Consider the following 115,343-nt stretch of genomic DNA (forward strand, 5'->3'; position numbering starts at 1 on the left):
AACACACGCTTCGGTTTCACCATCGACGCCACCGCGCTGGAGCCGGCCGAGCCGGGAAGCATCGAGGCCGCCTTCGCCGATGCCGAAATCGGGCTCAGCGTTGCCGATCTCCATCAGGCACGCCCGCAGGCCGATGGGAACGCCGACCTCGCCCCGGGCCCCGACCGCATCCGGATCCAAAGCGCCTACCTGCATACCCCCGTCATCGAGGCGTTCGACGCCATCCTCCACACCCCGACCTCCACCGTGGCCGACGACCTCGAAAACATGTGAGACAGGCCAATGGGGGAAGTCCCACGGATGCCGCCGCACTCCCTTCTGTCCCGCGCCTGTGCAGGCCAGAGAGGGTGTGCGGCGGCCCCGCCCCTCAGATGTCCCGGAAGATCTCGATCTGTGCCCCGATCGAGTTGAGGCGTTCCGCCAGGTCCTCGTAACCCCGGTTGATGACATAGACGTTGCGGAGTACGGACGTGCCCTCGGCGGCCATCATGGCGAGGAGGACCACGACGGCCGGGCGCAGGGCCGGGGGGCACATCATTTCCGAGGAGCGCCAGCGGGTCGGGCCGTCCACCAGGACCCGGTGCGGGTCGAGCAGTTTGACCTGGGCGCCGAGCCGGTTGAGGTCGGTGAGGTAGATCGCGCGGTTGTCGTAGACCCAGTCGTGGATCAGGGTCTGGCCCTGGGCGCTGGCGGCGATGGCGGCGAAGAAGGGGACGTTGTCGATGTTCAGGCCCGGGAAGGGCATCGGGTGGATCTTGTCCAGCGGGGCCTGGAGCTTGGAGGGGCGGACGGTCAGGTCGATCAGACGGGTGCGGCCGTTGTCCGCGGGGTACTCCGTGCTGCGCTCGTGGTCGAGGCCCATCTCCTCCAGGACCGCCAGCTCGATTTCCAGGAACTCCACCGGGACCCGGCGGATCGTCAGCTCCGACTCGGTGACAACGGCCGCCGCCAGCAGGCTCATCGCCTCGACCGGGTCCTCGGAGGGCGCGAAGTCCACATCGCGTTCGATGTGCGCGGTGCCGTGGACGGTCAGGGTGGTCGTGCCGATGCCGTCGACCCTGACGCCCAGCTCCTCCAGGAAGAAGCAGAGGTCCTGGACCATGTAGTTGGAGGAGGCGTTGCGGATCACCGTGACGCCGTCGTGCCGGGCGGCGGCCAGCAGCGCGTTCTCGGTGACGGTGTCGCCGCGCTCGGTCAGGACGATCGCCCGCTTGGGGGCGACGCTGCGGTCGACCTCGGCGAGGTAGGTGCCGTCGGTCGCGGTGATCTCCAGGCCGAAGTGGCGCAGCGCCGTCATATGCGGGGTCACGGTGCGGGTGCCGAGGTCGCAGCCGCCCGCGTACGGCAGCTTGAAGTGGTCCATCCGGTGCAGCAGCGGGCCGAGGAACATGATGACGCTGCGGGTGCGGCGGGCCGCCTCGGTGTCCATCGCGTCGAGGTCGAGCTCCGCGGGCGGCACGATCTCCAGGTCGTTGCCGTCGTTGATCCACCGGGTGCGGACGCCGATGCTGCCCAGCACTTCGAGGATGCGGTAGACCTCCTCGATGCGGGCCACCCTGCGCAGGGTGGTGCGTCCCGCGTTCAGCAGGGTGGCGCACAGCAGCGCGACACAGGCGTTCTTGCTCGTCTTCACGTCGATGCTGCCGGACAGCCGGCGGCCGCCGACCACGCGCAGATGCATCGGTCCGGCGTAGCCGAGGGACACGATTTCGCTGTCGAGGGCTTCACCGATACGGGCGATCATCTCAAGGCTGATGTTTTGGTTCCCACGCTCGATGCGGTTGACCGCGCTCTGGCTGGTGCCGAGCGCCTCCGCGAGTTGCGTCTGCGTCCAGCCGCGATGCTGTCGGGCGTCGCGGATGAGCTTGCCGATGCGTACGAGGTAGTCGTCTGCCATGGGCCGACCGTATCTCAGATATGAGATGGGTGTGCAATTGCTGGAGACTGGATTGTTCTACTAATATGCGAACAACTGAGAGGTGGTCACACGCATATGAAGCGCGCTCCTCACCCGGCTTTACCCTCAAAGCACATACTTCGGCCGCTTATTGCCGCATTTCCCTTCGTCGTCGCCGCCGCGACGGCCACCGCGGTCCACGCCTCCGTTTCCACCCGGCTGCCGGACCCGCTCGCCACCCATTTCGACGAAGCCGGCCGGGCCGACGGCTTCTCCTCCCTCCACGGCTTCCTGACGGGCACTCTCCTCGCCCTGTTCGCCCTGGGCGTTGTCTTCGCCCTTCTCGGCCGGGTGCCGAAGCTCGCCACAGCGGCCCCGTGGGTCATCGCGACCGGATACGCCGTCGCCGCCGGGCTCGGCTACGCCCTCTGCCTCACCCTGCTCGGCAACGCGGGCGCCGCCGACGCCTCGGCCGTACGGCTGCCGCTGTGGCAGGTGTTCCTGACGCTCCCCGTCGCCCTTCTCGCCGGCCTGCTGGGCCGTCTGCTCGCCGGCGCCGCACCCCGCCCGCCCCGTCGGCCGGCGGGCGACGCGCCCCGGCTCGACGTCCCGGCGGGCACGACGGCGGGCTGGTCACGCACCATCAGCTCGCCCCCGCTGATGGCGCTGGGCGTGCTGGTGCTCTGCGGCGGCCTCGCCACCGGCGCTCTCGGCAGTGCGTTCTCCTGCGTGATCCTCGTCCTCTGCGGGGTGGTGTCCCTCGCGGTCACGTCGGTACGGGTGACCGTCGACCGCCGCGGTCTGACCCTCGCGCCGACGCTGCCGCAGACCTTCGGCATCCGGTTCCGGCGCATCGGCCCCGACCGGGTGGCGCAGGCCACCAGCCGCCGGGTCGACTGCTTCGGCGAGTTCGGCGGCTGGGGCTACCGTGTCCGGGGCCACGGCAGCGGCCTGGTGCTGCGTTCGGGGGAGGGGATCGTGGTACGGCTGACCAGCGGCCGGGATTTCGTCGTCACGGTGGACGACGCGGCGACCGCCGCCGCACTGCTCAACACCTACGCGGACCGCGCGCGCTCGCGGCAAGGAGGCTGAGGTGCTCTTCCGGGTGGACCCCGGCTCGTCCGTCCCGCTCGGCGACCAGATCGCCGCCTCGGTCCGCGGCGCCATCGCCGACGGCACGGTGGGCACCGGGGAGCGGTTGCCGGCCGCCCGTGAACTCGCCGCGTCCCTCGGGGTGAACGTCCACACCGTGCTGCGCGGCTATCAGCGCCTCAAGGAGGAGGGCCTGATCGAACTCCGCCGCGGCCGCGGAGCGGTGGTCACCGCCGTCGCCACCCCCGCCCGCGCCCGCCTCGGCGAGGCCGCCCAGCGCCTGATCGCACAGGCCCGCCATCTGGGACTCTCCGACGAGGAGATCGTGACGGTGGTACGGGTGGGTCTGGCGGGCAAGTGAGGTGGGCGGGGCGGCGGCGCCGTCCGAATACGGGCCCCGCCGCTCTCGCGTCGTGCCCGGCACCCCCAACGGCCCGGCCCGCCCCCGCCCTTCACTGTCGCTGCCGTGCCCCGGCTCTTCGCTGTCGCCGACCGGGGCGCGCGAACCCGGTCACTCGCCTTGACCTAGATTGACGGCGTGATCACTCGCCCTTCCCGTGACGGAGCCCCGGTCCGCCCCGGCGCTTCCCCGCGCGTCCGTGCCCGTGTCCTCGCGATCGGCGCCGTGCCGCTCGTCGCGCTGCTGGCCGTCGTCGGCCTCGCACCGCTTCCGTACTCCGTCGCGCGGCCCGGACAGACCACGGACGTGCTGGGCTCGGACCGGGGCGGCGAGGTCATCTCCATCAGCGGTGCGCCGGTGCGCGAGACCAGCGGTCGGCTGCGGATGGCGGCGATCCAGGCGACCGGGCCGCATGTCGCCGTCCGTTTGGGAGAGGTGATCGACGGCTGGTTCCGTACGGATCGTGCGGTGATGCCCAAGGACGCCGTCTTTCCGGCCGGTCTGTCCGATGCCGAGGTCGCCCGGCACAACCTCGCGGACATGAAGTCCTCGCAGCATGCCGCCACCGCGGCCGCGCTCGGGCTGCTGGGGAAGGACCCGGGCCGGGTGAGGGTGAAGCTCTCCCTCGACGGTGTGGGCGGGCCCAGCGCCGGACTGATGTTCTCGCTGGGCATCGTCGACAAGCTGGACGGCGACGGCAGCGGCGGTGACCTGACCGGCGGCCGCAGCATCGCCGGTACCGGCACGATCGACGCCGACGGGACGGTGGGCGCGGTCGGCGGAGCGGCGCTGAAGACGCAGGCGGCCCGGCGCGACGGGGCGAGCGTCTTCCTCGTGCCGAAGGCGGAGTGCGCGCAGGTGCGGCCGGCTCCGGACGGGCTGCGGCTGGTCCCCGTCACCACCCTCAAGGGCGCGGTGCAGGCGCTGCGCGCGCTGGCCAAGGGCGGCTCGGTCCCCAGCTGCTGAGGCGGGCCGGCCCGTCACGGGCCGCGCATGACTCAGTCATCGAGGAATGTCAGATCCAGCCGTCGCAGCCGCGCGCGGTCGGCGAGGATGTTGATCTCGACGACCTTCCCGTGCGCGATGGTGAAGCCCATGACGGCGAACGGCTGCCCCTCCACCACCGTGACGAGTCCCGGAGCGCCGTTGACCAGCGCCGGCCGTGCGAGGGGGGCGAACCGGGAGAACATCAGCGCCTGTCCGACCACCGTCCGTGCCCCGCGGACCAGCTTCGACAGGCCGCCGGGCTCCGCACCGGCGTCGGCGCGCAGCACCACGTCCGGGTCGAGGACGGCGAGCAGCGCCTCGAAGTCGCCACCGCGCGAGGCGGCGAGGAACGCCTCGACCACCTCCCGCTGGCGGGCGAGGTCGGTGTCCGCGACCGGGGCGGTGCCCTGGACGCGGCGGCGCGCCCGGCTGGCGAGCTGCCGGGCCGCGGCGGGCGTGCGGCCGACGATCGGCGCGATCTCGTCGAAGGGCATCGCGAACATGTCGTGCAGGACGAAGGCGAGCCGCTCGACGGGGGTGAGGGTCTCCAGGACGACCAGCAGTGCGAGCCCGACCGAGTCGGCCAGCATCGCCTCGTTCTCCGGATCGACGGACTCCAGGCGGCTCACGACCGGCTCGGGGACGTGTACGTCGAGGGGGTCCTCGCGCCGTGCCTTGCGCATCCGCAGCTGGTCCAGGCACACCCGGCCGACGACCGTCGTCAGCCAGCCGCCCAGATTCTCCACCCCGCTCGCGCCGGTCCGGCTCAGTCGCAGCCATGCCTCCTGGACGGCGTCGTCCGCCTCACTGAGTGAGCCGAGCATCCGGTAGGCCACCGCCCGCAGATGGCTCCGGTTCTCCTCGAACCGCGCCGCCAGCCACTCGTGATCGTTCACCGGTCTCCAGCCTCCCCGTCGTGGTCCGTCCTCACCATGACGCAGGCGGCGGGTCGGATGTGACGTGACGGCGATCGCGGCAAGGGTGATGTGCGCGACACCGCCGCCGACGGGGGGCCGGCACCGGGCGTGTCCCTTTGGGCGGCGTTCGGGGAGACAGCGACCGGATTGCGGGGGAGCGGTCGGCGCCCGTCAGGGCATGACCCCGCCGCGACGATGTACTAGAGTTATCTCGACATCGAGATATCTGCCGAGAGGCGTACCGCTGCCGCGCCAGTAAGGCATGCCTAACTTAGGCTCACCTTAGCGGATGGGGCAAGGACCTGTGACGGCAGGATTGCGGTGGTACGCGCGAATTCATGCATGAAGGAGACTGTCGTGTCGGCGAACAGCTTCGACGCCCGCAGCACGCTGCAGGTGGGCGACGAGTCGTACGAGATCTTCCGGCTGGACAAGGTGGAGGGCGCCGCCCGTCTGCCGTACAGCCTGAAGGTGCTGCTGGAGAACCTGCTCCGCACCGAGGACGGCGCGAACATCACCGCCGACCACATCCGGGCGCTCGGTGGCTGGGACTCGCAGGCCCAGCCCAGCCAGGAGATCCAGTTCACGCCGGCCCGCGTGATCATGCAGGACTTCACCGGCGTCCCGTGTGTCGTGGACCTCGCGACCATGCGTGAGGCCGTGAAGGAGCTGGGCGGCGACCCGGCGAAGATCAACCCGCTCGCGCCCGCCGAGCTGGTCATCGACCACTCCGTCATCGCCGACAAGTTCGGCACCAACGACGCCTTCAAGCAGAACGTCGAGCTGGAGTACGGCCGCAACAAGGAGCGCTACCAGTTCCTGCGCTGGGGCCAGACCGCCTTCGACGAGTTCAAGGTCGTCCCGCCGGGCACCGGCATCGTCCACCAGGTGAACATCGAGCACCTGGCGCGCACGGTCATGGTCCGCAACGGCCAGGCGTACCCCGACACCCTCGTCGGCACCGACTCGCACACCACGATGGTCAACGGCCTCGGCGTGCTGGGCTGGGGCGTCGGCGGCATCGAGGCCGAGGCCGCCATGCTCGGCCAGCCGGTCTCCATGCTCATCCCGCGCGTCGTCGGCTTCAAGCTGACCGGTGAGCTCAAGCCCGGCACCACCGCCACCGACCTGGTGCTCACCATCACCGAGATGCTGCGCAAGCACGGTGTCGTCGGCAAGTTCGTCGAGTTCTACGGTGAGGGCGTCGCCGCCACCTCGCTCGCCAACCGCGCCACCATCGGCAACATGTCGCCCGAGTTCGGCTCCACCGCCGCGATCTTCCCGATCGACGGCGAGACCCTGAACTACCTGCGCCTGACCGGCCGCAGCGACCAGCAGGTCGCGCTCGTCGAGGCGTACGCCAAGGAGCAGGGCCTCTGGCTCGACCCGGCCGCCGAGCCCGACTTCTCCGAGAAGCTGGAGCTGGACCTGTCGACGGTCGTCCCGTCGATCGCCGGCCCGAAGCGCCCGCAGGACCGCATCGTCCTGGCCGAGGCCGCCACCCAGTTCGAGCGCGACGTCCTCAACTACGTCTCCGACGCGGACGAGGCGGGCCAGGAGTCCTTCCCGGCCTCGGACTCCCCGGCCGCCACCAACGGCGTGCCGAGCCGCCCGACCACGGTCACCGCCCCCGACGGCTCGACCTACGAGATCGACCACGGTGCGGTGACGGTCGCGGCCATCACCTCCTGCACCAACACCTCGAACCCGTACGTCATGGTCGCCGCCGCGCTGGTGGCCAAGAAGGCGGTCGAGAAGGGCCTGACCCGCAAGCCGTGGGTCAAGACCACCCTCGCCCCGGGCTCGAAGGTCGTCACCGACTACTTCGACAAGGCCGGGCTGACCCCGTACCTCGACAAGGTCGGCTTCAACCTCGTCGGCTACGGCTGCACCACCTGCATCGGCAACTCCGGCCCGCTGCCGGAGGAGGTCTCCAAGGCCGTCAACGAGCACGACCTGGCCGTGACCTCGGTGCTCTCCGGCAACCGCAACTTCGAGGGCCGGATCAACCCCGACGTCAAGATGAACTACCTGGCGTCCCCGCCGCTGGTCGTCGCCTACGCCCTCGCGGGTTCGATGAAGGTGGACATCACCAAGGACGCGCTCGGCACCGACCAGGACGGCAAGCCGGTCTACCTGGCCGACATCTGGCCGACCGAGGCCGAGGTCAACGACGTCGTCGCCAACGCCATCGGCGAGGACATGTTCAACAAGTCCTACCAGGACGTCTTCGCGGGCGACGCCCAGTGGCAGGCGCTGCCGATCCCGACCGGCAACACCTTCGAGTGGGACGCCGAGTCCACCTACGTCCGCAAGCCCCCGTACTTCGAGGGCATGGCCATGGAGCCGTCGCCGGTCAAGGACATCGCCGGTGCGCGGGTGCTCGCCAAGCTCGGCGACTCGGTCACCACCGACCACATCTCCCCGGCCGGTGCGATCAAGGCCGACACCCCGGCCGGTCAGTACCTGACCGAGCACGGTGTGGAGCGTCGTGACTTCAACTCCTACGGCTCCCGCCGTGGCAACCACGAGGTCATGATCCGCGGCACCTTCGCCAACATCCGCCTGCGCAACCAGATCGCGCCGGGCACCGAGGGCGGCTACACCCGCGACTTCACCCAGGCCGACGCGCCGGTGTCGTTCATCTACGACGCCTCGCGCAACTACATCGAGCAGGGCATCCCGCTGGCCATCCTGGCCGGCAAGGAGTACGGCTCCGGCTCGTCCCGCGACTGGGCCGCCAAGGGCACCGCGCTCCTGGGCGTCAAGGCCGTCATCGCCGAGTCCTACGAGCGCATCCACCGCTCGAACCTCATCGGCATGGGCGTCCTGCCGCTGCAGTTCCCGGAGGGCCAGTCCGCCGAGACCCTCGGTCTGACCGGCGAGGAGACCTTCTCCTTCACCGGCGTCGAGGAGCTCAACAACGGCACCACGCCGCGCACGGTCAAGGTCACCACCGACACCGGCGTGGAGTTCGACGCGGTCGTCCGCATCGACACCCCCGGCGAGGCGGACTACTACCGCAACGGCGGCATCATGCAGTACGTGCTGCGGTCGCTCATCCGCAAGTAAGCACCGCCGCAGGCGGGTCCCGCACGACGCACGAACGGGCCGCACTCCCCGAAGCAGGGGGTGCGGCCCGTTCCGCGTTCCGGGCGCCGGCGACGCCGGGCCCCGTCCGTCTAGGGGGACCCGAGCAGCTCGATCTCGGCGAGCACCGGCCTGCCGTCGGCCACCAGCCGGTAGTGCCGGTAGGAGCCGGGCCGGGAGACATCGAAGACCCTGGTCTGGCGGTCCCAGGCGAAGGACTCGGAGCGGCGGCGGTCCACCTGTGTCCACCGCCGGCCGTCGTCGGAGGCTTCGAGGACCCAGGACGTGGGCGCGTCCTCCTTGGCCGCCGAGGTGAGGGTGTACGACGTCACCGGTTTCGCGGCGGTGAGCGCGACCGCGGCGGTGGTGAACTCCGCCGCGGTGTCCGAGGTGTTGTCGAACAGGGCGCTGCCGTCCGGGCGGGCCAGATCGGCCGCGGGGGCCGGGACCTGGTCGCCTCGGGTGAGGGAGGTGGGGGCGGCGTTCTCGCCGCTGCCCCAGGCGGACGGGTGCGGGCCCATATCGAATTCCAGGGTGCCGCCGCGGGCGAGCAGCTTGTGGGGGAGCGCGGTGGAGTTCCAGGGCTTGCCGTTGACGCGCAGGGACTGGACGTAGACGTTGCGCGCGCTGTTCCGGGGGGCGCTGACGACGAGATCGCGGCCGTTCTCCAGGTGGATCGTGGCCTTGGTGAACAGCGGTGAGCCGACCGCGTATTCGCCCTGGCCCATCACCAGCGGATAGAAGCCCAGCGAGCTGAAGACATACCACGCGGACATCTCGCCGTTGTCCTCGTCGCCCGGATATCCCTGGCCGATCTCACTGCCGAGGTAGAGCCGGGAGAGCGCCTCGCGGACCCTTTGCTGGGCCTTCCACGGCTGACCGGCCGCGTCATAGGTGTAGGCGATGTGGTGCGAGGGCTGGTTGCTGTGCCCGTACATGCCCATACGGGTGTCGCGGGCCTCGGTCATTTCATGGATGACCTCGCCGTAGGAGCCGGCGAACTCCTTGGCGGCCGTCTCCGGAGTGGAGAAGTAGGCGTCCAGCTTCTTGGCCAGGGCGGAGCGGCCGCCGTAGAGGTTGGCCAGGCCCCGGGTGTCCTGCGGGGCGGTGAAGGCGAAGGTCCAGGCGTTGGTCTCGGTGTAGTCGTGGCCCCAGACGCGGGGGTCGAACCGGTCGGGCGGCAGACGCCAGTCGCCCCGGGCGTCCTTGCCCTGGAAGAAGCCGACCCGGTCGTCGAAGAGCTTGACGTAATTGCGGGCGCGCTGGAAGAAGTAGGCCGACTCCTCCTTGTACCGCTGCTTGTGCGTCTTGGCGTACAGCGCCTTTCCCATCCGGGCGATGCCGAAGTCGTTGAGATAGCCCTCCAGCGCCCAGGACATTCCCTCGCGGGTGTCGGTGCTCGTATAGCCGAGGAAGGGGGCGGTGTTCATGCCCTTCCGGCCGACTCCCGGATTCGGCGGGGCGACGGTGGCGTTCTTGACGGCCGCGGCATAGGCCGCCTCGGCGTCGAACTCCACGCCCTTGACATAGGCGTCGGCGAAGGCCACATCGGAACTCGTACCGGTCATCAGATCCGCGTAACCGGGCGAGGACCAGCGGGAGATCCAGCCGCCGTCCTTGTACTGCTGGACGAAGCCGTCGGCCATCTTCCCGGCCCGCTCGGGGGTGAGCAGGGAGTAGGCGGGCCAGGTGGTGCGGTAGGTGTCCCAGAAGCCGTTGTTGACGTAGACCGCACCGTCGACGATCTTCGAGCCGGTGCGGGTGGGGGTGTCGGGGCCGGTCTGCGGCGAGAAGGGAGAGGCGTAGCGGGTGCGCGAGCCGACCTTCTCGAAGCCGGAGTTGGGGTAGAGGTAGAGGCGGTAGAGGCTGGAGTAGAGGGTGGTGAGCTGGTCGCGGCTCGCGCCCTGCACCTCGATGCGGCCCAGCAGGTCGTCCCACTGCGACTGCGCCCGGCGCTCGACGTCGCCGAAGGCCGTTCCGGCCGGGATCTCGCGGGAGAGGTTCGCCTTCGCCTGGTCCACGCCGATCAGTGAGGTGGCGATCCGCATGGTCACGGTGCGGTCGGCGCCGGGCCGGAAGCGGAGGAAGCCGGTGACGTCCTTGCCTCCCCCGCCTTCGAGCTTGCCGCCGCCGGTGACCGGTGCGTCGAAGACGCCGTAGACGAAGAGCCGGGTGGCGCCTACGGACAGCCCACTGCGGACGTCCGAGAAACCGGTGACCACACCGCGCTCGGTGTCCAGGCTCAGGCCGCCCTTGTTGTTGACGTTGTCGAAGATCAGGCTCGCGTCGTCGCCGGGGAAGGTGAAGCGCATCAGCGCGGCGTGGTCGGTCGGGGTGATCTCCGCCTTGAGGCCGTTGTCGAAGGTCACGCCGTAGTAGTGGGGTTTCGCGGTCTCGTTGGCGTGGTGGAACGGCAGCGCCCGGCCGGTGCGGGAGGCGTCCGGGGTGCCGGCCGCGACGGACGGCATGACCTGGAAGGTCTGCCGGTCGCCCATCCAGGGGCTGGGTTCATGGCTGGCGCTGAAAGCCTGGAGGGTGGGGAGGTTGTCGGCGTTGTTGCGGCGCGCGTATTCGTAGAGCCAGTCGGAGGAGCCCGCGTTGGTGACCGGCGTCCAGAAGTTGAAGCCATTGGGGACGGCGGTGGCGGGGAAGGTGTTGCCGCGCGAGAAGCCACCGCTGGAGAGGGTGCCGCGGGTGGTGACGGCGTAGTCGGAGAGGTGCGCGAGCGGTTTGTCCGGGGCCTTGGGGCCGAGGGTGAGGTCATCGACCCAGCCGCGGAAGGCCGGTGCGCTCCGCGGCGCCTCGGGTGCGTCGTAGGCGACCAGGATCCGGTCGACGGTCTTGCCGGCGGCGACCGCGCCGATCCGCGCCTCGCGGTGGTTCCACTGGTTGACGTAGAGCGTCTTGGAGGCGGCCTGGCCCTGCGGGGTCAGCGGGGCGCCGTGCTGGTCGGCGGCGCCCAGCTCGCTGAGGTAGGTGCCGTCGGTGAACGCCAGGTCCACGGCGACATGGGTCGCGGGGTAGGCCAGGTCGGTGGTCGCCATCTCCGGGAAGATCTCGTACGAGAGCGCCGTCGACGCGGTGACCGGCGTGTCGACATCGAAGATCTTGTTGTACGAGTAGCCGCGGCCGGCGCCGGTGTGGGTGCCGGCGTAGCGCAGCGCATGGCCGCCGGAGAAGCCGGCGTGCGCCTTGGCGGTGGGGGAGTCGGCGGGGCCGGTGCCGGGCGCGGTGCTCATGCCGGGGGCCGCGGGGGCGGTCGGCGGGGTGACGCCGGAGGTCCGGGGCCGGCCGTCGGGCCCGGTCTCGACGCCGTCGGTCCAGTCCGGCCGGGGGTCGCCGGACTCGAAGGAGGAGCTGAACTCCGATGCCGACCGGGGCTTTTGGGGTGGCGCGGCCAGGGCCGGGCCGTGGGCGGTGATGACGAGCAGAGCGGCCGCCACGAGGGCGGCGGGGCGGGGGACGCCCCGCAGTGGACTGTGCCGGTGTCTGAGCCGCACGCGGTCCCTCTCAACCAGATTGACATCGTTGTCAGTTGAATGACGCCACGATAAACAGAGATAAGTAAGGTGCGTGGGCACTTTGGTGTCAAGGGTGCCGCTGCGATCGCTGGGCCGGCCGGGTCCCAAGGTGGTCCGGCGGGGTGACGGCGGTCGGATCGTCCGCATACCGGGGAGGTCTCAACTAGGGAAAGACTGCCGGCCAACCCTGCATTCGATCTTGCCCCTTCGGCCGGAAGTGGACTATACCTGTCGGCGTCCGAGCGGCCGTACGGCCAAGGCCGTGGGGAGCCGGGTGACGGCAGGGAACGGATGATTTCCCCGCATATCCCTAGCGCGCCCGGTGCACATCCCGTACAACTCAGCTTCATCTGACCCGCGGTGCCGGGGTGGCTCCGGTACACCGCCTGAGTCCTGAAGAAGGCGAGGACTTGAGCATGGGATCCACCTCAGAATTCAACCGTCGCGATCTGGTCAAGCGGGCCGCGGCCCTGGGCATCATCGCGGTCCCGGCCATGGGGACGCTTTCTGCGTGTGCCACCGGAGGCGGTGGCGGGGACACCGACAACGGCACCAAGAACAAGGGCGAGACCTCGGCGAAGAACCCGCTCGGCGTGAAGAAGGGCGTGCCGATGGAGGCGTTCATCTTCAAGGGCGGGCTGGGCGACCAGTACGCGAAGGACGCCGAGGCCGACTACCGCAAGACCTATGGCGTCACGGTCAAGCACACCGGAACCCAGCAGGTCGGGCCGAAGCTGCAGCCGCGCTTCGCCGGCGGAAATCCCCCGGACGTCATCGACAATTCCGGATCCGACCACCTGGACATGAACAAGCTGTCCTCGCAGGGCCAGTTGCAGGATCTGACGACGCTGCTCGATGCGCCGTCGCTGGACGACCCGAAGAAGAAGGTCCGGGACACGCTTTACCCCAGCACGCTGGAAAAGGGCAAGCACAAGGACGCCTTCGATGTCCTCTACTACGCGTTCACCGTCTACGGCACGTGGTATTCCAGCCGGTTGCTGAAGGACAAGGGCTGGGAGTACCCGACCTCGTTCGACGACATGATCAAGCTCTGTGCGGAGATCAAGAAGGCGAATGTGGCGCCCTGGACGTACCCGGGCAAGTATCCGTACTACGTCCACTTCAATATGTTCGCGCAGATCGCCAAGATCGGCGGGCTCGACAAGTGGATCGCCATCGACAACCTTGAGCCGAAGGCATGGACCTCGAACGACGCGGTCAAGCAGGTCGTCGAGCACTATGAGGAACTCGCCGCCAAGAAGTACTTCCTGGAAGGCAGCCAGGGGCTGACGCACATTCAGTCCCAGACCGCCTGGACCCGCGGGAAGGCCGTCTTCATCCCCAACGGCTCCTGGGTGGAGAACGAGGCCGCGCCGACCACCCCGAAGGACTTCGGCATGTCCGTCGGCCCGCTGTTCGACGCCGGCAGCGGCGACAAGATGCCGCACGGCACCGTACGCGCCGAGCCCAGTGAGCCGTTCATCGTGGCCAAGGGCGGCGAGAACCCGGTCGGCGGCATGGAGCTGCTGCGCATCATGCTGTCGAAGAAGCACGCGCAGAACTTCGCGGCGAAGGTCAAGTCGCTCACCGCGGTCCAGGGCGCGACCGACGGAATGCAGCTCTCACCGGGCCTCTCCTCGGCCGCCGAGGTCGTCAAGAAGGGTGGCGAGAACCTGCTGATGATCCAGCTTCAGGAGTGGTACCCGAAGCTGACGGACGAGAAGCTGGGCGGGCTCACCAGTCAGCTGCTGACCGGTGACATGAAGGCCGCGGAGTGGATCAAAAAGGCCCAGCAGTACGCGGACGAGTTCGCCAAGGACGATTCGGTCACCAAGTTCCGCCGCGAGGCTTGAGCACACTGCCACTGCCACCGCCACCGCTGACGAGGGAGGGCCGGGGAGCGCATGCAACACGGCAAGTACCGATTTATCGTGGGGTTCCTGGCCCTGCCTCTGCTGATCTACGCGATCTTCGTGATCTCGCCGTTCATCCAGGCGTTCCAGATCTCGACCACGGAATGGAGCGGCCTGCGCGGCGCCGCCAAGAGCATCGGTCTGGACAACTACGACAAGCTGCTGCACAGCGACGAGTTCTGGAACGCGCTGCGGCACAACGTCGTCATGCTGGTGCTGGTGCCGATCGCGACGCTGGCGCTGGGGCTGTTCTTCGCCTTCATGCTCAACGTCGGTGGACGCGCCCGCCGCGGCGCGGTCATCACCGGTGTGCGCGGAGCGTCGTTCTACAAGTTCGTCTACTTCTTCCCGCAGGTCATCTCGATCACCATCATCTCGGTGATCTGGTTCAACATCTACAACCCGGATCCGCACGACGGCATGCTCAACTCGCTGCTCGGCGCGGTGGGTCTGGATTCCCTGCAGAGCTCCTGGCTCGGTGAGGGCAGCCTCGCCCTGGCCTGCATCATGGTGGTGATGGTCTGGGCGAACGTCGGCTTCTATGTCGTGCTGTTCTCCGCCGCCATGGCCTCCATTCCGCGGGAGATCTACGAGGCATCGCTGCTGGACGGCGCCGGCCGCTTCCACACCTTCTTCCGGATCACCCTTCCGCTGCTGTGGGACACCGTGCAGACGGGCTGGGTCTATATGGGCATCATCGCGATGGACGCTTTCGCGCTGGTGCAGATCATGTCGGTCAACATGGGCGGTCCGGACGGCGCGACCGATGTCGTACCGCTCCGGCTGTACCAAACCGCTTTCCGTGACAGCCAGTTCGGCTACGCGGCGGCGATGGGTGTCGCCATGCTCATCGTCACGCTGTTGTTCGCCGTCCTCACGATGCGCTTCGCGCGGCGTGAGCGGATCGAGTTCTAGGGGCAGGGCGCATGACGACGGAAACGGACGCGGTGGACAAGCTGCCGGCGACGGCCGGGCGGCGGGCCGAGGGCGGGAAGAGCGCGGGGAGGTCGCGCAAGGGCGCCGAGGGCGGCGTACTCCATGTCTTCTCGCACGGCATGCTGATCGTATGGGCGCTCATGGTGGGCATGCCGCTGCTGTGGGTGCTGTGGAGCTCCTTCAAGAGCAGCGGCGACATTCTCACCACGCCCTGGTCGCTGCCGGACGTGCTGCACTTCGAGAACTGGGCCAACGCCTGGAACAAGGCCAATATCGGCAAGTTCTTCCTCAACACCCTTGTGGTGGTGGGGGGTTCGGTCATCGGCACGATGGTGCTCGGCTCCATGGCCGGCTACGTCCTGGCGCGGTTCACCTTCCCGGGCAACCGCTTCATCTACTACCTGTTCGTGGCCGGGATGTCCTTCCCGGTGTTCATGCTGGTCATTCCGCTGTTCTTCGTGATGCGGGACTTCCCCGGGATTCCGCTGCTGGCGACGTACCAGGGCCTGATCGCGGTCTATATCGCCTATTCGCTGCCGTTCACCGTCTTCTTCATGACGTCCTTCTTCCGCACCCTGCCGACCTCGGTGGCGGAGGCGGCGATGATCGACGGCGCCTCGCATGTGCGGACGTTCTTCCAGGTGATGCTGCCGATGGCCAAGCCCGGCCTGATCAGCATCGGCATCTTCAACTTCCTGGGGCAGTGGAACCAGTACCTGCTGCCGATGGTGCTCAACCAGGACGAGGACAAGTACGTGTTGACCCAGGGCCTCGCCAACATCGCGCTGCAGCAGGGCTATGAGGGCGACTGGGGCGGGCTGATGGCCGGCATGATGATCGCGATGCTGCCGGTCCTGCTGGTGTACTTCATCTTCCAGCGGCAGGTGCAGGCCGGGCTGACGGCCGGAGCGATCAAGTAGATCCCGGTATGCGCTCCGCCCTCGGGGGCGGCCCCGCCGCGGCGGAGCCGCCCCCGAGGGCCGCACATCTGAGCCGCCCCCCGATCATCCCGGACTCAACGTCTTGACGAGACTTCCCGACGGGCGTTCTGCTTAGAGTTCACATGTTGAATCGACAGCCGCCCCCCGAAGGTGTGGGTGCGGTCGGCGGGCGGTCGTGCCCTCCCCAGCCCCGCTGGGAGGCACCCCCGGCCCGAGACAGGAGTGGATGAGTCGATGGAGACTCCGGGGTCGCAGTCCTCATTGCACCGGGCCAATCTGGAGCGGGTCGTGCGCGCGGTGCGTATGGCGGGCTCACTCACGCAGGCGGAGATCGCCCGGAGCACGGGGCTGTCCGCGGCCACCGTCTCCAATATCGTCCGTGAGCTGAAGGACGGCGGGACCGTCGAGGTGACCCCCACCTCGGCGGGCGGGCGGCGGGCGCGCAGCGTCTCGCTCTCCGGCGACGCGGGCATCGTCGTGGGCGTCGATTTCGGGCACTCCCATCTGCGGGTGGCGGTCGGCAACCTGGCCCACCAGGTGCTCGCCGAGGAGGCCGAGCCGATCGATGTGGACGCCTCCGCCGCCGAGGGCTTCGACCGGGCGGAGCGGCTGGTCAGCCGGCTGATCGCGGCGACCGGCATCAGCCCGGGCAAGGTCATCGGCGTCGGCCTGGGCGTGCCCGGCCCGATCGACGTCGAATCGGGGACGCTGGGCTCGACCGCGATCCTTCCGGGCTGGTCCGGGACGAACCCCAGCCAGGAGCTCTCCGGGCGCCTCGGGGTGCCGGTCTACGTCGACAACGACGCCAACCTCGGCGCGCTGGGCGAGCTGGTCTGGGGCGGTGGCCGCGGGGCCGCCGACCTGGCGTACATCAAGGTCGCCAGCGGTGTCGGCGCCGGCCTGGTGATCAGCGGGCAGATCTACCGCGGGCCGGGCGGCACCGCGGGCGAGATCGGGCACATCACGCTGGACGAGTCCGGTCCGGTGTGCCGCTGCGGCAACCGCGGCTGCCTGGAGACCTTCACCGCGGCCCGGTACGTGCTGCCGCTGCTCCAGCCGAGCCACGGCGCCGATCTGACCATGCCGCGCGTGGTCCAGCTGGCCCGCGAGGGGGACCCGGGCTGCCGTCGGGTGATCGCGGACGTAGGCCGCCATATCGGTAGTGGTGTGGCCAATCTGTGCAATCTCCTCAATCCCAGCAGGGTGGTGCTCGGCGGCGATCTCGCCGAGGCCGGTGAGCTGGTGCTCGCGCCGATCCGGGAGTCGGTGTCGCGGTACGCGATCCCCAGCGCGGCACGGCAGTTGGGCATCGTCCCCGGCACGCTCGGAGGCCGTGCGGAGGTGCTGGGCGCACTGGCGCTGGTGCTGAGCGAAATGGGCGATTCGACCCTGCTCGACGGAGTACAGGGTGTGGACGCGCCTGCCCTAGCGTGAGCGCGCTGAGTTCACACACCTAACGCATGGCACCGTTGCCATCTCGTTAAGGATTTACTTCTTGACGGTCGGCTGGCGGCCGAGTTGACTTCCAGCCACCTCGGCCGCAACGACGCGGCCTCGTCAGGGAGGCAACCCCAATGAACGTTTGGACGCGTCGCGTCGTCATAGGAACCGCCGCCGTATCGATGGCGCTCTCCGTGGCCGCCTGCGGCAAGGCCGGAGACGGCGCCAAAGGCGGCGGTGGCGACACCAAGACCATCGGCCTGCTGCTGCCGGAGAACAAGACCACGCGTTACGAGACCTTCGACCGCCCGCTCATGGAGGCGAAGATCAAGGAGCTGTGCAGCGACTGCACGGTGAAGTACAACAACGCGGCGCAGGAGACCGAGACCCAGAAGAAGCAGTTCGACGCGCTGATCACCCAGGGCGTGAAGGTGATCATTCTGGACGCGGTCGACTACAAGGCCACCAAGTCGTGGGTGAACCAGGCCGCCAAGAAGGGCGTCAAGGTCATCGCGTACGACCGGCTGGCCGAGGGCGACATCTCCGCCTACGTCTCCTACGACAACGAGAAGATCGGCCGCCTCCAGGGCGAGGCGCTGGTCAAGGCGCTCGGCGACAAGGCCAAGGACAGCAATGTCGTCATGATCAACGGTTCGCCGACCGACCCGAACATGCCGTTCTTCAAGAAGGGCGCCCACAGCGTCCTCGACAAGCAGGTCAAGAAGATCGCCTACGAGCAGGACATCCCGGACTGGTCGCCGGACGAGGCCAACCGGAAGATGGGCGCGGCCCTCGACTCGCTCGGCAAGGACGGCTTCCAGGGCGTCTACTCCGGCAACGACGGCATGGCCGGCGGCATCGTCACCGCCCTCAAGCAGAAGGGCGTCAAGGTCCCGGTCGGCGGCCAGGACGCCGAGCTGGCGGGCCTGCAGCGCATCCTCAAGGGCGAGCAGGCGTTCACGATCTACAAGCAGATCAAGCCGCAGGCCGACTCCACGGCCGAGATCGCCGTCAAGCTCCTCAAGGGCGGGAAGATCGACTCCCTGACCGACGCCAAGGTCGACAGCCTCAGCGGCGAGGTCAAGGGCATCCCGGCGAAGCTCTACGACGCGCAGATCGTGACCAAGGACAACATCGCGTCCACGATCCTCAAGGACAAGGTCTACAAGGCGAGCCAGATCTGCACCGGCGACGTCAAGAGGGCCTGCGAGGCGGCCGGCATCAAGTAAGGCCCCGGCTGACGGGCCCCGGGCCCCGGCCGCCCGGCCACCGCCCGGCCACCGGCCCCCGGCCGTACCGGTTCCCCCGCCCGCGCCGACCTGTCCCGGGCGCGGGCGCGGGACCGTACCCGCACCACCCCCATCCCCTCGCAGAGCCCCCCGCTCTTCGCACCATCCCCGCCGTTGTGACGGCGGCGAAGGAGATGATTCACGTGTCCGCTACGCCTGTGCTGGCGTTGCGCGGAGTCTCCAAGCGGTTCGGCGCCGTCCAAGCACTTACGGACGTCACCCTGGAGATCCACCCCGGTGAGGTGGTCGCCCTCGTCGGCGACAACGGCGCCGGCAAGTCCACCCTGGTCAAGACCATCTCGGGCGTCCACCCGGTCGACGACGGCGCCATCGAGTGGGAGGGCGAGCCGGTCCGCATCGGCAAGCCGCACGACGCCCAGGAACTCGGCGTCGCCACCGTGTACCAGGACCTCGCGCTCTGCGACAACCTCGACGTCGTCGCCAACCTCTTCCTCGGCAACGAGACCCGCACCGTCGGTGTCCTCGACGAGATCGCCATGGAGAAGCGCGCCAAGGAGCTGCTGGACACCCTGTCCATCCGCATCCCCAGCGTCCGCATCCCCGTCGCCGCGCTCTCCGGCGGCCAGCGGCAGGTCGTCGCCATCGCCCGCGCGCTGATCGGCGACCCCAAGGTCGTCATCCTCGACGAGCCCACCGCCGCCCTCGGCGTCGAGCAGACCGCGCAGGTCCTCGACCTCGTCGAGCGGCTGCGCGAGCGCGGCCTGGGCGTCATCCTCATCAGCCACAACATGGCCGATGTGCAGGCCGTCGCGGACCGGGTCGCGGTGCTGCGGCTGGGCCGCAACAACGGTGTCTTCGACGTCGAGGGCACCTCCCACGAAGAGATCATCGCCGCGATCACCGGCGCCTCGGACAACGCCGTCACCCGCCGCAAGGCGCGTACGGACCAGGTGAAGAAGGAGGCCGGAGCGTGAGTGACCTCACCAAGGAGCCGGCAGCGGAGCCGGCGCAGACGACGGAGGCCACGGAAGTCGCCGTCGACACCCCGCAGCCGGCCGCCGTCGACCCCCGGCTCCTCGTCCGGGAGCAGGGCATCGCCGGCTACCTCAACGACTTCAAGCGCCGGGTGCGTGGCGGTGAGCTGGGCTCGCTGCCGGTCATCATCGGCCTGATCGTCATCGCGGTCGTCTTCCAGCTGAAGAACAGCAGCTTCCTGTCCGCGGACAGCCTCGCGAACATCGGTGTCTACACCTCGGGCCTCGGCATCATGGCCGTCGGCATCGTCTTCGTGCTGCTGCTCGGCGAGATCGACCTCTCCGTCGGCTCGGTGGCCGGTGTCGGCGCGGCCGTCTGGGCCGTGCTCAGCGTCACCAACGGCGTCAACGACTGGCTCGCGGTCCTGATCGCCATCGTGGCCGGTGTGGCCATCGGCACCCTGCATGGGTTCTTTTTCGCCAAGATCGGTGTGCCGGCCTTCGTCGTCACTCTGGCCGGTTTCCTCGGTTGGAGCGGTCTGCAGATCTGGATGATGGGCAAGGAGGGCTCCATCAACACGCCGAGCGGCAGTGTGGTGGAGAGCCTCACCGGCTACTACTTCGAGGACAAGGCCGCCGCGTACGGCCTCGCGCTGGTCGCGGTCCTCGCGTACGCCGCGTCGCTGCTGCTGGACAGCAAGCGCCGCAAGGCCGCCGCACTGCCGTCCCGGCCGCTCAGCGAGATCCTGCTGCGCACCGGCGTGGTCGCGCTGATCAGCTTCGTGGTCGCCTACGTGCTCAACGAGCCGGCCGGTGCCCGCGGGCTGCCGCTGGCCCTGGTGCTGTTCCTCGCGGTGCTGGTCATCGCCGACTTCGTGGTGCGCCGCACCACCTACGGACGGCAGATCTTCGCGGTCGGCGGCAACGCCGAGGCGGCCCGCCGGGCCGGCATCAACGTGAACAAGATCCGGATCAGCGTCTTCGCGATCTCCGGGATGCTCGCCGCCTTCGGCGGACTGTTCATCGCCAGCCTCTCCGGTGGCGCCACCAAGAACCTGGGCGCCGGCAACACCCTGATGAACGTCATCGCGGCGGCCGTCATCGGCGGCACCAGCCTCTTCGGCGGCCGCGGCAAGATCTGGTCCGCACTGCTGGGCATGCTGGTCATCCAGTCGATCCAGCAGGGCCTGAACCTGCTGGGCATGGCCAGTGAGATCCAGTACATGATCACCGGCGCGGTGCTGCTCGCCGCGGTCGTGATCGACTCGGTCTCTCGGCGGACCCAGAAGACCGCGGGGCGCACGTAAGGTGCCGGTCGTCTGCTGACCGCGGCAGCGCACCGGGCGCACGTAAGTGCAGGCCGGCTCCGGACGTACCTAGTCCTCTGGTAGTCATCTGGCACCGGCCCCCACCGGGCATGATCCGGTGGGGGCCGGTGCCGTGTGGGTCACACCCCGCAACCGACCGGCCGAAAGCCGTCGTCACCCGAGTGACACACATCGCGAGGCCCGCGCGTCGGTGCAGCAGGCGCGACATTAGACTCATCTGATCGGCAAGCTCGATCACAGCAGCAAGCTCGACCACAGCAAGGAGGCAGGGGTGGCGTTGCTTTCCCGTATCAGGGGACCGCGCGATCTGGACCGACTGGGCCCGGAGCAGCTGGAGCAGCTGGCGGGGGAGATCCGTACCTTCCTTGTCGACGCGGTCTCCAAGACCGGCGGACACCTCGGCCCGAACCTCGGCGTGGTCGAGCTGACCATCGCCCTGCACCGCGTCTTCGACTCGCCCAAGGACAAGGTCCTCTTCGACACCGGGCACCAGTCGTACGTCCACAAGCTGCTCACCGGCCGTCAGGACTTCTCCCAGCTGCGCGCCAAGGGCGGGCTGTCCGGCTACCCCTCGCGCGCCGAGTCCGACCACGACGTGATCGAGAACTCCCACGCCTCCACCGTCCTGGGCTGGGCCGACGGCCTGGCCAAGGCCAACCAGGTGCGCGGCAAGGACGACCACGTGGTCGCCGTCATCGGTGACGGCGCGCTGACCGGCGGTATGGCCTGGGAGGCGCTCAACAACATCGCGGTCGCCAAGGACCGCCCGCTCGTCATCGTCGTCAACGACAACGAGCGCTCCTACGCGCCGACCATCGGCGGTCTGGCCAACCACCTCGCCACCCTGCGCACCACCGACGGCTACGAGCGCTTCCTGGCCCGCGGCAAGGACCTCCTGGAGCGCACCCCCGTCGTCGGCAAGCCGCTCTACGAGACGCTGCACGGCGCGAAGAAGGGCCTGAAGGACTTCATCGCCCCGCAGGGCATGTTCGAGGACCTGGGCCTGAAGTACGTCGGACCGATCGACGGCCACGACATGGAGGCCCTGGAGTCCGCGCTGCAGCGCGCCAAGCGCTTCGGCGGCCCGGTCATCGTGCACTGCCTCACCGAGAAGGGCCGCGGCTACAAGCCGGCCGAGCAGGACGAGGCGGACCGCTTCCACGGCATCGGGGTGATCCACCCTGACACCGGTCTGCCGGTGGCGGCGTCGGGCGCCAGCTGGACCTCCGTCTTCGGCGACGAGATGGTCAGGCTGGGCCAGGAGCGCGACGACATCGTGGCGATCACGGCGGCCATGCTGCAGCCGGTGGGCCTGGGCAAGTTCGCCAAGGCGTTCCCGGAGCGGGTCTACGACGTGGGCATCGCCGAGCAGCACGCGGCGGTGTCGGCGGCGGGCCTGGCGACCGGCGGACTGCACCCGGTCTTCGCGGTGTACGCCACCTTCCTCAACCGCGCCTTCGACCAGGTCCTCATGGACGTCGCCCTGCACAAGTGCGGGGTCACCTTCGTCCTGGACCGGGCCGGGGTGACCGGCGACGACGGCGCCTCGCACAACGGCATGTGGGACATGTCCCTGCTCCAGGTCGTCCCGGGGCTGCGGATCGCCGCGCCGCGCGACGCCGACCAGGTGCGCGCCCAGCTGCGCGAGGCCGTCGAGGTCAAGGACGCCCCGACCGTCGTGCGCTACTCCAAGGGCAAGGTCGGTCCGGCCGTCGAGGCCGTGGGCCGGGTCGGTGGCATGGACGTGCTCCGCGCGCCCGACGCGAGCGTCAAGCGGCCCGACGTCCTGCTGGTCTCCGTCGGCGCGCTCGCCCCGATGTGCCTGGAGATCGCCGACCTCCTCGACAAGCAGGGCATCTCGACGACCGTCGTGGACCCGCGCTGGGTCAAGCCGGTCGACGAGGCGCTGCCGGGCCTGGCCGCCGAGCACCGCGTGGTCATCACCGTCGAGGACAACTCCCGTACCGGCGGCGTCGGTTCGGCGATCGCCCAGTCCCTGCGGGACGCCGGCGTGGACCTGCCGCTGCGCGACTTCGGCATCCCCGAGCGCTTCCTCGACCACGCCTCCCGCAAGGAGATCCTGGCGGAGATCGGGCTCACCGCTCCGGACATCGCCCGCCAGGTGACCGGCCTGGTGTCCAAGATCGACGGTCTGACGCGGACCGACCTGGAGGACACCGCGGACGCTCCCGACCGCGCGCAGGCCGAGGTCGCCCGCGACTGATTCCGCAGACCCTGGCGATGGGCCGGCCGGTCATCCGTACGGATGTTCCGCCCGGCCCATCGGCATACCTGCGGACACACCCCATCGGGTGAATCCCCGCCCCCTGGAGGCCCGCCAAAGCTGACTGTTTCCCGACATTGCGGAGACTCGGTCAGTTCAGGAGAGTTGCGAGGGTCGTCCAGGCGGAGGTTCGCCCATGAGCACAGAGCACGGCACACCACATGATTCACGTCGACACAGCGGCATGTTCCGGACGAAGACTGTGGAGCAGTCGATCCTGGACACCGAAGAACCGGAGCACACACTCAAGAAGTCCCTGTCGGCCCTCGATCTGACCGTCTTCGGCGTCGGTGTGGTCATCGGCACCGGCATCTTCGTCCTCACCGGGAAGATCGCCAAGGAGCAGGCCGGTCCCGCCGTGTCGCTGGCCTTCGTCGCCGCCGGTGTGGTGTGCGCGCTGGCGGCGCTGTGCTACGCGGAGTTCGCCTCCACCGTGCCGGTCGCCGGATCGGCCTACACCTTCGCCTACGCCTCACTGGGCGAGCTGCCGGCCTGGATCATCGGCTGGGACCTGATCCTGGAACTCGCGCTGGGCTGCGCGGTGGTCGCCGTCGGCTGGTCGGGCTATATCCGCTCGCTGCTCGACAGCGCCGGATGGCACCTTCCCGTCGGCCTGTCCGGCACCCACGAGGGTCATTTCGGCTTCGATCTGCTCGCCTGCGTGCTGGTGCTCGTGCTGACCGGCATCCTCGTGCTGGGGATGAAGCTGTCCTCGCGGGTCACGGCGGTGGTCGTCGGGATCAAGGTCACCGTCGTCCTGCTGGTCATCATCGCCGGTGCCTTCCTGATCAACGGCGACAACTACGAACCGTTCGTACCGCCCAGCCGGCCCACCGAGGGCGGCGGCGGACTGGGCGCGCCGCTGTCGCAGCTGCTCTTCGGCTTCACCCCGTCCCACTTCGGCGTCATGGGCATCTTCGGCGCCGCGGCCGTGGTCTTCTTCGCGTTCATCGGCTTCGACATCGTCGCCACCGCCGCCGAGGAGACCCGCAACCCGCAGCGCGACGTACCGCGCGGCATCCTCGGCTCGCTGGCCATCTGCACCCTGCTCTACGTCGCGGTGTCGGTGGTCGTCACCGGTATGGAGAAGTACAGCAGGCTCTCCACCGACGCCCCGCTCGCGGATGCCTTCAAGGACCTCGACCAGCCCTACTTCGCGGGGGTGATCAGCTTCGGCGCCGCCGTCGGTCTGACCTCGGTCTGCATGATCCTGCTGCTCGGCCAGAGCCGGGTGTTCTTCGCGATGAGCCGGGACGGACTGCTGCCCCGGGTCTTCTCGCGGGCCCACCCCCGCTACGGCACCCCCTACCGGGCGACCATCGCGCTGGGCGTCGTCGTCGCCGTGGTCGCCGGGTTCACCTCGATCGACGAGCTGGCCGAACTGGTCAACATCGGCACGCTGTTCGCGTTCGTCGTGGTCGCCATCGGCGTCATCCTGCTGCGCCGCTCCCGGCCGGATCTGCCCCGTTCGTTCCGCACCCCGTTCGTGCCCGTGGTGCCGCTGCTGTCGGTGGCCGCCTCGCTGTGGCTGATGCTCAATCTGCCCGCCGAGACCTGGGCGCGGTTCGGGGTGTGGATGGTGGTCGGCTTCGGCGTCTACTTCCTGTACGGGCGCGCGCACAGCCGCCTCGGCATCCGCAACCGGCAGAACGACAAGGGCTGAGACCCCGCCGCACACCCGCCCCCGGCCCCGCGCCCGTCCCGCTGTCCCTCCGCTCGCCCCGTACGCCCGCAGGCCGCGGTGTACGGGGCGCTTCCGTGCGGCGGTGCGCTCCCTACCGCGGTGCCGGCCCGTACGGCGGCTGCGCGTAGGGTCCGTATGCCCCGGGAGGAAGATCGTCGGCGACCCGTCGTACCTGAGGGGACCGGGCACGGGATATCGGGTCCGGCACGGTGCGCCCTTCCTGTCGTGAGGGCCGCGAGGGAAGGAGACCGAGGTGCTGGAGCCGCTGAACGAGGCCCTGGAACACATCGAGTCGCATCTCGATCAGCCGATCGAGGTGGCCGAACTGGCGCGGATCGCGACGACGTCGGAGTACCACTTCCGACGGCTGTTCTCCGCGCTGGCGGGGATGGGGCTGTCGGAGTACATCCGGCGCCGGCGGCTGACCGTCGCGGGGGCCGAGGTGCTCGGCGCGGAGCGGACGCTGCTGGAGATCGCGGTGCGCTACGGCTACGGCTCGGGGGAGGCGTTCGCGCGAGCGTTCCGGGCCGTGCACGGTGTGGGACCGGGCGAGGCCCGGCGGACCGGGGCCGCGCTGCGCTCCCAGCCTCGGATGTCCTTTCGGGTGATCGTCGAAGGGAGCAGCAGCATGCGGTACCGCGTAGTGGAGAAGGAGCAGTTCCGGGTGGCCGGGAAGAAGGCCCGGGTCCCCCTCGTGCACGAGGGGGTGAACCCCGCGATAGCCGACTTCGTCCGGAGCATCGACCAGGAGACGATGCGGCGCGTCGGCGCGCTGTCCGATCAGGAGCCGGCGGGGATCGTCGCGGTGAGCGACGACCTCGACCCGAGCCGGGCGGAGGGGACCGAACTGGACTACTACCACGGCGTGGTGACCGGGGCGGACGTCCCGGAGGACCTGGACGCGCTCACCGTCCCGGCGGGGACCTGGGCCGTCTTCGACCACTCCGGGCCGTTCCCGCAGGCGCTCCAGCACCTGTGGCGGGACGTGTTCACCCAGTGGTTCCCGTCCAACCCGTACCAGAGCAGGCCGGGACCGGAGATCCTGCGTGTCCGCCTGTCGGCGGACGCGGCACGGGCGGACGCGGAGCTGTGGATCCCCGTGGAGCGGACCGGGGCTTGAGCGGGCGGCGCGGCGGTGTCCCACCCGGGACGCCACGGCGCCGCAGAGGCCCTAAGGGCTGGCCCGCCAGGGATTGCGGGCCAGCCCTTAGGAGCCGCCGCGCCGCCCCCATACCGCCCGGGGGCCCGTCACCCGCGCGCCCAGCGCCTGGACGCGCTCGCGCAGCCCGCGGTCGGCGGTGACCACCAGGCAGTCCCGTCCGCCGCCCTCGTCCGCCACCAGTGCGACGATCCGGTCGTCGCCGCTGCCGGCCGACGGCACCACCCGTACGCCCTCGACCGAGGTCACCCCGCGCGCCGCGCCCTCCACCACGAGGACCATCTCCAGGGGCGGCTCGGCCAGCCCCGGCAGGCCGGCGGCGGCGAGGCCGGGCAGCGCGTCGCGCAGCCGTTCCGCCGCGGCGTGCCGGTCCCGCCACCAGCCGTCGGGCACCGAGCCGACGACGTTCGCGGCATCGACAATGACCAAGGAATCCATGGCGCAACCTTCCCACGCGGAGCCTTCCGGCAACGCGAAAGCGCGGACCGGCTCCGCCGAGCCGGTCCGCGCCTTGCGCGGTCAGTCGCGCACCCTTACGCGGGCACGCTCGCCACGCCCGGGGCCAGGAACTTCTTGCCGGTCACCCGCTCGGAGACGCCCTCGCGGTCCAGGTACGGCGTGATGCCGCCCAGGTGGAAGGGCCAGCCGGCGCCGGTGATCAGGCACAGGTCGATGTCCTGCGCCTCGGCGACCACGCCCTCGTCCAGCATCAGGCCGATCTCCTGCGCGACGGCGTCCAGGACGCGGTCGCGGACCTGCTCCTCCGTCAGCACCGAGTCGCCCTGCTTGAGCAGTGCGACGACCTCGGGGTCCAGCTCCGGCTTGCCGGAGTCGTAGACGTAGAAGCCGCGCTTGCCGGCCTTGACGACGGCCGCGAGGTTCGGGGAGACCGTGAAGCGGTCCGGGAAGGCGCCGTGCAGCGTCTCGGAGACGTGCAGACCGATCGCCGGGCCGACCAGCTCCAGCAGCACCAGCGGGGACATCGGCAGACCGAGCGGCTCGATGGCCTTCTCGGAGACCTCGACCGGGGTGCCCTCGTCGATGACGTTCTGGATCTCGCCCATGAAGCGGGTCAGGATGCGGTTCACGACGAACGCCGGGGCGTCCTTGACGAGCACCGCGGTCTTCTTCAGCTTCTTGGCGACACCGAAGGCGGTGGCCAGCGAGGCGTCGTCGGTCTTCTCGCCGCGCACGATCTCCAGCAGCGGCAGGATCGCGACCGGGTTGAAGAAGTGGAAGCCCACGACCCGCTCGGGGTGCTTGAGCTTCGACGCCATCTCGGTCACCGACAGCGAGGAGGTGTTGGTGGCGAGGATGGCGTGCGCCGGAGCGACGGCCTCGACCTCGGCGAACACCTGCTGCTTGACGCCGATCTCCTCGAAGACGGCCTCGATGATGAAGTCCGCGTCGGAGAAGCCCTCGGCCTTGTCCAGCACACCGGTCACCAGGGCCTTGAGGCGGTTGGCCTTGTCCTGGTTGATCCGGCCCTTGCCGAGCAGCTTGTCGATCTCGGCGTGGACGTAGCCCACACCCTTGTCGACCCGCTCCTGGTCGATGTCGGTCAGCACGACCGGCACCTCCAGGCGGCGCAGGAAGAGCAGCGCCAGCTGAGAGGCCATCAGACCGGCGCCGACGACACCGACCTTGGTGACCGGACGGGCCAGGCTCTTGTCCGGCGCGCCGGCGGGGCGCTTGGCGCGCTTCTGCACCAGGTTGAACGAGTAGATGCCGGCGCGGAGTTCGCCGCCCATGATCAGGTCGGCGAGCGCCACGTCCTCGGCGTCGAACCCGGCCTGCAGGTCGCCGCTCTTGGCCGCGGCGATGATCTCCAGCGCGCGGTACGCGGCCGGCGCGGCGCCGTGCACCTTGCCGTCGGCGATGGACTTGCCGCGCTCGACGGCCTGGTCCCAGGCCGCACCGCGGTCGATCTCGGCGCGCTCGACCGTCACCTCGCCCTTGAGGACGTTGGCGGTCCAGATCAGCGACTGCTCCAGGAAGTCCGCGCCCTCGAAGATCGCGTCGGCGATCCCGAGGTCGAAGACCTGCTGGCCCTTGAGCTGCTTGTTCTGGTTGAGCGAGTTCTCGATGATCACCGAGACGGCCTTGTCGGCGCCGATCAGGTTCGGCAGCAGCGCACAGCCGCCCCAGCCCGGGACGAGGCCCAGGAAGACCTCGGGGAGGGAGAAGGCCGGCAGGGCCTTGGAGACGGTGCGGTACGAGCAGTGCAGACCGACCTCGACGCCGCCGCCCATGGCCGCGCCGTTGTAGTACGCGAAGGTGGGTACGGCCAGCCCGGACAGCCGCTTGAAGACCTCGTGGCCGCCCTTGCCGATGGCCAGCGCGTCGTCGTGGTTCTTCAGCAGCTCGACGCCCTTGAGGTCGGCGCCGACGGCGAAGATGAACGGCTTGCCGGTCAGGCCGACGCCGACGATGTCGCCGTCCGCGGCCTCCTTCTCGACCTGGTCGAGGGCGGCGTTGAGGTTCGCCAGCGAGCCGGGCCCGAAGGTGGTCGGCTTGGTGTGGTCGAAGCCGTTGTCCAGCGTGATGAGCGCGAAGCGCCCGGCGCCGAACGGCAGGTCGAGGTGGCGTACGTGCGCTGAGGTGACGACCTCGTCGGGGAACAGCTCGGCCGCGCCCTTCAGCAGCTCGGCGGTGGTGGTGGTGCTCACTTGCTGCCTCCGGCGTCCTTGTGGTTCGGGTTCTCCCAGATGACCGTCGCGCCCATGCCGAAGCCGACGCACATCGTGGTCAGGCCGTAGCGGACCTCCGGCTGCTCCTCGAACTGGCGGGCCAGCTGCGTCATCAGCCGGACGCCGGAGGAGGCCAGCGGGTGGCCGAAGGCGATCGCGCCGCCGTACTGGTTGACGCGCGCGTCGTCGTCGGCGATGCCGTAGTGGTCGAGGAAGGCGAGCACCTGCACGGCGAACGCCTCGTTGATCTCGAACAGGCCGATGTCGCCGATGCCCAGGCCCGCCTTGGCGAGGGCCTTCTCGGTCGCCGGGATCGGGCCGTAGCCCATGACCTCCGGCTCCACGCCCGCGAAGGCGTAGGAGACCAGGCGCATCTTGACCGGGAGGTTGTTCTCCCGGGCGAAGTCCTCGGAGGCGATGATCGAGGCGGTGGCGCCGTCGTTGAGACCGGCGGCGTTGCCCGCGGTGACGCGGCCGTGGGTACGGAACGGCGTCTTCAGCCCGGCCAGGTTCTCCAGGGTGGTCCCCGGGCGCATCGGCTCGTCGCTGGTCACCAGGCCCCAACCGGTCTCGCCGACCTCGGAGTTGGTGTTGCGCACCGAGATCGGGACCAGGTCCTGCTGGATCTTCCCGTTCGCGTACGCCTTCGCCGCCTTCTCCTGCGAGCGCACGGCGTACTCGTCGGCGCGCTGCTTGGTGATCTGCGGGTAGCGGTCGTGGAGGTTCTCCGCGGTCATGCCCATGAACAGCGCGGACTCGTCGACGAGCTTCTCGCTGACGAACCGCGGGTTCGGGTCGACGCCCTCGCCCATCGGGTGCCGGCCCATGTGCTCGACGCCACCGGCGATGACGGCGTCGTACGCGCCGAAGGCGATGGAGCCGGCGGTGGTCGTGACGGCGGTCAGCGCACCGGCGCACATGCGGTCGATGGAGTAGCCGGGCACGGACTGCGGGAGGCCCGCGAGGATGCCGGCGGTACGGCCCAGGGTCAGGCCCTGGTCGCCGATCTGCGTGGTGGCGGCGATGGCGACTTCGTCGATCTTCGCGGGGTCCAGGTCCGGGTTGCGGCGCAGCAGCTCCCGGATGGCCTTCACGACGAGATCGTCGGCGCGGGTCTCGTGGTAGATGCCCTTCGGGCCCGCCTTGCCGAACGGGGTGCGGACGCCGTCGACGAAGACGACGTCCCTAGCGGTACGAGGCACGTTGGCTCTCCTCCAGGTGCGGGGTGGCACTGCTGCGTGGCGCCCCCAGGGACGCTTCACACCGACATGCTACTTACGGGTAACCAAGCTGCACACCCCCATCGGCCGGAGCGGCGAAGGTCACACCGGATGGAGGCGGAGGGGGCCGGGCGGCGGCCGCCGGATGAAGGCGGGGCGTGGCCGGGCGGCGGCCCGTCGAACGCGGGCGGCGTGCACCTGGGCGGCGGGCCGGTGGGAGGCGCACCCGGGCGACCGGAGCGGGGTCGAAAGGGGCCGAATGCTGTCCGGTGTTGGCGGAATTCAGCCGTTCGGCCGGCTCAATGCCCGTATGGCGGTGAATTGCGGTGAGGTGGCGGCGCGCACTGCGAGCCGTGCGGCGGCGGCCTCCGGCGGCGCGAAGGCGGGTCCGCGGCGGTCCCCGGCCGGGGACCGCCGCACGCGTCAGCCGTCAGCCGGGTCCGCCAGCAGCGCCTCGGTCAGCAGCGGCGCGACCTGTTCGATCTGCCAGGGGCGGGCGCCGTGGCCCTTGAGGGCCTGCGCGACCGACTCGTCGGTCGGCTCGGCCGGCGGCTCCCAGCACAGACGGCGCACCGTGTCCGGGGTGATCAGGTTCTCCTGCGGGAGGTTCAGGCGCTCGGCCAGGGCGGTGACCCCGGCGCGGGCGGCCGACAGCCGGGCCGCGGCGACCGGGTCCTTGTCGGCCCAGGAGCGGGGCGGCGGCGGCCCGTTGAGCGGCTGGCCGGGCTGCGGCAGCTCGTTCTCCGGGAGGGCGCGGGCGCGGTCGACGGCGGCCTGCCACTGCTCCAGCTGTCGGCGGCCCATGCGGTGGCCGAAGCCGGGCAGCGCCGCCAGCGCGTTGCTGTTCGGCGGCAGATGCAGCGCCGCCTCCACGATCGCGGCGTCGCCGAGCACCTTGCCCGGCGACACATCGCGCCGCTGGGCGACCTGGTCGCGGGCCGTCCACAGCTCCCGTACGACCGCCATCTGGCGGCGCCTGCGGACCTTGTGCATGCCGGAGGTGCGGCGCCAGGGGTCCTTGCGGGGCGGCGGCGGGGGAGCGGCGGCGATCGCGGCGAACTCCTGCCGGGCCCACTCCAACTTCCCCTGCCGGGTCAGCTCCTCCTCCAGCGCGTCGCGCAGGTCCACCAGCAGCTCGACGTCGAGCGCGGCATAGCGCAGCCAGGGCTCGGGCAGCGGGCGGGTGGACCAGTCGACGGCGGAGTGGCCCTTCTCCAGGGCGTAGCCGAGGACGTTCTCGACCATCGCGCCCAGGCCGACCCGGGCGAAGCCGGCCAGTCGGCCGGCCAGCTCCGTGTCGAACAGCCGGGAGGGGACCATCCCTATGTCGCGCAGGCACGGCAGGTCCTGGGTGGCGGCGTGCAGCACCCACTCGGCGTCGCCGATCGCCTCGCCCAGGGCCGACAGGTCGGGGCAGCCGACCGGGTCGATCAGTACGCTGCCGGCACCCTCGCGGCGCAGCTGGACGAGGTAGGCGCGCTGGCCGTAGCGGTAGCCCGAGGCGCGCTCGGCGTCGACGGCGACCGGTCCGGTACCGGCCGCGAAGGCGGCCACGACCTCGGCGAGCGCCTCGGGTGTGGCGGTCACCGGGGGGATGCCCTCGCGGGGCTCCAGGAGAGGGACCGGCGCCGGTCGGGAATCCGGAGGCGAGTCTCCGGGTGCTCGCAGTGTCGTGTCTGCTGCGGTCTTTTGGGCGTCGGTCACCAGTCAAGGGTATCTGTGTATGCACGTCGCCCGTCGAGGGAACGTTCCCTCGACGGGCGAGCCGGTCGTGTAAAGGGTCAGTTAAAGGGTCAGTGGATGATGCCGGTGCGCAGCGCGACGGCCACCATTCCGGCTCGGTCGCCGGTGCCGAGCTTGCGGGCGATCCGGGCGAGGTGGCTCTTGACGGTCAGCGCCGACAGTCCCATGGAGACGCCGATGGCCTTGTTGGACTGGCCCTCCGCCACCAGCCGCAACACCTCGACCTCACGGCCCGACAGCTCGCGGTAGCCGCCGGGGTGGCCCGGGGCGCCCGGCGGGCGGCGCTGCATACGGGCCGCGTTGGCGCCGATCGGCGAGGTGCCTGGGCGGCCGGGAATGCCCAGGTTGGTCCGGGTGCCTGTGACGACATAGCCCTTGACGCCGCCGGCCAGGGCGTTGCGCACGGCGCCGATGTCGTCGGCCGCGGAGAGCGCGAGCCCGTTGGGCCAGCCGGCCGCCCGGGTCTCGGACAGCAGCGTGAGGCCGGAGCCGTCGGGAAGGTGGACGTCGGCAACGCAGATGTCGCGCGGGTTGCCGACGCGGGGACGGGCCTCCGCGATGGACGACGCCTCGATCACGTCGCGTACACCGAGTGCCCACAGGTGGCGGGTGACGGTGGAGCGGACGCGAGGGTCGGCCACGACGACCATGGCCGTCGGCTTGTTCGGGCGGTAGGCGACCAGGCTCGAAGGTTGCTCGAGGAGAACAGACACCGGGCCTCCTGGGGGAGTGGCGGGGACGGAAGCCGGCTTGGGGGAGCCGGAATGATCCGTGTTTGAAGGGTCACTGACCTCTTCGGCAGCAAACCGGCGGGACTTTAGACTTTGATCACGATTTAGTTAGGGGCAATTCGGGCAAATCGGATGGGTGATCGATCAGGTGTGGGCACGGAGTGCATACCGAGATGATCAGAGCCGTGCGCGAACGTGATCAAGGTGGGCGCCGGGCGGCGCCCTCTTGACTGCTCGGCACGGCTGTGAATGCGCGGCGGGCGGCTCAGCGCGGCTGTGCGCCGCGCCGCTGCGGCAGCGGGACGACCCCGCCGCGCGGCGCCATGTCCAGCGCGGCCGGCGGCAGCCCCGCGACCTGGCACAGCAGATCGCACCAGGCCGCCAGATGCGCCGCCATGTCCGGCACCCCGCCGGGGCCCTCGACCGGCGTCCAGGACGCCCGGATCTCGATCTGGGTCGCCGGCTCGCGCGCGGCGAGCCCGCCGAAGTAGTACGACCCGGCCCGGGTCACCGTGCCGCTCGGCGCGCCGTAGGGCACCCCGCGCGCCTCCAGCGCACCCGTCAGCCACGACCAGGAGACCTCCGGCAGCAGCGGATCGGCGCCCATCTCCGGCTCCAGTTCCGCCCGCGCCAGCGTCACCACGCGGAAGGTGCCGTGCCAGGCGTCGTCCCCGGCCGGGTTGTGCAGCAGCACCAGCCGTCCGTCCGCCAGGTCCTTGTCCTCGCTGCCCGGTCCCGAGCCGTGCTCGACGACCGCCGCCTCCAGTGCGTACGCGAACGGGGCGAGCCGTTTGGGAGCGGGCGTCGGGTCGATCTCGATCTCGGGCCGCAGTCGGGCCGAGCGAAGCGCCTCGACCGCCTGACGGAAGGGGATCGGGGCCTCGTCCGCGCTGTCCGCGAGGTGTTCTTGAGCCGCAGCCATGCCCGGAAGATTAGGCGGAACCGAGCCCGTATACGCGGAGGACACCCGGATCGCGCGTCGCCCATTCGGAGGCCCCCTGGGGCGCATGCGAAGATTTGGGGCGTGAGCGCCAACGAAGCCCCCGCGGGCCAGCAGCAGACCGGTACATACGACTCGGCCTTCCTCAGGGCCTGCCGGCGTGAGCCGGTGCCGCACACGCCGGTGTGGTTCATGCGCCAGGCGGGGCGCTCACTGCCGGAGTACCGCAAGGTCCGCGAGGGCATCGCGATGCTCGACTCCTGCATGCGGCCCGAGCTGGTCACCGAGATCACGCTGCAGCCCGTGCGCCGCCACGGCGTCGACGCCGCCATCTACTTCAGCGACATCGTCGTCCCGCTCAAGGCCCTCGGCATCGACCTCGACATCAAGCCCGGCATCGGCCCGGTCGTCGCGAACCCGATCCGCACCCGCGCCGACCTCGACCAGCTGCGCGCCCTGGAGCCCGGCGACGTCCCCTACGTCACCGAGGCCATCGGCATGCTCGTGCGCGAGCTGGGCGGTACCCCGCTGATCGGCTTCGCCGGCGCGCCCTTCACCCTCGCCAGCTACCTCGTCGAGGGCGGCCCGTCCCGCAACCACGAGCACACCAAGGCCCTCATGTACGGCGACCCGCAGCTGTGGGCCGACCTGCTGGACCGCCTCGCCGACATCACCGCCGCCTTCCTCAAGGTGCAGATCGAGGCCGGGGCGAGCGCGGTGCAGCTCTTCGACTCCTGGGTCGGCGCGCTCTCGCCCGCGGACTACCGCCGCTCGGTGATGCCCGCCTCCGCCAAGGTGTTCAAGGCGGTCGAGGGCCTCGGCGTGCCGCGCATCCACTTCGGCGTCGGCACCGGCGAACTCCTCGGCCTGCTGGGTGAGGCGGGCGCGGATGTCGTCGGCGTCGACTGGCGGGTGCCGCTGGACGAGGCGGCCCGCCGCGTCGGCCCCGGCAAGGCGCTCCAGGGCAACATCGACCCGGCGGTGCTCTTCGCCCCCCGCGAGGCCGTCGAGACCAAGGCCCGCGAGGTGCTGGACGCGGCGGCCGGTCTCGAAGGCCATGTCTTCAACCTCGGCCACGGCGTCCTGCCCGACACCGACCCCGACGCGCTGACCCGCCTGGTGGAGTACGTCCACACCCAGACGGCGCGCTGAGCGGAACTGCGTCCGGGCCGCTGGGCGTCGTGGAGGGCATGAACGCCACCCCCGACGCCCCGATAGCGGATCTCGCCGCGGCCTGGGAAGAGGTCCGCGCCGAGTACTACGCGGACCACGACCCGGAACTCGTGCTGGCCTGCGCCCGCGCGCTCGCCGCCGACCCCGGTGGCGAGCGCGCCTGGCTGTGGACCTTCGGACTGCTGATGACCGCCGACTACGTCACCCTGCAGTCCGCCTCCGACGGCACCGCGGCGGCCGCCCTCGACGCGTTGCGCGCCGCCGACCGGGAGCTGCGCGAGCGCCCCTGCGCCCACGACGGGCACCCCTACGAGGGCGATCTCGACGAGCGGCTGCCGCGCCTGGTCTCCTACCTCCCGCTGCTGGAGCACGGCGCGGCACCGGACGGGGAGGCGGACCGGGGAGCTTGGGCGTGCGCCGAGGTGTGGCGCTGCCCGCGCAATGTCGCCGGCTACGCCCGGGTGGCCATCGACATCCTCGCCCCGGGGACCACCGACGCCATCCCGGCCCGGCTGTCCACCGCCGAGCAGGAGGAGATCGGCGACCTGGCCTCCATCCTCGACGGCAACCCGGCCCCCGGGGTCAGCGTGTCCTGGTCGCTGTCCCACTACGGCAAGGCGCTCGCCGCGGCGACCGAGCCCGCCGAACGCGCCGGGCTGGTCGTCATCGTCACCGCACTGTCCCGGTACGCGGTCGGCCTCGTGGACTGTCCGGGGCCGCTCAACGATCTGATCGCCGGGCTCGCGTCCGTACCGGCGGCGCCCGCCGGAGGGGGCTGCGGGCACGGCACGGCGGCGCATCCGGCCCTCCCCGAGGACCCGGAGGAGGTCCTCACGGCCGGGATGCGCCTGAAGAGCCCCGGCGGACGACGGCTGCTCGCGGAGCGGAGCGGGCGTCCCGACGAGGGCGCGCCGCTGGAGACCTGGCTGTGCCCGGCGTTCGTGGCGGGGCTGGCCCGTGCGGCACTGCAGCGCGTCCGGGCCGCCCGCGAGGAGCTGTTCGGCGCGCTGGGGGCCGCGCGTTAGGGGAGACGCCCTCACCGTCCATGCCCGGAGTCAGCCGGTGCCGTCCGCGGTGCCGAGCTTTTCGACGACGGTCTCGTCCGGGCCGACGGGGCGCCCCTCGCTGGAGCGGATCTCCAGCGGGCTCAGCGGGTGCCCGTTGCGGCGGTCGAGGAGCCGCGAGTGCGCCTCCCCCGGGCCGAAGCAGTGCCCCTCGCCCCACTGGCGCAGCGCCACGATGACGGGGAAGAGCGCGCGCCCCTTCTCCGTGAGCACGTACTCCTGGTAGCGGCTGCCGTCGGAGGCGGGCACGGTCGTCATCACACCGGTCTCCTCCAGCGTGCGCAGCCGGCTGGTGAGGATGTTCTTGGCGATGCCCAGGCTTCGCTGGAACTGGCCGAAGCGGCGACTGCCGTCGAAGGCGTCGCGCACGATCAGCAGGGACCACCAGTCGCCGATGGCGTCGATCGACCGGGCAACGGGACACGGTTCGGCGTCGAACCGCGTACGGGCGACCATCGCGCCTCCTCCTTCGTCCACACATCTGGTTGCAACATGCTACCTCCTGGCTTAAGGTCCGTGCAGGTAGCAACTTGCAACCATGAAGGGGGCGCCATGAAAGGGGGACGCCGTATGCCGAGCGACTGCTCGACGGCCGGCGGCCGGACGGCCGCGCACACCGCACCCGATCCGTCCGGTCCGCCGTCCGCGCGCCTGGTCCTGCTCTTCGCCGTCGCCTGCGGCTGCGCGGTGGCCAACGTCTACTTCGCCCAGCCGCTGCTGGTCACCCTCGGCGAGCAGTTCGGGCTCGGCTCCGGCCTGCTCGGCGCCATCGTCACCGTCACCCAACTCGGATACGCCGCGGGTCTGTTGCTGCTCGTCCCGCTCGGCGACCTCGTCGACCGGCGCCGGCTGGTCACCCTCCAGCTCGGGCTGCTCGCCGCCGCGCTGCTGACCGCGGGTCTGGCACCCGGGGCCGCCGCGCTGCTCGCCGCCCTCGCGGCGGTCGGTGCGCTCGCCGTCGTCGCCCAGACCATGGTCGCCGCGGCGGCCCGGCTCACCGCTCCGGCCTTTCGGGGGCGGGTCGTCGGCGCGGTCACCAGCGGCGTGATCACCGGCATTCTGCTGGCCCGCACGGTGGCAGGCGTCATGGCCGACCTGGCCGGATGGCGCGCCGTCTACCTCCTGTCGGCCGGGGTGACCGCGACGCTGGCGGTGCTCCTGCGCCGCGCCCTGCCGGCCGACCGGCCGCCGACGGCCACCCTGCCCTACCGGCGTCTGCTGGTATCGACCGTCACCCTGTTCGCCCGCCACCCTCTGCTCCGGGTCCGCGGCATGCTGGCGCTACTGGTCTTCGCGGCCTTCAGCACGCTGTGGAGCAGCGTCGTCCAGCCGCTGAGCGCTCCCCCCTGGTCGCTGACGCACACCGCGATCGGCGCGTTCGGGCTCGCCGGAGCGGCCGGGGCCGCGGCCGCGGGGGCCGCCGGCCGATGGAACGACCGCGGTCTCGCACAGCGGACCACGGGTACCGCGCTGGTCCTGCTCACCGTGTCGTGGCTCCCCCTCGCCCTTACCCGGCACTCGCTCTGGGCCCTGGCCGTCGGGGCGGTCCTGCTGGACTTCGCCGTCCAGGCCGTGCACGTCACCAACCAGTCCCTCATCTACGCGGTCCACCCGGATGCGGGAAGCAGAATCATCGGCGGCTACATGGTCTTCTACTCGGCCGGCAGCGCCCTCGGCGCCCTCGGCTCCTCCACGGCGTACGCGGCGGCCGGGTGGACAGGGGTCTCCGCCCTGGGGGCGGCGTTCAGCTGCGCGGCCCTGCTGCTGTGGGCGACGACCCGGCGCCTGGGCCCAGGGGCGTGACGGGGACCCGCCGCAGGAACGGTCTGCTCCGTAAGGCGATTGACAGCTTGAACGCGGCGCGTCAAAGTCCCGGCGTGAACGAGATCGACGATCTGACACCGGCCGAACGGCGTATCCGGCGGGCCTTCCCCCGAGGCGAGCCGGTGGACTTCCGCACCGCCGAGGACGAGGATCCGGCACTCGGCGACACCTGGGGCGCCGAGCGGACCGTACGGGCGAGCGTGCTGCGGGCACTGCTGCTCAAGGCCCCGCAGGAGGACGGGGAGATCGCCGCGCTCAAGATCGCGGGGGCGCGGATCACCGGCGTACTGGACCTGAAGTACGCCACGATCGACGCCGCCGTCCGGCTGAGCCACTGCCACTTCGACGACGTCCCCGACCTGTACGGTGCCCGGCTGCGCCAGCTCAATCTGAGCAAGTCCGCGCTGCCGGGCCTGACTTCGGCGACATTGCACGTCGAAGGAGTGCTGCGGATGACGGACTGCCGGATGCGGGGGCCGGTGCGGCTCGGTGGGGCGCAGATCTCCGGGGCGCTGTTCATGGAGCGGGCGGAGTTCACGGCGCCGGACGACTCCGAGCCGGTGCTGCAGCTCAACCAGGCCGAGATCGGCGACGACTTGTGGGCGCCGGAGATGCGCGCGCACGGACAGGTACGGCTCACCGGCGCCGCCATCGCCGGGCGGATCAATGTTCAGGACGCCGAGTTCCACCATCCCGGCGGCACCGCACTGGACGCCCAGAACCTCAGTGTGGGTGCCCATGTACGGGCGCGGTGCATCCGCGCGCGCGGTCGGGTCGAGCTGCGCGGCTCGCGGATATCGGGCCGTCTCGACCTGCTCCACGCCCACTTGTCGCATCCGGGCGACACCGCGCTGCGGGCGAGCAGTTGCGTCATCGGTGAACTGTGGCTGCGCAGGGGCGACCGCATCGAGGGCGCGCTGAACCTGCGGCGTTCCCGCATAGAGATCCTCACCCTCGAACCGGAGATGCTGCCGGACCAGGTGCACCTCAGCAATCTCACGTACACCGTGCTCGCCCCGCACGAGCCCGCCGAGCGCCGCCTTCCGATGCTGGAGCTGGAGGGTGACCGGTATGAGCCGTACGGCTACGAGCAGTTGACGGCGGCCTACCGCCACGTCGGTGACGACGACGCGGCCCGCCTCGTCCAACTCGCCAAGCAGCGCCGCCGGCGCACCACGCTCACCTGGTACGGACGGCTGTGGGGATACGTCCAGGACGCCACCGTCGGCTACGGCTTCCGACCGTTGCGCGCGGCGGTCTGGCTGCTGTCCCTCATGGCCGTCGGATCGATCGCCTACGGCCTGCACCACCCGCGCCCCGTCAAGGCCGACGAGGCCCCCGACTTCAACCCCGTCTTCTACACCCTCGACCTGCTCCTGCCGGTCGTCAACTTCGGCCAGGAGTCGGCGTTCGCCCCTGACGGCTGGTACCAGTGGCTGTCGTACGCCCTGATCATCACCGGCTGGATCCTGGCGACGACGATCCTTGCCGGTGTGACCCGCACGGTCAGCCGCCAGTGACCCGTTCCGGAACCTTCGACGAGGTATCGGCGCTCCGTGGCGGTGGGCCCTTCGGCACACCGGTTCACCGCCGTCAGCCGCCCGCCGCCCGTACCGCCGCCGTCGCCTTGCGGGCCGCGACCAGTACGGGGTCCCAGACGGGGGAGAACGGCGGGGCGTAGCCGAGGTCGAGGGCGGTCATCTGCTCCACCGTCATCCCGGCGGTGAGGGCGACCGCCGCGATGTCCACCCGCTTGCCGGCGCCCTCCCGGCCGACGATCTGCACTCCGAGCAGCCGGCCGGTGCGGCGCTCGGCGAGCATCTTGACCTGCATCGGGCGGGCGCCCGGGTAGTAGCCGGCCCGGCTGGTGGACTCCACGGTCACCGCGACGAAGCGCAGGCCGGCCGCGTGCGCCTGCCGCTCCAGCAGGCCCGTGCGGGCGATCTCCAGATCGCAGACCTTGCTGACGGCCGTGCCGACGACACCGGGGAAGGTGGCATAACCGCCGCCCACATTGGTGCCGATGACCTGGCCGTGCTTGTTGGCGTGGGTGCCCAGGGCGATATGGCGGGTGCGGCCCGAGACCAGGTCGTGGACCTCCACGCAGTCGCCGCCCGCCCAGACGGCGTCCTGGCCGCGCACCCGCATCGCGAGGTCGGTGAGCAGCCCGCCGGACTCGCCGAGCGGCAGCCCGGCCGCGGCGGCCAGCGCCGTCTCGGGGCGTACGCCCATGCCCAGCACCACCACGTCCGCCGGGTACTCGGCGTCCTCGGTGGTCACCGCGCGGGCCCGCCCCGCGGAGTCGGTCAGCACACCGGTGGCGGTCGTGCCGGTCACCGTCTCGATGCCCATCCCGCACATCGCCTCGTGGACCAGCGCGCCCATGTCCGGGTCGAGGGTGGACATCGGCTGCGCGCTCTGCTCCAGGACGGTGACCTGGTAGCCGCGCCGGATCAGCGCCTCGGCCATCTCCACGCCGATGTAGCCCGCGCCGACCACCACCGCCCGCCGTCCCGCGGTCTGCTCCAGGGTGTCCAGTGGCGCCTGTCGTCCCGCGACCTGCTGCAGGGGGTCCGCCACCCCACGCCGTCCCGCGGTCTGCTCCAGGCTGTCCAGCAGGGCCCGTCCGTCGTCCAGGGTCTGCACACCGTGCACCCCGGGGGCGTCGATCCCCGGCAGGTCGGGGCGCAGCGGACGGGCGCCGGTGGCCAGCACCAGCTTGTCGAAGCCGGTCCAGGACTCCCGGCCGCCGTCGTCCAGCTCGCGGGTGCGTACCCGGCCGCGGTCCAGGTCGAGTTCGGTGACCTCGGTCCGCATCCGCAGATCGATGTCCCGGGCGCGGTGCTCCTCGGCCGTACGGGCGATCAGCGCGTCCGGCCCGTCGACCACGCCGCCCACCCAGTACGGGATGCCGCAGGCGGAGTACGAGGTGAAGTGGCTGCGCTCGAACGCGGTGATCGCCAGCTCGTCGGGCTTTTTCAGCCGGCGCGCCTGCGACGCGGCCGACATCCCCGCCGCATCGCCGCCGACGATCACCAACCGCTCCGTTGCCGTCACGGCCGTCCCTCCCCCGCCACTCGTGCCGCGCCCCGCGCCGCGGTACCGCCCTGCTCCGCCGCGTCACCCCGGCCGGTGCCGTAGACCGGCCGGAGCCGCTCGAAGGCCGTGGGGGTGGGCCGCCCGGGCAGGAACTCCTTGATCTGCCGGGCGCACTCCTCGGGAGCGGTGTCGGTGGTGTCGCACTCGATGTCGTAGATCCCATGGGCGTGCACCTGCGCCAGCTGGCCGGCCGCCAGGCCCAGCGGGCGGTCGCCCCGGGCCTGTTCGCGGCGCGCCAACTCCTCGGGCGAGCAGCAGACCCCGACCAGGACGACGTTCTCGGGCGGGAACAGGTCCAGGCAGTCGCGCAGCCGCCAGGGCTCGCTCAGCACATGGTCCACGATGACGGTGTTGCCGGCCGCCGCCATCCCGGCGACCGCGCGGTGGAAGCCCCGCCAGGTGCGCAGGAGGGTGGCGCGCAGCGCGTCCGGCGTCAGCTCGTGGCGCGAGCGCATGCGGTGGAAGGCGTCGACGGGCAGATGGAAGCACGGCTCGTCGAGCGTGTGCAGCAGCGCCTCGGCCAGGCTCGACTTCCCCGAACTCGACGTGCCGTTCAGGAAGACGATCAGCCCGGACTCCGGGGCGGGCAGGTCGGGCAGGGGCATCCGGGGCACCTCAGAACGGGTAGGCGGCGGGCGTGGCGCGCACCGTGGTCCAGCGGGTTTCGGTGAAGGCGTCGAGGTTGGCCTCGCCACCGAAACGGGAGCCGGTTCCGGAGTCGCCGAGACCGCCGAAGGGGGCGATCGGTTCGTCGTTGACTGTCTGGTCGTTGATGTGGACGAGGCCGGTGGGGACGCGGTCGGCGAGGTCGAGGGCGCGGCGCAGCACCGCGGCCCGCTCGGAGTACGGCGCCTTGCCCCAGGCGCGCTGGGCGCGGGCCGCGGTCAGCGCGGCCCGCTCGACGTCCGAGGGGGCGGCGAGTGTGAGCGTGCCCAGCACCTCGCCCGTCGCGGGTTCGATCACCGCCGTCTCGCCGCCGTGCAGCAGGCGCCGGCGCGCCGGGTCGAGCAGGGGCATCGGGCAACCTCCGGGCCGGGCGGGGCAGCTGACGGGGCACGGCTTCCGGCAACGGGGACGAGACCGGCAGCGGGAACGAGAGCGGCGACGGGACGCGAGCGGCGACGGCACCGGGCACGAGTCTGCCCGTGTGCGCCTCATGCTGCCGTACGCGCCGTGCCGCGGGCGGCAGACGTACCGGGAAGGACGCCGACCGGTCAGCGTTCCATGACGAGCGCGAGCCCCTGCCCCACGCCGATGCACAGCGCCGCAAGGCCGGTGCCCGAGCCCCCGGCGGCGAGCTGGTGGGCGACCGAGCCGGCGAGGCGGGCACCGGAGGCGCCCAGGGGGTGGCCGATGGCGATGGCGCCGCCGAGCGGGTTCACCACGGACGGGTCGAGTTCCGGCCACTGGCCGATGCAGCCCAGCGCCTGGGCCGCGAAGGCCTCGTTCAGCTCGAAGGTGGCGAGGTCGGCGAAGCCGCGGCCGGACCGCTCCAGCGCGCGGCGCACCGCCTCCACCGGCCCGAGGCCGAAGAGCTGCGGCTCGACGCCGGTCACCGCGCTCGCGCGGATCCGGGCCAGCGGCTCGCGCCCGGTGGCCCGCAGGCCCTCCTCGTCGGCGAGCAGCAGCGCGGCCGCACCGTCGTTGAGCGGTGAGGAGTTCCCGGCGGTGACCGTGCCGCCGGCCGTGCGGAACACCGGCTTCAGCTTGGAGAGCGCCTCCAGGGAGGAGCCTTCGCGGATGGTCTCGTCGCGGTCCAGGTCCACGCCCGGCAGCGGTACCACCTCGGCCGCGTAGGCTCCCTCCTGCCAGGCGCGTACCGCCTTTTGATGGCTGGCCAGCGCGAAGACGTCCTGCTGCTCGCGGGTGATGCCGTGCTGATCGGCGATCTGCTCGGCGCCCTCGCCGAGCGACACCGTCCACTCCGGGCGCATCCGGGAGTTGACCATCCGCCAGCCCAGCGTCGAGGAGAACATCTCCTGATGGCCCGCGGGGAAGGCCCGTTCGGGCTTGCGCAGCACATACGGCGCGCGGCTCATCGACTCCACCCCGCCGGCGACCGCGAGGTGCGCATCGCCGTGCGCGATGGCGCGGCCCGCCTGGATGACCGCCTCCAGACCGGAGCCGCACAGCCGGTTGACGGTCACGCCGGGGACGGTGACCGGCAGCCCGGCCAGCAGCACCGCCATCCGTGCCACGTTCCGGTTGTCCTCCCCGGCGCCGTTGGCGTCGCCGAAGCAGACATCGTCGATCCGGGCCGGGTCGAGGTCCGGTGTGCGCTCCACCAGGGCCTTGAGCACATGGGCGGCGAGATCGTCGGGCCGGACCCCGGCCAGCGCGCCGCCGTACTTGCCGACGGGGGTGCGTACCGCATCGACGATGTAGACATCCCGTAGGCGATGGTCGGTCATCAGGCGCTGTCCTCGCTGTCCCGGCTCGGCGGTCGACGGACGGTACGAAGATCGCCACCCGTCGCCCCGAGTCTTTGCCCGCCGGTGTCCGCTGTCAACGGGGTCCTCGGTCACCTTCCCCGCGACCGGCCGCATCGGACGCGTCCGGGGCGGCCGGTGGCACCGGCCCGCTCGGACGTCCGCGAGCGGTCGTGCCCCTGCGGGTCCCGGTCGGTGGTCTCGTCGGCCGCGTAGCCGCCCGCGCCGTCGACCGCCGCCCGCGCCCTGGCCGGCGCCGCCGCGACGTCCTTGGTCTGCACGGTGAGGGTGCCGATGTCGCCCTTTCGACGGTCCGCCGCCGGCCGCGGTTGCCGTCCGCGGATCGCGATCCGGTCACGGTCCCCTCGGCGCGCTCTGAGAGAGTGGGGGCATGAGCGCAGCGCACACCGTTCCGGGCGGCGGGCCCGGCAGCATCGGCCATGTGGTCGTCGTCGGAGGAGGCATCTCCGGACTGGCGGCGGCGCACCGCCTCCTCGACGGTGGCGCCCGGGTGACCGTCCTGGAGGCGTCGGACCGGCTGGGCGGCAAACTGCGCGCGGGCGATATCGCGGGCGTTCCGGTCGACCTGGGCGCCGAATCGATGCTGGCCCGACGGCCGGAGGCGGTCGACCTGGCCCGCGCCGTCGGACTCGGCGACCGGCTCCAGCCGCCCACCACCGCCAGCGCCCGGCTGTGGACCCGCGACGCGCTGCGCCCGATGCCCAAGGGGCATGTGATGGGCGTTCCCGGGGACCTCGCCCCGCTCGCCGCCTCGGGTGTGGTCTCCCCGGAGGGGCTGGCCCGTATCGAGGAGGACGCCCGGCTGCCGCGCACCGAGGTCGGCGAGGACGTCGCCGTCGGCGAGTACGTCGCCCGCCGCCTGGGCCGCGAGGTCGTCGACCGGCTCGTCGAGCCCCTGCTGGGCGGGGTGTACGCGGGCGACGCCTACAAGATCTCGATGCGCGCCGCCGTGCCCCAGCTGTTCGAGGCCGCGCGGAGCAGCCGTTCGCTGCTCGACGGGGTGCGCGGCATCCAGGCGCGGGCCGCCGCCGCGACCCATGTGACCGGTCCCGCCGCGACCGGCTCCGCCCAGGACAAACCGGTCTTCATGGGCATCGCCGGCGGCATCGGGACGCTGTCGGACGCGGTGGCCGACGCCGTGCGCGCCAAGGGCGGCGAGATCCGCACCGGCGCGCCGGTCACCGCCGTGACGCGGTCGGCCGACGGCTGGCGCGTCGTGGCCGACGAAACGCCGCTGCTCGCGGACGCCGTCGTGCTCGCCGCGCCCGCGCCCGCCGCGGCCCGTCTGCTCGCCGCCGTCAGCAGGCCCGCCGCCGCCGAACTCGCCGCCGTCGAGTACGCCTCGATGGCGCTGGTCACCATGGCCTTCCGCCGCGCCGACCTGGAGCGGCGACTCACCGGCAGCGGCTTCCTGGTCCCGCCCGTGGACGGCCGCAAGATCAAGGCGTCGACCTTCGCCAGTAACAAGTGGGGCTGGATCGGCGACGCCGACCCGGACCTCTTCGTCCTGCGCACCTCCCTCGGGCGCTACGGCGACGAGGAGGACCTCACGCGCGAGGACGCCGAGCTGATCGCCTTCTCCCGGGCCGACCTGCGGACCGCGGTCGGGCTGACCGCCGCGCCGGTCGCCGCGAAGGTCACCCGCTGGGCCGGCGGGCTGCCCCAGTACCCCGTCGGGCACCTGGCACGGGTGGCCCGCATCCGCCGCGCCGTCGCGCAGCTCCCGGGCCTCGGGGTATGCGGCGCGCTCTACGAAGGTGTCGGCATCCCGGCCTGCATCGCCTCGGCCCGCAGGGCCGCCGACGACATCCTGGACACCCTGCGGCCGCACGCCCGGCCCGGCGAGTGAGAATGGACGACATGACAGACGCTTCCACCCCCGCATCCGCACCGCAGACGCCCGCGGCGCCCGAGAAGGCCCCGAACGCCGGCAAGAAGGCCAAGGACCTCAACGAGGTCATCCGCTACACCCTGTGGTCGGTGTTCAAGCTGCGCGACGTCCTCCCCGAGGACCGCAGCGGCTACGCAGACGAGGTCGAGGAGCTGTTCGCGCAGCTGGCCGCCAAGGACGTGGTGGTCCGCGGCACCTACGACGTGTCCGGCCTGCGCGCCGACGCCGACCTCATGATCTGGTGGCACTCGGAGAGCTCGGACGCCCTGCAGGAGGCGTACAACCTCTTCCGCCGCACCCGGCTCGGCCGCACGCTGGAGCCGGTGTGGTCGAACATGGCACTGCACCGCCCCGCCGAGTTCAACAAGTCGCACATCCCGGCCTTCCTCGCCGACGAGCAGCCGCGCGCCTACGTGAGCGTCTACCCCTTCGTGCGCTCCTACGAGTGGTACCTCCTCCCCGACGAGGACCGCCGCCGGATGCTCGCCGACCACGGCAAGATGGCCCGCGGCTTCCCCGACGTGCGCGCCAACACCGTGCCGTCGTTCTCGCTCGGCGACTACGAGTGGGTGCTCGCCTTCGAGGCCGACGAGCTCTACCGCATCGTCGACCTGATGCGTCATCTGCGCGGCTCCGAGGCGCGGATGCACGTCCGCGAGGAGATCCCGTTCTACACCGGGCGGCGCAAGCCGGTCGCCGAGCTGGTCGCCGGCCTGGCCTGACCCGTTGCGCACAGCGCTGTGGGCCGCCCCCCAGGGGACGGCCCACAGCGCTTTCTCCGGCGGGTCGCGCTACTTCCCGGGCCGGGCGCCCGGCCGCGCCAGCTGCGCCCGGTTCGCCGCCTGGCCCGGCACCGGCTCCGCGTGCGGTGCGCAGTACACCCGGTGTGCCGGGATCTTCCCGCGCAGCAGGTAGTCCTCGGCGTACTTGCTCACGCAGTCGTTCTCGCCGAACGCGATGCCGTGGGTGCCCGAGGCGTTCTCGGTGACCAGCGACGAGCCGGGCAGCCGCCGCTGCAGTTCCACCGCGCCCTTGTACGGGGTCGCCGCGTCCCGCTCGGCCGCGAGCAGCAGCACCGGCGGCAGCGCACCCGGCTCGGTGTGGATGTCGAGCGGTCCGTGCGTCCCCAGGAGCAGGTCGTCCAGCCCGGTCCCGGCGGCGTGGCCGGCGGTGTCCAGCAGCTCCTGCGCCACGCCCTGTTCCGCGGAGTCGGCGCCGGCCGCGTCCGACTCCGCGCGCTCGGGCCAGAAGGCGCACGGCAGGTTCATCCAGGCGTTGTCCCAGGTCTCGAACGGCGCGATCCGCGCGATGTCGCTGTTGTCCCGGTCCCAGGTCTGCCATGAGCGCGGCCAGTGCGCGTCGTTGCACTCCACCGCGGTGTAGACGGCGTTGGCGTTCTCCTCGTCCTTGGCGGTGCGGGCCTGGGGCATGGCCTGGGAGACCAGCTGCTTGGGGTTGCCGTGCAGGTAGCCCGAGAGCGCCTCGGCGCGCAGCGGCCAGAAGGCGTCGTTGTAGCCGGTCTTGAGGTACGCCGCCTGCAGCTGGCCGGGGCCGATCTTGCCGTTGACCGGGTGGCGGCGCAGCTGCGTGACGGCCTTGTCGTACGACCGCTGCACCTCCTGCTTGGACGTGCCGAGGTGGTAGTGGTGGTCGTGCTTGGCGACCCAGCGCAGCCAGTCGCCCCACCGGCGCTCGAAGGCGATGGACTGGTCGAGGTTGTTGCGGTACCAGATCTGCTGGGGCGCGGGGTTGACCACGCTGTCGAAGATCATCCGCCGGACGTGGCCGGGGAAGAGCGTCGCGTAGACCGCACCGAAGTACGTCCCGTACGAGGCGCCCATGAACGTCAGCCGCTTCTCGCCGAGCGCGGCCCGCAGCATGTCCAGGTCGCGGGCGTTGTTGACGGAGTTGTAGAACGGCAGGTCCGCCCCGGCCCGGCGGGCGCAGCCGCGGGCGTACTTCTTCGCCTCGGCCACCTTCTTGCGCTTGTAGGCCGCGTCGGGCTGCGACCGGCTGTCGGTCGGCGCCTTGGCGAACTCCTCGGGGTCCTGGCAGGACAGCGGCGCCGAGCGGCCGACGCCGCGCGGCGCGTAGCCGACGAAGTCATAGGCGCGGGCCAGCTTGTTCCACTTGGGGAGCCCGCCGTAGAGGGGGAACTCCAGGCTGGACGCGCCGGGGCCGCCGGGGTTGAAGACCAGGGAGCCCTGCCGCTCGCCGGGCGAGGTGGCGCGGATCCGGCTGACCGTGAGGTGGATCTTCTTGCCGTCCGGCCGCGCGTAGTCGAGGGGGACGGTGAGCTTGCCGCACTCGACGGTCGACGGCAGATGCTCCACCGGCGCGCACCGGCCGAAGTCGATGCGGTGTGCCACGGGCGCCGGCGGTGCGCCGGAAGCGCGCGGGGCGCTGCCCGCCGGGGCGGTGGCGACGGCGGTCACGATCAGCGATCCGATCGTGCCGTACAACGCAAGTGCTCTCACTGGCCGTCCCTTCGTGTGTGCATACAAAAGGGATATTTGAGGCGGTCAATGCCGATGTAAAGCACATGGTGCCGGTGTCGGACGCTATGCCCCGGAAGAGTGGAGCGCGGCGCGCAGGCTGGGGTCGGTGAGGGCCATGGGGCCGTGCAGCGCGAGTCTGGTGAGTGCGGCGGAAGTGGCGGGGGAGGCGGGGGAGCCGGCGGCGGGCAGTCGCCGTTCGCCCGCGTCGGTGGCCCAGTCGCCGTACGGATACAGCTCGAAGCGGGCCAGGGCCAACGTGCCGAGGGTGAGGACCAGCGGGAGCGCGAACCAGCCCAGCGCCAGCCCGACGTCCGCGCCGGAGGGCGCCAGCCAGTAGGCCGCCGCGGCGGACAGCACCACCAGCAGGGCGGCGGCCCGCAGCTGCCGGACCGCGCTGCGGATGCCCGGCCGGGCTCCCTCGGGCAGCGCGAGCCCGTCGGCCACCAACCGGTCGGCCACCGCCCGCACCGCGTCGTCGGCGATCAGGGCCTGCCGCACCGCGGGTATCTGGCGCTGCCCGTCGGGCCCTATGGCGGTGAGCGTGGCGCGCTCCACGGAGTCATGGCCGACCGGGTCGACGACGGTGGCCCAGCCGGTGTGGGCCAGCAGCAGCCGCCGCTGCTGAGCCATCAGCACCAGCACCACGTCGGCGAGCCGGTGCGGACCACCGGAGAGGTAGGCCATCTCGTACAGGGTCAGGCCGGGCTCGGACCCGTCCGCGGCGGCCGGATCCGACGCGGGGTCGGGGGCCGGCCGCCGGGCCGGTCCGGAGGTGCGGGCGGAGACGACCGCCGCGCGGCAGACCCGCGCACAGGAGAGCACTGCCGCCACACAGGCGACGAGCAGGAACAGGAGCCACATAGGCAGAGTTCATACGGGAGGGTCCGTCACCGGCGCCACGCATTTCCTCCACATGTGAGGCACCGCACGCGCGGTGGCGGTGAACCGCACGCGCGGTCACCGCCCACCGCGCGTCAGCTGCCGCCGCAGCCGCCCCCGCCCCCGCAGCTCGAACCCCCGCCGCAGGACGAGCCGCCGCTCGAACCGCCCCCGCACGACGACCCCGCGCCGCAGGACGAACCACTGCTGCCGCACCCGGACCCCGAGCCGCCGTCGGACCCACCGCACCAGGAGGCGTCGCCCCCGGAGCCGCAGGACGAGGAGCTGCCGGACGACGAGGACCCGCCGCCCGAGGCGGCGGCCGCACCGGCCCGCTGTGCCTCCTCGAACTGCTGGCGCAGCAGCTCGTCCACGATCAGCGCCGTACCTCCCAGCGCCACCACCTGCGCGGCGGGCTGCCAGGCACCGCCCACGCCGCCCTGCGAGCCGGCCGACACCGCGGTGCGCAGCGCGACCGACCCCGCCTTGGTGATCCGCTTGCGAAGCGCCGCATGGCACAGCGCCCCCACCACCACGCCGCCGATCAGCGCCGGTACGACACGCAGGGCCACCGGCACCTCGTACCCGTCGTCCGCGCTCGCCCCGGCGATCGAGAACACCACCGCGGCGGCGAACAGCACCGCGCACGCCGTCATCTGCGTGCGCGCCCACCGGCGCCAGCCCCGCCCGAGCCGCGGCGGGCGCAGCAGCCCGCGGGCCGCCAGCCGGTCGCCGACGCCCTGGACCGCCGGGCTGCGCATCGCCTCGATACGGACCGCGGCCAGCGCCCCGCCGGGCGTCCGCAGGACCGCGTCCACCACGGCCGCCTCGACCGCGTCACGGGCGGCGGCACCGCGTACGGTCACCACGCCCGGCCCGCCCACCGTCAGCAGCCCGTCCTCGTGCATCCCGGCGACCGCGGCGTCCACCACCCGCCCGGGGCCGCCGGCGAGGAACGCCGACTCCCACACGTTGTGCGTCAGCGCGTCGCCCCTGGTGGCCGACGGCGTCCGCAGCCGCACCGCCACCGTGCCGAGGACGAGCAGCAACGACGAGAGCCCGACCGCGGCGTACACCCACTGGGTGAAGGACATCGCGCTCACCCCCTGCCCCATATGTCGCGCACGGCGCGCGCCAGGCGGGCCGCGGGCCGGGCGGACGGCGGCTTGGGGCCCGCACGGTCGCGCCACCAGCGCGTCAGCAGCTGCCGCGCGGCCGGATCCGCGGGACGGTCCTGGGCCAGCAGATGCGCCGCGAAGTCCAGCGCGTCCTGGCGGTAGCCGCCGGCCATCGGCCGGTTCCGGGCGTAGTCGGCGAACGCCGCCCGGAAGTCCGCGCCGAGGATCTCGGGCAGCTCGGGTGCGACCTTGGCGACGACCGCGGCGCGCTTGGCGGTCAGCGCCCGGCTCTGCACCCGCAGCCGGGTGCGGTCGAAGCCCTCGGGCGCCGGCGTCCCGGCGACCAGCGCCGACAGCAGCGCGGTCTGCGCCAGCGCCAGCCGCTGCCGCGCCGCGTCGGTGCCGGTCGCCTCGTCGGTGCCCGGGCCGGGGAGCGTCATGGTGTCCGGTACGGGCTCAAGCCGCCTGCGCATGCCGGGCCTCCTTCAGTACGGTGCGGATCGCGTCGAGTTCACCGGCGAGCTCCCCGCCCTCGGGGAAGTCCTCATCGCGCTCCAGCAGCACACCGGGCGGGGCGGTCCGGGCACACAGCTCCGCCAGCACGTCCAGCACCGGCCGGGTCACCGGATGGGCATGGCTGTCGTGCCACACCCCGTCGCGCTCCACGCCGCCCGCGACATGGACGTACGCGATCGCCTCGACCGGCAGCTCGTCCAGCGCGACCGCCGGGTCCTCGCCCCGGTTGACGTGGTTGGTGTGCAGGTTGGCGACGTCGATCAGCAGCCGCACCCCGGTCCGCTCGACCAGCTCGGACAGGAACTGGCCCTCGGTGAACTCCTCGCCCGGCCAGTTGACGAGCGCGGCGATGTTCTCCAGGGCCAGTGGCACCGGCAGCGCGTCCTGGGCGATCCGGACGTTCTCGCAGAGCACGTCCAGCGCGTCGCGGGTGCGCGGTACGGGCAGCAGATGCCCGGCCTCCATCAGCGGCGAGGCGGTCAGCGGCCCGCCGGCCCGGACGAACGCGATGTGCTCGGTGACCAGCGGCGCGCCCAGCGCCTCGGCACGCTCGGCGAGCGCGGTCAGGCGGCCGGGGTCGGGGCGGTCGGCGCCGCCGAGGCCGAGCGAGACCCCGTGCGGCACCACGGTCGTGCCGCGCTCACGCAACTCCCGCAGGGCGTCCGGCAGATGGCCCGGGCAGATGTTCTCCGCCACGACCTCGACCCAGTCCACCCCGGGCAGCTCCGCGATCTCCGCGGCGATTTCCGGCCGCCAGCCGATTCCCGTACCAAGGCGCTCCATGCGCTTCATGGCTCCCCCTATCGCTCCGTGGTCGGGGTACTCATGGCCCCGTCAACAGGGGCCAAACCCTGCACCGGCCGAGTTCAGAGGTTGATTTGAGCTTCCCGCACGCCCCGCCGGCGCCCCCGCGGCAGTCAGCGGGCGGTCTCGAACCCCACCGCGGCGCCCAGCGCCAGCAGCACCCCGCCGGTGGCCTGATCCAGCCGCCGCCGTACGCGCGGACGCTGGAAGACGGCCCGCGCCCGGTGGACCGCGAACGCGACACCGCCCAGCCACAGCATGCCCAGTGCGGCATGGACGGCGACCAGCAGCAGCGTGGTGGCGACCACCGGCGCACCGTGCGGGATGAACTGCGGCAGCAGCGACATGTAGACGACCCCGACCTTGGGGTTCAGGACATTGGTGAGCAGACCGGTACGAAACGCGCCCAGGGGCGTCGTCGGCGCCTCCCGACCCGCGCCCGCGGCCATGTCCCGACCCGTGCCCGCGGCCGCTTCCCGCCCCGCGCCCCGCCCCGAGTCCGCCGTCTCCGTGCGCCCGGCCGTCCGCATCCGCCGGGCGCCGCGCAGCGCCTGCACCCCGAGCCACATCAGATACAGCGCCCCGGCCACCCGCAGGACGCGGTACGCCGTCTCCGAGGCCGACAGCATCGCGGTCAGCCCGACCGCGCCGGCCAGCCCCCACACGAAGCACCCGGCGGCTATGCCCAGCGCGCTGCACAGTGCGGCGCGCCGCCCCGAGCCGAGCGCGGTCCGCAGGACCACCGCGAAGTCGGGGCCGGGGGAGACGGTCAGCAGCGCGGCCACGGCGGTGAACCCGAGGAGTGAGGCGAACATGGCCCCACCGTACGGTCCGGCCCGGCCCTCCCGCCCCGCGGGGCCGTCGCGTCGAGGACGGCCGAACGCCCCGGCTCCCGGCGCGTGTCCGGGATCACAGGCGGGTTCGCCGGACGGCCGGAATGCGTGGACGGCAGCCCTGGTTGGCAATGCACGCATTCGATGCATGTGCACATACCGACCGGTACCTACGAGGAGCACTCCGTGACCGTCACCGCGTCCGCCGCCTCCCGCGCGGCGGAAATCCTGTCCCGCCCCGTCGCGCTGAACGGCCTGACCGTTCCCAACCGTATTGCGATGGCGCCGATGACGCGCATGTTCTCGCCGGGCGGTGTCCCCGGTGAGGACGTGCGGTCGTACTACGCGCGCCGCGCCGCCGCGGGGGTGGGCCTGATCGTCACCGAGGGGACCTACGTCGGCCACGAGTCGGCCGGGCAGAGCGACCGCGTGCCGCGGTTCCACGGCGAGGAGCAACTGGCGGGCTGGGCGCGGGTCGCCGACGCCGTGCACGCGGCGGGCGGCACGATCGTGCCGCAGCTGTGGCACATCGGCATGGTGCGCAAGCAGGGCGACCCGCCCTTCGTCGACGCCCCCGCCGTCGGCCCCTCCGGCATCCGCGTCGACGGCACCGAGGGCGCCGGCAAGGCGATGACCCGGAGCGATCTGGACGATGTCATCGGCGCCTTCGCCGAGGCCGCCGCGGCCGCCGAGCGCATCGGCTTCGACGGCGTCGAACTGCACGGCGCCCACGGCTACCTCCTCGACCAGTTCCTGTGGGCGGGGACGAACCGCCGCACCGACGCGTACGGCGGCGACCCCGTCGCCCGTACGAAGTTCGCGGCCGAGATCGTCGCCGCGGTCCGCGAGACCGTCTCGCCCGACTTCCCGGTGATCTTCCGCTACTCGCAGTGGAAGCAGGAGGCGTACGACGCGCGGCTCGCCGAGTCCCCGGAGGAGCTGGCGGCGATCCTGGCCCCGCTCACCGACGCCGGCGTCGACGCCTTCCACGCCTCCACCCGCCGCTACTGGCTCCCGGAGTTCGAGGGCTCGGACCTGAACCTGGCGGGCTGGACCAAGAAGCTCACCGGCCGCCCCACCCTCACCGTCGGCTCGGTCGGTCTCGACGGCGACTTCCTCCGCGCGTTCGCGGGCGAGGGGTCCGGGGTCCAGGGCATCGACAACCTCCTCGACCGGCTGGAGCGCGACGAGTTCGACATGGTCGCCGTCGGCCGCGCCCTGCTCCAGGACCCGGAGTGGGCGACGAAGGTCCTGGCCGGCCGCTTCGACGAGCTGAAGCCGTACGACGCGGCGGCGCTGAAGACGCTGAGCTAGGGGGCGTACCCCGGGCCCCGCCCGCGCACTGGACGACGCACCTCGATCGCCGTGTATGATCATGGTGTAACTCCGGCCCGCGGGCGGGAGTCACGCGTCTGTGGTCCAAGGAAAGACGTCCACCAACCGGTGGGAGATGCAGGTGCAAGGCCTGCCGGGCGCTCCGCAAAGGGCCCCTTCCTCATAAGAGGAGGGGGCCCTTCTGTGCTTCCCGGGGGCGCGGCCGTCCCGGCCGCGCGCCTCGGCCTGAGGGCCGGGATCGGGGCGAAGTCTCCTCCACCGCTCGGCGGAGGGTGTTCCTTCTGCGGAGCGAGGCGCGGCGAAGGGGCCGAGAGGACCGTGGAGAGCAGCGGGGACGGGCAACTCCCGCCTGCCGCACCGCATCCGATCCCTCGCCTCACCCCTTGGAGGAAGCATGCCCGCACTGCGCCGCCCCCTCGTCATGGCCGCCACCGCACTCGCCGCGGGTACGGCGACCGTGCTGACCCTCGGCATGCCGGGGCCGGCCGCAGCCGCCGGCAGTGGGCCCGGGGCCGCCCGGCACACCGTCGAGGAACCCTCGCTCAAGGGCTCCGCCAAGCTCAAGCGCCAGCCCGGTGACAATGTGCACTTCACCATCGACGCCCACGGTTTCGCCGATCAGGCGCGCGGCACGTTCCGCGTCAGCCACCACTTCGGCAAGGACTGGGGCGGCTACTTCAAGGGCCGTATCGACTGCCTGGTGACCGGCGGCCCGGTCGCCGTCGCCACCGGCATCGTGACCGAGTCGCACTTCAAGAACGTGCCGGGGCTGCCGCGGATCGGTGATCTCAAGGGCAAGCGGTTCGGCTTCACCGTGCTGGACAGCGGCAAGAACGACCGGCTCGGCTACAGCTGGGCCATGGACGGCCTGCCGAAGAAGAGCGTCGGCAAGTGCCTGGGCTCCGCCCCCTTCGAGACCCTGGAGAAGGGCGACTTCCATGTCGCCCACTGGATGCCGCCCCGCCCCGCCGCGGGGTGATCCACCGACCGCGCATCAATTCACTGTTCACCGGGCCTCCCACGGACCAGAATCAAGGGTCACTACCAGGAGGAACCGAGAAGAACATGAGCCAGGCGACCCTGAACCTTCACGAGCTGCTGCCGCCGCGGGAGTTGACGGCCGCCCTCGACGCCGGGCACGTCACCCGCAAACGGCACCCCGAACTGCCGCTGTCCCTCTACACGTACACCAGGACGGCCCAGTACGAGCGCGTGTGGAACAGGGTGACCATGCGCTGCCGCGGTCTGGTCGCCGACGACGCGACCGGAGAGATCGTCGCGCTGCCGCTGCCCAAGTTCTTCAACGTCGGCGAGCACGAGGCCGGTCAGCCGTACGCGCCCGCCCTGCCGGACGAGCCGTTCGAGGTGTACGACAAGGTCGACGGCAGCCTCGCGGTGATCTTCCACTACGCCGGCCGCTGGCACGTCGCGTCCAAGGGCTCGTTCGTCAGCACCCAGGCGACCTGGGCCCAGCGGCTGCTCGACGGCAGCGACACCGCCGCCCTGGTGCCTGGCGTCACCTACCTCGCCGAGATCCTCTACCCGCAGAACCGCATCGTCGTCGACTACGGCGACCGCCGGGATCTGGTGCTGCTCGCCGCCCTCGCCAAGGACGGCACGGAGATACCCCTGGCCGACGCCGCGGCGTGCTGGCACGGCATAGGCTCGGTCGTCACCGTCTGGCCCGCCATGCCGCTCGCCGAACTGCTCGCCCTGGCCGAGGCCAACCGGCTCCCCGGCGGCACCGCCGCCACCGGCACGAACGCCGAGGGCTTCGTGCTGCGCTTCGCCTCGGGCGTACGGGCCAAGGCCAAGCTCGCCGAGTACGTACGGCTGCACAAGGTGCTCACCGGCGTGACGGAGCGGGACATCTGGCGCGGCCACGGCATCCAGCGCTTCGCCGGTCTGCCCGCCAAGCAGGTGGCCCAGGCGCTGGGTTGCGCGGCGGCCGACATCGAGGCGTCCGGCGGACGGCCTCTGGACGCGCTGCTGGAGCAGGTGCCCGACGAGTTCGACGCCTGGGTGCACGAGGTGATCGCGCGGATCGAGAAGAACGTGGCCGAACGCGAGCACGCGATCGACGAGGCGTACCGGTCCCTGGCACACCTCGCCGGCGACCGCGGCGCCTTCGCCCGCGCCGTGCGGGAGCTGCCCGACGCGGCCGTCCGCCCCGCCATGTTCCAGCGCCTGGACGGGCGTCCCACGCAGCTGGTGACGTACCGTTCCTTCCGGCCGGAGGCATCCGACCCTTTCAAGAACGACGAGGAGAACTGACCGTGCCCGAAGTACACGTCATGACGGGGCTCCCGGCCTCGGGCAAGACGACCGCCGCGCGCAGGCTGCAGGCGGAGTCCGAGGGCCGGATGCGTCGGGTCAACCTCGACGACCTGCGGACCATGCTCGACATCCCGGCACCGGAGCGCCGGTCGTATGCGCACGAGCAGACCGTGCTGGCGATCCAGGACGCGGCGGTACGGGCCGCCGTCGACGACGGCTTCGACGTCGTCGTGGACAACACGCACCTGACGCCCCACATCCCCAAGCGCCTGAAGGCCGCCGTGGCCGGACAGGCCGCCTTCGTCGTGCACGACTTCACCGACGTCCCGGTGGAGGAGTGCATACGGCGCGACGCGGAGCGGGAGCGGACGGCCGGTGAGGAGATCATCCGGCTCCTGGCCGACAAGCACGCCAAGGCCCGGCAGGGCGGCTGGCGGCTCACCGCGGAGTGGTTCAACGACGAGGTGCCGGTCGAGCCGTACACCGCCGACCCGGCCCTGCCGGCGGCGGTGATGTGCGATATCGACGGCACGCTCGCCATCAGGGGCGACCGCGGACCCTACGACTTCTCGCGCTGCGGCGAGGATCTGCTCAACGTCTCGGTGCGCGACGCCCTGCGCTCCTTCCAGCGCGCCGACCGGGACGTCATCGTCCTGCTCTCGGGGCGCGGCGAGGAGCACCGCCGGCTGACCGAGGAGTGGCTGCGCCGGCACGACGTCCCCTACGACGAGCTGTGGATGCGCGCCGCCGGCGACGGCCGTCGTGACGACGTCGTGAAGGCCGAACTCTTCGACCGCCACGTCCGCCACCGCTTCGCGGTGCGCGTCTCCCTCGACGACCGCGACCGCGTCGTCGCGGTCTGGCGCCGGATGGGCCTGCCGACCTGGCAGGTCAACTACGGCAACTTCTGAGCCGGTTGTCCGACGTCCGGGCCGTACCCGGGTCCGGGGACACCGCGTGCCGCAACGGCGACTCGCCCGAAGCCGCCGCCTTCGGCGCGGCCGCGTGCCATGATCGTCGGCGTAACGGAGCCCAACCGAACCACGCCGAACGGAAGGACGCCATGCCCGCCTACGCCATAGCCCATCTGCAGGAGGCCGCTCCGCACCCGGAGATCGCCGAGTACATCGAGCGCATCACCGCGACCTTCGAGCCGTACGGCGGCCGCTTCCTCGTGCACGCCTCGCAGCACGAAGTGAAGGAGGGCAGCTGGCCCGGGCACGTCGTGCTGATCGGCTTCCCCGGGATCGACGAGGCGCGGGCCTGGTGGGACTCGCCCGCGTACCAGGAGATCGCACCGCTGCGCTCGCGGCACATCAAGGGCGACATCATCCTGGTCGACGGCGTCCCCGAGGGCTACGACCCGAACACCACCGCGCAGGCGCTGCGGGAGGCCATGTCGGCCGAGTAGTGCCCCAGCCCTCGGGCGCGGGCCGGGAACCGCATCCCGGGGCCGGGGACGAGGCCGTTTCGGGTGGGCCGGTGGGGCGGCCCCGATATTCGGTGGGGGTGCCTACCGGCCCTGCGGCATGATCGACGCCTATGACCCTCGTTCTGCCACCCCGGCTCACCGCCTCGGCGGAGGCGGTGCGCGACGCCGCCCACCGTCGTGGTCTGCGCACCGTGCAACTGCCCACGTTCGCGGTGCCCGACGGACTGCGCGCCGGGCATCTGCACGCGGGGCCGAGCTTCGCCGACGTCGTGGCACCCGCCCTCGGCATCGCCCTGTTGCAGGCGCCCGAGGACTGGCTGGCGCGCCTGCCCTACGACTACACGCGGCGCGAGGTCCTCGCCATGCCGATCCGCGAGGCATACGAGCTGCGGCGCCCCGCGTTCGTCAAGTCGCCGAACGACAAGGAGATACGGGCGGTCGTCTACACCGACGGCTCCCGGCTGCCCGGTCCGGACCAGCTGGACCCGCAGACACCCGTGCTGGTCAGCGACGTGGTGGAGTTCACCGCCGAGTACCGGCTGCACCTGCTGGACGGCGTGGTGCACACCGGCAGCCAGTACGCCGAGCGGGGAAGGCTGCGCCTGGGGCCGCTGCCCTCCGACGCGTCGGCCTTCGGCGCGGAGCTGCTGGCCGCTTACGGCCACACGCTGCCCACCGCCATCGTCGTCGACGTGGGAGTGGTCGACGGACGCTGGGCGGTGGTCGAGGCCAACGCCGCCTGGGCGAGCGGCATCTACGCCGCCGACCCGCGACGAGCCCTTGACGTCATCCTCCGAGCCGCCGGCCCGATCGGCGCTGTCGGCACCCGCGACCGGCCCTACCTCCGCGGCTGTGGCTCCGTACCCCGGCCGCGTCGGTGACCAGGGCGCCCTCGTCAGGCTGGTGAACAGCACCGACCGCGATGAGGAGGCCCTCTTCAGCGGCACAGGGCCGCATCCACGACACCCTCAAGGTGCTTCGTGGCCACCCCCTCGGCCGGGACGCTGGTCACCGCGATGTCGACGGCGCGGCCGTCATCGGTGACGCCGCCCCGGGTCTCGTATCCCGTGATGTCACCGCCGTGGCCCCAGTAGACACCGCCGCACGACAGCGGCCTGCTCATGAGCCCCAGGCCGTAGCCGGCGCCGGTGTCCCCGATAGGGACGGTGGTGCGCATCTGGGCGAGCTGCGCCGCCGGGAGGAGGCGGCCGGCGAGGAGCGCGGTGGAGAACCGGTTGAGGTCGGAGTTGGTGGAGATCATCTGGCCTGCCGCCCAGCCCGCGGACGGGTCTATCTCCGTGACATCGCGCAGCGGCGCACCTGCCGAATCCTGGTGGTAGCCCTTGGGATGGGGTTCTCGGATGGCCATGTCACCGGGGGCGGGGAAGGAGGTGTGGCGCAGCCCGATGCGCTTGATGACGCGCCTGTCCACCTCTTCGGCGAGGGGGCGGCCGGTGACCTTCTGGACGATCAGGCCGGCCAGCACGTAGTTGGTGTTGCTGTACTGCCATCTGGTCCCGGGGGCGGATTCGGCACGGTGCCGGAGTGCGATGTCCAGGAGGTCGCGGGGGTCGAAGTACCGGTGCTGAAGGATGTCGTCCTCGATGTCCTTCTCGTAGTCGGGAAGTCCGCTGGTGTGCTGGAGGAGTTGGCGGACGGTGATGCGGCGTCCGTCGATCCCCTGTCCGCGGACGAGGCCCGGGAGATAGGTGTCGACGGGAGCGTCGAGACCGATCTTCTCTTCGCCGACCAGTTGCAGCACGACCACCGCGACGAACGTCTTGGTGTTGCTGCCGATCCGCACCTGGCCGTCCCTGGGCACCTTCGAGCCGGTCGCCAGGTCGCCGACCCCTGCGGTGTAGGTGCGGGTGCGGCCTCCGTGGTGCGTGACGCTCGCCAGCGCGGCGGGCAGGCCGTCGGTGCGCACCAGTGCGTTCAGGCCCTGCTGGACGGTGTCCGGCCCGGCGACGGCGGACGCCGCGGGCGGCGCCAGGGCCCCCGTCGTCAGGATGCCGCAGGCCACCGCGACCGCGATCGGCACGGCTCCGGGCCGACCGCTCCGCTGCCGTCCGGAGGAACGGAACCTCTGCCATGACTGCGCACGCACGAGTCAACTCCTGTGGAATCGTCGGGAGATCGGCGGTATCTGCCAGACCCAACGATTCCGGACACGGTCGCCCGGGACGATCCTGCTGACCACCCGGCTCGGGTAGGGCTACCCCCCCCACATACGCCACGGCGGCGCCGGGAGAGCCGGCGCGCCGGAGCCTGGAACGCCGGGCCCCGACCGTCTCCGACCCGTAGGACACGCCCTACGGCCGTCGCTCCCCGGGGAGAGGACAGAACCGGCTGCCCCCTTCGACCGCAACGGTCTTCCCCGGGGCGATCTCCGTGAAGCCCGCATCGTGCACCACGGGCAGCCCGCTGCGGGTCAGCGCCTCCCAGTGCGTACGGTCCGCGGACCGTACGGCCAGGGGGAACCCCGCCGCGCGCCAGGATGCCCGCTCCTCCTCGGACAGCTCCCACCACGCCAGCTGGGCGCCATGCCCGACCTGCGCCATCTCCTTGCCCGCCGACATCTCCAGCTCGGGGTTGAGCCACAGCACCGGCACCCCCTCGGCCGGCGCCGCCGGGGGCTCCGGGTCGTCCAGCTCCGTGCCCGAGACCTGGAGCCGCGCCAGGTCCTTCGGCCAGCCGTCCAGCGGCACCGGCGGATAGACCCGCACCTCGGCGCGGTCACCGCCGACCGTGATGCCCGGCAGCGCCTCGGCCCGCCGCCACTCCGCGCCGCGCGCCCGCCGCACCACCTTCCGGATCCGGGCGTCCTGCCAGGCCCGCACCGCCTCGGCCCATTCGCCGTCCCCGGTCGACCGCTCGTCCGACAGCAGCACCAGCACCGCCCGCGCGGCGGTCTCCAGCGCGTCCGTACGCGCCGGCGGCTCGGCCCGCTCGATCCGCGCGACCAGCGGCAGCACGAACTGCGGCGCCGCGTCCCGGTCGGTCTCTGCCTGCCGGAGCGGGCTGCTGGAGCTGTTGCCGGGCTGCCCGGCGGTCTCGGTGCTGATCACCCGACCAGTCTGCCAGCCGCCACCGACAACGCCGGCGCGGGCCTCGCGGCCCCCAGTGAGGCCGGTACGGGCCGGCCGCCCGCACTGGCCGTCGGGCGGGCAACTGAGCCCGAAGGTCCCCGGGTTCGCGCCGTACCCGGCTGAGCGCGGTGCGTACCCGCAGGCGCACCGGGCCCACGCTCCGGCTACCGTCGGGGGCGGCACGGCGGCACGGCAAGCCGGCGGCGGGGGAAGGCGGCGGAGCGGATGAGGCTGGACGGGGTGGGGCGGCGCTACGGGGTGCGCGGCCCCTGGGTGCTGAAGGATGTCGATCTCGACGTGCCCGCGGGAGCGCTGCTGCGCTTCGAGGGGACCAACGGCAGCGGAAAGTCCACTCTGCTGCGGCTGTTCGCCGGTATCGACCGCCCCAGTACCGGGCGGATCACCGGCCGGCCGCGCAGCGCGTACGTCCCCGAGCGCTTTCCGGCCGCCATGCCCTTCACCGCCGTCGGGTACCTCACCCACCTCGGCCGCATCCACGGCGTACCCGGCCCGGAAGCGGCCCGCCGTGCCGCCGAGTGGCTCGAACGCTTCGGCGCCGCCGGGCACGCGCATACGCGGCTGGCCGAGTTGTCCAAGGGGACCAGCCAGAAGGTCGCGGTCGCCCAGGCGCTGCTCGGCGAGCCCGAACTCCTCATCCTGGACGAGGCATGGACCGGCCTGGACCGCGGCGCACGCGAGGTACTCGACCGCGCCGTCGCCGAGCGGGTCGCGGCCGGCGGCACCGTCGTCTTCGTCGACCACGACCCGCACCGGTTGGCCGGCGCGGCCGACGCCCGCTATCGGGTCGTGGCGGGGCGGCTGCTGCCCCAGGAGGAGAGCGGTGGGCCCGGCGCGGGCGCGGCGGCGGCGAGCGGTCCGCGAGTGATCATCGAGGTGGAGGGCCCACCGGGCAGCGTGCCCACGCCCGATGGGGCGGCGGCGCTGCCCGGTGGCGGGTCCGGGCAGCCCGGTGGTGCGGCACGGCTTCCCGGCGGACCGGAGATCGCGCCGGGCCCGGACGGCATGCTCCGGCTGACGGTCGCGGCCGCCCACTCCGACGCCCTGCTGCGGGCCCTGCTCTCCGCCCGTCCGCCCTGGCACATCCGCTCGGTCGCCCAAGCCCCGGGACAGGCCGAGATCCCCGCCCCGTCCGCCCCGACTCCGACACCCTGAAGAGGCCCTCCCCGTGATCGCGCTCCTCCGCTACCAGGCCGCGCTGCTCATCGGCTCGCACCGCTGGCTGCCGCCGGTCATCTGCTACGCCGCCTTCCTGGCCATCAGCCTCCAGAGCGGCGGCCCGATCCTGGACGCGTTCGGCTACGCCGCGGGCGGCCTGCTGCCCGTCGCGGTCTGGCTCACCCGGATCTGTGTCACCAACGAGCCGCCGGCCGCCCGCAACTGCGCCGCGGCCGCCGCCGGGCCCGGCCGGGTGCACCTGGCCGGTGTGCTCACCGCGGCCGGTGCCGGGACGCTGCTCGCGCTGCTGGGTACGGCGGCGGCCGTGCTGATGTCCGACCCGCGCTCCACCGACCACCAGGTGGCCGTCCCGGTCCTGCCCGCGGCCGCCGCGGGGCTGCTCGCCGCGCTGGCCTGCCTGCTGATGGGCACCGCGATCGGCGCACTGTGCAACCGGCCGGTCCTGCGCAGCCCCGCCTGGAGCATCCCGGCGGGGCTCACCGCCGCACTGCTCCTGCTCGTCCTCGGTGCCTCGCCCGCCAACGCCGCCGTCACCGGCCTGGTCACCGGCTCCGTCCACGGCACGATCAGCACCCCCTGGCTCCCGCTCGCCCTCACCTTCCTGATCGCGGCCGCTGCCACGGCCGCCGCCTGCGCCCTCAGCTCCCGCCGCGACTGACCCGCGCGGGGCGCGCGCCGTACGGCAGCCGCCGCTCCCTACGGGCTTCCCCGGCCGGGGAGGCGCGGGCGTACGCTCGGCACCATGCCAGGCACCGACGACCACCCGACCACCACCGCGGGCACGACCACGAGCGCCGCCGAGGCACCGACCGCCCCCGCGCCCCGAGCCGACTGCCTGCACTGCGGCCGTCCCACCGAGTACCCGGCCGACCGCCCCGGCATCGTGCTCTGCCCGGTGTGCGCATGGCAGGAGGCCCAGCGCACCGCCTGCTCGGGGTGACCGGCCGCCGCACCTCCGCCGCAAGCGCGCCGCAACGCGACCGGCCACCCCATGGTCAGCCGGGTGTCGCCCTGTCGGGACCGGCCCGCCGCGTCAGTGCCGCCAGGGCCCGGTCACCGCGAACGTCGTCCCCGGTGTGTAGCAGTTGACGTACATCGTCCGGTGGTCGGGGGAGAAGGTCACGCCGGCGAATTCGCCCCACTCCGGCTTCTGCGGGGTGCCGATGTTCTGGCGGCCGCGCGCCATCGCATAGACCTCGCCGTGCCGCGTGAGGCCGAAGACGTGCTGGGCCCCCTCGCCGTCCTCGCAGACCATCAGGCCGCCGCTGGGCGCCAGGCAGATGTTGTCGGGGGACTCGCCGGGGAGCTGCAGATCGGTGTCCGGCCCGAAGACGACGACCTGGGTCAGCCGCCGCCGCTTCGGGTCGTACTTCCAGACCTGGCCGTAGTGGTCCGCCGCCGAACCGTCGGCGCGGTGGGCGAAGCTGGAGACGAAGTAGACACAGGAGCCGCCCCAGTAGCAGCCCTCCAGCTTCTGGGCGTGGGTGATGCCCCGGGGGCCGAAGTCCTGGAAGCGGACGGGGGTTTCGCGGGCGAGCGGGTCGGGGACGTCCACCCACTCGACGTGGTCGAAGGCGGTGCCGGGCTCCTGGATGGTGGACAGGTCCGGCACTCCGGGGACGCGCAGCGCCTGCAGCCGGCCGCCGGCCCGGAGCGAACCGCGCCCGCCCATCGGCTTGTTCGGCAGAAAGCGGTAGAAGAGCCCGAACGGCTTCTCGAAGGCGTCCTCGGTCTCGTAGACCGCGCCGGTGCCCGGATCCACGGCGATCGCCTCGTGCTGGAAGCGCCCCATGGCGGTCAGCGGGACGGCTCCGGTGCGCCGGGGGTCGTACGGATCGACCTCGAAGATGAAGCCGTGGTCCTTGGTGTAGTTCTCCTCGCCGGCCCGGAACTCGGTCTCCTCGCAGGTCAGCCAGGTGTTCCACGGGGTGTGGCCACCCGCGCAGTTGGTGGAGGTGCCGGCGACGGCGACCCGTTCGGAGCGCACGGTGTTGTTCCGGTCGAGCTCCAGGGCCGTGCAGCCGCCCTCGCCACCGGGGTCGTACGTCAGGTCGGGGACCCGGGGGACGGCGGAGCGGGACCCGGTGCGGTTCTCGTGGTTGCGGACCAGGTAGGTGGCGCCGTGGCCGCCGGGGGAACCGGGGAAGGCTGACATGCCGTCGCAGTTGCTGGGCACCCTGCCCTCCCCGGAGAGCAGCGGGTCGCCCTCCTTGGAGAGGACCTTGTACCGGAAGCCCTCGGGCAGATCGAGCAGTCCGGCCGGGTCCGGGACCAGCGGGCCGTAGCCGTGCCGCCCCATCCCCTGGGCGGTCGCGGTCCCGGCGAAGATCTCGGTGACGCTCCCGGAGAAGGCCAGCGAAACCCCCAACGCGCCGGCTCTCGTCAGTATCTGACGTCGTGTCGCAGACATGGGCAACTCCCTGTTGGCGGACAGGTGACGTAACCCGCTCGTGTGTACCACGCACCCGCGCCGCCGGGAACCAGGCTGCGCGGGACGGTCACTCTTCCCGATCCACCAGGGAGTCGGCGGTCCGTGAGCCGGCCCGGCCGTAGTGCGCGATCAGCGGGAGGAACACCTCGTCGACCACCGCGGTGACATCGGCTTCCGAGGGGGCGCGATGGGTGATCAGCATCCCGCCGGCCACGAGGGCTACCGGAAGGGCGGCGACCCGGGCGGGGATCCGGGACGGATCGAGCTCGCCGCGCCGGGCCGCGCGGGCGAGCACCCCCGCCATCGCGCCCCCGTCGGTCTCGCGTGAGCGATCCGCCAGGAAGTCGTCGAGGTCGGTGCCGCGGGTCCGGCTGTCGGTGAGCACCTCCAGGACGGGGGTCATCGCCGACAGCCGGGTGGTGATCTGATCGAGCAGTGCGAGGACGTCGGTGCGCAGCGCGCCGGTGTCCGGTGGCGGCGGGGGCAGTGGCGGCGTGCGGTGCCGCAGGGCGGCCAGGGCCAGATCGCGGCGCTCGGGCCAGCGCCGGTAGAGCACCGTCCGGCTGGTGCGGGCGCGGGCGGCCACGCCCTCGTACGTCAGGTCGTGGTAGCCGACGGCGAGGAGTTCCTCCCAGGCGGCGTCCAGCAGGGCGGCTTCCAGCGCGGCGCCCCTGCGCCGGCGCCCCTGCGCCGCACCGTTCACATCTTTAGGCACAGCATGTATCTTACGTGGAAGATAAGATACGCGACGAACCTTAAGGGGAGCCATGCGTGGCAAGGGCGTGCAGTACGACACCGGAACCTTTCCGAACGGCGACACCACGAACCCCCGCTTCACCCCCGGCCTCGCGGCGCGCGACATGCGGGCCATCGCCGAGGATCTGCACTGCAACACCGTGCGCATCACCGGCGGCGACCCCGGGCGGATCAGCGCGGCGGCCGAGGCCGCGGCGGAGGCCGGGCTCGCGGTCTGGTACTCGCCGTTCCCCTGCGAGATGACGGAGGACCAGCTCCTGCCGTACTTCGTCGAGTGCGCGGACCGGGCCGAGGAACTGCGCCGCGCCGGGGCCGATGTCGTACTGGCGACCGGCTGCGAGATCAGCATCTTCAACCGCGGCTACCTGCCCGGCGAGACCTTCAACGACCGTTTGGAGCCGCTGCGCGCCGCACCGGAGGTGCGCGAGAAGGCGCTCGCCGCGATCCCGGAGCGGGTCAACGACTTTCTCGCCGAGGTGGCCGGGGCGGTCCGGCCGCGGTTCGGCGGTCCGCTCAGCTACGCGTCCATCCCCATCGAGCACGTCGACTGGACGCCCTTCGACCTCGTCGGCGTCGACGCGTACCGCAGCTCCCGCAACGCCGACACCTACCGCGAGGACCTGCGGGCGTACTTCGCGCACGGCAAGCCGGTCGTGGTCACCGAGGCCGGCTGCTGCGCCTACCGGGGCGCCGGCGACATGGGTGCGGCCGGCTGGCTCGTCGTCCAGCCGGACGGCACCGTCACGCCGGGGACCGTGCGGGACGAGGGCGAACAGGTCCGCTACATGGACGACTTGCTGCCGCTCTTCGAGGAGGAGGGGGTCGACACGGCCTTCTGGTTCAGCTTCGCCTGCTACGCCCTGCCGCACCGCAAGGATCCGCTCCGGGACGCGGACCTGGGGTCGTACGGCATCGTCAAGGTGCTGGACGGGGAGCGCGGCGACGCCGCCGCGCCCTGGGAGCCGAAGGAGGCGTTCCACGCCCTGGCCCGGCACTACGGGAAGCCGTAGCCCCCTTGCCGGATCGGCCGGGCAGGGCCCGGAGTGCCGCTACCCCGCCTCGCCGGCGACCAGCGGCTTGGCGTCGCGGGCCAGGGCCGTCAGGCGGGAGATCGCCCGGAAGTACTTCTTGCGGTAGCCGCCGCGCAGCATCTCGTCGCTGAACAGCTCGTCGAAGCCCTTGCCGGAGGTCAGTACGGGCACCTCGCGGTCGTAGAGCCGGTCGGCGAGGACCACCAGGCGCAGCGCGGTGGACTGGTCGGGGACGGCCTGGACGTCGGTGAGGCAGACCGCCTCGATGCCGTCGCACATCGCGCCGTAGCGGCTGGGGTGCACCTTCGAGAGGTGGTCCAGCAGGGAGGGGAAGTCGTCGAGCGAGGCACCGGGCGTGCGGTAGGCGGCGCGGGTGACGGTCTCGGTGTCGTACGGGGCGGGGGCCTCGGGCAGACCGCGGTGGCGGTAGTCCTCGCCGTCGATCCGCAGCGGACGGAAGTGGGCGCTCAGGCCCTGGATCTCGCGCAGGAAGTCGGCGGCGGCGAACCGGCCCTCGCCGAGCTTGCCGGGCAGGGTGTTGGACGTGGCGGCCAGCGCCACGCCGGCGTCCACCAGCTTGCCGAGCAGCGTGGAGACCAGGACCGTGTCGCCGGGGTCGTCCAGCTCGAACTCGTCGATGCACAGCAGCTTGTGGTCGCCGAGGGTGCGCACGGTCTGCTGGAAGCCGAGCGCGCCGACGAGGTTGGTCAGCTCGACGAAGGTGCCGAAGGCCTTGCGTTCGGCCGGGGCGGGGGTGGCGTGCCACAGGGAGGCGAGCAGATGGGTCTTGCCGACGCCGTAGCCGCCGTCCAGATAGACGCCGCGCGGACCCTTGGGGGCCACCGGCTTCCTGGCGAACCAGCGCCGCTTGGCGGTGCCCGCGCCCGACCCGGCGTCGATGCCGTCCGCGAAGTCGCTCAGAACCTGGACGGCCTCGGCCTGGCTGGGCTGCCGGGCGTCCGGGATGTAGGTGTCGAAGCGGGCGTCCTGGAAGCGCGGCGGCGGCACCATCTCGGCGACCAGGCGGTCGGCCGGGACGTGCGGGGCGCGGGAGGTGAGCGCGGTGGGCGCCATATCGTCCCCGTCGGCCGGCGGTCCGGCGATCGGGTCGGGCTGCGGGGAGGAGGGCTGGGAAGGTGACACAGCCGTCCAGCCTATCTCCTCGGCGGTATCCGCCGGTCCGCCGAGCGAGGCATGTCACACTGCCGCCATGCGACGCCTGTTCCCCCTTCCCGCCCCGCCAGCGACCCCCCTCGACGGCACGGACGCCGTGGCGCCGCCGCCCGGTCCCACCGACCGGGAGTGGACCCTGGACGAGCTGGCCGACGCCTATGCGTATCCGGCGCCGGACGATCCGGCGTACGCGCGGCGGGGCGGATGGCTGCGCGCCAACATGGTGTCGTCGATGGACGGCGCGGCGCATCACGAGGGCCGCTCGCAGCCGCTCTCCAGCGACGCCGACATGCGGATCTTCGGGGTGCTGCGGGCGCTCGCTGATGTCGTGGTGGTGGGCGCAGAAACGGTACGGCAGGAGGGCTACCGGCCGGCCCGCGCCCGGGAGGCGTTCGCCGCCCGCCGGGCCGCCGCGGGCCAGGGCCCGGCCCCCGCCATCGCCGTGGTCACCGCCGGTCTCGGGCTGGACTTCGGCCTGCCCCTGTTCACCGAGCCGCTGGTCCCCACCCTCGTGCTCACCGGTGCGGGCGCGCCGGCGGACCGGGTGGCGCAGGCCCGGGAGGCGGGGGTCGAGGTGCTCTTCGCCGGTGAGGGACTGGGCGTCGATCCGGCCCGGGTGGCCGGGGTGCTGGCCGGGCGGGGCCACGCCCGGCTGCTCACGGAGGGCGGACCGCGGCTGCTGGGGCAGTTCGCGGCGGCCGGAGCGCTGGACGAGATGTGTCTGACGCTGGCTCCGGTGGTCGCGGTGGGCGCCGCGCCGAGGATCATGAACGGACCCGCGGTCCAGGTACCCGAGCGGTTCGCCCTGGCCTCCGTATTGGAGGAGGCCGGGTTCCTGTTCACTCGCTACCGTCGGTCCTGACAAACAGCGGAATTATCTGTTCCGCTTAGCTTCCTTTGGGCACACTAAAAGCCAGCAGCCCTGTGTGGCGACGGGGCAGGATGGTTTCTGTCGGGTACCGCGAACCGCAGTGCCCCCAAGTCAAGAAGGGCGTCCGTCGTGTTCACGAGCGTATTGATGATCGAGAAGCCACTGACGCCCGCCGACGTGGAGTTTGTGACGACCCTGCACGGCGACGACCCGATGTCGTTCGTCGTCCTGATGCAGCCGCGCGGCAAGCAGGACGTCCTGCTGCGGGCCATCGACGACGTCGCCCTCGGCGAGTTCGACGACGCCGTGCGGGAGGGCGAGGAACCGGGAGGCAGAGCAGCGGACGCCCCCGCCGACCTCGCCCTGTCCCACACCCTGCAAGCGCTGCGCGACGCGGGCGCGGAGGCCATCGGGCAGGTGGTCGAGGCCCATCCGCTGGACCTGCTGCGCTCCGTCGTCGACGAGACCGGGGCGGACGAGGTGATCGTGCTGACCACCCCGCACTTCGTCGAGGAGTTCTTCCACCGCGACTGGGCCTCCCGTGCCCGCCACAAGGTCGGCGTCCCGGTGCTCAAGCTCTTCTCGCACGCCGCGGACGACCAACCCCAGGGGTCTGCCTGACGTCGCGTGCGCGGTCCGACCTCGCGTGCGGGGTGGGGGTACGCCACCCGGTTGGCGTACCCGCACCCCGCACGGGTGTACGGGGCGGGACGCACCGCCCCAGGGGCCGTCGGGAACAGTGCCGCAGTGGCCGTCAGGAACGGGCGCCGACCCCTGGACGCAGCCGCCCGTCCCGCACCTCCGCGATCTCGTCGGCCGCGCCCAGATGCGCGGGGTCGTGGGTGACCAGCACCGTCGCGGTGGCGCGCTGATGGGTGAGGGCGAGCAGCAGATCCAGGACCGCGGCGCCGCGTTGGTGGTCCAGCGCGCTGGTCGGCTCGTCCACCAGCAGCACGGCGGGATCGTTCATCAGCGCCCGGGCGATGTTGATCCGCTGCCGCTGCCCGCCCGACAGCTGGTGCGGGCGCCGATGGGCCTGTCCGTCCAGCCCGACCGCCGCCAGCAGCTCCAGCGCCCGGGATCGTGCCTTACGGGGCGAACGGCCGTCGAGATGGGCCATCACCTGCAGCTGCTCGACCGCGGTCAGCGAAGGCAGCAGATTCGGCTGCTGGAAGACCGTGCCGATCGTGGTGCGGCGCAGCGCCGTCAGCTCGCCGCGGCCCAGGCCCGTGGTGTCCGTACCGTCGATCACCACCCGCCCGCTGTCCGGGCCGATCAGCGTCGCGGCGACCGCGAGCAGACTGGACTTGCCGGACCCGGACGGCCCGATCACCGCGGTCAGACACCCGGCGGGCACGGACAGCGAGACCTCGTCCAGTGCGGTCAGCCGGGCGCCGCCGTCGGGGTAGGTGAGGGTCACATCGGTCAGTTCGAGGCTCATCGGGCACTTCCCAGGGCGGTCAGCGGGTCTACGGACGTGATGCGGCGGATGGACAGCGCGGCGCCCACGGCACCCAGCGCGATCATGACCAGGGCGGGGATCAGCACGGTGGACGGATCGAGCACGAACGGCACCGCGCCGCCGATCCCGGCACCCACCCCCGCCGCCACGGCGGTGCCCAGGCCCGTACCGATCACCAGCAGGACGACGGCCTGGCCGAGCGCGTCCCGCAGCAGAGAGCGGGTCGAGGCGCCCAGCGCCTTCAGCACGGCGACATCGCCGCTGCGCTGGATCGTCCACACCGTGAAGAACGCCCCGATGACCAGCGCGGAGATGGCGAACAGAAAGCCCCGCATCAGCTGCAGCGAGCCGTTCTCGGCGGAGTACGAGCCGATCGCCCGCAGTGCCTCGTCGGTCGTGACGGTCCGGGTGCCCAGCTTCGTGTCGGCGGCCGCCAGATCGGCGCTCCCGGTGGTGGACAGGGCCAGCACGGTGGCCTCCGTGGCGGGAGCGGAGCCGCGGCCCTGGCCCCCGGTGGCGCCCGACAGCCGCGCCCAGTCACCGAGCGCCGTCCAGACCACCGGGGTGTGGCTGTACATCGCCGCGCCCGACACCGCCGCGACGCGCAGCGTACGGCCGCCCAGCGTCAGCGACCCTCCGGCCCGCACCCCGAGGGACTCGGCGGCCGTCTCCGACAGCACCACCGCACCCTCGGCGACGTGCCCGGTGGCCGGGCCCAGCCGCGAACCCGGGCGCACCCCGAACGCCGACACCGCGGCCGTCCGCCCGTCCGCACCGGCCTTCGCCGTGGCGATCCCCAGCGGCTCGGCGGACCGCACGCCCGGCACCCGGGCCCACTGCCGTACGGTCCGCTCCGGCAGCCGCGAATCGGTGAAGGCGACCTTGCCGTCCCCGGCGGGTGCGGAGAACACCAGGTGGTCGGCGGGAAGTGCGGTGATCGCCGAGGTGTTCTCCCGGCCCAGGCCCGCGGTCAGGCCGGACAGCAGACCCACCAGCACCGTGATCAGCACGATGACGGTGCCCATCAGGGCGAACCGCCCCTTGGCGAATCTCAGGTCTCTCCAGGCGACGAACACCGGCTCTGCTCTCCTCGGATCCGGGCGCCGGACCCACTGCCCGGCGGCTGGTGTCCACCGTCGCCTCCCGGGTAGGGCCCCGACATCGCGCCGCGGAGTGGTTCACCGGCGTCGAAAGGTGCGCCCCGGGATCAACCCTTCGATTGATGCCGCAGGTGAAAGTGGCCCTTAGCCTGAAGAGGCCGTGACCGAAGAAGCCGTGACCGATCACTCCCTCACCCCCGCCCTGCGGGTCCTGCGCAGCTGCCTGCATCTGATGGTGGCCGCGCTGCTCGGGCTCGCCGCCGCTCGCGCGCTCGCCGACCACAGGCCGGACGCCCCGGCCGTCATCGCCACCGCCCTGGCGCTGTTCGCCGTGTACGCGATCGGCCCCAGGCTGCCCCGGCTCCGCAGCTCCGCGGGCGCCGCCGCCCTCTGGCTCGGCGCCGTGGGCCTCCTCTGGCTGGTGCTGCTCGCGCTCACCCCGGACGGCGTCTGGCTGGCCTTCCCGCTCTTCTTCGTCCAGCTGCACCTGCTGCCGCTGCGCTGGGCGCTGCCCACCGTCGCGGCCACCACCGTCCTCGCCGTCGCCGGATTCGGCTGGCACACCCACACCCTGAGCGTCGGCACGGTGCTCGGGCCCGCCCTGGGCGCCGCCGTCGCCGTCGCCGTCGTCCTCGGCTATCAGGCCCTCTACCGGGAGAGCGAACAGCGCCGCCGCCTCATCGAGGAGCTGACCGCGGCCCGCAGCGAACTCGCCGCGGCGGAGCACGCCGCCGGTGTGCTCGCCGAGCGCGAACGGCTGGCCCGCGAGATCCACGACACCCTGGCCCAGGGCCTGTCCAGCATCCAGCTGCTGCTGCGGGCCGCCGAACGCGCCCTGCCGGAGCGGCCCGGCACGGCCCTGGGCCATGTCCGGCAGGCCCGTACCGCCGCGGTCGACAACCTCGCCGAGGCGCGCCGCTTCGTCCGCGCGCTGAGCCCGCCCGACCTGGAGGCGGGGACGCTGCCCGCCGCCCTGGAACGGCTCTGCGCCACCACCGCCCGTACGTCCGGTCTCGCCGTGCACTGCCAGGTCTCCGGCGCCCCCACCGCCCTGCCCACCCCGCACGAGGTCGCCCTGCTGCGCATCGCCCAGTCCGCGCTCGCCAACACCGTGCAGCACGCCGCCGCCGACCGCGTCGAGCTGACCCTCAGCTACATGGACACCGAGGTCGCCCTGGACGTCGTCGACGACGGCGCCGGATTCGTCCCCGCCGAGGTGCCCGCACCGGGCTCCGCGGCGGCCTCCGGCACCGGCTTCGGCCTCGCCGCGATGCGCGCCCGGGCCCGCGCCCTCCAGGGCACCCTCGCCGTCGAGTCCGCCCCCGGGGAGGGCACCGCCATCGCCGTCACCCTGCCGTGCACCGCAGCACCCGTCACCCCGGAGGCCGCCTCGTGACCACCGCGGACTCTCCCGGGACGCCGACTTCGCCGCAGGGCGGGGCCGACATCATCCGGCTGCTGCTCGCCGACGACCACCCCGTCGTACGCGCCGGGCTGCGCGCCGTCCTGGAGACCGAACCGGACTTCGAGGTCGTCGCCGACGTCGCCACCGCCGAGCAGGCCGTCGAGCTCGCCGCGGGGCGCGACCTCGACGTGGTCCTCATGGACCTCCAGTTCGGCGGCCGGATGCTCGGCTCCCAGGCCACCGCCGCGATCACCGCCCGCCCCGACGCCCCGAGGGTCCTGGTGCTGACCACGTACGACACCGACGCCGACATCCTCGCCGCCATCGAGGCCGGCGCCACCGGCTACCTCCTCAAGGACGCCCCGCCGGAGGAACTGGCCGCCGCCGTGCGCACCGCCGCCGCCGGCAAGTCCGCGCTCGCGCCGACCATCGCGCTGCGCCTGATGGACCGGATGCGGACCCCCGCCACCGCGCTCTCCCGCCGGGAGACCGAGGTCCTCCAGCTCGTCGCCGACGGCCTGTCCAACGCCGCGATCAGCAAGCAGCTCTTCCTCAGCCAGGCGACCGTCAAATCACACCTTGTTCACATCTACGCCAAGCTGGGCGTGGACTCGCGCACGTCCGCGGTCGCCACCGCCACCGCCCAGGGCCTGATCCGCCGCTGAACAGCGGCCCGCGGACCCCGGCCGGGGTCCGCGGACCGGCGCTGTCGGTGCCGGGTGCGAGAATCGTCGGCAGCACGAAGAACGACAGCAGCACCGCTCGCGATGATCGACGATCAGGGAGACGCACCATGGCACCCGCCATCCCAGCCTCGATGGAACGGCCGCACTTCATCGGCATCGGTGGAGCCGGCATGTCGGGCATCGCCAAGATCCTCGCCCAGCGCGGCGCCCAGGTGGCGGGCAGCGACGCCAAGGACTCCGCGACCGCCCAGGCCCTGCGCGACCTCGGCGCCACGGTCCACATCGGCCACGCCGCCGGGCATCTCGCCGCCGACGCCACCAGCGTCGTGGTCTCCTCCGCGATCCGCCCCGACAACCCCGAGCTGGCCGCCGCCCATGAGCGCGGCATCCCCGTCGTGCACCGCTCCGACGCCCTCGCCTCCCTCATGGACGGCCTGCGCCCCATCGCGGTGGCCGGCACCCACGGCAAGACGACGACGACCTCCATGCTCGCCGTCTCCCTCGGCGCCCTCGGCCTCAAGCCGTCCTACGCCATCGGCGGCGACCTCGACGCCCCCGGCTCCAACGCCGAGCACGGCACCGGCGAGATCTTCGTCGCCGAGGCCGACGAGAGCGACCGCAGCTTCCACAAGTACGCCCCCGAAGTCGCCATCGTCCTCAACGTCGAGCTGGACCACCACGCCAACTACGCCTCGATGGACGAGATCTACGAGTCCTTCGAGACCTTCGTCGGCCGCATCCGCCCGGGCGGCACCCTGGTCATCGCCGCCGACCACCCCGGCGCCCGCGAGCTGACCGCCAAGATCTCCGGCCGCTACGACATCGAGGTCGTCACCTACGGCGAGTCGCCGGACGCCGACGTCCGCATCCTCAAGGTCAACCCCCGCGGCCTGACCAGCGACGTCACCGTCACCCTGACCAGCGGCAAGATCCTGACCTTCACCGTCTCCGTCCCCGGCCGGCACTACGCCCACAACGCCGTCGCCGCCCTGGCCGCCGGCGTCGCCCTGGACCTGCCGCCGCACAACCTCGCCTCCGCCCTCGGCAAGTACACCGGCGTCAAGCGCCGCCTCCAGCTCAAGGGCGAGGCCGCCGGCGTCCAGGTCATCGACTCCTACGCCCACCACCCCACGGAGATGACCGCCGACCTGGAGGCCATCCGCGGCGCCACGGAGGGCTCGGACAGCCGCATCCTCGTCGTCTTCCAGCCGCATCTCTTCTCCCGCACCCAGGAGCTGGGCGTGGAGATGGGCCAGTCGCTGGCCCTCGCCGACGCCTCCGTCGTCCTGGACATCTATCCGGCCCGCGAGGACCCGATCCCCGGCATCACCAGCTCCCTGATCATCGACGCCGCGCGCGCCGCCGGCGCCGACGTCACCGCCGAGAGCGACCAGACCGCCGTCCCGGACGTGATCGCCGGAATGGTTCGACCCGGTGACCTTGTTCTCACCATGGGCGCGGGCGATGTGACCGACCTCGGCCCCGCCATCCTGACCCGCCTGGGCAGCTGAGCTGAGGAGGAGGCACCCCAGATGCCGTACGAGATCGACAAGCCCGATGAGCAGTGGCGCGCCGAGCTGACCCCCGCCGAGTACCAGGTGCTCCGCCAGGCCGGCACCGAGCCCGCCTTCGTCGGCGAGTACACCGACACCAAGACCGCCGGTGTCTACTCCTGCCGTGCCTGCGGCGCCGAGCTCTTCCGCTCCACCACCAAGTTCGAAAGCCACTGCGGCTGGCCGTCCTTCTACGACCCCAAGGACTCCGAGGCGGTCGAGCTCATCGAGGACCGCTCCCACGGCATGGTCCGGACGGAGGTCCGCTGCGCCCGCTGCGGCTCCCACCTGGGCCACGTCTTCGAGGGCGAGGGCTACCCGACTCCTACGGACCAGCGGTACTGCATCAACAGCATCTCGCTGCGGCTGACGGCGGACGAGGGCGCATGACGGCCGACGACGCCTGACGGCCGACGGCGGCCGGCGCCGGACGAGGCGCGGGGCCGGCGGCGACTGGGTGGATCCCCGTCGCCGCCGGCCCCGTCGTCGTCAGCCGTGGGCCGTCAGCCCCGCCCCCTCACGCCGTCATGGCGATGGCCGTCACCACGAACCCGGACTCGACCAGCCACCCCCCGCTGAACTCCGTCAGCTCCTTGCCGTCGACGACGGGGCCGGGAACGAGGAGGCGGGCGGTGAACGTGGCGTCCGTCGGATCGAGGGTGAGCAGCGCGTCCTCGAAGCCCAGCCAGCGCTGGGCGAGGGGGTACCAGGCCTTGTAGACGCTCTCCTTGGCGCTGAAGATCAGCCGGTCCCAGCTGACGTCCGGCTCCAGGACCGCCAGATGGCGGAGCTGGGCGCGTTCCTCGGGCAGGGTGACCAGATCGATGACCCCAGGGTCGTCCACGGGCAGGTTCGGTTCCGCGTCCAGGCCGACCGTGACGATGTCCCGCCGGCGGGCCACCGCGGCCGCGCGGTAGCCGGCGCAGTGCGTCATCGCCCCGACGACGCCGTCCGGCCACTGCGGCGCCCGGTCGCGGCCGGGCAGCAGCGGCGCGGGCGCGAAGCCCAGCCGGGACAGCGCACTGCGGGCGCAGCTGCGTACGGTGCCGAACTCCAGCTGGCGCTTGGGCACGGCCTTGGCCACCAGCGCCATTTCCTCGGGGAACATCTCCGACAGGGGCACGTCCTGAAAAGCCTCGGCGGTCACGATCGGCGCGGGCAGCAACTTGTCGATCATGCGTGGCTCCCGGTGACGCCGGGCGCGACCGCGGCCGGGGCGGGCAGGATCTGGACCGGGCGGCCCGGTTCGCCGGAGCGGCGCTGCCATTCCCGCGGGTAGCCGAGCGACACCTCCTGATGGGGGACGCCGTCGCACATCAGCAGCCGGGGGATGTGCAGATGGCCGTAGACGACGGTGGCGGCGCGGAACCGGCGCGGCCAGTCGGCGGTCGCCTCCGTACCGCACCACAGGGCGAACTCCGGGTACCACAGCGGCCGGGTGGGCTCGCGCACCACGGGCCAGTGATTGATCAGGACGGTCGGCAGGTCCTCCGGGACGGCGGCGAGCCGGGCCTCGGTGGCCGCCACCCGCGCCTGGCACCATGCCTCCCGCGTCGGATAGGGATCCGGGTGCAGATGGAACTCGTCGGTGCACACCACCCCGGCCTCCTCGGCCTGGGCGAGCGCCTCCTGCTTGGACGTCAGTCCCGGCTTGCGGAAGGTGTAGTCGTAGAGGAGGAAGAGCGGGGCGATGACCGCGGGCCCGCCGACGCCCTCCCAGATCGGATAGGGGTCCTCCGGCGTCAGGACGCCCAACTGCCGGCAGATGTCCACCAGATGCTCATAGCGCGCCACACCGCGCAGCTGCACCGGGTCGTCCGGGGGCGTCCACAGCTCGTGGTTGCCCGGCACCCACACCACCTTGGCGAACCGGTCGCTGAGCACGCCGAGCGCCCAGCGGATATCGGAGACGTACTCGCCGACGTCGCCGGCGACCAGCAGCCAGTCGTCCTCGGACTGCGGTCTTAACCGCTCGACGATCTCGCGGTTCTCCTTGTAGCGGATGTGCAGATCGCTGACTGCCACCAGGGTGCCGCGCCCGCCGCCCCGTACGGAGCCGAAAGCGGGCGCGGTGGGGGCTGGGCCGGCGGCGCCGGGTTCTAGGGTGCGGATCTCATAGGTCACCATCGAAGTAAAGACGGTGCGGAGGGCAGAACGAAAGGCGGGGCGGGCGTGCAGTGGCGTCCGTCACCGGGCTGGTGGTGTCGGGGGCGGCGGGGGAACGGGTCGGGCGGCGGAGTGCCCGGACGGCGCGCCGCCGCGCCGGATGCGGGTCGCCAGCCACAGGTCGAAGCGGTCGTCGGGATCGTCGAGGCGGCGGCCGGTGAGGTCCATGGCCTTGTCCAGGCGGTTGCGCACGGTGTGCCGGTGGACGCCGAGCCGGCGGCTGGTGGCGTCCCAGGCGCCGCCGGTCTCCAGCCAGGCCGCCAGAGTGGCGATCAGCTCCTCGCCGTTGTCCGCGAGATCGAGCGGGCCCAGCACCGAGTCGGCGTAGCCGTGCAGCGTACGGCGGTCGCCGAGGTCGAGCAGCAGCCGGCTGGACCGGCTCTGCCGGGCCTCCTCCGGCTCGCCGCTGGACCGGCTGACGGCGAGCAGACCGGCGGCCTGGCGCAGCGACACCCGAACGGCTTCGGGCGCGGTGGCCGAGCCGATGCCCGCCGGGCAGTGCGGCGCGAACCGGGCGAGCACATCGCGGATGTCCAGCTCCTCGCCGACCACCGCCTCGATGAGCCGCCCCGGCGCGCCGCCCGGCGCCGCGTCGGTGACCCGGACCAGACCGCCGGGCATCGCCAGCGCCAGATCGGCGGCCGTCTCCTGGGCGGCGTCGGCACTCTCGTCCCCCGCCGTGTCTCCCGGCGGCCGCCCGGCACCGGCCGCACCGTCCCCGCCCACCGGCTCCACCACGACCCCCCGCACCCGCTCGGCGGTCAGCCCCACCGAGTGCAGCATGTCCCGGGCCCGGTCGGCGGACGGATCCTCGTCGGCCAGCAGCTCCGAGAGCAGCGCCGACCTGCGGCGGCGCTCCGGCTCATCGCGCAGATGCCGGCGCTCCAGCTCCAGGGAGAGCAGCGAGACCAGCCCGGGGACGACCGAACGGGCGGCCTCGTCCGGGCGGCCGGTGAGCAGCAGCAGCCCGCGCAGCCGCCGCGCACCCAGCGGCTGCACCTCCAGCTGCTGCCCCGCGGCCGTACTGGACGCGCTGCCGCGCAGCCCGCGCGTGGCGACCCGCTCGATCAGCTCGCGCGCCTGCGCGGGCGGTGGCTGCGGCTCGCGCCCGCCCGCCGCCAGCAGGCGCCCCAGCGGGTCGAGCACCGCGGCGCCGACCCCGGTCGCGGCCGTCCACTCGGCCAGCATCGGCCGCAGTCCCTCGCCGGCCGCCGCGGCGGCCGTCAGCCGCCGCTGGGTCGCGAACGCCCGGTGCAGCGCCGCACGCTGCTCATCGGCCCGCGCGTCGAAGACCGCCTTGGTGACGGCGATGAACGGCACCTCGTCCGGCACCGTCAGCAGCGGCAGGCCCGCCTCCTCGGCCGCCGCCACCAGTACGTCCGGCGCCTCCTGGTACGGCAGTCCCTGCCCCAGCCCGAGCGCCAGGCACGCGGCCCCGCCCTCGGCGACGTCCCGGACGTAGGCCCGGCAGGCGACCGGCTCCATCGGCAGCAACAGGCCGATGGTCATCAGCAGTTCGCCGCCCTGAAGCCACTTGCCCGGCGTCAGCAGATCCGAGACGGTCGCCGCCTCGACCGTGCGCTCCAGCAGCCGCGGCGGCACCTCGTAGGTGACCGACAGGCGGAGATCGGACCTGGCCAGAAGGTCGGAGATACGCAGGGGCACACCCCCAGTGTCCCTCACACACGGGCGCTACGGGCGCCACGGGCCCGGCACCGCCACCGGCTCTACGGGCTCAGGACCACCACCGACTCCGGCGGCAGCCGCAGCACCCCGTCCGGGTCGGGGAGCCGGGCCGCGGGCCAGCCCGCCAGCGCCTGCAGACCGGTGTCCCGGTCCGCCACCGGGATCTCCGCCGTCGTGCCCCGCCCCAGGTTGACCGCCACCCGCAGCGGGCCGCGCCGCAGCAGCAGCCAGCGGGCGTCCTCGTCGAAGCGGACGTCGGTGTGGCGCGGATCGGTGTCGGTCAGCGCGGGCAGCTCATGACGCAGCGTCAGCAGCGTACGGTGCCAGGCCAGCAGGCGGGCGTGGGGTGCGCGGGTGGGCTCGGACCAGTCCAGGACGCAGCGGTCGCGGGTGGCGGGGTCCTGGGGGTCGGGCCAGTCGCCGCTGTCGCCCGCCCACTCGTGTGCGGCGAACTCGCGCCGCCGGCCGGCCCGTACCGCCTCCGCCAGCTCCGGATCCGTGTGGTCGGTGAAGTACTGCCAGGGGGTGGTCGCCCCCCACTCCTCGCCCATGAACAGCATCGGGGTGAACGGCGAACACAGCACCAGCGCGGCGGCGCAGGCGAGCAGCCCGGGAGGCGCGCCGGCGGCGAGCCGGTCGCCGAGTGCGCGGTTGCCGACCTGGTCGTGCGTCTGGGCATAGGCCAGCAGCCGGTACGCGGGCGTGCGGTGCAGGTCCAGCGGTGCGCCGTGCACCCGGCCGCGGAAGCTGGAGTACGTACCGTCGTGGAAGAAGCCGCCGGTCAGCGTCTTGGCGAGGGCGGCGAGCGGGGCCCGCGCGAAGTCGGCGTAGTAGCCCTGCGATTCGCCGGTGAGCGCGGTGTGCAGGGCGTGGTGGAAGTCGTCGTTCCACTGGGCGTGCAGGCCCTGGCCGCCGCGCTCCCGGGGCGCGGTGGTGTGCGGATCGTTCAGGTCGGACTCGGCGACCAGGAACAGCGGGCGCCCCAGACGGCCCGCCAGCCCGTCCACGGCGGCGGACAGCTTGGCCAGGAAGTGCGGGGTCCGGTCGTCGTGCAGCGCGTGGACCGCGTCCAGCCGCAGCCCGTCGAGCCGGTAGTCGCGCAGCCAGGCGAGCGCACTGCCGATGAGGTAGCCGCGCACCTCGTCCGAGCCGGGCGCGTCGAGGTTGACCGCCGCCCCCCACGGCGTGTGGTGGGTCTCGGTGAAGTACGGCCCGAATTCCGGGAGATGGTTGCCCGACGGGCCGAGGTGGTTGTGCACCACGTCCAGGACGACTCCCAGGCCGAGGCCGTGCGCGGCGTCCACGAACCGCTTGAACCCGTCGGGCCCGCCGTACGGCTCGTGCACCGCCCAGGGCGCGACCCCGTCGTACCCCCATCCGTGGGTGCCCGGGAACGGGCAGACCGGCATCAGCGAGACATGGCTGATCCCCAGGTCGGCGAGGTGCCGCAGCCGCGCGGCCGCGGCGTCGAAGGTGCCCTCGGGGGTGTACGTCCCGATGTGCAGCTCGTAGAGGACCGCGCCGGGCAGCGGGCGGCCGGACCACGGATGCCGCCAGCCGAACCGGTCGTGCTCGACGACCGCGCCGGGCCCGCCGGGGCCGTCCGGCAGCCGCGCGGCGCGCGGATCGGGCCGCGGCGGCCCGCCGTCGAGCCGGAAGGCGTAGCGGTCGCCGTCGCGGGCCGGCGCCTCGGCGCGCCACCAGCCCGCGCGGTCGCCGTCCCGCTCCAGCGCGACCGGTGGCTCCCCGGCCCGGTCCCCCGCCCACTGGAGAACGACCTGCCCGGCCCTCGGCGCCCACACCTCGAACAGCACGGCCGTCCTCCTTCGATCGCGGCGGTTCCCACGAGCCAAGCATGCCGCCGCCCCGCCGGACAGTCCGGCGGGGCGGGCCGGGCCGACAATGCGCCAACGTGCTGGGCCGTTCCGGGGAGCCGGCCGACGTGACCGGGTCGACCGCCCCGCGCGCACACATCGCCTGGACAGCGGCTCGCGGTGGCCGGACAATCACGGCATGACTTCGCTGGAGTTCCCCGCGCGCCCCGCGCGCCCGTCGGATGCCGACCGGGAACGCGCCCTCGATCTGCTGCGCGACGGCGCGGCGCAGGGACGGCTGTCCCAGGACACCTTTCTGCGGCGCCTGGAACTCGTCCTCACCGCCCAGCAGCACTCCGAACTCGACCTCGCCACCGCCGACTTGGAGAGCCGCGGCAGGATCCAGGGCACAGTGCTGCGGATGGTCGGCCGGGTGTCCGCCTTCCACATCAGGGTGCGCAGGGCCTGGCGCACGGAGCGGCTGCCCAAGCTCCTGCTGCCGGAGCCGGGACCGTTCCCCCTGCTCATAGGGCGGGCGCCGGGGGCGGGTCTGCGCCTGAACCACGAGACGGTCTCCCGCGCCCACGCCGAACTCCGCAGCGCCGGCAAGGGCTGGATGCTGCGCGACCTCGGCTCGACGAACGGCACCTGCGTCAACGGCCGCCGGGTGGTCGGCGAGGTCCCCGTCGGCCCCGGCGACCACATCACCTTCGGCAGGGTGGACTACGTACTGACGGAGCGCTAGGGGTGCCCTGGGGCCCTGGGGGCGTGCCTAGGGGTGTATCTCGGGGGTGTGCGAACGCATTCCCTAGGGGTTGCGAGGGCCCCCTGCGGGGCCACAACGCGGGGGCCGGGGCGGGTATTCCCGTGCAGGGGTCAGGGCGGGCCTTCCCGCGGCGCACCGGCCACGCGACGATGATGCGCCGGCCACGCGCTGGTGATGCGCCGGGCGCGCTACTCGATGGTCAACCCGAGGCCGTCCGCCAGCCCCTTGGCCTGCGCGGGCGTCGTGAGGACCATGAAGCTGTCGTAGCCGCGGTTCGGCTCGCGTACGAAGTCGACGTAGCGGAACGCGCGGGAGTCGCCGTCGGGGGACAGCGCGGCGATGGCCTCGCAGGCCGCCGCCTGGTCGAAGTAGTCGTAGTTCGCCCCGAAGTGCTCGGCCGGGACGCGGACGCGCCGGCCGTTTCGGGTGAACTCCAGGATGTCGTCGCGGGATCCGCCGATCTCCTCGCCCTCGTGGAGCGTGACGTCGGTGACGGTGACCGCGCCGCCGGTGAGGGCGGCCGCGTTTTCCAAGAGGCCGGCGTAGTCCTGTTCCAGGACGTCGATGTCGTCGACGTGGACCGAGACCGCCACACCGAAATCCTCCAGCGCTCGCGCGGTCTCGTAGGGATCCAGTGCCTCGTGCGCGTAGTGGGCGCACTTCTGGAGAACGCTCCGTACCTTCTCCGGCGGCACCATGCCGATTTCCTGGAGGACCGCTCCCACACCCGCGTACGTCATCGATGAAGTGTTCGACATGGGGTGATCCTGCCAGCCGAGGGCCCCTCCCGTGGCCGAATCCGGCGGGCGGCCGGGGGCTGACCCCAGGGGGTGTCCCTCCGGCCTCCGTGGGCCTGCGGCGCCCGCCCGGCTCGCACCTCGCGGCGTTGGTGTCGCATCGCCCACGGACGCCCGGTCCGTGGGCGATGCCCGCCTTGCGCTCCGCCTCGGCCCTTCAGGCGCGCCGCGGACGCCGAGCCGCATCCGGAGCCTTCGGAACTCCTAGGGCCTGTCCGATGGGTCCTGGCCGGGCCCGCGACGCCTGGCACGGCACCTCGCGGCGTTGCCGAATCATCCCGATAGCTCCGCTATCGAGACGCTCCGGCGCCTTGCGATGCACCGCACCAGACGCCGCGGCCTTTCCGACCCCGACCCATCGGACAGGCCCTAGGGCGTGCCCCCGACCGGCGCCGCGTCCCGCCGTAGCGGGCGGTCGCCCGACGGATAGGACATCCACACCCCTTCGCCGTGCGTCAGCCCCGGCAACAGCCCCTCGACCTCCTGGACATGGCGGGCCGGCAGGGCGCCGCTCAGCAGCCAGGAGCGCCGGCCGCCGGAGGGCTCGCCGAGCTCCGCGCCCAGCGCGGCCAGCCGGGCGGTCACGGGCGCGAGCGCGGCGAGCGGGACCTCGGCCTCGAAGGCGTGGTACGGCTCGTACACCCGCGTGCCGGCCCGCTCCAGGGCCCGCAGCAGCACGCCGGGCGTCACCGCGCGGAAGTGCCCGGCCGTGCTGACCGGGCCGATGAAGCCGGAGCGGGTCAGCACCGCCCGGCAGTCCGTCACCGCCCGACCGTGCGGGCCCCGCCGCAGGGTCGCCAGTACGGTCTCCTCGACGGCCTGGTGGAAGCCGTGCGGAAGCGCCCCCAGTTCGGTCTCGTAGGCGAAGACCGGGCCGGAGCCGCGGGCGCCCGGTTCGACGCGCAGTCCGACCGTGGCCCAGGGCCCCGTGTGGCCGCGCCGGGCGATCTCGTGGAGCGCCTCGCCGACGCCGCACGGCCGCTCCACGCACACCACCCGGCTCGGCGCGAACGCGGCCTCGATGCCGTACTCCTGCCGCAGGGTGGCCGCGATGATCTCCTTCTGCACCTCGCCGTGCAGCAGCACCGACGTGGCGCCGTCGGGCGCCGGGCGGACCTGGAGCAGCGGGTCCTGGTCGGCGAGCGCCAGCAGCGCGGCGCGCAACGCCGCGGCGCGCGCCGGATCGCCCGCCCGGACGAGGGTTTCGAGGGTGGGGGAGGGGAAGAGGCCGGACTCGGTGGGAGCGCCGGTGGGCGGGCCGAGGCGGTCGCCGGTCCGGATGCCCGGCAGCCCGCGGAGCACCGCGATGTTGCCCGGGGTCAGCGGCCCGTCGTCGCCGGGCGGGCGCCCGACGACGTCGAGTGCGGTGATCCGGCCGGTCAGCGGGCCGCCCGCGCCGTCCGGCGTGCCCGGACGGTGCAGCTCGATCCGCTGCCGGGCCCGCAACTCGCCCTCGTAGAGCCGGACATGGGCGGTGCGCTCGCCCCCCGGCGACTGGTGCACGGCGAAGACGGTGCCGCGGGGTGCGGTGCCCGTGACCACCGGGGCCGGTGGGATCAGCCGGACCATGCCGTCGATGAGCGTGCCGACGCCCTGGCCGCCGAGCGCCGAACCGAAGTACACCGGGTGGAGCGAACCGTCGGCCGTGCGCGCGGCGAGGGCGGCGCGCAGCCCCTGCGCGGTGGGCGGCGGGCCCTCGACCAGCTGGGCCAGCACCGACTCGTCCGCCTCGGCCACCGCCTCGGCGATCCGCTCGCGGGCCCCCGGGTCCTCCAGGGTGTACGGCACCGAGCGCGCCCCCGGGGTGCCGAGGCCGGACACCGCCGTCATGGGGACGGCGGCCGGCGTCAGCAGGCGGCGGATGTCCGCGAGCAGCGCCTCGCCCCGGGCGCCGACCCGGTCGATCTTGTTGACGAAGAGCAGCGTGGGCAGCCGCAGCCGCCGCAGGGTCCTCATCAGCACCCGGGTCCGGGCCTGGACGCCCTCCACCGCGGACAGCAGCAGCACGGCGCCGTCGAGCACCCCCAGGGCGCGCTCGACCTCCGCGATGAAGTCCGAGTGCCCGGGGGTGTCGATGAGGTTGATCCGGACCTCGCCGACGGTGAAGGAGGCGACGGCCGAGCGGATGGTGATGCCGCGCTGCCGCTCCAGCTCACCGGTGTCGGTACGGGTGCTGCCGGCGTCGACGCTGCCGAGCCGGTCGATGGCGCCGGTGTCGAACAGCAGCCGCTCGGTGAGGCTGGTCTTACCTGCGTCGACGTGGGCGAGAATCCCGATGTTCAGGGTGTGCGAGACAAGCATGGAAGGTGGATTCCTCAAGAACGGTCGTCCGGACGGGGCGATGGGTCGTTCCGAGGAATCCGCGCATTCCGTGCTCCTGCTTCAGGGAGGGTCGTGCTGACCGGGCCATGTTGACCAGCGGGGCGCCCCCGCGCAACCGAATTGATGGCCCGGTCCGCGGGGGCGCCCCCGTCCGCTCAGTGCTGGTGCAGACCGCGGCCCGCCAGCGTCAGGAAGACCTCGCCGACCGCCTCCGACAGGGTCGGATGCGCGTGGACGTGCTGGGCGACGTCGGCGGGTTCGGCGTCCCAGGCGACGATCAGCTGGCTCTCCGAGATCATCTCCGAGACGTGCGGCCCGACGAGATGGACGCCGAGCACCACACCGGTGGCCTCGCCGCCCGCACCGTCGGCCGCCGCGATCACCTTCACCATGCCGCCCTGGCCGTGCACCATGCCCTTGGCGGTGGCGGCCAGCGGCATCGAGTTGACCTTGATCTCCAGGCCGCGGGCGCGCGCCTCGGCCTCGGTCAGACCGACCGACGCGGTCTGCGGCGAGGAGTACGTCACCCGCGGCACGGTCGTGTAGTCCACCGGCCGGGTGGGGACGCCCGCCAGCGTCTCGGCCACCAACAGGCCCTCCTCGAAGGAGGCGTGGGCCAGCCCCAGCGACGGCGGCGGCAGCAGATCGCCGACCACGTGGATGCCCGGTACGGCGGTCTCCAGCCGCGACCAGTCCGCCGGCACGACGAACCCCCGGGCGTCCGTGGACAGTCCGGCGGCCTCCAGGCCGAGCCCGTCGCTCACCGGGGCGCGCCCCACCGCCACCAGCAGCCGCTCGGCCTCGACCACCAGCTCCTCGCCCCCGGCGGTGGTCACGGTGGCCCGCACACCGTCCGGCAGCAGCTCGGTGCCGGTGAGGGTGGCACCCGTACGGACGGTGATCCCGCGCTTCTTCAGACCGCGCGCCAGGTGGCGGCCGACGTCCTCGTCCTCCAGCGGGAGCAGCCGCTGCGCCGCCTCGACGAGCGTGACCTCGGCGCCCATGGAGCGGTGGAACGAGGCGTACTCGACGCCGATCGCGCCACCGCCCAGGACCAGTACGGACGCCGGGAGTTCGGCCGCGAACAGGGCGTCGTCGCTGGTCACGACGCGTCGGCCGTCGGCTTCCAGACCGGGCAGCAGACGCGGCCGGGAGCCGGTGGCCAGCACGATGCCGCGCCGGGCGGTCACATCCCCGGCGCCCTCGATGTGGACCGTGCGCGGACCGGTCAGCCGCGCCGAGCCCTTGACGACCCGGACCTGTGCCGTCGACAGGTGCCCCGCCACGCCCTGGTGGTTGCGGGCGACGATGTTGTCGCGGGTGGCCACCAGCGCCGGCCAGTCCAGGGCGTCGACGGTGGCCTTGACGCCCCACCGCTCGCGGGCCTCGGCGATGCCGTCCACCAGCTCGGCGGCGTGCAGCATGGCCTTGCTGGGGATGCAGCCGCGGTGCAGGCAGGTGCCGCCGATCAGGTCGCGCTCGGCCAGGACCACCCGCAGGCCCAGGGAAGCGGCGCGCAGAGCGGTGCTGTAGCCGCCCGTGCCGCCGCCGATGACGACGACGTCTGTGGTGTGGGAGTCTGTCTCACTCATGCGATCAGGCATGGGTTCAGACTCCGCCCACCTGCGGCGATGAGTCCAAGGCAATGTTTCTATGGTGGTGATGAAGGGTCTTCATGGAAGGCCGGGCGTGCGGTGGGAGGGGCGGGGCGATGAGCCTGCGGCAGATGGAGTATCTGGTGGCGGTCATCGAGGAGGAGTCCTTCACCCGCGCCGCCGAGGCGCTGCACGTCACCCAGTCCGCGCTCTCGCACCAGATCAAGGCGCTGGAGCGGGAGGTCGGCGGCCCGCTGCTGGAGCGGATGCCCCGCGGGGTGCGGCTGACGGCGATGGGCCGGGCCTACTTCCCGCACGCCGAACTCGCCGTCCGCAGCGCCCGGCAGGCCCGTCGCGCCGCGCTGGCCGCGAACGGTGCGCAGAGCGGCGAACTGCATATCGCGACGGTGCACGCGCAGGCGATCGGGGTGCTGCCGGAGGTCTGCGCCCGCTGGACCCGCGAGCACCCCGGGGTGCGCCTGGTGCTCCACGAGTACGCCACCACCGAGGAGCTGGAGGAGCATATGGCGCGCGGTGTCGCCGACATGGCGCTCGGGCCGGGTCCCAAGGACTGGCAGGGGCCGGTCACCGTCGTGGGGCGGGAGCGGATGGTGCTGGTCGTGCCGCACGGCGATCCGCTCGCCGCCCGCGAGTCGGTACGGCTGGCCGAGCTGGCGGACCGGCCCTGGGTGCGGTGCAGCCTGGAGCCGATGGTCGGGGGCCGGCGCTGGCTGGACCTGGAGTGCGAGCGGCTGGGCTTCACCCCGCGCACCGCCGTCCGCACCCAGCACAGCTCGACCGCCGTGCGGATGGCGTCGGCGGGCGTCGGCGTACTGCTCACCGCGGCCCACGAACTGCGCGGCCTGGACTGCGCTTGGGTGCCCACCGACCCGCCGTGGCGGCGCGAGATCACGGTCTTCTCACGGGTCGAACTGACCGGCGCCGCCGCGGAGTTCACCGAGCTGCTGCGCTCGGCCGACGGGGCCGGGGACGAAATCCGCCGGCCGGTACGGACGGGGCCGCACAACAGCTGACGAATCGTCAGTCGCGGACCAGCAGTGCCACCGGCGACTCCTCCAGCAGCTCGCTCAGCCCCACCACCGCGCCGCCCGGCAGCTGTCGTCCGCTCAGCAGCTCGCGCCACGTTCCCCCGGAGGGCAGCCGGAGCCCGGTGTCCCACCAGCCGCCGGTCTCCACCAGCCGCAGCGACAGCCGGGTCACCGCCGTCAGCACCCGCCCGCCGCGACAGAACGCCACACAGTGCTCGGCCGCCGGCCCCTCGGCCTCCACCGGCTCGTAGTCCGCGGCGGCGCCGAACCACTCGGGGTGCGCGCGCCGCAGCCGCAGCGCCGCGGCCGTCAGCCGCAGCTTCTCGCCGTCCAGATCGCGCGGCGCGGCCCCGCCGTCCAGCTCGGCGAGCAGCTCCGGACGGAACCGGGCGGGCCGCCGGTTGTCCGGGTCGACCAGCGCGGCGTAGCCCAGCTCGGTGCCCTGGTAGAGATCGGGGACGCCGGGCATGGTCAGATGCAGCAGCGTGGCACCCAGGACGTTGGCCCGGATGAACGGGGCCAGCTCCTCGCCCAGCGCGGCGAGCGGGGCCGCCGCGGGACCGCAGGGTCCGCCCAGGACGAACTCCGCCACCGCCTCCTCGTAGTCCGCGTTCCGCTCGGTCCACGAGGTGCGCAGCCCGGCCTCCCGTACGGACTTCAGGACCGCGCCCGCGACCCTGCTCCAGCTGTCGCTGGGAGGTGCCCCCGTCGCCCCAGGCTCCTCGGCGGGCGCGCCCAGGCCGAACGCGGTCTGCCAGACGAGCCAGGACACCATCGGGTCCGCCGGGCCCGCACCGTCCATCGAGCCCGCCGCGGCCCCGCACACCGCGGCCTCACCCATCGCGCCGAGCGCGTCCCGCCACCGGTCCGGGCACTCCGACAGCACCGCGATCCGCGCCCGCACATCGGCGCTGCGCTTGGTGTCGTGCGTGGAGAGCACCGTGGCCGTCGCCGGCCAGTCCCGCTGGATCCGGGCGCAGTAGGCGTGGAAGGCGTCCGGTCCGCGCGCGGGCTCCCCGGGGTCGCCGCCGACCTCACAGGCGGACAGCAGCACCGGATAGCGGTAGAAGGCGGTGTCCTCGACGGACTTGGCGCGCAGCGCGGACGCGGTCTGGGCGAAGCGGGCGGCGAAGTCGGCGCGGTCCGCCTCGTGCTGCTCCGGGTTGGTCCCGACCGGGGTGGCTCTTTCCGGGGTGGTTCCCTCCGACCCGACGGCCTGCCCTCCCGCCTCCGCCTCGCCCGGCCACCGGCCCAGCGCCAGATCGTGGACCAGGTCCACCGCGCGCGCCTCCTCGGCCACCTGGAACGCGCCGCGCGCCCGCACCGCCGCCTGCCCCAGCATCGCCGCGTCCGGCACCGCCCGCGTCGCGTCGGCGGCGTACGGCCGGTAGACCGGCAGCCGCACCAGCAGCTCCCGGATCGCCTGCCGCAGCGCCCAGGGCGCGTGGTCACCGGGCCGCGGGTCGCGCGCGCTGATCCGCGCCGCGGTCCGCACCAGCCGCTCGACCTCCGCGGCCAGATCGTGGGTGACGACCTCGTACGCGGCCCGGCGCACCGTCTCCTCCCAGTCGCCGCCCTCGTCGGCCAGCGGGGTGACGAAGTCCCGGTAGTGGGAGAAGAGCCGCCCGGAGCCCTGCGGGCAGACGAAGAGCCCGTCGATGTGCCGCAGCGCGTCATAGCCCGTCGTACCGGCGCAGGCCCAGCTCGCCGGCAGCTGCTCGTCGCCGCTGAGGATCTTCTCGACGACGGTCCAGCGGCCGCCGGTCGCCTTGTGCAGCCGGGCCAGATAACCGCCGGGGTCCACCAGGCCGTCCGGGTGGTCGATCCGCAGCCCGTCGATGACGCCGTCGCGGACCAGCCGCAGCGCCGTGGCATGGGTGGCCGCGAAGACCTCGGGATCCTCGACGCGCACCCCGATCAGCTCCGAAACGGTGAAGAAGCGGCGGTAGTTGAGCTCGCTGCGGCCCAACCGCCACCAGGCCAGGCGGTACCACTGCGCCACCAGCAGGCGCGGCAGCGGCAGGTCCTCGGTACCGGGACGCAGCGGGAAGGCGTGCGCGTGATAGCGCAGCACCCCGTCCTCGGCGTCGACGCGGAAGTGCCGCGCCTCGTCGCCGAGCGGCCCGTGGAGCACCGGCAGCAGCATCCGCCCGCCGTGCCCGCCGTCCCAGTCGATGTCGAACCACCGCGCATACGGGGACGCCGGCCCGTCGCGCAGCACCTCCCACAGCGGGCGGTTCAGCGCCACCGGCTCCGGCACGGCCATATGGTTCGGCACGAGGTCGACGACCAGCCCCAGCCCGTGCGCACGGGCCGTCGCCGCCAGCGCCCGAAGCCCCCGCTCGCCGCCCAGCTCGGCCCGTACCGCCGAGTGGTCCACCACGTCGTAGCCGTGTGTGGACCCCGGCACCGACTCCAGCACCGGGGAGAGATGCAGATGGGAGACGCCCAGCGCGGCCAGATGGGGGACGGCCCGCTCGGCGGCGGCGAACGGGAAGTCCGGCTGGAGCTGCAGCCGGTAGGTGGCGGTCGGCGACGGACTCGATGGCTGCGTCATGGGAACACCCGTACCCCGCGCGGGGCCCGATGTGTCATCTCCTTCCGGCATTGTCATCACCCGAGCGCTTCGGCCCGCCGACCCGGGCCCGGCCGGTCCATGCGGCGACGGGGGGTGAACTAATCTTCGATCCACGCACTCCGACGGCACCGCGAAGAAGTGATACGGCGTGGACGAACGGCTGCCCAGGATCGCGGCGAAGCTGGCGATCGTCCGAGGACTGCCGGGCCGGGCGCGCTCCATGGGGGAGGAGACGCACCGCTTCCGGCTCGGCCCGCCCCTGCCCGAGTCCCGGATAGCGGACTTCGAGCGCGCGCACGGCATCCGGCTGCCCGAGAGCTACCGCGGTTTCCTCACCACGATCGGCCACGCCGGCGCCGGACCGCACCACGGCCTCATGCCCCTGGACGACTGGGACCACCTCGTCCTCGGCCGGATCCCGCCCCGCCACCTCGCCGTCCCCTTCCCCCTCTCGCCCACCGACCCCCCGGACCCGGCCCGGCATGAGGTGCCGGGCGACGACGACGCCGAGCCCTACCCCGGCGTGATCACGCTCACCAGCAGCGGCTGCTCCCTGTACACCGGCCTCGTGGTCTCCGGTCCCGCCCGGGGACGCGTCGTCAACGTCTGCCTCGACCTGTGGCCGCCCCACTTCTGCCACGACACCGACTTCCTCGCCTGGTACGAGAGATGGCTCGACGAGACCCTCGACGGCATGGACACCTCCGGCTTCGACCGCTCGCTGCCGCACGACCAGCCGGCGCTGGTGTCCCTACTGCGCGACGCGCCGGACCCCCGGCGGCGGCATGCGGCCGCCTGGACACTGGGCCGCTACCCGGCGCCCGTACCCGCCGTCAGATCGGCGCTGCGGGCCGCCGCCGTCGCGGACCCGGCCGCGGAGGTGCGCGAGGCGGCCGTCATCGCGCTGGGGCGCCGCCCGGACCCCGCCGACGAGGACGCCCTCGTCCAGGCCCTGTCGGACGCCCACGCCGGTACCCGTGAGGCCGCGCTCCGCGCCCTGTCCCGCCCGGGCACCGCCTGGGGGACGGCTACGCCGGCCGCTGGAGCACCAGCAGGCTCCGGCCGATCAGCGTCAGCCGGTCGCCGGCCTTGACCTTGGCGCCGCCGCCGTCGGCCACCGCCTCCGGCCGGTCGGTGTCGACCACGACCTGCCACTGCCGGCCGAGGTGCTCGGGGATGACGAACTCCTTCTCCTGGTCGTGGGCGTTGAACATCAGCAGGAACGAGTCGTCGGTGATCGGCTCGCCGCGCGGACCCGGCTCGGAGATCGAGCTGCCGTTGAGGAAGACGGTCAGCGACTTGGCGTGCACCGACTGCCAGTCGCGCGGCCCCATCTCCCCGCCGCCGGCCGTGAACCACGCGATGTCCGACAGCTTGTCGTGGGTGCCCTCCATGGGGTGGCCCTGGAAGAACCGCCGGCGCCGGAAGACCGGGTGGTCGCGCCGCAGCCACACCATCTGCCGGACGAACGCCAGCAGCGCCCGCTGCTCCTCGTCGGCCTCCGGCGCCTCCTGCGGCCCGGCCGCCTCGTCCGTCGCATCCGCCCCGTCCGGGTCGCCGGCCGGCCCCGGCTCGGCGCCCGCACCCGGCTCGCCCTGCGGCCAGTGCACCCACGACAGTTCGTTGTCCTGGCAGTAGGCGTTGTTGTTGCCGTGCTGGCTGCGCCCGAACTCGTCGCCGTGGCTGAGCATCGGCACCCCCTGCGACAGCATCAGCGTGGCGAGGAAGTTCCGCATCTGCCGGGACCGCAGCCGCCGCACCGACGGATCGTCGGTCGGGCCCTCGGCGCCGCAGTTCCAGGACCGGTTGTAGCGCTCGCCGTCGCGGTTGTCCTCGCCGTTGGCCTCGTTGTGCTTGTCGTTGTACGAGACCAGGTCGCGCAGCGTGAAGCCGTCGTGGCAGGTCACGAAGTTCACCGAGGCCAGCGGCCGCCGCCCGTCCTCCTGATAGAGGTCCGACGACCCCGTCAGCCGGGACCCGAACTCCGCCAGCGTGCGCGGTTCGCCCCGCCACAGGTCCCGCACGGTGTCCCGGTACTTGCCGTTCCACTCGGTCCACAGCGGCGGGAAGTTGCCCACCTGGTAGCCGCCCTCGCCGACGTCCCACGGCTCGGCGATCAGCTTCACCTGGCTGACGACCGGGTCCTGGTGCACCAGGTCGAAGAACGACGACAGCCGGTCGACCTCGTGGAACTGCCGGGCCAGCGTCGCCGCCAGATCGAAGCGGAAGCCGTCCACCCGCATCTCCTGCACCCAGTAGCGCAGCGAGTCCATCACCAGCTGGAGCACGTGCGGGCTGCGCATCAGCAGCGAGTTCCCGGTGCCGGTGGTGTCCATGTAGTACTGCCGGTCCTCCGACAGCCGGTAGTAGGAGGCGTTGTCCAGCCCCCGGAACGACAGCGTCGGACCGAGATGGCTGCCCTCGGCCGTGTGGTTGTAGACCACGTCGAGGATCACCTCGATGCCGGCCTGGTGCAGCGCCCGCACCGCGGTCTTGAACTCCAGCACCTGCTGCCCGCGGTCGCCCCAGGAGGCGTAGGCGTTGTGCGGGGCGAAGAAGCCGATGGTGTTGTAGCCCCAGTAGTTCGTCAGCCCCGCGTCCACCAGCCGGTGGTCCTGGACGAACTGATGCACCGGCATCAGCTCCAGGGCGGTCACCCCCAGCTCCGTCAGATGGTCGATGATCGCCGGGTGCGCCAGCGCCGCATAGGTGCCGCGCAGCTCCTCGGGCAGCTCCGGGTGGAGCATCGTCAGGCCCTTGACATGGGCCTCGTAGAGCACCGTCTCGTGGTAGGCGGTGCGCGGCGGGCGGTCGTCACCCCAGTCGAAGTACGGATTGACCACCACCGACGCCATGGTGTGCGGGGCCGAGTCCAGGTCGTTGCGCACCTCGGGGCGCCCGAAGTGGTAGCCGTAGACCGCCTCGTCCCAGTCGATCCGGCCGCTCATGGCCCGTGCGTACGGGTCGAGCAGTAACTTCGCCGAATTGCAGCGCTGCCCCCGCTGCGGCTCGTAGGGACCGTGCACCCGGAAGCCGTAGCGCTGCCCCGGCATCACCCCCGGAAGGTACGCGTGCCGCACAAAGGCGTCGCTCTCGCGCAGCTCGACGGCGGTCTCCGAACCGTCGTCGTGCAGCAGACACAGTTCGATGCGCTTCGCGGCCTCGGAGAACACCGCGAAATTGGTGCCCGCCCCGTCATAGGTGGCACCCAGTGGATACATCTGTCCCGGCCAGACCTGCATGCGTAGACTCTTCCACTTTCTCGTCGGGCCCTGCGGCGACTCCACGACACACGCCCGCGGACCGAAGCAAAATCTTCCGCAAGCAGTCGCAACTTGTCGTACACGGCGGTCTTTTCCTGGGATCTCGGCTGAATAGTGGGCAACCTGTCGCGATGTCGGTTCGTCCTATTGGACGTCCTGCAGGAGGACTGACGGGGGATCCGAGATTGCGTGTCACGGAATGTGACAGCAGGGGGGAACCGTGCACCAACTGATATACCGCCACCTCGGCAAGGTCGTGGCGGGCGCCGCCATCGCGCTGACGGGCACCGCCGTCATGGTGGCGGTCACGTTGCCCGCCGGCGCGGACGACGCGAGCAGCGCCCGGCCCGCCGCGGCCGGCAAGGCCGCACCTGGGCGGGACCCGGGGCAACCGCCACCCGGTGTCGTCGAGCAGGTCCGCGCCCAGGGGGAGAGCGGCCAGGGACGCGATCCGCTCACCGACGACGAACTGCGGCGCGCCCGGGAGCTGGCGCTGCCGCGCCCCGTGCGCGGCGTCGCCAAGGACGTCACCGGCAAACCGGGGCCCGAGCCGCTCACCACGGACCTGGCCGAACTCGGCCCGTCGGAGGTGGGGCTCGCCGACCCGCCGCGCCGGGCGAACGTCTCGTACTACGACTACGCCGGCGACCGCTACATCACCAAGACCGTCAACCTCACCACCTCGAAGGTGGAGTCGACCGACACCCAGCGCGGCGTCCAGCCGCCGCCGAGCCACGACGAGGCCGTCGAGGCGGCGCGGCTGCTGATCGCCGCCCCGCTCGGCTCCGGGCTGCGCCAGGACTACCGCGACGCCACCGGGCGCGACCTCACCGGGCCCGATCCGCTCGCCGTGACCGGCTTCGTCTACCGGGGGCGCGCGGAGGGTGACGCGCCCGGCGCCCTCGCCGCCTGCGGGGAGCACCGCTGCATCCGCCTCTTCACCAAGATCAAAAACGGTCAGTGGATCGACACCCGCCGCTTCGTCATCGACCTCAGCGCCCGCACCGTCGGCCGCCTGGGCTGACCGCGCCGAGCGAGTCCGCCCATCGACGTCCACTCCTTCGCACAGGAGCCGCCACCATGCGCCAAAGACGCACCACCGGCACTTCGACCCACCGTCCGTACCGGCGCGCCGCCGCCCTCGCCGCGGTCCCGCTGCTCGCCGCGACCGCCCTGCTGACCGGCCCGGCCGCCCAGGCCGCCCCCGAGGCCCCCGCCGCGCCCGACCCCGGGCCCCAGTGCAGCACCCCCTACCGCATCACCCAGGCGCTCGACGGCGGCACGGTCTGGCGGATGTGCTGGCACTACGAGGGCAACGCCGGCCTGGTCCTGGACGACATCTCCTACCAGCCCAAGGGGGAACCCGCCCCGATCAAGGTGCTCACCACCGCCAAGCTCGCCCAGATCCACGTCCCCTACGACGACGGCACGAACGAGTACGACGACCTCACCGGCCAGGGCTTCGCCCAGGGCCTGCAGAAGCTCGCCCCCGCCGAATGCCCCGGCGGCACCATCAAGACCGTCAAGGTGCCCGGCGCCTGGGACCCCGCGCACCCGGAGGTCGGCGGCCTGTGCGCCACCACCCGGGCCCGCGGCCACGCCTACCGGCTGGGCGCCTACCCCGGTGAGAACACCAAGACCTACCAGCTCCAGGGCAACGACCTGTTGCTCTACACCGTCAACAAGGTCGGCTGGTACGAGTACATCACCGAATGGCGGTTCGCCGGCGACGGCACCATGACCATGCAGGTCGGCGCCACCGGCACGGTCTCGCCGGGCGACTACGACGCCGGCGACGGCCGCGGTATGCCGATCGGCAAGGGCGCCAAGGACTACGCCACCAGCCACAGCCACAATGTCTTCTGGCGGCTGAACTTCGGCCTGGACGGCTCCTCCGGCAACAAGGTCGAGCAGTTCGACTCCGCGACCACCACCCGCCCCGGCGGCCGCACCCCCACCATCCGCACCACCCGCACCCCCGTCACCAAGGAGCTGGCCGGGGACGCGGGCCCGATGCGCTGGTGGCGCGTGGTGAGCGCCACCGGAAAGAACAAGGACGGCCATCCGCGCTCGTACGAGATCGTGCCGGGGCACACCAGCAAGTACACCGGCCGCAGCTACACCAAGCACGACATCTATTTCACCGACTACAAAAAATGTGAGCAGTTCGCCAGCAACAACCTGGCCAACTGCGGTGCCCGCGGCGGCAGGAGCATCGACTCCTGGGTCAACGGCCAGCCGCTGAAACACCCCATCGCGTGGGTCAACATCGGGTTCCACCACATCGCCAGAGATGAGGACCAGGAGCCGATGCCCGTCCACTGGCAGGGGTTCCAGCTGGCTCCGCGCGACGTCACCGCTATGAATCCGCTCACTCCGCCCGCGCTGTCCGGTCACAACGGGCACTATGAATAAGGGGAGTTGACAGCCGACTCGACTCATCCTGCTGCACCGCCTCCCGCACCGCAGTAGTCTGCCTTGATCGTTGGCACGGGGGTTCGGGAGGCGGTGGCAGGTGAGCGGCGGGCTGGAGTTGCCCCCTGGTGACGAGAGTCACGAGGCTCAAGAAGGCGGCTCCGTCGACGCACCGCCCGGCGCGGTGTCCCTGGCACGACCGCTGGAGATCGGGGCGGAGCTGGACTGGGGCGCCGACGCCTGGAGCGAGGTGCGCACCCGGGCCCGACGGGCCGGTCGTGCCTACATCTGGCTGAATCTCGTCGAGCAGCGGCTGCGGGCCGTGGTCGCGGCGGTCCTGCGGCCCATCTACGAACCGGTGCACGGCGACGAATGGGTCGTCGCCGCGGCCGGCCCCGCCGGGCAGGAATGGGTGCAGCGCGCGGTCGCCGTCCGCGAGGTCAGCCGCCGCAAGGGCTACCTCCTCGACCCGGCGGACGACAACATCGTCAGCTTTCTGACGCTGCCGCAACTCCGCGAACTGATGGTCCAGCACTGGCCCTGCTTCGAGCCGTACTTCGACGACCGCCGGGAGGTCGAGCTGGCCCTCGACGAGCTGGAGGTCGCCCGCAACATCGTCTCCCGCAACCGCGCCCTGTCGCAGACCGTCCTCGCCCAGGCCGAGCGCGCCTCCGCCCGGCTCCTGGACATCCTCGGCTCCGGCACCGGCACCCGGATCTCCGGCCGGCTGCCGATCGACGCGGTGGAGGACCTGGTCGGCGACCGCTACGCCGATGTCGTCGGCGTGCACCCCGACCGGGTCCGCCTCCAGCGGCAGCTGCCCGCCGAGGACCTCTTCGGCGGCGCCCGCCGCCTCGACGCCGTCGGCATCGGGCTGAACCTCCTCGTCCAGAACTACTCCGGCCGCCGCCTGGTCCGGCTCGCCGAATCCGGCTGCCGGGTCCGGCTGCTCTTCCTCAACCCCGCGAGCAGCGCGGTCCGTCGCAGGGAGCGCGAAATCGGCCTGAAGAAGGGCGAGATGAGCCGCTCCATCGAGATGAACATCCTCCACATGCGGCGGGTGCGCGCCCGGCTGCGAGACCCCGGCGCCTTCGAGATCCAGGTCTTCGACGAGACCCCGCGCTTCACCGCCTACCTCGTCGACGGCGACGGCCCCGACGGTCTGGCCGTCGTCCAGCCCTACCTCCGCAAGAGCCGGGGCATGGAGTCCCCCGTCCTGGTGCTGCGCGGCGGCTCCCGCGAGGTCGTCCGCCAGGACGCCCGCGACGGGCGCGACGGCGACCACGGCCTCTTCGAGACCTACCGGGAGGAATTCGAGAGCATCTGGGCGGATTCGCGGCCGGTCTCCTGACCACCTCGTACGGTTGACGCATGCACTTCCGCGTACTGGCCCCGCTGGACGTGCGGACCGCCGACGGCCGCCCTGCCCCCGTCCCGGAGACGAAGGTACGGGCGCTGCTCGCCGCGCTCCTCGCGCACCGCGGCCGCCCGGTCTCCGCGACCCGGCTCATCGACCACCTCTGGGGCCGGCGGCCGCCCGCGAACCCGACAGCCTCCCTCCAGAGCAAGGTCTCCCAGCTGCGCCGCGCCCTGGACACCGCGGAGCCCGGCGCCCGGAAACTGGTGACGGCCACCCCGCCCGGATACCGGCTGGACATCCCGGCCGACGCCCTGGACGCCGGCCGCTTCACCGCCTTGACGGCCCGTGCCCAGGCGGCCGCCACCGCACGGGAGCGGGCCGACCTGCTCGGCGAGGCCCTGGCCCTGTGGCACGGCCCGGCCTTCGCCGGATTCGCCGACGACGACCTGGTGCGCCCGGTGGCCGAGGGCCTGGAGGAGCAGCGGCTGACCGCCCTGGAGGAGCGGGCCTCGGCACGCCTGGAGCTGGGCGAGCACACCGCGCTGACCGGCGAGCTGACCGCCCTGGCGGTCCGGCACCCGCTCCGCGAACGGCTGCGCGCGCTGCAGCTGACCGCCCTGTACCGGGCCGGACGGCAGAGCGAGGCGCTGGCCGCGTACGGCGCAGTACGCGCACAACTGGCCGAGGAGCTGGGGGTGGACCCCGGTCCCGGACTGACCGCGGTCCACCAGGCGATCCTGCGGCAGGAGCCCTGGGAGGCGAGCGGCGCGGACGCGGGGCGCTTCACTGCCACCGGGGCCGCGGCGGTCTCGGCCGCCGGTCCCGCCCCGCGCCCGCGCACCAACCTCCCCACCCCCCTCACCGAACTCCTCGGCCGCCAGGACGCCGTCCACCGGATCGGCCGGCTCCTCGCGGCCGACCGCCTGGTGACGCTCACCGGCCCCGGTGGCGTGGGCAAGACCCGGCTCGCCCTGGAGACCGCCGGCCGGTCGTCCGACGCCTTCCCGGACGGCGTCTGGCTCGTGGAACTGGCCGCGCTGAGCCGCCCGGACGACGCCGCGGGCGAGCGCGCGGGCAAGTGCACCGCCGCCGAGGTCGCCGAGGCCGTGCTGGCCGTGCTCGGCATCCGGGAGGGCGCCGCGGCCGGCCCGGTGGCGGAGCGGCTCGTCGGCGCGGTACGGGGCAAGCGCCTGCTGCTCGTCCTGGACAACTGCGAGCATGTCGTCGAGGCGGCCGCCGAGGTCACCGCCGCGCTGCTCGCCGCCGCGCCGGAGCTCCGGGCGCTGGTGACCGGCCGGGAACCGCTGGGCCTGGCGGGCGAGGTGGTGTGGACCGTACCGCCGCTGGAGCCGGCCGGCGCCCGCGCGCTGTTCGCCGCCCGCGCGAGCGCCGCCGACCCCGGCTTCGCGCTGGACGCGGACACCGCACCCGCCGTGGCGGAGATCTGCCGCCGCCTGGACGGCATCCCGCTCGCCCTGGAGCTGGCCGCCACCCGGGTACGCGCACTGGGCGTAAGGGAGTTGAGCGCCCGGCTGGACGACCGGTTCCGGCTGCCGGCGGCCGGCCGACGGGGTGTGCCGCCCCGGCAGCAGACCCTGCGCGCGATGATCGACTGGAGCTGGGAGCTGCTGTCCCTCCCCGAACGCACCGTGCTGCGCAGGCTGGCCGTACAGGCCGACGGCTGCACTCTGGAGGCCGCCGAGACGGTCTGCGCGGGCGACGGCATACGACGGGACGAGGTACTGGAACTGCTGGTCCGTCTTGTGGACCGCTCCCTGGTCGCGGTGGCGCCGACGCCGTACGGCGTGCGCTACCGCCTGCTGGAGACGGTGGGGGCGTACTGCCTCGAACGCCTGCGGGAGGCCGGCGAGCTGGCCGCGGTACGCCGCCGCCACCACGACTACTACACCGAACTGGCCGAGCGCGCCGAGCCGTTGCTGTACGGGGCGGCGCAGCGGCAGTGGCTGGAGCGGCTCGACCAGGAGGCCGCGAACCTGCGGACGGCGCTGGACGGCTGGGTCCGCGGCGGCGCGGCCGACCGTGCGCTGCGCCTGGCCAACGCGCTGGCCTGGTACTGGTTCCTGCGCGGCCGGCTCGCGGAGGCGGGCCGCTCGCTGGACGCGGCGCTCGCGGTGACTGCGTCGGCCGGTGCGCACCCCGAGGGAGACGGCGCCGCGGTCCCCGTGGGGCGCCGGCTGCGGGCGACCGCCTGGCAGGTCGGGATGGCGTCGCTGGCCGGCGGCGACGCCGACCCCGTAGGGCGGGCGGCCGCCGTACTGCGGCGCTACGAGGAGCACGAGGAGCCGCGGGACCGGGCCTGGGCCCAGTGGTTCCTGGGGTACGCCCAGGTGGGCCTCGGCGACAGCGCGGTGGCGGCGCGGCGGGTGTCGGACGCGCTGACCGCCTTCCGGACGCTGGGCGACCGCTGGGGCACCGCCGCGGCGCTGAGCAGCCGCGCCCGGCTGGCCGGCGGCAGGGAGCCGGCCGCGCGCCGCCGCGACGCCGAGGAGAGCGCCGCGCTCTTCGGTGAACTGGGCGACCGCTGGGGGCAGTTGCAGGCGGCCGACGCGCTCGGCGCGCTCGCGGAGATCACCGGAGACTACGCCCGGGCGGCCGGGCTCCATCAGGACGGGCTGCGGATCGCCGAGGAACTCGGCCTGGGGATCCAGTCCTCGTACCAGCTCTCCGGCCTGGGCCGGATCGCCCTGCTGACCGGCGATACGGCCGGTGCCCGGGACCTCCACGAGCGGGGCCGGCGGCTGGCCGCCGAACACGCGCACCGGCGCGGCGAGATGTTCGCCGAGACCGGACTCGCGCTCGGCGCCAGGAGGGAGGGCCGCCTCGACGACGCCGAGGCACAGCTGCTGCCCTGGCTGGAGTGGTGCCGCGGCCGGGACGGCGACCCCGGTACCGCGTTCGTCCTGGCCGAGCTGGGCTTCGTCGCGGAGCTGCGGGGCGATGCGCCGACCGCCCGTCGCCGCCACCTGGACGGCTTCGCGGCGGCCCGGGCCACCGCCGATCCGCGTGCCGTGGCGCTGGCACTGGAGGGCCTGGCCGGCGCCCAGGCACTGGCCGGCCGCTTCGTCTCCACGGCCCGGCTGTTGGGCGGCGCCGGGACGCTCCGCGCGGCGGCCGGGGCGCCGCAGCCCGTCGCGGAGCGCGGTGACGTCGCCCGCAGCACGGACGCGGCGCGCCGGGGCCTGGGCGCGGCGGCCTTCGCGGCGGCGTGCGCGAGCGGCGCGGAGACGGCACCGGACGTACTGGTGGCGGAGGTGAGCGCAGAGGCGGGCGAGGGGGTGGAGCCGGTGGGGGAGTACAGGGCGCGGACGGTGCTGGAGGGCAAGCGGTAGGGGAGACGCCGCGGAGAGGGCGGCCTCCTACGGCGTCCCCGTGATGCCCCCGTCGACCCGCAGCTCGATTCCGTTGACGTAATCGGCGCGCGGGCTCGCCAGATAGGCGACCGCGGAGGCGATGTCCTCCGGGCGCCCCAGACGCCCGACCGGATTCGGCGCGTACCGCGCGACGATGCTCGCCTCGTCCGGCTCGTCCGCCTCGTCCGGCTCCCCGGGATCGCCCGCCGCGTCCGACCCGTTGGCGTGCCCGTCGTCGGCCGCGGTCCGTTCCTGCCACATCCGGTACATCGACGGGGAGACGATCACTCCCGGGCTCACGCAGTTCGCGGTCACCCCGCTCCCCGAGAGATGCCTGGCCAGGCTCGTGGTCATGTTCACCACGGCCGCCTTGGCAGCCGAGTACGTCACCATGTTGGGCAGCGGTGTGCGGACGGCCCGGCTGCCGATGGTGATCACCCGGCCCCAGCCGTGCGCGCGCAGCGAGGGCAGCAGCGTCTGGGTGACCCGCACCGTCGGCAGCACATTGCCCTCGAAGGCCGCGCGCCAGTCGGCGGGCCGGGAGCTCTCCCAGTCGTGCTCGGCGAACGGACCGGCGTTGTTGACCAGGATGTGCGCCCCGAAGTCGCGTGCGGTGAGGGCGACCTGCTCGGCGACGCCGGGTTCGGTCAGGTCGCCGAGCACCACCTCGGCCCGTACCCCGCGGCGCGCGATCCGCTCGGCGACGGCCGCCGCGGCCCCCGCGTCCCGGCCGTGGACCAGTACCTCGCACCCCTCGTCCGCCAGCGTCTCGGCGATGGTCGCGCCGATCCCCGAACTGCTGCCCGTCACCAGCGCGCCGTGTCCTGCCAGCCGTAGGTCCATGGCGGTCAGCCTAAGGGCTGGCCCGCGACCGGTGCGCCCGTGCCGCGACGGGTGGCCGGTGGATTGTCAGTGGTGCGTGGGAGAGTGGGCGAGCAACGGGGGAAGTACCACCGAAGGAGGCCGCATGAGCGAGGGCAGCGAGCGCAGGGAACGCGGGCGCGCGCCGCGCGAGTGGCAGGCCGAGCGAAGCGAGGTTTCGGCATGAGCTGGCATCAGGAGCTGCTGATCGGCTTCGACCTGGAGACGACGGGCACGGACGTGGAGCAGGACCGCATCGTCACCGCTGCCCTGGTCCGGCTGGAGGGGGACGGCCGGGCGGCCGCGAAGCGGACCTGGCTGCTGGATCCGGGCGTGCCGATTCCCGAGGAAGCCGCGGCCATACACGGCATTTCGACCGCATATGTCCAAAAGCACGGGCAGTCGCCGGCGACGGCCGTAGAGGAGATCACCGAGGCGCTGGCCGAGGCCCTGCGCGCGGAGATCCCCCTGGTGGTGATGAACGCCCGCTATGACCTCTCCCTCCTGGACCGCGAATGCCGGCGCCACGGCCTGCGGACCCTGACCGACCGGCTGGGCCGGATCCCCGCACCGGTCATCGACCCGCTCGTCCTCGACAAGCATGTGGACCGCTACCGCAAGGGCAAGCGCGCGCTGCAGGCGCTGTGCGGCCATTACGGTGTCCGGCTGGAGGAGGCACACGAGGCGGGCGCGGACGCGGCGGCCGCCGCCGGAGTCGCCCGCCGCATCGGGGAGAAGTTCCCGGCCGTCGCCATCCCCTCGCCCCGGGCTCTGCACGCCCTCCAGGAGCAGGCGGCCGCCGAGCAAGCCGCCTCGTTCCAGGCGTACTTGAGGCGCTCCGGCGACCCCCGGGCGATAGTCGAGCCGGCCTGGCCGCTGATCCCGTATCAGGCCGGGCCGGCCCGGTAGCGTCGGCGCGGCCGTCCGCCGCAGCGTGCCCCGTCCGACTTCGTACGGGACCCCGGCCTCAGAAGGGATACCACCGCACCGTCGCGTCCTTCTCCCGCAGTGAGGCGATCCGGCGCCGGAACTCCTTGAGCGCCGCCGGGTTCCCCGGTGCGTGCTGCGAGACCCAGGCGCAGCTCGCCGTCTCCCGGGACCCGCGCAGCACGGCGCAGCCCTCCCAGTCCCGTACGTCCCAGCCGTAGACGGACACGAAGCTGTCGTAGACGTCCGGGCCCAGGCCGTAGCGGTCCCGGCTCAGCGCCATCACGACCAGATCGTGTTCGCGCAGATCGGAGGAGAAGGTCTCCAGATCCACCAGTACCGGTCCGTCGGGTCCGACATGGACGTTGCGGGTCAGCGCGTCGCCGTGGATCGGACCGCGCGGCAGATGCGGCTGAAGGGCTGTGGCGGCGGCCGCGAACGCATCGCGCCGTCCGCGCAGATACTCCGCGTCCGATGCGGACACGGCGTCGCCCGCCAGCCGCAGCCAGCGCTCGACGCCGCCCAGCAGCTCGCGGCGGGGCAGCGCGAACGGCGGCTCCGGCAGGGCGTGGACCAGCTTCAGCAGCGCGGCGAGATCCTGCGGCCCGGCGGGGCGGACGGCCTCCGCCAGCCGCTCCCAGTACGTCACGGGGTGCCCGTCGACGAGCGTGGCCACCGGCTCCGCGGCCCGTACCGCCGGTACGCCCGAGGCGGCCAGCCACTTGGCCACGTCCAGTTCCCGTTCGGCGCGCTCCAGGAGTTCGGCGCTGCGGCCCACCCGTACCACCGGACCGCTGTCGCCGAGGGCGAAGACGGCGTTCTCGCCGAGCGCGAGCAGCCGGGCGTCGGCCGCGGCGTCCGGCCGCCCGGCCGCGGCCAGTACGTCCCGGGCGCGTGCCTCGGTGAAGGCGGCGGGGCTCGGTTCGGTCATGGTGATGCCTCCTGCGGTGCGCGATCGCGACCAGTGTCGCAGGGCACCGCGCCGCACCCTTCCGGTGGGGAGTTCCGCCATGGATCGCGACGGGGACCTTGACTGCGGTGGCGGCCCTCACGACGATGACGGCGGCCGACCGGGGACATGACGTAGAGCAACGGGGGACGGGGGAGCGCGATGGCAGAAGCGCCGAAGGCGGGCAGGCACGGCGGGGAGCCCCCGCGGTGACCCTCGCGACCGCGCCCCGGCGGTCCACCGCGGCGGATACCGGCCGCGCCGGGAGCGCACGGCGCGACCACGGCGCGTGGTTCCTCGTGCTGCCCGCGCTGATCCCGATCCTGGTGCTGAGTGTGGGTCCGCTGCTGTACGGCATCGGGCTGGCCTTCACCGACGCCCAGTCGGGCCGGGTCCAGGACACGCGGTTCGTGGGACTGCTGAATTTCTCCGACCTCTTCCAGGACTCCCTGTTCTGGGATTCGTTCCGCATCGGCCTGTTATGGGCCTTCGGCGTCACGGTCCCGCAGTTCTTCCTGGCCCTCGGCCTCGCCCTGCTGCTCCATCTGAACCTGCGGCTGCGCTGGCTGGCCCGGGCGCTGGCGATCATTCCGTGGGCGATGCCCGAGGTCGTCGTCGGCATCATGTGGCGACTGGTCTACCACCCGGACGCCGGTGTCCTGAACGAGACGCTGCGGGGCCTCGGCCTTTCGGCAGCCGACGGCCGCGACTGGCTGAGCGGGCCGGCCACCGCCCTTCCCGCGGTCGTCCTCGTCGGCGTCTGGGCCGGGATGCCGCAGACCACCGTCACCCTCCTGGCCGGTCTGCAGAACGTGCCGCACGAACTGCACGAGGCCGCCGCCATGGACGGTGCGGGAGCCTGGCGCCGCTTCCGTACGGTGACCTGGCCGGTCATCAGGCCCGTCGCGCTCGCCGTCACCGCCCTCAACTTCATCTGGAACTTCAACTCCTTCGCCCTGGTCTATGTGCTGACCGACGGCGGACCCGGCGGCCGCACCCGGCTGCCGATGCTCTTCGCTTACGAAGAGGCATTCCGTTACGGGCAGTTCGGGTACGCCGCCACGATGGGCCTGGCGATGGTCGCGGTGATCTCGGTGCTGCTGGCCTGCTATCTGGTCGGCCGGCTGAAGGGGGAGGACGACCGGTGAACGGTGCGCGGCGGACGAGCGAGGCACCGCGGCGAAGCGCCACGGCGGCGACGAGCCGGACGGAGCGCGGCGCCCCGCGTCGGACGGCAGGCCCCGGCGCCGCGCGGCGCACCGCCATCCGCACCGGCCAGTACACCGCGCTCCTGGCCTACCTCCTCTTCCTCGCCTTCCCCTTCCTGTGGCTGCTCTCCACCGCCTTCAAGCCACCGCGCGAGCTGGGCGGCATGCACCCCACCTGGATACCGAAGGCGCCGACCCTGGAGAACTTCCGGCAGGCCGTCGAACAGCAGCCGCTACCGGCCGCCGCGGGCAACAGCCTGCTGGCCGCCGCGGTCTCCGCGCTGATCGCGATCGTGTTGGCGACCCCGATGGCGTACGCCCTGGCGCGCTACCGCAACCGGCTCTCCCGGGCCGCCACGGGCTGGGTGGTGATCAGCCAGGCGTTCCCGCTGGTGCTGGTGATCATTCCGCTGTTCCTGGTCCTGAAGGGCCTGCATCTGGTGGACTCCCGGATCGGCCTGATCATGGTCTACGTGGTCTGGTCGCTGCCGTTCGCCCTGTGGATGCTGACCGGCTACGTCCGGGCGGTGCCGCCCGAGTTGGAGGAGGCCGCCGCCGTGGACGGCGCGGGCCGGTTCCGTACGCTGGTCTCGGTGACCGTGCCGCTGCTCGCGCCGGGCATCGTGGCCACCGGGCTGTTCGCCTTCATCACCGCCTGGAACGAGTTCTTCTTCGCCCTGGTCCTGCTCAAGTCGCCCGGGAAGCAGACCCTGCCGGTCGTGCTCACCCACTTCCTCGGGACGGAGGGCGTCGCCGACCTCGGCCCGCTCGCCGCCGCGGCGTTGCTGGCCACCCTCCCCAGCCTGCTGCTGTTCGCCGTGATCCAACGGCGGATCACGGGCGGGATGCTCGCCGGGGCGGTGAAGCACTGATGCGCGCCGGCGACGAGACGACGACGGCCGCCCCCTTCGCCCGTCGCCGGCTGCTCGCGGCCGCCGCCGTACTGCCCGCCGCGACCCTGCTGCCGGGCTGCGCGGACGACCGGCGCCGCCGCGGGGCCGGCGGCCGCATCACGCTGCGCTTCCAGTCGCTCGCCTGGCAGCAGGACTCCCTCAAGGTCAACAGGCAACTGGTCGCGGAGTGGAACAGACGTCACCCCAAGGTCCAGGTGCAGTACGTGCAGGGCGCCTGGTCCACCGTCCACGACCAGCTGCTGACCTCCTTCGAGGGCGGCGAGGCCCCGGACATCATCCACGACGCCTCCGACGACCTCGCGGACTTCGCCTACGGCGGTGATCTCGCCGACCTCACCGACCTCCTGCCGTCGCGCCTGAAGCAGGACATCCCGCGCCGGAGCTGGGAGACCGGCACCTTCAACGGCCGTATCTACGGTGTCCCGTTCCTCCAGGAACCCCGGGTGCTCATCGCCGACCGCGGCAGGCTGCGGCGCTCCGGCGTACGCCTCCCCACCCCCGAACACCCCTGGAGCTGGCAGGAGTTCGCCGAGGCGGCCCAGCGGCTGACCCGCGGCACCGGCTACGGGGTCGCCTGGCCGCTGAAGGAGCCCGTCTCGGCCACCCTCAACCTCGCCCTGTCCACGGGCGGGCGGTTCTTCCACCGCCACCCCGACGGCAAGGTGGAGGTCCGCTTCGACGCCGTCGACCAGGTGGTGCCGCGCACCCTCCACGACCAGCTGAACGTCGACCGCAGCGCCTCCCGCGCGACCCTGGGCATGGGCGGCTCCGACACCCTCCCGGGCCTCTTCGCCGGCCGCTACGCGATGGTGCCGCTCGGCTTCTCCTACCGCCAGCAGATCGTCCAGCAGGCGCCCCGGGGCTTCGACTGGACGGTGCTGCCCGCTCCCAAGGGCACCGCGCTCGACCAGGGCGTCAGCCCGCAGACCCTGTCGATCGCCGAGGACTGCCCGTACAAGGAGGAGGCGATGGCCTTCATCGACTTCCTCCTCGGGCCGGCGAACATGGTCCGGCTCGCCCTGGGCGACTGGCTGCTGCCGACCGGTCAGGAGGCACTGGCGGACCCGGCGCTGCGGGTGCGGAGGTACGACTGGGCAACGGGTACCGCACTCGCCGGAACGCTGCGCTCCGCCCCCGCGCAGTCCGTTCGCGGCTACCCGGAATGGAAGGACAAGATAGCGACCCCCGGCCTGCAGGAGTACTACAGCGGCGCCATCGGCCTGAACACCTTGCGGGAGCGACTGGTCGAGGACGGCAACGTGGTGCTGGCGCGGTATCAGCGCTGAGGGAGGCGGCGCGAGCAGCCGCCGTCGAGCGGGCGAGCGGGCGAACGGCCTGCGGGGGCCATCGCCGTACGCAGGGGCATATCACTGTTTGATTGCGCGAGACGACCCGTCTCGTCTAGTCTGCCGTGACGTCCCGGTCCCGGCATCCCGCCCACCGCCTCCGCGCGCCCTCACCAAGGAGTTCTCATATGCCCCGCGCCCAAAAGCCCGCCCATATCGCGATGTTCAGCATCGCGGCGCACGGCCACGTCAACCCCAGCCTGGAGGTCGTACGGGAGCTCGTCGCCCGCGGCCACCGCGTCACCTACGCCATCCCGCCCTCCTTCGCCGACCTGATCGCCGGCACCGGGGCCGAGCCTCGGCTGTGGAACTCCACCCTGCCCACCGACGACAGTCCGGAGGACTGGGGCAGCGAACTCATCGACAACATCGAGCCGTTCCTCGACGACGCCATCCAGGCGCTGCCGCAGCTGCTGGCGGCCTACGAGGGCGATGAGCCGGACCTCGTCCTCTACGACATCACCGCCTACCCGGCGCCGCTGCTCGCGCACCGCTGGCAGGTCCCCGCCATCCAGCTCTCGCCGAACATGGTCGCCTGGGAGGGGTACGAGGCGGAGGTCGCCGGGGCGCGGGCCGAACTGCGGGCCACCGAGCGCGGCCGGGCGTACTACGCGCGCTTCCATGCCTGGCTCGACGAGCACGGCATGGCCACCCGTACCGACCCCGACCGCCTCGCCGCGCACCCCGACCGCTGCCTGGTCCTCATTCCTCAGGCCATGCAGCCGCACGCCGACCGGGTCGACGCCTCCGTGTTCACCTTCGTCGGCTCCTGCCAGGGCGATCGCTCCCACCAGGGTGACTGGCGGCGGCCGGCGCATCTGCCGTCCGACACCAAGGTGCTGCTGGTGTCCCTCGGCTCGGCGTTCACCAACGAACCGGCCTTCTACCGGGAGTGCATCGAGGCGTTCGGCGGGCTGCGCGACTGGTATGTGGTGCTGCAGATAGGGAAGTTCGTCGACCCGTCGCAACTCGGGGAGGTCCCGGCCAACATCGAGGTGCACCACTGGGTGCCGCAGCTCGCCGTCCTGCGTCAGGCGGACGCCTTCATCACCCACGCCGGGATGGGCGGCAGTCAGGAGGGTCTGGCGAACGGAGTGCCCATGGTGTGCGTACCGCAGGCCGTCGACCAGTTCGGCAACGCCGACATGCTCCAGGCGCTCGGCGTCGGCAGGCATCTGCCGAAGGAGGAGGCCACCGCGCGGGCGCTGCGTGAGGCGGTGCTGTCCCTGGTGAACGACCCCGAAGTCGCCGCGCGAGCCGAGCGGTTGCGCCACCAGGGGGCGAGCGAGGGCGGCACCCGTCGGGCGGCGGACCTCATCGAGTCCGCGTTGCCCGAATGAGTCCGGAACATTCATCAAATAGGCCCGAACCTGCCCTCTGTTGCGGGAAAGTAAACGGAGTTAAGCCTGAATGATTCAAGCCGCAACATCTTTTGCCCAACTCTAGGGCCCTTTGTGGATTTTGCAGGCTTGTTGCGTATCTCACACGGCCGGGTCCCCCTTGAATTGGACTCGTCAATCAGACAGGGTTTCGAGCCAGCCCGACGCAGATTTTCCTGTGTGCAAGGGCTGTTGACGCAACGCTTCCCCCCACACCACGAACGAGGAGAACCCTCGCAATGGCTCACAAGCGTTCCAGCAAGAAGCGCCTCATCACGTCGATAGCCGCCGCGGTCGCCGCGACGGGTGTCGCCGCGGTCACCGCCGTCACCGCGGGCGCGTCCCCGGCCCCGGCCGAAGGCAAGATCTACGGAGCCGAGGCCAAGGGTGCCGTGAACGGCAGCTACATCGTCATGATGAAGAAGTCGGTCCGTACCGCCCAGAGCGGCGACCTGGCCTCCAAGTACGGCGGCAAGGTCAAGCGGACCTTCTCCTCCGTCGGCGGCTTCTCGACGACCGGCCTGAACGAGGAGGAGGCCAAGCGCCTCGCCGCCGACCCGGCCGTCGACAAGGTCGTGCAGAACAAGAAGTTCCACATCGACGGCACCCAGGACAACCCGCCGTCGTGGGGCCTGGACCGCATCGACCAGGCGGACACCCAGGGCGACAAGAAGTACAACTACCCCGACAGCGCGGGTGAGGGCGTCACCGCCTACGTCATCGACACCGGTGTCCACATCAGCCACAAGGACTTCGGCGGTCGCGCCTCGTACGGCTTCAACGCCATCGACAACAGCGACAAGGCCGAGGACGACAACGGCCACGGCACCCACGTCTCGGGCACCATCGCCGGTGAGGCGCACGGCGTCGCCAAGAAGGCCAAGATCGTGGCCGTCAAGGTCCTGGACGGCCAGGGCTCCGGCAGCACCGAGCAGGTCGTCGCGGGCATCGACTGGGTCACCAAGAACCACAAGGGCCCCTCGGTCGCCAACATGTCCCTCGGTGGCGGCGCGGACGAGGCCCTCGACGCGGCCGTGAAGAAGGCCATCGACTCCGGTGTCACCTTCGGTGTCGCGGCGGGCAACGAGTCCAGCGACGCGGGCCAGGGCTCCCCGGCGCGCGTGAAGGAGGCCATCACGGTGGCCTCCAGCACCAACAAGGACGAGCAGTCCGACTTCTCCAACTTCGGCAGCGTGGTCGACCTCTACGCCCCCGGCTCCGACATCACCTCGGACTGGAACAACAGCGACGACGCCACGAAGACCATCTCCGGTACGTCCATGGCGACCCCGCACGTCGTGGGTGCCGCCGCGGTCTACCTGGCCGGTCACAAGGACGCCAAGCCGGCCGACGTCGAGAAGGCGCTGACGGACGGTGCCACCCCCGACAAGATCTCCAACCCGAGCGAGGGCACGCCCAACAAGCTGCTGAAGGTCGTCGAGTAGTCGCCTCAGCTCCCTGACGCCGGCCGTCGCGCTCGCCCCCACGGGGCGCGGCGGCCGGCGTCGTTGTCTGCTCCGAGCCCCGATCCCTGAGCCCCGCGCCCTGAGCCCCGATCCCTGAGCCCCGCGCCCCGTCTCCCGCTTCACCGTGGACGGCGTGCGGGGCTTAGCCGTCTATCGGGGTGCGGGCTTCATCGCGGACCCACCCCCCCTGCGTAGACACTGTCTACGCACTCTGGTAGACAGTGTCTATGAGTGAACCTGTCCAGGACGCGGGCCTGCGTGCCCGCTTGGTCGAGGCCGGTGTCGACCTGGTGAACAGCCAGGGCGCACAGGCTCTGTCGCTGCGGGAGATCGCCCGCCGGGCGGGGGTCTCGCACGGGGCCCCGCGCCGGTACTTCCCGACCCATCTGGCCCTGCTGTCCGCGATCGCGCGGCAGGGCTTCGCCGAGCTGGCCGCCTCGGCCACCGAGGCGCTCGGCAGCGGAGGGGCGGACCCGCGGTCGCAGCTCGCGGCGCTGGGCAGGTGCTACCTCGACTTCGCACGGACCCGCCGCGGAATGTACGAGCTGATGTTCCGTCACGACCTGCTGGAGAGCGGCAGTCGACATGGTCTGCGGGAGACCAGCCTGCCGCTGTTCCGCCTGCTGGAGGACCTCGTCGCCCGAGTGCGGCCGTCCACCGGCCAGGCGCCACCGGTGGTCGCGGGCGCGCTGTGGGCGAATCTGCACGGCATCGCCCAGCTGTGGGGATGGGGCAGCCTCCAGCTCGCGACACAGGCCGACGACGTCGAACCGCTGCTGCGCGCCGCACTGGACGCGCACCTCGGGCCGGAGGGCCGATGACCTCGACCCGTCAGCAGCGCCTCATCCTCGTCGGCAGTATCACGGGAGCCGCGATCGTCGCCCTCGACGGCACCGTGCTGACCGTCGCACAGCCCACCCTGCAACGGGACCTGCACGCCTCGTTCGTGCAGGTCCAGTGGACCAGCACCGGTTACCTCATCGCCGTGGCCGGCCTGCTCGTCTTCGCGGGCCGCCTCGGCGACCGGTACGGCCATCAGAAGGTCTTCGCCACCGGGATCCTGGGCTTCGGTGTCGCTTCGGCGGGGATCGCCCTGGCGCCCGGCGTCGGCTGGGTGATCGGCCTCCGCGTCGCCCAGGGCGTCTTCGGCGCACTGCTGCAACCGGCCACGCTGGGGATGCTGCGCGCCGCGTACCCGCCCGACCGGCTCGGCATGCCCCTCGCGCTGCGCACCAGCGCCATCGGACTGGCGGCCGCCGCCGGCCCGGTGATCGGCGGCGCGCTCGTCGCCCACCTGGGCTGGCGGGCGGTCTTCTTCCTCAATGTGGCACCGGCGGTGGCGGCCGGGGCGCTGGCGCTCGCCGTACGCCTGCCCGACGTGACCGCGCAGACGCCGGGGCGTGCTGCCGCCTCCCGTCTCGACCTGCCCGGCGCCGGCCTCCTCGCGCTCACCCTGGTGTGCCTGGTCCACACCCTCGTCGCCCTGCCGGAGGAGGGGTGGACGACGGCCGTCGTACTGGGTCCGGTCGCGGCGGTGGCCGCCGGTGCCGCGTTCATCCGCCACGAGCGACGTACGATGAGCCCGCTGATCCCGCCAAGTGTGCTGGGATCACGCACCATTGCCGCCGCGCTCGCGATCCTCCTGTCCGCCTCGGCCGCCCTGTTCGGCACCCTCTTCGTCGCCACCTATTTCCTGCAGGACGTCCTCCGGCTGGACCCGCTCCAATGCGGCCTGCGCGTACTCCCGCTGGCCGTGATGATGGTGCTCAGCGCACCCGCCGCAGCCGTACTGCAGCGCCGTTACGGCCCCCGCCGCACCTCCGCCGTCGCCATGGCCCTGATGACCGCCGGCATCCTCCTCCTCGCCCAACTCAACCGCTCTTCAACGGCGTTGACGATCGGGGCGGGCTGTCTCCTGCTCGGCGCCGGCTTCGGCACCGTGATGGTCACCGCGACCGCCGTCATCGTGCGCCATGCGTCCGTGGGCGACGCCGGTGTGGCCGGTGGGCTCCAGCAGACGGCGATGAACATCGGCCCCACGCTCGGCGTCGCCACCGCGACCATGCTGACCGGCCTCACCGCCCCGACGGGCCGCACGCTCATGGTCCTGGCGGCCATCGCCGCACTCGGCACCCTGGCCGCCCGCCGACTGCCCTCGCCCTCGCACTCGTACTCGCGTCAGACGAGCAACTCGGCCGCAGCTGCCGAGAGTTACCCACAGGAGGCGACCTCCGAAAACGCTCCCGCCCGACTTCGCTGCCGTCGGTGACTGCGCGCTACCGCAGCCAGCGCCTCTCCCAGCCTTCGTCGGCCAAACCGACGCCAATCAAAAGATCCCGCCAGTCTCGTTGTGCGTAGTCTGCAGCTTGCGCGAATCTATCGGCATCACCTTGACTGTAGAGAAGAACTGCAGCAGCGACCCGCTCCTCAATTATTGAGCTGCCACGACCAACAGATTCGACGACTTCCTCAAGTAGCTGCGAAACGACCGCGCTCTCGCTCTCGGGGAAATCCCGTTCGATGCGGCGGATGATTCTTTTCGAAAGTGCCATAACTATCCCTTCCGGAAACGAAACGTAACCTCTTCGGCTTCCATGGAAGGTGAAGGGTCACCCCGTGACGTGGAACTCGTTCCCGCTGGCGTCGAGGAACTCGCCGGGTTCCCCGTCGCGTTGGGTGACCTCCAGCCGTAGCCTGTTCCGCGCCTCCTTGGGCGCCGCGGGCGGCCCCATCACCAGCGAGACCGTGCTGGCGGGCCTCCGGCGCAGCCGGACGCCCCAGTCGTGGGACTCGACCTCGTGCCAGTCGGCCTGGGACCGCCAGAAGGCCCACTGCGCGTAGCGATCCTCCTCCTCGACGTCGAGGCAGATCGCGACGAGGCCGGAGTCGGCGAGCACGCCGGGGTGCCCGGGACGCAGCACGCAGAACTCGTTGCCCTCCGGATCGGCCAGTACGTCCCATGGGACGTCCCCTTGGCCGATGTCGACTCGCGTCGCACCGAGTGTGAGCAGGCGCGCCACCTCGGCCTCCCAGCCCGGCCCCCCGGCCAGGTCGAGGTGGAGTCGGTTCTTGTGCGCCGTCTTCGGATTCTCGGTCGGCACGAACCGCAGTTGCAGGCCGCCCGTCCGGCCCCGCGTCGCGTCCGACCAGAAGCGGTCCATGCGTGCGACATCCAGCGCGTCGATCACGATCCCCGTCAGCATTCCGTTCCCCCAAGCCGTCGAAGCTGTCTCCTGCTCATTGTCGCCGCTGCTGTCGGCGTCAGCGCTGGGCCCCAGGTCGGGAACGCGCAGTCGCCCGGGGGATGGCCTGCTCGATGCGTCAGAACGCATACCTAGCAGCCGGGCCCGCGCAGCCTCACATCCGGGATTTCAGCACGTCGACCTCACAGCCCGGCGCGAAGGGGTCGAAGCCGTGCTCGACCAGCCAGCGAACCGCCAGCAGGCTTCGCAACGACCACCATGCGTGGATCACGTCGAGGTCGATGTCGGTGCCGTAGCCGGCGATGACGTCGGCGAGGTGCTCCTCGTGTCCGAGCGTGAAGGTGGCGAGGTCGTACAGGGCATCACCCTGGCCCGCTTCGGACCAGTCGATGATGCCGGTGACCTCGTCGCCGTCGACGAAGACGTGCGCGATCTGCAGGTCGCCGTGTGTGAACGCCGGAGTCCAGGGCCGGAGCGCGGCCTCGGCGGCCTGGCGGTTGCGGGTGACCAGGTCAGCGGGCAGGACACCGTTCGTCACGAGCAACTCGCACTCGTCGTCGAGTTCCGCCGCCAGCGCGATGATGCTCCGGCCGGCCCGGCCCGGTAGGGGCGGAAGGGGCGCTTCGTGCAGTTTCCGGATGGCGGCGCCCGCCGCGGCCCACGCCGTCGGCGACCCGGTCGACGGCCCGCCGAGGCGTCCAAGCGTCGTCCCTGGGAGTGCGGCGATCGCGAGCACGGGCGGCTTGCGCCACAGGACCTCCGGGGTCGGGACCGGCGCGAGGGACATCGCCTCGACTTCGATGTCGATGCGCGCTTGGTCGGCGTCCACCTTGAGAAACACATCGCCGACGCGCAGAGTCGCGCGCTCGGAATGGGCGACGACGACTGTGACCTCATCCATGGCCGACCAGTATCCCGGGGATGATCGCCGACGTCGCCACGTTTATCGCGTGCGATGACGCGGCTGACCGCGTCCCGCTGCCCCGCGGCCTCGTGCACGACCGACCGCTGACGAGGTCAAGCGCGGGCGCGGATCGCGCGGCCGATCAGCGGCAGACGCAGGGGGCCGATCGATGTTCTGGCCCGCGTGCAGCAGCAACCAGCCGCGCGGACTTCCTCAACTCCCTTTGCTGTGCCACGTTTACCCGCAGAATGGCACGGCCGCGCCGATCGCACGTGGCGCATGCGGACAACAGCACAGACGGGGGATGCGCATGGGGAGTGACGCCGCATGGCCGGAATGAAGCTCTACTCACTCGAATCCAACGACCCACGGCGGCTCGGGCCCTACCGGCTGCTCCGGAGGATCGCCACCGGCGGTATGGGCCGCATCTACCTTGCCCGGCAGGAGGCGCCGGGCACACCCGCCAGCGCTGCCGGGCCCACTGGAACCGTGGTGGACCACGGGCTCGTCGCGGTCAAGACGCTCCTCGCCGAGGGGATCGTGAGCAGGCCGGACCGGGAGCGGTTCGCCCGCGAGGTGGAGCTGGCGGGGCGGGTCGACAGTGCGTACACCGCCACGGTGCTCGACGCCGACGCGAAGGCGGAGCGTCCATGGCTCGCCATCGAGTTCATACCGGCTCCCAACCTGGCCGAACTCGTCGTCAATGCCGGGACGTTGCCCGTCGAGGCGGTGCGCCGGGTCGCGGTGGGGGCCGCGCGGGCGCTGGCCGAGCTGCACGGCCTGGCGGTCGTCCACCGGGACGTCAAGCCCCTGAACATCCTGCTGCCCCACGACGGCCCCCGCCTCATCGACTTCGGCATCTCGCACGCCCACGACCACACCAGCTCGACGACGACCATAGGCACCTTCGCCTTCACGTCGCCGGAGCAGGCGTGCGGCAAGAGGTCCACCGCCGCGTCCGACATGTACTCCCTGGGAGCCACGCTCTTCTTCCTCGCGGTCGGCCGCCCGCCGTACGAGCAGACCGACCGCTCCATCGGGGTCCTCGCCCTCGTCCAGCGCGGCGAGCTCGACACGAGCGGTCTGCCGCCGGAACTGGAACCACTGATCCTGCCGTTGCTGGAGGTCGACCCCGGGAGGCGTCCCGCGCCGTCCGACCTGCTGCGGGACCTCCTGGCCGACCTCGACCAGGAGGCGGCCGTCGGGGGTGCCGAGCGGTGGCTGCCGGCGGCGTGGGCCGCGCTGATCGAGGAGTACGCCGAGCAGGGGCGGCAACTTCGCAAGGGGACCGTGGACTTCGACGCGTCCGAAGCACCGACGGAGCTCAAGCCCGACGGCACGCCGGGGGGTTCGGACGAGGCGATCAGCGAGATGCGCGAGCAACTGGAGGCGCTGCGCAAGCAGCGGGACGCCTTGGTGCGGGCGCAGGCCGAGGAGCAGGCGGAGGCGGAGGCGCGGGAGCTGGCGCGCCGGGAAGAGGAGGAGCAAAGGCGCAGGGAACAAGCGCGGAGGGAAGAGGCAGAACGCAGGGAACGGGAGCGCAAGGAACACGAGAGGAAGAACAAGGAGCGGAAGGAGAGGGAGCGGAAGGAAAAGGAACAGAAGGAAAGGGAACAGAAGGAACGCGAGCGAAAAGAGAGGCAGCGAAAGGAACGCGAGCGCCTGGCGCGCGAGAAGACCGAGACCTCCACCAAGAACAAGAGCACCGGCGCGACATCGACCCCCACGGCCTCGCCGAAGTCCGGAGCGACCAAGAATCCCACCACGAAGTCGAGTTCCTCGGAAGGCTGGGGCGGCGGCCTGCTCCTGGTCGTCCTCTTCATCGGGGTCCTGGTCTGGCACCCCTGGGAGAAGAAGAGCGACGACACCCCGACGAGCAGCCCCACCCCGCGGTTCACCCTCTCCAGCAGCGGCGGCAGCACCAGCGGCCTCGGTGGCAGTGACACCCTCGGTGACAGCAACACCGACAGCTCGTCCAGTTCCTCCAGCGGCGGCTCCGCCGGCACCGAGACCGCACCCGAGACCGAACCCGCAACCGAACCGGCGAGCAGTTCCCCCGAGCCCGACCCCACCGAAGACGCCTTCAAGGCGGTCTCGGCCGGGGACTGCCTGGACGTCGTCGACACCGGGTACGGCGGTCTCAGCAGGTACGACTGGAGCGAGAAGGAACCGAACACGACGTCCTGCGGCTACGGGACGCGCGTGAAGGTCACCGGCACCGCCGACAACTGCCCGTCCGGGGTGGGCAAGGCGACCTGGTCGTACTACTCCACCAGCAGCGGCGAGCGGACGGCGCTCTGCCTCACCGGCCAGTACCGTCAGGGCGACTGTCTGCTCGCCAGGCACGACGGCAACTCCGTCAGCAGCATCGCGATGCTGTCGTCCCCGAACTGCACGGACCGCAGGGTTCCCGCCGCGTACAACGAGATCCTGGTCGTCACGGACGTCTACCGGGCGATGGCGGGTACCGGCACCGAGGTCTGCCGCCACGGGCAGTACGACGCCAACACGTACTGGTCCACGAAGGTCGACGAGGGCGCGACGCTGCTGTGCCTGAAGGCGTACGACTGAGCGCCCGGCCGCGCCCCACCGGTGCAGTCACTGCCATTTCAGCGCGATTTCAACGGCGCTGTTTAGCGTCGACGCCGTTCGATGCAGGCACGTCTCAAACCAAGGGGGATTGCCGGGAAATGACGAAGACGAGCAGGCTGACACGGATGGTGGGGACCGCCGCCATGACGGGGGCGATGGTGGCCGGCACCGCAGTCGTGGCACCCACCGTCGCGCAGGCCGACGACGTCCACCACTACTACCTTGAGGTGGGTGGCACGGGCGCCGCGGCGGACGCGCCCGGGTGCACCACGACCTACGGTTTCGCGAACCAGCACCTGGACGAGGGCGACGAGGTCGTTCCGGTCTGCTATCCGGCGAGCGCCGGACCGTGGGTGGGCAGCAAGACGTTCCAACCGGACCCGAGCGCACCGAGCTACGACGCGAGCGTGAACGAGGGGTACAAGAATCTGCTGGAGGCAGCCGAGGAGACGCACCGCCGCGACCCGAGCGCACACCTGACGATCGTCGGCTACTCCCAAGGCGCACAGGTCGCGGACGTGGTGCTCCAGAAGATCGCCAACAATGCGACGGCCATCCCGCGTTCGCAGGTGAACGGCATGCTCTACGCCGACCCGATGCAGCCCGGCACCGGTATCGCGGCCCGCGTGCCGAAGGGCTGGAGCGCGCTCGGGTTCACTTCCCCCGGCGCCGGGCCGGAGGAGTTCCCGGGCGTTCCGGTCGAACGGTTCTGCATCCGCGGTGACGGGGTGTGCGACGCGACATCCGTCGATTCCGTCCTCGGCTACTTCACCAAGCATGGGAACTACCCCAAGGACGGCAACGCCATGACCCGGACCATCGCCAACGACGGCGGCCACGGGATCACCTGGCTGGACTCCTGACCCTCCGGTATCCACCGCCGCGGCCCGCGAGGGCGCGCCGGGCTGATGGGCATGTCGCCCCCGCGTGATCAGGCGGGCGACACGAGCCCCCCCCGTCACTCGGCGCCTCTCGCGGCCGCTCAGCCAGGCGTCGGGCAACGCCGTTCGGCCATCGGGCAATCGCTCACCGGTCGGCGTCCCGATTGGCCCGCTGTGTCAGATGATCTGGTTCGCCGCGAGTAGCAGAAAAGGCGGTGGGCGAAGATCGTTCAAGCGGCAGACTGGCCCCATGACCGCTTCGGATCCCCAGACTGAACTTCACTTCTATCTGCAGTCCGCCCGTGATGCCTTGCTCTGGAAGCTCGAAGGGCTCTCGGAGTACGACATCCGCCGCCCGCTGACACCGACCGGCACCAACCTTTTGGGCTTGGTGAAACACGTGGCCGGTGTGGAGCTGGGCTACCTCGGCGACACCTTCGGACGGCC

95 protein-coding genes and 1 pseudogene (2 of these 96 only partly in view) are annotated in these 115,343 nt (G+C 72.2%); 55 read left to right on the plus strand and 41 right to left on the minus strand.

The window, feature by feature from the left end; all coding sequences use genetic code 11:
* Positions 1–273, plus strand: partial view of an erythromycin esterase family protein gene (locus ACZ4NB_RS13550; protein ID WP_467661048.1) — the end only. It extends 1,026 nt beyond the left edge of the window; the window shows 273 of its 1,299 coding nt (coding positions 1,027–1,299); the start codon falls outside the window, past its left edge; its stop codon occupies positions 271–273.
* A 94-nt stretch (positions 274–367) separates the two neighbouring features.
* Here ACZ4NB_RS13550 and ACZ4NB_RS13555 read toward each other — a convergent pair whose 3' ends face one another.
* Complete coding sequence (locus tag ACZ4NB_RS13555; RefSeq protein ID WP_384431464.1) at positions 368–1,897, minus strand: helix-turn-helix domain-containing protein; 1,530 nt, start codon at positions 1,895–1,897, stop codon at positions 368–370.
* Positions 1,898–1,993: 96 nt separating this feature from the next.
* On the opposite strand from ACZ4NB_RS13555, the gene ACZ4NB_RS13560 reads away from it, so the two are divergent.
* The 3 genes from ACZ4NB_RS13560 (at position 1,994) to ACZ4NB_RS13570 (ending at position 4,355) form a co-directional block, all read left to right on the plus strand.
* Positions 1,994–2,989 (plus strand): DUF1648 domain-containing protein, encoded by a 996-nt coding sequence (locus ACZ4NB_RS13560; RefSeq protein WP_467661050.1) that lies wholly within the window; start codon positions 1,994–1,996, stop codon positions 2,987–2,989.
* Position 2,990: 1 nt separating this feature from the next.
* The gene (locus ACZ4NB_RS13565; RefSeq protein WP_467661052.1) at positions 2,991–3,350 is read left to right on the plus strand and encodes a GntR family transcriptional regulator; all 360 of its coding nucleotides are present in this window, start codon (positions 2,991–2,993) and stop codon (positions 3,348–3,350) included.
* Between the two features lie 177 nt (positions 3,351–3,527).
* The gene (locus tag ACZ4NB_RS13570; protein ID WP_467661054.1) at positions 3,528–4,355 is read left to right on the plus strand and encodes a hypothetical protein; all 828 of its coding nucleotides are present in this window, start codon (positions 3,528–3,530) and stop codon (positions 4,353–4,355) included.
* Between the two features lie 32 nt (positions 4,356–4,387).
* Here ACZ4NB_RS13570 and sigJ read toward each other — a convergent pair whose 3' ends face one another.
* Positions 4,388–5,272 (minus strand): RNA polymerase sigma factor SigJ, encoded by an 885-nt coding sequence (gene sigJ / locus ACZ4NB_RS13575; protein ID WP_467661055.1) that lies wholly within the window; start codon positions 5,270–5,272, stop codon positions 4,388–4,390.
* A gap of 378 nt (positions 5,273–5,650) precedes the next feature.
* On the opposite strand from sigJ, the gene acnA reads away from it, so the two are divergent.
* Entirely contained in the window at positions 5,651–8,365 is a 2,715-nt protein-coding gene (gene acnA / locus ACZ4NB_RS13580) for an aconitate hydratase AcnA (RefSeq protein ID WP_467661056.1), read from the plus strand.
* 110 nt (positions 8,366–8,475) lie between these two features.
* Here the strand turns inward: acnA and ACZ4NB_RS13585 are convergent, their stop codons facing one another.
* Positions 8,476–11,883 (minus strand): GH92 family glycosyl hydrolase, encoded by a 3,408-nt coding sequence (locus ACZ4NB_RS13585; RefSeq protein WP_467661057.1) that lies wholly within the window; start codon positions 11,881–11,883, stop codon positions 8,476–8,478.
* Positions 11,884–12,320: 437 nt separating this feature from the next.
* On the opposite strand from ACZ4NB_RS13585, the gene ngcE reads away from it, so the two are divergent.
* The 10 genes from ngcE (at position 12,321) to ACZ4NB_RS13635 (ending at position 25,774) form a co-directional block, all read left to right on the plus strand.
* Entirely contained in the window at positions 12,321–13,757 is a 1,437-nt protein-coding gene (gene ngcE / locus ACZ4NB_RS13590) for an N-acetylglucosamine/diacetylchitobiose ABC transporter substrate-binding protein (protein WP_467661059.1), read from the plus strand.
* Between the two features lie 51 nt (positions 13,758–13,808).
* A complete protein-coding gene (locus tag ACZ4NB_RS13595) occupies positions 13,809–14,732 on the plus strand; it encodes a carbohydrate ABC transporter permease (RefSeq protein ID WP_467661061.1) in 924 nt (307 codons plus the stop codon).
* An 11-nt stretch (positions 14,733–14,743) separates the two neighbouring features.
* The gene (locus ACZ4NB_RS13600; RefSeq protein WP_467661063.1) at positions 14,744–15,673 is read left to right on the plus strand and encodes a carbohydrate ABC transporter permease; all 930 of its coding nucleotides are present in this window, start codon (positions 14,744–14,746) and stop codon (positions 15,671–15,673) included.
* A gap of 255 nt (positions 15,674–15,928) precedes the next feature.
* Positions 15,929–17,128: an ROK family transcriptional regulator gene (locus ACZ4NB_RS13605; RefSeq protein ID WP_399146219.1), complete on the plus strand. Its 1,200-nt coding sequence runs from the start codon at positions 15,929–15,931 to the stop codon at positions 17,126–17,128.
* Between the two features lie 140 nt (positions 17,129–17,268).
* Complete coding sequence (locus tag ACZ4NB_RS13610; RefSeq protein ID WP_467661065.1) at positions 17,269–18,363, plus strand: substrate-binding domain-containing protein; 1,095 nt, start codon at positions 17,269–17,271, stop codon at positions 18,361–18,363.
* Positions 18,364–18,557: 194 nt separating this feature from the next.
* The gene (locus ACZ4NB_RS13615) at positions 18,558–19,358 is read left to right on the plus strand and encodes an ATP-binding cassette domain-containing protein (protein ID WP_467661067.1); all 801 of its coding nucleotides are present in this window, start codon (positions 18,558–18,560) and stop codon (positions 19,356–19,358) included.
* Positions 19,355–20,665 carry a sugar ABC transporter permease gene (locus ACZ4NB_RS13620; RefSeq protein WP_467661068.1) on the plus strand — a complete coding sequence of 437 codons (1,311 nt, stop codon included), beginning with the start codon at positions 19,355–19,357 and terminating at the stop codon, positions 20,663–20,665. The genes ACZ4NB_RS13615 and ACZ4NB_RS13620 overlap by 4 nt, the downstream gene beginning before the upstream one ends.
* Positions 20,666–20,957: 292 nt before the next feature.
* Positions 20,958–22,910, plus strand: coding sequence for a 1-deoxy-D-xylulose-5-phosphate synthase (dxs, locus tag ACZ4NB_RS13625; RefSeq protein WP_467661070.1), 1,953 nt, complete (start codon positions 20,958–20,960; stop codon positions 22,908–22,910).
* 196 nt (positions 22,911–23,106) lie between these two features.
* A complete protein-coding gene (locus ACZ4NB_RS13630; RefSeq protein WP_467661072.1) occupies positions 23,107–24,633 on the plus strand; it encodes an amino acid permease in 1,527 nt (508 codons plus the stop codon).
* A gap of 274 nt (positions 24,634–24,907) precedes the next feature.
* On the plus strand, positions 24,908–25,774 hold the full coding sequence (locus ACZ4NB_RS13635) for an AraC family transcriptional regulator (RefSeq protein WP_467661074.1): 867 nt from the start codon (positions 24,908–24,910) through the stop codon (positions 25,772–25,774).
* Between the two features lie 87 nt (positions 25,775–25,861).
* Here ACZ4NB_RS13635 and ACZ4NB_RS13640 read toward each other — a convergent pair whose 3' ends face one another.
* The 6 genes from ACZ4NB_RS13640 to ACZ4NB_RS13665 form a co-directional block, all read right to left on the minus strand.
* Positions 25,862–26,251, minus strand: coding sequence for a PIN domain-containing protein (locus ACZ4NB_RS13640; RefSeq protein WP_393488723.1), 390 nt, complete (start codon positions 26,249–26,251; stop codon positions 25,862–25,864).
* Between the two features lie 95 nt (positions 26,252–26,346).
* Positions 26,347–28,482, minus strand: a complete 2,136-nt coding sequence (locus tag ACZ4NB_RS13645) for a 3-hydroxyacyl-CoA dehydrogenase NAD-binding domain-containing protein (protein ID WP_467661076.1) — start codon at positions 28,480–28,482, stop codon at positions 26,347–26,349.
* The gene (locus tag ACZ4NB_RS13650; RefSeq protein ID WP_467661078.1) at positions 28,479–29,705 is read right to left on the minus strand and encodes a thiolase family protein; all 1,227 of its coding nucleotides are present in this window, start codon (positions 29,703–29,705) and stop codon (positions 28,479–28,481) included. The genes ACZ4NB_RS13645 and ACZ4NB_RS13650 overlap by 4 nt, the downstream gene beginning before the upstream one ends.
* A gap of 441 nt (positions 29,706–30,146) precedes the next feature.
* A complete protein-coding gene (locus tag ACZ4NB_RS13655) occupies positions 30,147–31,427 on the minus strand; it encodes an HRDC domain-containing protein (protein WP_467661080.1) in 1,281 nt (426 codons plus the stop codon).
* Positions 31,428–31,516: 89 nt separating this feature from the next.
* Positions 31,517–32,179, minus strand: a complete 663-nt coding sequence (locus ACZ4NB_RS13660) for a response regulator transcription factor (protein ID WP_006602452.1) — start codon at positions 32,177–32,179, stop codon at positions 31,517–31,519.
* A gap of 283 nt (positions 32,180–32,462) precedes the next feature.
* Positions 32,463–33,119 (minus strand): DUF3000 domain-containing protein, encoded by a 657-nt coding sequence (locus tag ACZ4NB_RS13665; protein WP_467661082.1) that lies wholly within the window; start codon positions 33,117–33,119, stop codon positions 32,463–32,465.
* Between the two features lie 102 nt (positions 33,120–33,221).
* On the opposite strand from ACZ4NB_RS13665, the gene hemE reads away from it, so the two are divergent.
* Positions 33,222–34,289, plus strand: coding sequence for a uroporphyrinogen decarboxylase (gene hemE / locus ACZ4NB_RS13670; protein ID WP_467661084.1), 1,068 nt, complete (start codon positions 33,222–33,224; stop codon positions 34,287–34,289).
* Positions 34,290–34,327: 38 nt separating this feature from the next.
* Entirely contained in the window at positions 34,328–35,335 is a 1,008-nt protein-coding gene (locus ACZ4NB_RS13675) for a hypothetical protein (protein ID WP_467661086.1), read from the plus strand.
* A 30-nt stretch (positions 35,336–35,365) separates the two neighbouring features.
* Here ACZ4NB_RS13675 and ACZ4NB_RS13680 read toward each other — a convergent pair whose 3' ends face one another.
* A complete protein-coding gene (locus tag ACZ4NB_RS13680; protein ID WP_467661088.1) occupies positions 35,366–35,830 on the minus strand; it encodes a winged helix-turn-helix transcriptional regulator in 465 nt (154 codons plus the stop codon).
* Between the two features lie 114 nt (positions 35,831–35,944).
* On the opposite strand from ACZ4NB_RS13680, the gene ACZ4NB_RS13685 reads away from it, so the two are divergent.
* Complete coding sequence (locus ACZ4NB_RS13685; protein WP_467661089.1) at positions 35,945–37,177, plus strand: MFS transporter; 1,233 nt, start codon at positions 35,945–35,947, stop codon at positions 37,175–37,177.
* A 74-nt stretch (positions 37,178–37,251) separates the two neighbouring features.
* On the plus strand, positions 37,252–38,718 hold the full coding sequence (locus tag ACZ4NB_RS13690) for a membrane-associated oxidoreductase (RefSeq protein WP_467661091.1): 1,467 nt from the start codon (positions 37,252–37,254) through the stop codon (positions 38,716–38,718).
* A gap of 73 nt (positions 38,719–38,791) precedes the next feature.
* Here ACZ4NB_RS13690 and ACZ4NB_RS13695 read toward each other — a convergent pair whose 3' ends face one another.
* The 5 genes from ACZ4NB_RS13695 to ACZ4NB_RS13715 all read right to left on the minus strand — a co-directional run bounded on the left by ACZ4NB_RS13695 (position 38,792) and on the right by ACZ4NB_RS13715 (position 43,007).
* The gene (locus ACZ4NB_RS13695; protein ID WP_467661270.1) at positions 38,792–40,207 is read right to left on the minus strand and encodes an FAD-dependent oxidoreductase; all 1,416 of its coding nucleotides are present in this window, start codon (positions 40,205–40,207) and stop codon (positions 38,792–38,794) included.
* 44 nt (positions 40,208–40,251) lie between these two features.
* The gene (locus ACZ4NB_RS13700) at positions 40,252–40,902 is read right to left on the minus strand and encodes a chloramphenicol phosphotransferase CPT family protein (RefSeq protein WP_467661092.1); all 651 of its coding nucleotides are present in this window, start codon (positions 40,900–40,902) and stop codon (positions 40,252–40,254) included.
* A 10-nt stretch (positions 40,903–40,912) separates the two neighbouring features.
* Complete coding sequence (locus ACZ4NB_RS13705; RefSeq protein WP_467661094.1) at positions 40,913–41,455, minus strand: aldehyde dehydrogenase family protein; 543 nt, start codon at positions 41,453–41,455, stop codon at positions 40,913–40,915.
* A 56-nt stretch (positions 41,456–41,511) separates the two neighbouring features.
* Positions 41,512–42,708: a thiolase family protein gene (locus tag ACZ4NB_RS13710; protein ID WP_467661096.1), complete on the minus strand. Its 1,197-nt coding sequence runs from the start codon at positions 42,706–42,708 to the stop codon at positions 41,512–41,514.
* Positions 42,709–42,818: 110 nt separating this feature from the next.
* Positions 42,819–43,007: a hypothetical protein gene (locus ACZ4NB_RS13715; protein WP_467661097.1), complete on the minus strand. Its 189-nt coding sequence runs from the start codon at positions 43,005–43,007 to the stop codon at positions 42,819–42,821.
* Between the two features lie 110 nt (positions 43,008–43,117).
* Here ACZ4NB_RS13715 and hemG point away from each other — a divergent pair, with 110 nt between their 5' ends.
* Entirely contained in the window at positions 43,118–44,596 is a 1,479-nt protein-coding gene (hemG, locus tag ACZ4NB_RS13720) for a protoporphyrinogen oxidase (RefSeq protein ID WP_467661099.1), read from the plus strand.
* A 2-nt stretch (positions 44,597–44,598) separates the two neighbouring features.
* Complete coding sequence (gene hemQ / locus ACZ4NB_RS13725; RefSeq protein WP_467661101.1) at positions 44,599–45,360, plus strand: hydrogen peroxide-dependent heme synthase; 762 nt, start codon at positions 44,599–44,601, stop codon at positions 45,358–45,360.
* Positions 45,361–45,429: 69 nt separating this feature from the next.
* On the opposite strand, the gene ACZ4NB_RS13730 is transcribed toward hemQ, so the two are convergent.
* The 5 genes and pseudogenes from ACZ4NB_RS13730 to ACZ4NB_RS13750 all read right to left on the minus strand — a co-directional run bounded on the left by ACZ4NB_RS13730 (position 45,430) and on the right by ACZ4NB_RS13750 (position 51,268).
* A complete protein-coding gene (locus ACZ4NB_RS13730) occupies positions 45,430–47,115 on the minus strand; it encodes an alpha/beta hydrolase (RefSeq protein ID WP_467661103.1) in 1,686 nt (561 codons plus the stop codon).
* Between the two features lie 84 nt (positions 47,116–47,199).
* Positions 47,200–47,997 carry a TIGR04222 domain-containing membrane protein gene (locus ACZ4NB_RS13735; protein WP_467661105.1) on the minus strand — a complete coding sequence of 266 codons (798 nt, stop codon included), beginning with the start codon at positions 47,995–47,997 and terminating at the stop codon, positions 47,200–47,202.
* 113 nt (positions 47,998–48,110) lie between these two features.
* Complete coding sequence (locus ACZ4NB_RS13740; RefSeq protein WP_467661106.1) at positions 48,111–49,109, minus strand: TIGR04222 domain-containing membrane protein; 999 nt, start codon at positions 49,107–49,109, stop codon at positions 48,111–48,113.
* Positions 49,110–49,114: 5 nt separating this feature from the next.
* Positions 49,115–50,432, minus strand: a pseudogene (locus ACZ4NB_RS13745) (MbnB/TglH/ChrH family RiPP precursor modification enzyme).
* Positions 50,433–50,566: 134 nt separating this feature from the next.
* Positions 50,567–51,268 (minus strand): LysE family translocator, encoded by a 702-nt coding sequence (locus tag ACZ4NB_RS13750; RefSeq protein ID WP_467661107.1) that lies wholly within the window; start codon positions 51,266–51,268, stop codon positions 50,567–50,569.
* Between the two features lie 204 nt (positions 51,269–51,472).
* On the opposite strand from ACZ4NB_RS13750, the gene ACZ4NB_RS13755 reads away from it, so the two are divergent.
* The 6 genes from ACZ4NB_RS13755 to ACZ4NB_RS13780 all read left to right on the plus strand — a co-directional run bounded on the left by ACZ4NB_RS13755 (position 51,473) and on the right by ACZ4NB_RS13780 (position 57,211).
* Positions 51,473–52,600 (plus strand): NADH:flavin oxidoreductase, encoded by a 1,128-nt coding sequence (locus tag ACZ4NB_RS13755; protein ID WP_467661109.1) that lies wholly within the window; start codon positions 51,473–51,475, stop codon positions 52,598–52,600.
* A 415-nt stretch (positions 52,601–53,015) separates the two neighbouring features.
* Positions 53,016–53,600, plus strand: a complete 585-nt coding sequence (locus ACZ4NB_RS13760) for a hypothetical protein (protein ID WP_467661110.1) — start codon at positions 53,016–53,018, stop codon at positions 53,598–53,600.
* Positions 53,601–53,686: 86 nt separating this feature from the next.
* Positions 53,687–54,895: an RNA ligase gene (locus ACZ4NB_RS13765; protein WP_467661112.1), complete on the plus strand. Its 1,209-nt coding sequence runs from the start codon at positions 53,687–53,689 to the stop codon at positions 54,893–54,895.
* A 2-nt stretch (positions 54,896–54,897) separates the two neighbouring features.
* Positions 54,898–55,809, plus strand: coding sequence for a phosphatase domain-containing protein (locus tag ACZ4NB_RS13770; RefSeq protein ID WP_467661113.1), 912 nt, complete (start codon positions 54,898–54,900; stop codon positions 55,807–55,809).
* Between the two features lie 152 nt (positions 55,810–55,961).
* Positions 55,962–56,309, plus strand: a complete 348-nt coding sequence (locus ACZ4NB_RS13775) for a DUF1330 domain-containing protein (protein WP_467661114.1) — start codon at positions 55,962–55,964, stop codon at positions 56,307–56,309.
* A 131-nt stretch (positions 56,310–56,440) separates the two neighbouring features.
* A complete protein-coding gene (locus tag ACZ4NB_RS13780; RefSeq protein ID WP_467661116.1) occupies positions 56,441–57,211 on the plus strand; it encodes an ATP-grasp domain-containing protein in 771 nt (256 codons plus the stop codon).
* Positions 57,212–57,267: 56 nt separating this feature from the next.
* On the opposite strand, the gene ACZ4NB_RS13785 is transcribed toward ACZ4NB_RS13780, so the two are convergent.
* Positions 57,268–58,371 carry a serine hydrolase domain-containing protein gene (locus ACZ4NB_RS13785; protein ID WP_467661118.1) on the minus strand — a complete coding sequence of 368 codons (1,104 nt, stop codon included), beginning with the start codon at positions 58,369–58,371 and terminating at the stop codon, positions 57,268–57,270.
* 271 nt (positions 58,372–58,642) lie between these two features.
* Positions 58,643–59,398, minus strand: coding sequence for a peptidyl-tRNA hydrolase (locus ACZ4NB_RS13790; RefSeq protein WP_467661120.1), 756 nt, complete (start codon positions 59,396–59,398; stop codon positions 58,643–58,645).
* A gap of 246 nt (positions 59,399–59,644) precedes the next feature.
* Between ACZ4NB_RS13790 and ACZ4NB_RS13795 the strand changes: the two genes are divergently transcribed.
* The 3 genes from ACZ4NB_RS13795 to ACZ4NB_RS13805 all read left to right on the plus strand — a co-directional run bounded on the left by ACZ4NB_RS13795 (position 59,645) and on the right by ACZ4NB_RS13805 (position 61,556).
* On the plus strand, positions 59,645–60,592 hold the full coding sequence (locus ACZ4NB_RS13795) for an ATP-binding cassette domain-containing protein (RefSeq protein ID WP_467661122.1): 948 nt from the start codon (positions 59,645–59,647) through the stop codon (positions 60,590–60,592).
* A 13-nt stretch (positions 60,593–60,605) separates the two neighbouring features.
* Positions 60,606–61,274, plus strand: coding sequence for an ABC transporter (locus ACZ4NB_RS13800; RefSeq protein WP_467661124.1), 669 nt, complete (start codon positions 60,606–60,608; stop codon positions 61,272–61,274).
* A gap of 84 nt (positions 61,275–61,358) precedes the next feature.
* Positions 61,359–61,556: a hypothetical protein gene (locus tag ACZ4NB_RS13805; protein ID WP_467661126.1), complete on the plus strand. Its 198-nt coding sequence runs from the start codon at positions 61,359–61,361 to the stop codon at positions 61,554–61,556.
* A 93-nt stretch (positions 61,557–61,649) separates the two neighbouring features.
* Here the strand turns inward: ACZ4NB_RS13805 and ACZ4NB_RS13810 are convergent, their stop codons facing one another.
* Together ACZ4NB_RS13810 and ACZ4NB_RS13815 are read right to left on the minus strand one after the other, a co-directional pair.
* Complete coding sequence (locus tag ACZ4NB_RS13810) at positions 61,650–63,026, minus strand: alkaline phosphatase PhoX (protein ID WP_467661128.1); 1,377 nt, start codon at positions 63,024–63,026, stop codon at positions 61,650–61,652.
* A gap of 88 nt (positions 63,027–63,114) precedes the next feature.
* The gene (locus ACZ4NB_RS13815; protein ID WP_467661130.1) at positions 63,115–63,762 is read right to left on the minus strand and encodes a TetR-like C-terminal domain-containing protein; all 648 of its coding nucleotides are present in this window, start codon (positions 63,760–63,762) and stop codon (positions 63,115–63,117) included.
* A gap of 52 nt (positions 63,763–63,814) precedes the next feature.
* Here ACZ4NB_RS13815 and ACZ4NB_RS13820 point away from each other — a divergent pair, with 52 nt between their 5' ends.
* Positions 63,815–64,813: a hypothetical protein gene (locus ACZ4NB_RS13820; protein WP_467661131.1), complete on the plus strand. Its 999-nt coding sequence runs from the start codon at positions 63,815–63,817 to the stop codon at positions 64,811–64,813.
* Between the two features lie 39 nt (positions 64,814–64,852).
* Here the strand turns inward: ACZ4NB_RS13820 and zapE are convergent, their stop codons facing one another.
* Positions 64,853–65,977 carry a cell division protein ZapE gene (gene zapE / locus ACZ4NB_RS13825; protein WP_467661132.1) on the minus strand — a complete coding sequence of 375 codons (1,125 nt, stop codon included), beginning with the start codon at positions 65,975–65,977 and terminating at the stop codon, positions 64,853–64,855.
* A 67-nt stretch (positions 65,978–66,044) separates the two neighbouring features.
* On the opposite strand from zapE, the gene ACZ4NB_RS13830 reads away from it, so the two are divergent.
* Positions 66,045–66,869 (plus strand): pyrimidine reductase family protein, encoded by an 825-nt coding sequence (locus ACZ4NB_RS13830; protein WP_467661133.1) that lies wholly within the window; start codon positions 66,045–66,047, stop codon positions 66,867–66,869.
* 156 nt (positions 66,870–67,025) lie between these two features.
* Complete coding sequence (locus ACZ4NB_RS13835) at positions 67,026–67,499, plus strand: indole-3-glycerol phosphate synthase (protein WP_393488789.1); 474 nt, start codon at positions 67,026–67,028, stop codon at positions 67,497–67,499.
* Positions 67,500–67,632: 133 nt separating this feature from the next.
* Here ACZ4NB_RS13835 and ACZ4NB_RS13840 read toward each other — a convergent pair whose 3' ends face one another.
* Together ACZ4NB_RS13840 and ACZ4NB_RS13845 are read right to left on the minus strand one after the other, a co-directional pair.
* Positions 67,633–68,319 (minus strand): ABC transporter ATP-binding protein, encoded by a 687-nt coding sequence (locus ACZ4NB_RS13840; protein ID WP_467661135.1) that lies wholly within the window; start codon positions 68,317–68,319, stop codon positions 67,633–67,635.
* Positions 68,316–69,416, minus strand: a complete 1,101-nt coding sequence (locus ACZ4NB_RS13845) for an ABC transporter permease (protein WP_467661137.1) — start codon at positions 69,414–69,416, stop codon at positions 68,316–68,318. The genes ACZ4NB_RS13840 and ACZ4NB_RS13845 overlap by 4 nt, the downstream gene beginning before the upstream one ends.
* Before the next feature lie 184 nt (positions 69,417–69,600).
* Here ACZ4NB_RS13845 and ACZ4NB_RS13850 point away from each other — a divergent pair, with 184 nt between their 5' ends.
* The 4 genes from ACZ4NB_RS13850 (at position 69,601) to msrB (ending at position 73,474) form a co-directional block, all read left to right on the plus strand.
* A complete protein-coding gene (locus ACZ4NB_RS13850; protein ID WP_467661139.1) occupies positions 69,601–70,836 on the plus strand; it encodes a sensor histidine kinase in 1,236 nt (411 codons plus the stop codon).
* A complete protein-coding gene (locus ACZ4NB_RS13855; RefSeq protein WP_467661140.1) occupies positions 70,833–71,510 on the plus strand; it encodes a response regulator in 678 nt (225 codons plus the stop codon). The genes ACZ4NB_RS13850 and ACZ4NB_RS13855 overlap by 4 nt, the downstream gene beginning before the upstream one ends.
* A gap of 128 nt (positions 71,511–71,638) precedes the next feature.
* Positions 71,639–73,042 carry a UDP-N-acetylmuramate--L-alanine ligase gene (gene murC, locus ACZ4NB_RS13860; RefSeq protein ID WP_467661142.1) on the plus strand — a complete coding sequence of 468 codons (1,404 nt, stop codon included), beginning with the start codon at positions 71,639–71,641 and terminating at the stop codon, positions 73,040–73,042.
* Positions 73,043–73,063: 21 nt separating this feature from the next.
* The gene (gene msrB, locus ACZ4NB_RS13865) at positions 73,064–73,474 is read left to right on the plus strand and encodes a peptide-methionine (R)-S-oxide reductase MsrB (protein WP_467661144.1); all 411 of its coding nucleotides are present in this window, start codon (positions 73,064–73,066) and stop codon (positions 73,472–73,474) included.
* Positions 73,475–73,601: 127 nt separating this feature from the next.
* Here msrB and ACZ4NB_RS13870 read toward each other — a convergent pair whose 3' ends face one another.
* From ACZ4NB_RS13870 to treZ, 4 genes are all read right to left on the minus strand, one after another.
* On the minus strand, positions 73,602–74,261 hold the full coding sequence (locus ACZ4NB_RS13870; protein ID WP_467661146.1) for a 4'-phosphopantetheinyl transferase family protein: 660 nt from the start codon (positions 74,259–74,261) through the stop codon (positions 73,602–73,604).
* Positions 74,258–75,208 (minus strand): metallophosphoesterase family protein, encoded by a 951-nt coding sequence (locus ACZ4NB_RS13875; protein ID WP_467661272.1) that lies wholly within the window; start codon positions 75,206–75,208, stop codon positions 74,258–74,260. The genes ACZ4NB_RS13870 and ACZ4NB_RS13875 overlap by 4 nt, the downstream gene beginning before the upstream one ends.
* Before the next feature lie 63 nt (positions 75,209–75,271).
* Positions 75,272–76,915 carry a PucR family transcriptional regulator gene (locus ACZ4NB_RS13880; protein WP_467661148.1) on the minus strand — a complete coding sequence of 548 codons (1,644 nt, stop codon included), beginning with the start codon at positions 76,913–76,915 and terminating at the stop codon, positions 75,272–75,274.
* Between the two features lie 62 nt (positions 76,916–76,977).
* Positions 76,978–78,750, minus strand: coding sequence for a malto-oligosyltrehalose trehalohydrolase (gene treZ, locus ACZ4NB_RS13885; RefSeq protein WP_467661149.1), 1,773 nt, complete (start codon positions 78,748–78,750; stop codon positions 76,978–76,980).
* A 199-nt stretch (positions 78,751–78,949) separates the two neighbouring features.
* Here treZ and ACZ4NB_RS13890 point away from each other — a divergent pair, with 199 nt between their 5' ends.
* Positions 78,950–79,495, plus strand: a complete 546-nt coding sequence (locus ACZ4NB_RS13890; protein WP_467661151.1) for an FHA domain-containing protein — start codon at positions 78,950–78,952, stop codon at positions 79,493–79,495.
* Between the two features lie 209 nt (positions 79,496–79,704).
* On the opposite strand, the gene ACZ4NB_RS13895 is transcribed toward ACZ4NB_RS13890, so the two are convergent.
* From ACZ4NB_RS13895 to lpdA, 3 genes are all read right to left on the minus strand, one after another.
* On the minus strand, positions 79,705–80,274 hold the full coding sequence (locus ACZ4NB_RS13895; protein WP_467661153.1) for a hypothetical protein: 570 nt from the start codon (positions 80,272–80,274) through the stop codon (positions 79,705–79,707).
* 408 nt (positions 80,275–80,682) lie between these two features.
* Positions 80,683–82,614, minus strand: a complete 1,932-nt coding sequence (gene otr(A), locus ACZ4NB_RS13900) for a tetracycline resistance ribosomal protection protein Otr(A) (RefSeq protein WP_467661155.1) — start codon at positions 82,612–82,614, stop codon at positions 80,683–80,685.
* Positions 82,615–82,790: 176 nt separating this feature from the next.
* Complete coding sequence (gene lpdA, locus ACZ4NB_RS13905) at positions 82,791–84,227, minus strand: dihydrolipoyl dehydrogenase (protein WP_467661157.1); 1,437 nt, start codon at positions 84,225–84,227, stop codon at positions 82,791–82,793.
* A gap of 119 nt (positions 84,228–84,346) precedes the next feature.
* On the opposite strand from lpdA, the gene ACZ4NB_RS13910 reads away from it, so the two are divergent.
* Positions 84,347–85,264, plus strand: a complete 918-nt coding sequence (locus tag ACZ4NB_RS13910) for a LysR family transcriptional regulator (RefSeq protein WP_467661158.1) — start codon at positions 84,347–84,349, stop codon at positions 85,262–85,264.
* A gap of 7 nt (positions 85,265–85,271) precedes the next feature.
* Here ACZ4NB_RS13910 and treY read toward each other — a convergent pair whose 3' ends face one another.
* A complete protein-coding gene (gene treY, locus ACZ4NB_RS13915) occupies positions 85,272–87,836 on the minus strand; it encodes a malto-oligosyltrehalose synthase (protein ID WP_467661160.1) in 2,565 nt (854 codons plus the stop codon).
* 169 nt (positions 87,837–88,005) lie between these two features.
* On the opposite strand from treY, the gene ACZ4NB_RS13920 reads away from it, so the two are divergent.
* Positions 88,006–88,950, plus strand: a complete 945-nt coding sequence (locus ACZ4NB_RS13920) for a HEAT repeat domain-containing protein (RefSeq protein ID WP_467661161.1) — start codon at positions 88,006–88,008, stop codon at positions 88,948–88,950.
* Here the strand turns inward: ACZ4NB_RS13920 and glgX are convergent.
* Complete coding sequence (gene glgX, locus ACZ4NB_RS13925; RefSeq protein WP_467661163.1) at positions 88,886–91,099, minus strand: glycogen debranching protein GlgX; 2,214 nt, start codon at positions 91,097–91,099, stop codon at positions 88,886–88,888. The two genes, ACZ4NB_RS13920 and glgX, sit on opposite strands and share 65 nt — an antisense overlap.
* 241 nt (positions 91,100–91,340) lie before the next feature.
* On the opposite strand from glgX, the gene ACZ4NB_RS13930 reads away from it, so the two are divergent.
* The 4 genes from ACZ4NB_RS13930 (at position 91,341) to ACZ4NB_RS13945 (ending at position 98,245) form a co-directional block, all read left to right on the plus strand.
* A complete protein-coding gene (locus ACZ4NB_RS13930) occupies positions 91,341–92,144 on the plus strand; it encodes a Tat pathway signal sequence domain protein (RefSeq protein WP_467661165.1) in 804 nt (267 codons plus the stop codon).
* Positions 92,145–92,200: 56 nt separating this feature from the next.
* Positions 92,201–93,535, plus strand: coding sequence for a copper amine oxidase (locus tag ACZ4NB_RS13935; RefSeq protein ID WP_467661166.1), 1,335 nt, complete (start codon positions 92,201–92,203; stop codon positions 93,533–93,535).
* A 100-nt stretch (positions 93,536–93,635) separates the two neighbouring features.
* Positions 93,636–94,886 (plus strand): SAV2148 family HEPN domain-containing protein, encoded by a 1,251-nt coding sequence (locus ACZ4NB_RS13940; protein ID WP_384431645.1) that lies wholly within the window; start codon positions 93,636–93,638, stop codon positions 94,884–94,886.
* 20 nt (positions 94,887–94,906) lie between these two features.
* Positions 94,907–98,245 (plus strand): AfsR/SARP family transcriptional regulator, encoded by a 3,339-nt coding sequence (locus tag ACZ4NB_RS13945; protein ID WP_467661168.1) that lies wholly within the window; start codon positions 94,907–94,909, stop codon positions 98,243–98,245.
* A gap of 27 nt (positions 98,246–98,272) precedes the next feature.
* Here ACZ4NB_RS13945 and ACZ4NB_RS13950 read toward each other — a convergent pair whose 3' ends face one another.
* Positions 98,273–99,109, minus strand: a complete 837-nt coding sequence (locus tag ACZ4NB_RS13950; protein ID WP_467661170.1) for an SDR family NAD(P)-dependent oxidoreductase — start codon at positions 99,107–99,109, stop codon at positions 98,273–98,275.
* 201 nt (positions 99,110–99,310) lie between these two features.
* Between ACZ4NB_RS13950 and ACZ4NB_RS13955 the strand changes: the two genes are divergently transcribed.
* Complete coding sequence (locus tag ACZ4NB_RS13955) at positions 99,311–100,036, plus strand: exonuclease domain-containing protein (RefSeq protein ID WP_467661171.1); 726 nt, start codon at positions 99,311–99,313, stop codon at positions 100,034–100,036.
* Between the two features lie 58 nt (positions 100,037–100,094).
* Here ACZ4NB_RS13955 and ACZ4NB_RS13960 read toward each other — a convergent pair whose 3' ends face one another.
* Positions 100,095–100,985, minus strand: a complete 891-nt coding sequence (locus ACZ4NB_RS13960; protein WP_467661172.1) for an aminoglycoside phosphotransferase family protein — start codon at positions 100,983–100,985, stop codon at positions 100,095–100,097.
* A gap of 227 nt (positions 100,986–101,212) precedes the next feature.
* On the opposite strand from ACZ4NB_RS13960, the gene ACZ4NB_RS13965 reads away from it, so the two are divergent.
* The 7 genes from ACZ4NB_RS13965 (at position 101,213) to ACZ4NB_RS13995 (ending at position 109,585) form a co-directional block, all read left to right on the plus strand.
* On the plus strand, positions 101,213–102,151 hold the full coding sequence (locus ACZ4NB_RS13965; RefSeq protein WP_467661174.1) for a carbohydrate ABC transporter permease: 939 nt from the start codon (positions 101,213–101,215) through the stop codon (positions 102,149–102,151).
* Between the two features lie 116 nt (positions 102,152–102,267).
* On the plus strand, positions 102,268–103,083 hold the full coding sequence (locus tag ACZ4NB_RS13970; protein WP_467661274.1) for a carbohydrate ABC transporter permease: 816 nt from the start codon (positions 102,268–102,270) through the stop codon (positions 103,081–103,083).
* Positions 103,083–104,411 carry an ABC transporter substrate-binding protein gene (locus ACZ4NB_RS13975; RefSeq protein WP_467661176.1) on the plus strand — a complete coding sequence of 443 codons (1,329 nt, stop codon included), beginning with the start codon at positions 103,083–103,085 and terminating at the stop codon, positions 104,409–104,411. The genes ACZ4NB_RS13970 and ACZ4NB_RS13975 overlap by 1 nt, the downstream gene beginning before the upstream one ends.
* A gap of 188 nt (positions 104,412–104,599) precedes the next feature.
* Positions 104,600–105,811, plus strand: coding sequence for a macrolide-inactivating glycosyltransferase (gene mgt / locus ACZ4NB_RS13980; protein WP_467661177.1), 1,212 nt, complete (start codon positions 104,600–104,602; stop codon positions 105,809–105,811).
* A 278-nt stretch (positions 105,812–106,089) separates the two neighbouring features.
* Positions 106,090–107,295: a S8 family peptidase gene (locus ACZ4NB_RS13985; protein ID WP_467661179.1), complete on the plus strand. Its 1,206-nt coding sequence runs from the start codon at positions 106,090–106,092 to the stop codon at positions 107,293–107,295.
* A 248-nt stretch (positions 107,296–107,543) separates the two neighbouring features.
* On the plus strand, positions 107,544–108,137 hold the full coding sequence (locus ACZ4NB_RS13990) for a TetR/AcrR family transcriptional regulator (protein ID WP_467661181.1): 594 nt from the start codon (positions 107,544–107,546) through the stop codon (positions 108,135–108,137).
* Positions 108,134–109,585 carry an MFS transporter gene (locus ACZ4NB_RS13995; protein WP_467661182.1) on the plus strand — a complete coding sequence of 484 codons (1,452 nt, stop codon included), beginning with the start codon at positions 108,134–108,136 and terminating at the stop codon, positions 109,583–109,585. Before ACZ4NB_RS13990 ends, ACZ4NB_RS13995 begins: the two co-directional genes overlap by 4 nt.
* A gap of 7 nt (positions 109,586–109,592) precedes the next feature.
* On the opposite strand, the gene ACZ4NB_RS14000 is transcribed toward ACZ4NB_RS13995, so the two are convergent.
* From ACZ4NB_RS14000 to ACZ4NB_RS14010, 3 genes are all read right to left on the minus strand, one after another.
* The gene (locus ACZ4NB_RS14000) at positions 109,593–109,868 is read right to left on the minus strand and encodes a hypothetical protein (protein ID WP_467661184.1); all 276 of its coding nucleotides are present in this window, start codon (positions 109,866–109,868) and stop codon (positions 109,593–109,595) included.
* A 57-nt stretch (positions 109,869–109,925) separates the two neighbouring features.
* Positions 109,926–110,519, minus strand: a complete 594-nt coding sequence (locus ACZ4NB_RS14005; protein ID WP_467661186.1) for a VOC family protein — start codon at positions 110,517–110,519, stop codon at positions 109,926–109,928.
* A gap of 154 nt (positions 110,520–110,673) precedes the next feature.
* Positions 110,674–111,420, minus strand: a complete 747-nt coding sequence (locus ACZ4NB_RS14010; protein WP_467661188.1) for a phosphotransferase family protein — start codon at positions 111,418–111,420, stop codon at positions 110,674–110,676.
* 330 nt (positions 111,421–111,750) lie between these two features.
* Here ACZ4NB_RS14010 and ACZ4NB_RS14015 point away from each other — a divergent pair, with 330 nt between their 5' ends.
* From ACZ4NB_RS14015 to ACZ4NB_RS14025, 3 genes are all read left to right on the plus strand, one after another.
* Positions 111,751–113,994, plus strand: coding sequence for a serine/threonine-protein kinase (locus ACZ4NB_RS14015; RefSeq protein ID WP_467661190.1), 2,244 nt, complete (start codon positions 111,751–111,753; stop codon positions 113,992–113,994).
* A 119-nt stretch (positions 113,995–114,113) separates the two neighbouring features.
* A complete protein-coding gene (locus ACZ4NB_RS14020; RefSeq protein WP_467661191.1) occupies positions 114,114–114,878 on the plus strand; it encodes a PE-PPE domain-containing protein in 765 nt (254 codons plus the stop codon).
* Positions 114,879–115,146: 268 nt separating this feature from the next.
* On the plus strand, positions 115,147–115,343 hold the beginning of the coding sequence (locus tag ACZ4NB_RS14025; RefSeq protein WP_467661192.1) for a DinB family protein. 397 nt of this gene lie beyond the right edge of the window; 197 of the gene's 594 nt are visible here — the first part of the coding sequence; its start codon is at positions 115,147–115,149; its stop codon lies beyond the right edge, outside the window.

The sequence above is a fragment of the Streptomyces sp. NPDC026575 genome, from assembly GCF_055567415.1.

Coding starts and splice junctions, on each gene's coding strand:
- ACZ4NB_RS13555 (WP_384431464.1), bottom strand. CDS start 1,897: ATGGCAGACGACTACCTCGTACGCATCGGCAAGCTCATCCGCGACGCC.
- ACZ4NB_RS13560 (WP_467661050.1), top strand. CDS start 1,994: ATGAAGCGCGCTCCTCACCCGGCTTTACCCTCAAAGCACATACTTCGG.
- ngcE (WP_467661059.1), top strand. CDS start 12,321: ATGGGATCCACCTCAGAATTCAACCGTCGCGATCTGGTCAAGCGGGCC.
- ACZ4NB_RS13595 (WP_467661061.1), top strand. CDS start 13,809: ATGCAACACGGCAAGTACCGATTTATCGTGGGGTTCCTGGCCCTGCCT.
- ACZ4NB_RS13600 (WP_467661063.1), top strand. CDS start 14,744: ATGACGACGGAAACGGACGCGGTGGACAAGCTGCCGGCGACGGCCGGG.
- ACZ4NB_RS13605 (WP_399146219.1), top strand. CDS start 15,929: ATGGAGACTCCGGGGTCGCAGTCCTCATTGCACCGGGCCAATCTGGAG.
- ACZ4NB_RS13610 (WP_467661065.1), top strand. CDS start 17,269: ATGAACGTTTGGACGCGTCGCGTCGTCATAGGAACCGCCGCCGTATCG.
- ACZ4NB_RS13615 (WP_467661067.1), top strand. CDS start 18,558: ATGATTCACGTGTCCGCTACGCCTGTGCTGGCGTTGCGCGGAGTCTCC.
- ACZ4NB_RS13630 (WP_467661072.1), top strand. CDS start 23,107: ATGAGCACAGAGCACGGCACACCACATGATTCACGTCGACACAGCGGC.
- ACZ4NB_RS13640 (WP_393488723.1), bottom strand. CDS start 26,251: ATGGATTCCTTGGTCATTGTCGATGCCGCGAACGTCGTCGGCTCGGTG.
- ACZ4NB_RS13665 (WP_467661082.1), bottom strand. CDS start 33,119: ATGGCTGCGGCTCAAGAACACCTCGCGGACAGCGCGGACGAGGCCCCG.
- ACZ4NB_RS13675 (WP_467661086.1), top strand. CDS start 34,328: ATGAACGCCACCCCCGACGCCCCGATAGCGGATCTCGCCGCGGCCTGG.
- ACZ4NB_RS13680 (WP_467661088.1), bottom strand. CDS start 35,830: ATGGTCGCCCGTACGCGGTTCGACGCCGAACCGTGTCCCGTTGCCCGG.
- ACZ4NB_RS13685 (WP_467661089.1), top strand. CDS start 35,945: ATGCCGAGCGACTGCTCGACGGCCGGCGGCCGGACGGCCGCGCACACC.
- ACZ4NB_RS13695 (WP_467661270.1), bottom strand. CDS start 40,207: ATGTCGGCCGCGTCGCAGGCGCGCCGGCTGAAAAAGCCCGACGAGCTG.
- ACZ4NB_RS13700 (WP_467661092.1), bottom strand. CDS start 40,902: ATGCCCCTGCCCGACCTGCCCGCCCCGGAGTCCGGGCTGATCGTCTTC.
- ACZ4NB_RS13705 (WP_467661094.1), bottom strand. CDS start 41,455: ATGAGGCGCACACGGGCAGACTCGTGCCCGGTGCCGTCGCCGCTCGCG.
- ACZ4NB_RS13710 (WP_467661096.1), bottom strand. CDS start 42,708: ATGACCGACCATCGCCTACGGGATGTCTACATCGTCGATGCGGTACGC.
- hemG (WP_467661099.1), top strand. CDS start 43,118: ATGAGCGCAGCGCACACCGTTCCGGGCGGCGGGCCCGGCAGCATCGGC.
- hemQ (WP_467661101.1), top strand. CDS start 44,599: ATGGACGACATGACAGACGCTTCCACCCCCGCATCCGCACCGCAGACG.
- ACZ4NB_RS13735 (WP_467661105.1), bottom strand. CDS start 47,997: ATGTGGCTCCTGTTCCTGCTCGTCGCCTGTGTGGCGGCAGTGCTCTCC.
- ACZ4NB_RS13740 (WP_467661106.1), bottom strand. CDS start 49,109: ATGTCCTTCACCCAGTGGGTGTACGCCGCGGTCGGGCTCTCGTCGTTG.
- ACZ4NB_RS13750 (WP_467661107.1), bottom strand. CDS start 51,268: ATGTTCGCCTCACTCCTCGGGTTCACCGCCGTGGCCGCGCTGCTGACC.
- ACZ4NB_RS13760 (WP_467661110.1), top strand. CDS start 53,016: ATGCCCGCACTGCGCCGCCCCCTCGTCATGGCCGCCACCGCACTCGCC.
- ACZ4NB_RS13765 (WP_467661112.1), top strand. CDS start 53,687: ATGAGCCAGGCGACCCTGAACCTTCACGAGCTGCTGCCGCCGCGGGAG.
- ACZ4NB_RS13775 (WP_467661114.1), top strand. CDS start 55,962: ATGCCCGCCTACGCCATAGCCCATCTGCAGGAGGCCGCTCCGCACCCG.
- ACZ4NB_RS13780 (WP_467661116.1), top strand. CDS start 56,441: ATGACCCTCGTTCTGCCACCCCGGCTCACCGCCTCGGCGGAGGCGGTG.
- ACZ4NB_RS13795 (WP_467661122.1), top strand. CDS start 59,645: ATGAGGCTGGACGGGGTGGGGCGGCGCTACGGGGTGCGCGGCCCCTGG.
- ACZ4NB_RS13805 (WP_467661126.1), top strand. CDS start 61,359: ATGCCAGGCACCGACGACCACCCGACCACCACCGCGGGCACGACCACG.
- ACZ4NB_RS13810 (WP_467661128.1), bottom strand. CDS start 63,026: ATGTCTGCGACACGACGTCAGATACTGACGAGAGCCGGCGCGTTGGGG.
- ACZ4NB_RS13820 (WP_467661131.1), top strand. CDS start 63,815: ATGCGTGGCAAGGGCGTGCAGTACGACACCGGAACCTTTCCGAACGGC.
- ACZ4NB_RS13830 (WP_467661133.1), top strand. CDS start 66,045: ATGCGACGCCTGTTCCCCCTTCCCGCCCCGCCAGCGACCCCCCTCGAC.
- ACZ4NB_RS13835 (WP_393488789.1), top strand. CDS start 67,026: ATGATCGAGAAGCCACTGACGCCCGCCGACGTGGAGTTTGTGACGACC.
- ACZ4NB_RS13840 (WP_467661135.1), bottom strand. CDS start 68,319: ATGAGCCTCGAACTGACCGATGTGACCCTCACCTACCCCGACGGCGGC.
- murC (WP_467661142.1), top strand. CDS start 71,639: ATGGCACCCGCCATCCCAGCCTCGATGGAACGGCCGCACTTCATCGGC.
- msrB (WP_467661144.1), top strand. CDS start 73,064: ATGCCGTACGAGATCGACAAGCCCGATGAGCAGTGGCGCGCCGAGCTG.
- ACZ4NB_RS13870 (WP_467661146.1), bottom strand. CDS start 74,261: ATGATCGACAAGTTGCTGCCCGCGCCGATCGTGACCGCCGAGGCTTTT.
- ACZ4NB_RS13890 (WP_467661151.1), top strand. CDS start 78,950: ATGACTTCGCTGGAGTTCCCCGCGCGCCCCGCGCGCCCGTCGGATGCC.
- ACZ4NB_RS13895 (WP_467661153.1), bottom strand. CDS start 80,274: ATGTCGAACACTTCATCGATGACGTACGCGGGTGTGGGAGCGGTCCTC.
- lpdA (WP_467661157.1), bottom strand. CDS start 84,227: ATGAGTGAGACAGACTCCCACACCACAGACGTCGTCGTCATCGGCGGC.
- ACZ4NB_RS13910 (WP_467661158.1), top strand. CDS start 84,347: ATGAGCCTGCGGCAGATGGAGTATCTGGTGGCGGTCATCGAGGAGGAG.
- treY (WP_467661160.1), bottom strand. CDS start 87,836: ATGACGCAGCCATCGAGTCCGTCGCCGACCGCCACCTACCGGCTGCAG.
- glgX (WP_467661163.1), bottom strand. CDS start 91,099: ATGCAGGTCTGGCCGGGACAGATGTATCCACTGGGTGCCACCTATGAC.
- ACZ4NB_RS13935 (WP_467661166.1), top strand. CDS start 92,201: ATGCGCCAAAGACGCACCACCGGCACTTCGACCCACCGTCCGTACCGG.
- ACZ4NB_RS13945 (WP_467661168.1), top strand. CDS start 94,907: ATGCACTTCCGCGTACTGGCCCCGCTGGACGTGCGGACCGCCGACGGC.
- ACZ4NB_RS13950 (WP_467661170.1), bottom strand. CDS start 99,109: ATGGACCTACGGCTGGCAGGACACGGCGCGCTGGTGACGGGCAGCAGT.
- ACZ4NB_RS13955 (WP_467661171.1), top strand. CDS start 99,311: ATGAGCTGGCATCAGGAGCTGCTGATCGGCTTCGACCTGGAGACGACG.
- ACZ4NB_RS13960 (WP_467661172.1), bottom strand. CDS start 100,985: ATGACCGAACCGAGCCCCGCCGCCTTCACCGAGGCACGCGCCCGGGAC.
- ACZ4NB_RS13975 (WP_467661176.1), top strand. CDS start 103,083: ATGCGCGCCGGCGACGAGACGACGACGGCCGCCCCCTTCGCCCGTCGC.
- mgt (WP_467661177.1), top strand. CDS start 104,600: ATGCCCCGCGCCCAAAAGCCCGCCCATATCGCGATGTTCAGCATCGCG.
- ACZ4NB_RS13985 (WP_467661179.1), top strand. CDS start 106,090: ATGGCTCACAAGCGTTCCAGCAAGAAGCGCCTCATCACGTCGATAGCC.
- ACZ4NB_RS13990 (WP_467661181.1), top strand. CDS start 107,544: ATGAGTGAACCTGTCCAGGACGCGGGCCTGCGTGCCCGCTTGGTCGAG.
- ACZ4NB_RS13995 (WP_467661182.1), top strand. CDS start 108,134: ATGACCTCGACCCGTCAGCAGCGCCTCATCCTCGTCGGCAGTATCACG.
- ACZ4NB_RS14000 (WP_467661184.1), bottom strand. CDS start 109,868: ATGGCACTTTCGAAAAGAATCATCCGCCGCATCGAACGGGATTTCCCC.
- ACZ4NB_RS14005 (WP_467661186.1), bottom strand. CDS start 110,519: ATGCTGACGGGGATCGTGATCGACGCGCTGGATGTCGCACGCATGGAC.
- ACZ4NB_RS14010 (WP_467661188.1), bottom strand. CDS start 111,420: ATGGATGAGGTCACAGTCGTCGTCGCCCATTCCGAGCGCGCGACTCTG.
- ACZ4NB_RS14015 (WP_467661190.1), top strand. CDS start 111,751: ATGGCCGGAATGAAGCTCTACTCACTCGAATCCAACGACCCACGGCGG.
- ACZ4NB_RS14020 (WP_467661191.1), top strand. CDS start 114,114: ATGACGAAGACGAGCAGGCTGACACGGATGGTGGGGACCGCCGCCATG.